General features: G+C 73.5%; 103 protein-coding genes, 1 pseudogene and 1 riboswitch (2 of these 105 only partly in view). Of the genes and pseudogenes, 75 read left to right on the top strand and 29 right to left on the bottom strand.

The window, feature by feature from the left end; genetic code table 11:
• On the top strand, positions 1-450 hold the end of the coding sequence (locus ACGFIA_RS01810; RefSeq protein ID WP_393257914.1) for an alkaline phosphatase PhoX. 720 nt of this gene lie to the left of the window's left edge; only the last 450 of its 1170 coding nucleotides appear in the window; the start codon falls outside the window, past its left edge; the stop codon is at positions 448-450.
• A 9-nt stretch (positions 451-459) separates the two neighbouring features.
• Here ACGFIA_RS01810 and ACGFIA_RS01805 read toward each other — a convergent pair whose 3' ends face one another.
• Positions 460-1302 (bottom strand): YhjD/YihY/BrkB family envelope integrity protein, encoded by an 843-nt coding sequence (locus ACGFIA_RS01805; RefSeq protein WP_393257911.1) that lies wholly within the window; start codon positions 1300-1302, stop codon positions 460-462.
• Between the two features lie 51 nt (positions 1303-1353).
• Between ACGFIA_RS01805 and ACGFIA_RS01800 the strand changes: the two genes are divergently transcribed.
• The 6 genes from ACGFIA_RS01800 to ispG all read left to right on the top strand — a co-directional run bounded on the left by ACGFIA_RS01800 (position 1354) and on the right by ispG (position 7865).
• Positions 1354-1899: a GNAT family N-acetyltransferase gene (locus tag ACGFIA_RS01800; protein ID WP_393257908.1), complete on the top strand. Its 546-nt coding sequence runs from the start codon at positions 1354-1356 to the stop codon at positions 1897-1899.
• 62 nt (positions 1900-1961) lie between these two features.
• Positions 1962-3191, top strand: a complete 1230-nt coding sequence (locus ACGFIA_RS01795; RefSeq protein ID WP_393257905.1) for a PP2C family protein-serine/threonine phosphatase — start codon at positions 1962-1964, stop codon at positions 3189-3191.
• A gap of 268 nt (positions 3192-3459) precedes the next feature.
• Complete coding sequence (locus ACGFIA_RS01790; protein ID WP_357382368.1) at positions 3460-4086, top strand: Uma2 family endonuclease; 627 nt, start codon at positions 3460-3462, stop codon at positions 4084-4086.
• Between the two features lie 129 nt (positions 4087-4215).
• Positions 4216-5439, top strand: coding sequence for a 1-deoxy-D-xylulose-5-phosphate reductoisomerase (gene dxr / locus ACGFIA_RS01785; RefSeq protein WP_393257901.1), 1224 nt, complete (start codon positions 4216-4218; stop codon positions 5437-5439).
• Entirely contained in the window at positions 5436-6680 is a 1245-nt protein-coding gene (locus tag ACGFIA_RS01780) for a site-2 protease family protein (protein WP_357382372.1), read from the top strand. The genes dxr and ACGFIA_RS01780 overlap by 4 nt, the downstream gene beginning before the upstream one ends.
• 9 nt (positions 6681-6689) lie before the next feature.
• Positions 6690-7865: a flavodoxin-dependent (E)-4-hydroxy-3-methylbut-2-enyl-diphosphate synthase gene (gene ispG, locus ACGFIA_RS01775; protein WP_216932527.1), complete on the top strand. Its 1176-nt coding sequence runs from the start codon at positions 6690-6692 to the stop codon at positions 7863-7865.
• 56 nt (positions 7866-7921) lie between these two features.
• Here the strand turns inward: ispG and ACGFIA_RS01770 are convergent, their stop codons facing one another.
• Positions 7922-8596, bottom strand: coding sequence for a winged helix-turn-helix transcriptional regulator (locus ACGFIA_RS01770; RefSeq protein WP_393257896.1), 675 nt, complete (start codon positions 8594-8596; stop codon positions 7922-7924).
• A 129-nt stretch (positions 8597-8725) separates the two neighbouring features.
• Here ACGFIA_RS01770 and ACGFIA_RS01765 point away from each other — a divergent pair, with 129 nt between their 5' ends.
• The 7 genes from ACGFIA_RS01765 (at position 8726) to ACGFIA_RS01735 (ending at position 18929) form a co-directional block, all read left to right on the top strand.
• The gene (locus ACGFIA_RS01765) at positions 8726-9544 is read left to right on the top strand and encodes a class I SAM-dependent methyltransferase (RefSeq protein WP_393257893.1); all 819 of its coding nucleotides are present in this window, start codon (positions 8726-8728) and stop codon (positions 9542-9544) included.
• 135 nt (positions 9545-9679) lie between these two features.
• Positions 9680-10906 carry an MFS transporter gene (locus ACGFIA_RS01760; protein ID WP_393257890.1) on the top strand — a complete coding sequence of 409 codons (1227 nt, stop codon included), beginning with the start codon at positions 9680-9682 and terminating at the stop codon, positions 10904-10906.
• Between the two features lie 55 nt (positions 10907-10961).
• Positions 10962-11801: a GNAT family N-acetyltransferase gene (locus ACGFIA_RS01755; protein WP_357382381.1), complete on the top strand. Its 840-nt coding sequence runs from the start codon at positions 10962-10964 to the stop codon at positions 11799-11801.
• A gap of 93 nt (positions 11802-11894) precedes the next feature.
• A complete protein-coding gene (locus tag ACGFIA_RS01750; protein WP_393257886.1) occupies positions 11895-12602 on the top strand; it encodes an ATP-binding cassette domain-containing protein in 708 nt (235 codons plus the stop codon).
• Positions 12599-14749 carry a YhgE/Pip domain-containing protein gene (locus tag ACGFIA_RS01745; RefSeq protein WP_357382385.1) on the top strand — a complete coding sequence of 717 codons (2151 nt, stop codon included), beginning with the start codon at positions 12599-12601 and terminating at the stop codon, positions 14747-14749. Before ACGFIA_RS01750 ends, ACGFIA_RS01745 begins: the two co-directional genes overlap by 4 nt.
• Positions 14750-14759: 10 nt before the next feature.
• The gene (locus tag ACGFIA_RS01740) at positions 14760-15353 is read left to right on the top strand and encodes a TetR/AcrR family transcriptional regulator (RefSeq protein ID WP_393257882.1); all 594 of its coding nucleotides are present in this window, start codon (positions 14760-14762) and stop codon (positions 15351-15353) included.
• 90 nt (positions 15354-15443) lie between these two features.
• The gene (locus ACGFIA_RS01735) at positions 15444-18929 is read left to right on the top strand and encodes an ATP-binding cassette domain-containing protein (RefSeq protein ID WP_393257879.1); all 3486 of its coding nucleotides are present in this window, start codon (positions 15444-15446) and stop codon (positions 18927-18929) included.
• 88 nt (positions 18930-19017) lie between these two features.
• On the opposite strand, the gene ACGFIA_RS01730 is transcribed toward ACGFIA_RS01735, so the two are convergent.
• The 4 genes from ACGFIA_RS01730 to ACGFIA_RS01715 all read right to left on the bottom strand — a co-directional run bounded on the left by ACGFIA_RS01730 (position 19018) and on the right by ACGFIA_RS01715 (position 23196).
• Entirely contained in the window at positions 19018-20085 is a 1068-nt protein-coding gene (locus tag ACGFIA_RS01730; protein ID WP_357467323.1) for an NADH:flavin oxidoreductase/NADH oxidase, read from the bottom strand.
• A 66-nt stretch (positions 20086-20151) separates the two neighbouring features.
• The gene (locus tag ACGFIA_RS01725; protein ID WP_357382760.1) at positions 20152-21432 is read right to left on the bottom strand and encodes a dicarboxylate/amino acid:cation symporter; all 1281 of its coding nucleotides are present in this window, start codon (positions 21430-21432) and stop codon (positions 20152-20154) included.
• Between the two features lie 137 nt (positions 21433-21569).
• The gene (locus tag ACGFIA_RS01720) at positions 21570-22238 is read right to left on the bottom strand and encodes a DUF998 domain-containing protein (protein WP_357382393.1); all 669 of its coding nucleotides are present in this window, start codon (positions 22236-22238) and stop codon (positions 21570-21572) included.
• Positions 22231-23196 (bottom strand): glutathione S-transferase C-terminal domain-containing protein, encoded by a 966-nt coding sequence (locus tag ACGFIA_RS01715; protein WP_357382395.1) that lies wholly within the window; start codon positions 23194-23196, stop codon positions 22231-22233. The genes ACGFIA_RS01720 and ACGFIA_RS01715 overlap by 8 nt, the downstream gene beginning before the upstream one ends.
• 99 nt (positions 23197-23295) lie before the next feature.
• Here ACGFIA_RS01715 and pcaF point away from each other — a divergent pair, with 99 nt between their 5' ends.
• The 6 genes from pcaF to ACGFIA_RS01685 all read left to right on the top strand — a co-directional run bounded on the left by pcaF (position 23296) and on the right by ACGFIA_RS01685 (position 30424).
• The gene (gene pcaF / locus ACGFIA_RS01710; RefSeq protein WP_357382397.1) at positions 23296-24501 is read left to right on the top strand and encodes a 3-oxoadipyl-CoA thiolase; all 1206 of its coding nucleotides are present in this window, start codon (positions 23296-23298) and stop codon (positions 24499-24501) included.
• Between the two features lie 115 nt (positions 24502-24616).
• Complete coding sequence (locus ACGFIA_RS01705; protein WP_357382399.1) at positions 24617-25435, top strand: SAM-dependent methyltransferase; 819 nt, start codon at positions 24617-24619, stop codon at positions 25433-25435.
• A 4-nt stretch (positions 25436-25439) separates the two neighbouring features.
• On the top strand, positions 25440-27590 hold the full coding sequence (locus ACGFIA_RS01700) for an EAL domain-containing protein (protein WP_357382401.1): 2151 nt from the start codon (positions 25440-25442) through the stop codon (positions 27588-27590).
• An 88-nt stretch (positions 27591-27678) separates the two neighbouring features.
• The gene (locus ACGFIA_RS01695) at positions 27679-28179 is read left to right on the top strand and encodes a DUF456 domain-containing protein (protein WP_357382403.1); all 501 of its coding nucleotides are present in this window, start codon (positions 27679-27681) and stop codon (positions 28177-28179) included.
• Positions 28180-28441: 262 nt separating this feature from the next.
• Positions 28442-30016, top strand: coding sequence for an amino acid permease (locus ACGFIA_RS01690; protein ID WP_357382405.1), 1575 nt, complete (start codon positions 28442-28444; stop codon positions 30014-30016).
• 30 nt (positions 30017-30046) lie between these two features.
• Positions 30047-30424 carry a nuclear transport factor 2 family protein gene (locus ACGFIA_RS01685; protein ID WP_357382407.1) on the top strand — a complete coding sequence of 126 codons (378 nt, stop codon included), beginning with the start codon at positions 30047-30049 and terminating at the stop codon, positions 30422-30424.
• A gap of 40 nt (positions 30425-30464) precedes the next feature.
• Here ACGFIA_RS01685 and ACGFIA_RS01680 read toward each other — a convergent pair whose 3' ends face one another.
• Both ACGFIA_RS01680 and ACGFIA_RS01675 read right to left on the bottom strand, forming a co-directional pair.
• A complete protein-coding gene (locus ACGFIA_RS01680; RefSeq protein ID WP_357382410.1) occupies positions 30465-30659 on the bottom strand; it encodes a DUF397 domain-containing protein in 195 nt (64 codons plus the stop codon).
• The gene (locus tag ACGFIA_RS01675; RefSeq protein WP_357382412.1) at positions 30650-31450 is read right to left on the bottom strand and encodes a helix-turn-helix transcriptional regulator; all 801 of its coding nucleotides are present in this window, start codon (positions 31448-31450) and stop codon (positions 30650-30652) included. The genes ACGFIA_RS01680 and ACGFIA_RS01675 overlap by 10 nt, the downstream gene beginning before the upstream one ends.
• 408 nt (positions 31451-31858) lie before the next feature.
• On the opposite strand from ACGFIA_RS01675, the gene ACGFIA_RS01670 reads away from it, so the two are divergent.
• From ACGFIA_RS01670 to ACGFIA_RS01635, 8 genes are all read left to right on the top strand, one after another.
• Complete coding sequence (locus ACGFIA_RS01670) at positions 31859-32152, top strand: hypothetical protein (RefSeq protein WP_225980672.1); 294 nt, start codon at positions 31859-31861, stop codon at positions 32150-32152.
• Positions 32152-32400 carry a flavin reductase gene (locus ACGFIA_RS01665; protein ID WP_357382414.1) on the top strand — a complete coding sequence of 83 codons (249 nt, stop codon included), beginning with the start codon at positions 32152-32154 and terminating at the stop codon, positions 32398-32400. Before ACGFIA_RS01670 ends, ACGFIA_RS01665 begins: the two co-directional genes overlap by 1 nt.
• A gap of 200 nt (positions 32401-32600) precedes the next feature.
• Entirely contained in the window at positions 32601-33965 is a 1365-nt protein-coding gene (locus ACGFIA_RS01660) for a glutamine synthetase family protein (protein WP_357382416.1), read from the top strand.
• A gap of 128 nt (positions 33966-34093) precedes the next feature.
• Positions 34094-35440 carry an aldehyde dehydrogenase family protein gene (locus ACGFIA_RS01655; RefSeq protein ID WP_393258584.1) on the top strand — a complete coding sequence of 449 codons (1347 nt, stop codon included), beginning with the start codon at positions 34094-34096 and terminating at the stop codon, positions 35438-35440.
• Between the two features lie 5 nt (positions 35441-35445).
• Entirely contained in the window at positions 35446-36213 is a 768-nt protein-coding gene (locus ACGFIA_RS01650; protein WP_357382421.1) for a 3-oxoacyl-ACP reductase, read from the top strand.
• Between the two features lie 11 nt (positions 36214-36224).
• On the top strand, positions 36225-36944 hold the full coding sequence (locus tag ACGFIA_RS01645; RefSeq protein WP_357382423.1) for a gamma-glutamyl-gamma-aminobutyrate hydrolase family protein: 720 nt from the start codon (positions 36225-36227) through the stop codon (positions 36942-36944).
• Between the two features lie 205 nt (positions 36945-37149).
• Positions 37150-40818: a SpoIIE family protein phosphatase gene (locus ACGFIA_RS01640; RefSeq protein ID WP_357467341.1), complete on the top strand. Its 3669-nt coding sequence runs from the start codon at positions 37150-37152 to the stop codon at positions 40816-40818.
• Between the two features lie 54 nt (positions 40819-40872).
• Positions 40873-42120, top strand: coding sequence for an FUSC family protein (locus tag ACGFIA_RS01635; protein WP_357382427.1), 1248 nt, complete (start codon positions 40873-40875; stop codon positions 42118-42120).
• A 107-nt stretch (positions 42121-42227) separates the two neighbouring features.
• Here ACGFIA_RS01635 and ACGFIA_RS01630 read toward each other — a convergent pair whose 3' ends face one another.
• Together ACGFIA_RS01630 and ACGFIA_RS01625 are read right to left on the bottom strand one after the other, a co-directional pair.
• Positions 42228-42851 (bottom strand): DUF4352 domain-containing protein, encoded by a 624-nt coding sequence (locus ACGFIA_RS01630; protein ID WP_357382429.1) that lies wholly within the window; start codon positions 42849-42851, stop codon positions 42228-42230.
• 374 nt (positions 42852-43225) lie between these two features.
• Positions 43226-43540 carry an STAS domain-containing protein gene (locus ACGFIA_RS01625; protein ID WP_357382431.1) on the bottom strand — a complete coding sequence of 105 codons (315 nt, stop codon included), beginning with the start codon at positions 43538-43540 and terminating at the stop codon, positions 43226-43228.
• 94 nt (positions 43541-43634) lie between these two features.
• Here ACGFIA_RS01625 and map point away from each other — a divergent pair, with 94 nt between their 5' ends.
• Entirely contained in the window at positions 43635-44492 is an 858-nt protein-coding gene (map, locus tag ACGFIA_RS01620; RefSeq protein ID WP_357382433.1) for a type I methionyl aminopeptidase, read from the top strand.
• On the top strand, positions 44489-45205 hold the full coding sequence (locus ACGFIA_RS01615) for a VIT1/CCC1 transporter family protein (RefSeq protein ID WP_357467345.1): 717 nt from the start codon (positions 44489-44491) through the stop codon (positions 45203-45205). The genes map and ACGFIA_RS01615 overlap by 4 nt, the downstream gene beginning before the upstream one ends.
• Before the next feature lie 19 nt (positions 45206-45224).
• Here ACGFIA_RS01615 and ACGFIA_RS01610 read toward each other — a convergent pair whose 3' ends face one another.
• Positions 45225-45719, bottom strand: a complete 495-nt coding sequence (locus ACGFIA_RS01610; protein ID WP_357382437.1) for a hypothetical protein — start codon at positions 45717-45719, stop codon at positions 45225-45227.
• Positions 45704-46774 carry a helix-turn-helix transcriptional regulator gene (locus ACGFIA_RS01605; protein ID WP_357382439.1) on the bottom strand — a complete coding sequence of 357 codons (1071 nt, stop codon included), beginning with the start codon at positions 46772-46774 and terminating at the stop codon, positions 45704-45706. The genes ACGFIA_RS01610 and ACGFIA_RS01605 overlap by 16 nt, the downstream gene beginning before the upstream one ends.
• Positions 46775-46988: 214 nt before the next feature.
• Between ACGFIA_RS01605 and ACGFIA_RS01600 the strand changes: the two genes are divergently transcribed.
• Both ACGFIA_RS01600 and ACGFIA_RS01595 read left to right on the top strand, forming a co-directional pair.
• On the top strand, positions 46989-47309 hold the full coding sequence (locus ACGFIA_RS01600; protein WP_393257863.1) for a DivIVA domain-containing protein: 321 nt from the start codon (positions 46989-46991) through the stop codon (positions 47307-47309).
• On the top strand, positions 47306-47560 hold the full coding sequence (locus ACGFIA_RS01595) for a hypothetical protein (RefSeq protein ID WP_357382443.1): 255 nt from the start codon (positions 47306-47308) through the stop codon (positions 47558-47560). The genes ACGFIA_RS01600 and ACGFIA_RS01595 overlap by 4 nt, the downstream gene beginning before the upstream one ends.
• Positions 47561-47568: 8 nt before the next feature.
• On the opposite strand, the gene ACGFIA_RS01590 is transcribed toward ACGFIA_RS01595, so the two are convergent.
• From ACGFIA_RS01590 to ACGFIA_RS01565, 6 genes are all read right to left on the bottom strand, one after another.
• A complete protein-coding gene (locus ACGFIA_RS01590; protein ID WP_393257859.1) occupies positions 47569-48036 on the bottom strand; it encodes a nitroreductase family deazaflavin-dependent oxidoreductase in 468 nt (155 codons plus the stop codon).
• A gap of 50 nt (positions 48037-48086) precedes the next feature.
• Positions 48087-50765, bottom strand: a complete 2679-nt coding sequence (locus tag ACGFIA_RS01585) for an ABC transporter permease (RefSeq protein WP_357382447.1) — start codon at positions 50763-50765, stop codon at positions 48087-48089.
• A complete protein-coding gene (locus ACGFIA_RS01580) occupies positions 50762-51493 on the bottom strand; it encodes an ABC transporter ATP-binding protein (protein ID WP_357382449.1) in 732 nt (243 codons plus the stop codon). Before ACGFIA_RS01580 ends, ACGFIA_RS01585 begins: the two co-directional genes overlap by 4 nt.
• 19 nt (positions 51494-51512) lie before the next feature.
• The gene (locus tag ACGFIA_RS01575; RefSeq protein ID WP_357382451.1) at positions 51513-52094 is read right to left on the bottom strand and encodes a PadR family transcriptional regulator; all 582 of its coding nucleotides are present in this window, start codon (positions 52092-52094) and stop codon (positions 51513-51515) included.
• A gap of 69 nt (positions 52095-52163) precedes the next feature.
• Positions 52164-52604, bottom strand: coding sequence for a ferritin-like domain-containing protein (locus ACGFIA_RS01570; RefSeq protein WP_357382762.1), 441 nt, complete (start codon positions 52602-52604; stop codon positions 52164-52166).
• Positions 52605-52657: 53 nt separating this feature from the next.
• Positions 52658-53107 carry a hypothetical protein gene (locus tag ACGFIA_RS01565; protein ID WP_357382764.1) on the bottom strand — a complete coding sequence of 150 codons (450 nt, stop codon included), beginning with the start codon at positions 53105-53107 and terminating at the stop codon, positions 52658-52660.
• Between the two features lie 262 nt (positions 53108-53369).
• Here ACGFIA_RS01565 and rimP point away from each other — a divergent pair, with 262 nt between their 5' ends.
• The 10 genes from rimP (at position 53370) to ACGFIA_RS01515 (ending at position 62340) form a co-directional block, all read left to right on the top strand.
• The gene (gene rimP, locus ACGFIA_RS01560) at positions 53370-54020 is read left to right on the top strand and encodes a ribosome maturation factor RimP (protein ID WP_357382453.1); all 651 of its coding nucleotides are present in this window, start codon (positions 53370-53372) and stop codon (positions 54018-54020) included.
• Positions 54017-55063 (top strand): transcription termination factor NusA, encoded by a 1047-nt coding sequence (gene nusA / locus ACGFIA_RS01555; RefSeq protein ID WP_357382455.1) that lies wholly within the window; start codon positions 54017-54019, stop codon positions 55061-55063. The genes rimP and nusA overlap by 4 nt, the downstream gene beginning before the upstream one ends.
• Before the next feature lie 15 nt (positions 55064-55078).
• Complete coding sequence (locus tag ACGFIA_RS01550; RefSeq protein ID WP_357382457.1) at positions 55079-55414, top strand: YlxR family protein; 336 nt, start codon at positions 55079-55081, stop codon at positions 55412-55414.
• A 93-nt stretch (positions 55415-55507) separates the two neighbouring features.
• Complete coding sequence (gene infB / locus ACGFIA_RS01545) at positions 55508-58513, top strand: translation initiation factor IF-2 (RefSeq protein WP_357382459.1); 3006 nt, start codon at positions 55508-55510, stop codon at positions 58511-58513.
• Between the two features lie 82 nt (positions 58514-58595).
• Positions 58596-59639 (top strand): SAM-dependent methyltransferase, encoded by a 1044-nt coding sequence (locus ACGFIA_RS01540; RefSeq protein ID WP_357467365.1) that lies wholly within the window; start codon positions 58596-58598, stop codon positions 59637-59639.
• 41 nt (positions 59640-59680) lie between these two features.
• Complete coding sequence (locus ACGFIA_RS01535; protein ID WP_357476208.1) at positions 59681-59974, top strand: DUF503 domain-containing protein; 294 nt, start codon at positions 59681-59683, stop codon at positions 59972-59974.
• A gap of 172 nt (positions 59975-60146) precedes the next feature.
• On the top strand, positions 60147-60635 hold the full coding sequence (rbfA, locus tag ACGFIA_RS01530) for a 30S ribosome-binding factor RbfA (RefSeq protein ID WP_357382463.1): 489 nt from the start codon (positions 60147-60149) through the stop codon (positions 60633-60635).
• Positions 60632-61651 carry a bifunctional oligoribonuclease/PAP phosphatase NrnA gene (locus tag ACGFIA_RS01525; RefSeq protein WP_357476206.1) on the top strand — a complete coding sequence of 340 codons (1020 nt, stop codon included), beginning with the start codon at positions 60632-60634 and terminating at the stop codon, positions 61649-61651. Before rbfA ends, ACGFIA_RS01525 begins: the two co-directional genes overlap by 4 nt.
• A gap of 72 nt (positions 61652-61723) precedes the next feature.
• On the top strand, positions 61724-62131 hold the full coding sequence (locus ACGFIA_RS01520; protein WP_357382467.1) for a hypothetical protein: 408 nt from the start codon (positions 61724-61726) through the stop codon (positions 62129-62131).
• The gene (locus tag ACGFIA_RS01515; protein ID WP_357382766.1) at positions 62131-62340 is read left to right on the top strand and encodes a DUF6186 family protein; all 210 of its coding nucleotides are present in this window, start codon (positions 62131-62133) and stop codon (positions 62338-62340) included. Before ACGFIA_RS01520 ends, ACGFIA_RS01515 begins: the two co-directional genes overlap by 1 nt.
• Before the next feature lie 576 nt (positions 62341-62916).
• Here the strand turns inward: ACGFIA_RS01515 and ACGFIA_RS01510 are convergent.
• Positions 62917-63231: pseudogene (locus tag ACGFIA_RS01510) on the bottom strand (TnsA-like heteromeric transposase endonuclease subunit); the annotation flags it as partial.
• Between the two features lie 195 nt (positions 63232-63426).
• Between ACGFIA_RS01510 and ACGFIA_RS01505 the strand changes: the two are divergent.
• The 9 genes from ACGFIA_RS01505 to ACGFIA_RS01465 all read left to right on the top strand — a co-directional run bounded on the left by ACGFIA_RS01505 (position 63427) and on the right by ACGFIA_RS01465 (position 73474).
• Entirely contained in the window at positions 63427-64041 is a 615-nt protein-coding gene (locus ACGFIA_RS01505) for a class I SAM-dependent methyltransferase (protein WP_357382469.1), read from the top strand.
• Positions 64042-64285: 244 nt separating this feature from the next.
• Positions 64286-65608 (top strand): MATE family efflux transporter, encoded by a 1323-nt coding sequence (locus ACGFIA_RS01500; RefSeq protein ID WP_357467374.1) that lies wholly within the window; start codon positions 64286-64288, stop codon positions 65606-65608.
• A gap of 138 nt (positions 65609-65746) precedes the next feature.
• Positions 65747-66631 carry a tRNA pseudouridine(55) synthase TruB gene (truB, locus tag ACGFIA_RS01495; RefSeq protein ID WP_357382473.1) on the top strand — a complete coding sequence of 295 codons (885 nt, stop codon included), beginning with the start codon at positions 65747-65749 and terminating at the stop codon, positions 66629-66631.
• Positions 66632-66662: 31 nt separating this feature from the next.
• A complete protein-coding gene (locus ACGFIA_RS01490) occupies positions 66663-67589 on the top strand; it encodes a bifunctional riboflavin kinase/FAD synthetase (RefSeq protein WP_357382475.1) in 927 nt (308 codons plus the stop codon).
• A 181-nt stretch (positions 67590-67770) separates the two neighbouring features.
• The gene (gene rpsO, locus ACGFIA_RS01485; protein ID WP_013284678.1) at positions 67771-68040 is read left to right on the top strand and encodes a 30S ribosomal protein S15; all 270 of its coding nucleotides are present in this window, start codon (positions 67771-67773) and stop codon (positions 68038-68040) included.
• Positions 68041-68260: 220 nt separating this feature from the next.
• Complete coding sequence (locus tag ACGFIA_RS01480; protein ID WP_357382477.1) at positions 68261-70624, top strand: polyribonucleotide nucleotidyltransferase; 2364 nt, start codon at positions 68261-68263, stop codon at positions 70622-70624.
• Between the two features lie 121 nt (positions 70625-70745).
• Positions 70746-72119: a M16 family metallopeptidase gene (locus tag ACGFIA_RS01475; RefSeq protein ID WP_393257846.1), complete on the top strand. Its 1374-nt coding sequence runs from the start codon at positions 70746-70748 to the stop codon at positions 72117-72119.
• A 52-nt stretch (positions 72120-72171) separates the two neighbouring features.
• On the top strand, positions 72172-72933 hold the full coding sequence (gene dapB / locus ACGFIA_RS01470; RefSeq protein ID WP_357382482.1) for a 4-hydroxy-tetrahydrodipicolinate reductase: 762 nt from the start codon (positions 72172-72174) through the stop codon (positions 72931-72933).
• 73 nt (positions 72934-73006) lie between these two features.
• Positions 73007-73474 carry a GNAT family N-acetyltransferase gene (locus ACGFIA_RS01465; RefSeq protein ID WP_357382484.1) on the top strand — a complete coding sequence of 156 codons (468 nt, stop codon included), beginning with the start codon at positions 73007-73009 and terminating at the stop codon, positions 73472-73474.
• A gap of 113 nt (positions 73475-73587) precedes the next feature.
• On the opposite strand, the gene ACGFIA_RS01460 is transcribed toward ACGFIA_RS01465, so the two are convergent.
• Entirely contained in the window at positions 73588-74166 is a 579-nt protein-coding gene (locus ACGFIA_RS01460) for a GNAT family N-acetyltransferase (protein WP_357382486.1), read from the bottom strand.
• A 35-nt stretch (positions 74167-74201) separates the two neighbouring features.
• On the opposite strand from ACGFIA_RS01460, the gene ACGFIA_RS01455 reads away from it, so the two are divergent.
• On the top strand, positions 74202-75506 hold the full coding sequence (locus tag ACGFIA_RS01455; RefSeq protein WP_357467378.1) for a glycosyltransferase family 87 protein: 1305 nt from the start codon (positions 74202-74204) through the stop codon (positions 75504-75506).
• Here the strand turns inward: ACGFIA_RS01455 and ACGFIA_RS01450 are convergent.
• Entirely contained in the window at positions 75411-75956 is a 546-nt protein-coding gene (locus ACGFIA_RS01450) for a GNAT family N-acetyltransferase (protein ID WP_357467382.1), read from the bottom strand. The two genes, ACGFIA_RS01455 and ACGFIA_RS01450, sit on opposite strands and share 96 nt — an antisense overlap.
• A gap of 95 nt (positions 75957-76051) precedes the next feature.
• Here ACGFIA_RS01450 and ACGFIA_RS01445 point away from each other — a divergent pair, with 95 nt between their 5' ends.
• From ACGFIA_RS01445 to ACGFIA_RS01420, 6 genes are all read left to right on the top strand, one after another.
• A complete protein-coding gene (locus tag ACGFIA_RS01445) occupies positions 76052-77281 on the top strand; it encodes a DNA glycosylase AlkZ-like family protein (protein ID WP_357382492.1) in 1230 nt (409 codons plus the stop codon).
• Positions 77271-77876 carry a DUF2752 domain-containing protein gene (locus tag ACGFIA_RS01440; RefSeq protein ID WP_357382494.1) on the top strand — a complete coding sequence of 202 codons (606 nt, stop codon included), beginning with the start codon at positions 77271-77273 and terminating at the stop codon, positions 77874-77876. Before ACGFIA_RS01445 ends, ACGFIA_RS01440 begins: the two co-directional genes overlap by 11 nt.
• Before the next feature lie 124 nt (positions 77877-78000).
• Entirely contained in the window at positions 78001-78738 is a 738-nt protein-coding gene (gene thyX / locus ACGFIA_RS01435; RefSeq protein ID WP_357382768.1) for an FAD-dependent thymidylate synthase, read from the top strand.
• 52 nt (positions 78739-78790) lie between these two features.
• Positions 78791-79717, top strand: a complete 927-nt coding sequence (gene dapA / locus ACGFIA_RS01430) for a 4-hydroxy-tetrahydrodipicolinate synthase (protein WP_357382496.1) — start codon at positions 78791-78793, stop codon at positions 79715-79717.
• A 51-nt stretch (positions 79718-79768) separates the two neighbouring features.
• Complete coding sequence (locus ACGFIA_RS01425) at positions 79769-81457, top strand: ribonuclease J (RefSeq protein WP_120571099.1); 1689 nt, start codon at positions 79769-79771, stop codon at positions 81455-81457.
• A gap of 174 nt (positions 81458-81631) precedes the next feature.
• Complete coding sequence (locus ACGFIA_RS01420) at positions 81632-83182, top strand: S1 family peptidase (protein ID WP_357382500.1); 1551 nt, start codon at positions 81632-81634, stop codon at positions 83180-83182.
• Positions 83183-83255: 73 nt separating this feature from the next.
• On the opposite strand, the gene ACGFIA_RS01415 is transcribed toward ACGFIA_RS01420, so the two are convergent.
• Both ACGFIA_RS01415 and ACGFIA_RS01410 read right to left on the bottom strand, forming a co-directional pair.
• Entirely contained in the window at positions 83256-84902 is a 1647-nt protein-coding gene (locus ACGFIA_RS01415) for a YbjN domain-containing protein (protein WP_357382502.1), read from the bottom strand.
• Positions 84899-85378, bottom strand: coding sequence for a YbjN domain-containing protein (locus tag ACGFIA_RS01410; RefSeq protein WP_357467386.1), 480 nt, complete (start codon positions 85376-85378; stop codon positions 84899-84901). Before ACGFIA_RS01410 ends, ACGFIA_RS01415 begins: the two co-directional genes overlap by 4 nt.
• 113 nt (positions 85379-85491) lie before the next feature.
• Between ACGFIA_RS01410 and ACGFIA_RS01405 the strand changes: the two genes are divergently transcribed.
• The gene (locus tag ACGFIA_RS01405; protein WP_357476196.1) at positions 85492-87948 is read left to right on the top strand and encodes a DNA translocase FtsK 4TM domain-containing protein; all 2457 of its coding nucleotides are present in this window, start codon (positions 85492-85494) and stop codon (positions 87946-87948) included.
• 84 nt (positions 87949-88032) lie between these two features.
• Here the strand turns inward: ACGFIA_RS01405 and ACGFIA_RS01400 are convergent, their stop codons facing one another.
• On the bottom strand, positions 88033-88275 hold the full coding sequence (locus tag ACGFIA_RS01400) for a hypothetical protein (RefSeq protein ID WP_357382507.1): 243 nt from the start codon (positions 88273-88275) through the stop codon (positions 88033-88035).
• 88 nt (positions 88276-88363) lie between these two features.
• Positions 88364-88678, bottom strand: a complete 315-nt coding sequence (locus ACGFIA_RS01395; protein WP_357382509.1) for a multidrug efflux SMR transporter — start codon at positions 88676-88678, stop codon at positions 88364-88366.
• A gap of 59 nt (positions 88679-88737) precedes the next feature.
• Positions 88738-88803: riboswitch (guanidine-III (ykkC-III) riboswitch) on the bottom strand.
• A gap of 96 nt (positions 88804-88899) precedes the next feature.
• Between ACGFIA_RS01395 and ACGFIA_RS01390 the strand changes: the two genes are divergently transcribed.
• From ACGFIA_RS01390 to ACGFIA_RS01360, 7 genes are all read left to right on the top strand, one after another.
• On the top strand, positions 88900-89823 hold the full coding sequence (locus ACGFIA_RS01390) for an ornithine cyclodeaminase family protein (RefSeq protein WP_357382511.1): 924 nt from the start codon (positions 88900-88902) through the stop codon (positions 89821-89823).
• Between the two features lie 49 nt (positions 89824-89872).
• Complete coding sequence (gene rimO / locus ACGFIA_RS01385) at positions 89873-91375, top strand: 30S ribosomal protein S12 methylthiotransferase RimO (protein ID WP_357467392.1); 1503 nt, start codon at positions 89873-89875, stop codon at positions 91373-91375.
• A gap of 47 nt (positions 91376-91422) precedes the next feature.
• Complete coding sequence (gene pgsA, locus ACGFIA_RS01380) at positions 91423-92004, top strand: CDP-diacylglycerol--glycerol-3-phosphate 3-phosphatidyltransferase (protein WP_357382770.1); 582 nt, start codon at positions 91423-91425, stop codon at positions 92002-92004.
• A gap of 89 nt (positions 92005-92093) precedes the next feature.
• Positions 92094-92651, top strand: a complete 558-nt coding sequence (locus ACGFIA_RS01375; RefSeq protein WP_393258579.1) for a CinA family protein — start codon at positions 92094-92096, stop codon at positions 92649-92651.
• Between the two features lie 207 nt (positions 92652-92858).
• Positions 92859-93308: a helix-turn-helix transcriptional regulator gene (locus tag ACGFIA_RS01370; protein ID WP_357382517.1), complete on the top strand. Its 450-nt coding sequence runs from the start codon at positions 92859-92861 to the stop codon at positions 93306-93308.
• Between the two features lie 126 nt (positions 93309-93434).
• Positions 93435-94286 carry a PspA/IM30 family protein gene (locus ACGFIA_RS01365; RefSeq protein WP_357382519.1) on the top strand — a complete coding sequence of 284 codons (852 nt, stop codon included), beginning with the start codon at positions 93435-93437 and terminating at the stop codon, positions 94284-94286.
• A 17-nt stretch (positions 94287-94303) separates the two neighbouring features.
• The gene (locus ACGFIA_RS01360; RefSeq protein WP_357382521.1) at positions 94304-95065 is read left to right on the top strand and encodes a hypothetical protein; all 762 of its coding nucleotides are present in this window, start codon (positions 94304-94306) and stop codon (positions 95063-95065) included.
• A 65-nt stretch (positions 95066-95130) separates the two neighbouring features.
• Here ACGFIA_RS01360 and ACGFIA_RS01355 read toward each other — a convergent pair whose 3' ends face one another.
• Both ACGFIA_RS01355 and ACGFIA_RS01350 read right to left on the bottom strand, forming a co-directional pair.
• Positions 95131-98793 carry a fibronectin type III domain-containing protein gene (locus ACGFIA_RS01355; RefSeq protein ID WP_357382523.1) on the bottom strand — a complete coding sequence of 1221 codons (3663 nt, stop codon included), beginning with the start codon at positions 98791-98793 and terminating at the stop codon, positions 95131-95133.
• A 130-nt stretch (positions 98794-98923) separates the two neighbouring features.
• Positions 98924-99745, bottom strand: coding sequence for a DNA-formamidopyrimidine glycosylase family protein (locus tag ACGFIA_RS01350; RefSeq protein ID WP_357382525.1), 822 nt, complete (start codon positions 99743-99745; stop codon positions 98924-98926).
• A gap of 107 nt (positions 99746-99852) precedes the next feature.
• Here ACGFIA_RS01350 and ACGFIA_RS01345 point away from each other — a divergent pair, with 107 nt between their 5' ends.
• Positions 99853-101097 carry a hypothetical protein gene (locus ACGFIA_RS01345; protein ID WP_357467394.1) on the top strand — a complete coding sequence of 415 codons (1245 nt, stop codon included), beginning with the start codon at positions 99853-99855 and terminating at the stop codon, positions 101095-101097.
• Positions 101098-101166: 69 nt separating this feature from the next.
• Here the strand turns inward: ACGFIA_RS01345 and ACGFIA_RS01340 are convergent, their stop codons facing one another.
• Entirely contained in the window at positions 101167-101979 is an 813-nt protein-coding gene (locus ACGFIA_RS01340; RefSeq protein WP_393257831.1) for an S-adenosyl-l-methionine hydroxide adenosyltransferase family protein, read from the bottom strand.
• Positions 101980-102013: 34 nt separating this feature from the next.
• Positions 102014-106693, bottom strand: a complete 4680-nt coding sequence (locus tag ACGFIA_RS01335; RefSeq protein WP_393257828.1) for a DEAD/DEAH box helicase — start codon at positions 106691-106693, stop codon at positions 102014-102016.
• A gap of 177 nt (positions 106694-106870) precedes the next feature.
• Between ACGFIA_RS01335 and ACGFIA_RS01330 the strand changes: the two genes are divergently transcribed.
• The 8 genes from ACGFIA_RS01330 to ACGFIA_RS01295 form a co-directional block, all read left to right on the top strand.
• Positions 106871-107194 carry a hypothetical protein gene (locus ACGFIA_RS01330; protein WP_357382774.1) on the top strand — a complete coding sequence of 108 codons (324 nt, stop codon included), beginning with the start codon at positions 106871-106873 and terminating at the stop codon, positions 107192-107194.
• A gap of 273 nt (positions 107195-107467) precedes the next feature.
• A complete protein-coding gene (locus ACGFIA_RS01325; RefSeq protein ID WP_357382531.1) occupies positions 107468-110302 on the top strand; it encodes a Na+/H+ antiporter subunit A in 2835 nt (944 codons plus the stop codon).
• 55 nt (positions 110303-110357) lie between these two features.
• Entirely contained in the window at positions 110358-110837 is a 480-nt protein-coding gene (locus tag ACGFIA_RS01320) for a Na(+)/H(+) antiporter subunit C (protein ID WP_357382533.1), read from the top strand.
• Positions 110834-112339: a Na+/H+ antiporter subunit D gene (locus tag ACGFIA_RS01315; protein ID WP_357382535.1), complete on the top strand. Its 1506-nt coding sequence runs from the start codon at positions 110834-110836 to the stop codon at positions 112337-112339. The genes ACGFIA_RS01320 and ACGFIA_RS01315 overlap by 4 nt, the downstream gene beginning before the upstream one ends.
• Positions 112336-112986 (top strand): Na+/H+ antiporter subunit E, encoded by a 651-nt coding sequence (locus tag ACGFIA_RS01310; protein ID WP_357382537.1) that lies wholly within the window; start codon positions 112336-112338, stop codon positions 112984-112986. The genes ACGFIA_RS01315 and ACGFIA_RS01310 overlap by 4 nt, the downstream gene beginning before the upstream one ends.
• Complete coding sequence (locus ACGFIA_RS01305; protein WP_357382539.1) at positions 112983-113246, top strand: monovalent cation/H+ antiporter complex subunit F; 264 nt, start codon at positions 112983-112985, stop codon at positions 113244-113246. Before ACGFIA_RS01310 ends, ACGFIA_RS01305 begins: the two co-directional genes overlap by 4 nt.
• A gap of 58 nt (positions 113247-113304) precedes the next feature.
• The gene (gene mnhG / locus ACGFIA_RS01300) at positions 113305-113640 is read left to right on the top strand and encodes a monovalent cation/H(+) antiporter subunit G (RefSeq protein WP_357467397.1); all 336 of its coding nucleotides are present in this window, start codon (positions 113305-113307) and stop codon (positions 113638-113640) included.
• Between the two features lie 163 nt (positions 113641-113803).
• Positions 113804-114946, top strand: partial view of a hemolysin family protein gene (locus ACGFIA_RS01295; protein ID WP_357467400.1) — the 5' portion only. It continues 213 nt past the right edge of the window; the window shows 1143 of its 1356 coding nt (coding positions 1-1143); its start codon is at positions 113804-113806; the stop codon falls past the right edge of the window.

The following is a 114946-nucleotide window of genomic DNA, read 5'->3' as shown; positions in this document are numbered from 1 at the left end:
CCCACCCGCTACCAGGTGGGCGCGGCGCAGGAGTTCGACGGCGGCGAGGGCTGCTGGTACGCCGACGGCACCTGCTGGTTCACGACGAAGGGCGACAACCGGGTGTGGGCGTACGACGCGGCGAACCAGCGGCTCGACCTCGCGTACGACGACTCGCTGGTGCCGGCCGGTGCCGCGCCCCTGACCGGGGTGGACAACATCACCGGCACCCCGGGCGGTGACCTCTACGTGGCCGAGGACGGCGGCAACATGGAGATCAACGTGATCACGCCGGCCGGTGTGGTGGCTCCGTTCCTGCGGCTGCTCGGGCAGTCCGAGTCGGAGATCACCGGTCCGGCGTTCTCCCCGGACGGCAGCCGGCTCTACTTCTCCTCGCAACGCGGCACCAGCGGCGCCCGGGCCGGCACCGGCGGCATCACGTACGAGGTGCGCGGCCCGTTCCGGCGCTGACCGCAGTCGTCAGGCGCGGGCCGCCGCCCGGGTGGCCCGCCACCGGCTCGCCGCCAGCGTGGCCGAGTAGCCGGACAGCACGATCACGTGGAACAGGTAGAGCCAGAGCAGCACCGCCACGCCGCCGCCGATCTCGTCGAAGCCGCCGAACGGCACCCCCAGGTCCAGCGGCAGCGAGCAGAACAGCACGAAGCCGTGCAGGAAGCCGGACAGGTTCGCCGCCGTGAACGAGCCCAGGCCGACTGTGGAGAGCCAGTCGGGCGAGGCCGGGCCGACCACCCGGAACACCCAGATCAGCACCGGTGTGAGCACCAGCCACACCGCCAGGAACGACAACACCACGCCGAGCGCGCCGAGCCAGCCGCCCTGACGTACCAGCCGGGTGGTCAGCGGCAGCGCCAGCAGGATCGACAGCAGCAGCGCCGGGGCCGGTGCCAGCAGCGGGAGCAGCAGCAGCCGGCCCCGCCAGCCGACCAGCGCACCGGACTCGGCGCGCGGTTCGGCCACCGAGACGAACGCGCGGCGCAGCCCTTCCCCGTACAGCGAGGCGGGCAGCAGCGAGGCCAGCGCCAGCAGCGGGGTCAGCCCCAGCCCGGCCTCGACGAGCGCGGCCACCGCCCGGTTCGCGCCGATCTCGGTGGGCAGCGTGTCGATCGCGTACCCGGTCAGCCGCCGCACCCGGTCCGCCCCGGCGAGCAGCCCGGTCAGCCAGATCGCCAGCAGCGCCACCGGCACCACGGCGATCGCGCCGTAGAAGGTGATCGCGGCGGCGTGCAGGGACAGGTCCCGGCCGCGGACCGGCCGGAACGCCGCAGCCGTGATCCGCTTCGTCCGCTCCCACCCGTCGCCCATCGCCCTGTCGTTCCCCGTACGGCACCGCGCCACGCATTACGATCCGGCGGCATGACGATCGCCACGACCGACCGGCTGGTGCTGCGCGACTGGACCGAGTCGCCGGACGACCTGGCCCGGGTCTACGACATCTACTCCCGGGACGAGGTGATGCGCTGGCTGGGCGGCGGCAAGGGCCGGATGACCGACCCGGCCGAGGCGTGCGAGCGGGTCCGGTCGTGGCGGGAGCGTTGGGCGCCGTACGCCGGTCGCTGGGGTCTGTGGGCGGTCGAGCCGCGCGCCGGTGGGCCGGTGGCGGGGAGCGTCCTGCTCAAGCCGCTGCCGGGACGTGACGGCGTCACCCTGACCGACGACATCGAGGTCGGCTGGCATCTGCACCCGGACGCCCAGGGCAACGGCTACGCGACCGAGGCGGCCCGCGCGGTGCTGGAACGCGAGTTCGCCGCCGGATCCCCGAGGGTGTACGCGGTGGTGATGGCCGGGAACGACCCGTCGATGGCGGTGGCGCGGCGGCTCGGCATGACGCACGTGGGTGTGCGCACCGACTGGTACGGCGGTGCCGAACTGGAGACGTTCGTCCTGGAACGCCCGACCTGAGCCGCGCCGTTGGCAGTTCGCCCTCGGCCTCCTACGGTGGTGGAGACACGGGGGAGGCGCGGATGGTCGACGGTGGCGACGCGGCGCGTTGGCTGCACCTCAACGCCGCCCGGGGTGGTCCGGACGACCTGTCGCTCCTGGTGAACCGGGTCGCTCCCGCCATCGGGGCCACCGACATGGTGATCTACCTGGCCGACTACACACAGTCCTCGCTCGTACCCCTGGTCGGCGCGGGCGCGCCTCGGGACGAGCTCACGATCGAGACGACGCTGGCCGGTCGGGCGTTCACCGGCCTCCAGGTGCAGCGCGCTCCCGACCACCCGGACCGGCTCTGGGTGCCACTGCTGCTCGGCTGCGAACGGCTGGGCGCGCTGGAGATCGTGTCGTCGCGCGCCGGCGACCCCGCGCTGGACCGGCCGGCCTGGGAGGTGGCGGTCGCCGTCGCCCAGGTCCTGGTGAGCCGCCGGCTCTACGGCGACGTCGTGGAACGGATCCGCCGCCGCCTGCCGATGCAGGTCGCCGCCGAGATCGTGTGGGGGCTGCTGCCGCCGCTGACCTTCGCGACGGACGACCTGGTGGTCACCGCCGTTCTCGAACCGTGTTACGACGTCGGCGGGGACATCTTCGACTACGCGCTCAACGGCGACGTGCTCAGCGTCGGGCTCTTCGACACCTGCGGGCACGGGATCAAGGCGAGCGCGATGGCCTCGCTCGTGGTCAGCGCGTACCGCAACGCCCGGCGCACCGGTCTCGACCTGATCGACACGGCGATCAGCATCGACAGGTGGGTCCGCTCCGAACACCCCGGCATGTTCGCGACCGCGCTGCTCGCCGAACTCGACCGGCGGACCGGCCTGCTGCGGATCATCAACGCCGGCCACCCCGGCGCCATGCTGCTGCGGGACGGCAAGGCCGTCCGGGCACTGCCCGGGCCGACCGCGCTGCCGCTCGGGCTGGGCAACCTGTCGACGCGGCGTCCGCGGGCGCACGAGGAGGCGCTACACCCGGGCGACCGCGTCCTCGCCTACACCGACGGCATCACCGACGCCCGGGGCGACGACGGTGAACGGTTCGGGCTGGACCGACTTGTCGACTTCGTCGAGCGTGCCCTCAACGACCGGCTGCCCAGCCCCGAGACGATGCGCCGGCTGGTGCGCGCCGTCCTCGCCTACCAGCAGGACCAGCTCGACGACGACGCCACCGCGATGTTCCTGGAGTGGCAGCCCCCGCACCTGCCGTTGGGGCACCTGGAGCACCTCACCGCGCCCGACAGGACGATCGTGTCTCCGTAGCCTCGTCCTGCAGCGCCAGCCGCACGTGCGCCACGGGCGGATGACCGACCCGGACGAGGCGCGCGATCGGGTCGGCTGTGGCGGGAGCGCTGGGCGCCGTACGCCGGCCGGTGGGGCCTGTGGGCGCGCGAGTTCGCCAACGGCACCCCGAGGGTGTACGCGGTGGTGATGGCCGGGAGGGGACGGACAACGTGTGCGAGCAGGGCGGAACGGGACAGCGCCGCTAGGGTGAGTGGTAGCACGATTACCCGCTGAGGGGGTGAGCCTGATGGCCCAGGCCGCATTCGCGCCCGAGCCGGCGCCGCAGCCGGCCGAGCCGTCGTTCGACGTGCTCCGCTGGCGCGACGAGCCCTGGACCGCGCAGCTCGCTCTCGATCTCCTACCGGAGACCAACGGCCCGAAGGTCGAGGTCCTGAGCGGAAGCGTGATCGTGACACCACATGCCGGCATCGACCATCAGTCGGTCGAACGCGAGTTGCCGTATCGGCTGCACCGGGCCGCCCGGCGCAGCGGGCTCTGGGTCTACCCCGAGATCAACCTGGTTTCCGGCAAGGATCTGTTCATCCCCGACATCGCCGTGCTGCGGTCCTCGGGCGGTGGTCGATCCGCCGTCGACATCGGCCAGGCCGTGCTCCTCGGTGAGATCGTGTCGCCCGGCAGCCGGCGCAAGGACGTGATCGACCGGCCACGGGAGTACGCGGCCGCCGGTGTGCCGTACTTCCTCCGGGTCGACCTGCGCAACCGGGTGCCGGCGCTCGCCCTCTACGAACTGGCTGAGGGTGAGTACCGGCCGCTGGCGGCTGCGGCGGCCGGTACGACGTTCGTGATGCGGGAGCCGTTCGAGTTCAGCGTCGATCCGGCCGACCTGCTCGACGAGGAGGCACCCCAGGCGTGATCAACACCGATTCGCCGAAGTGGTGGCATCGCGGCGCCGCTGATGCCGCCACCTCGGTGAAGTGGAGTCGATCATGCCGCCGGGCACTCCGGGACGAACCGGGGTGAGGCGCTGGGGAACAATGGGCCGGTGACCACTCCCCGAGATCTCGTGCTGCTCGGTTCGACCGGCTCGATCGGCACCCAGGCCATCGACATCGTCAAGCGCAACCCGGACCGCTTCCGGGTGGTAGCGCTGGGCGCGGGTGGCGGCAACGTGGCACTGCTCGCCACGCAGGCCCTGGAGCTGGGCGTGGAGGCGGTCGGCGTGGCCCGCGCGTCCGCCGCGCAGGATCTCCAGCTCGCGTTCTACGCGGAGGCGAGCCGGCGTGGCTGGGCCACCGGCGACTTCAAGCTGCCCAAGATTTTGGCCGGTCCGGACGCGATGACCGAGCTGGCGCAGTGGCCGTGCGACGTGGTCCTCAACGGCGTGGTCGGCTCACTGGGCCTGCCGCCGACGCTGGCCGCGCTGCACGCCGGGCGTACCCTCGCGCTTGCCAACAAGGAGTCCCTGGTGGCCGGCGGCCCGCTGGTCAGGGCCGCGCTCTCGCGACATCCGGGTCACGGCCAGATCGTTCCTGTTGACAGTGAGCACTCGGCGCTGGCGCAGTGTCTGCGTGGCGGTGCCCGGGGCGAGGTGCGGCGGCTGGTGGTCACCGCCAGCGGCGGCCCGTTCCGGGGGCGGCGGCGCGACGAGCTGACAGCGGTCACGCCGGAGCAGGCGCTGGCGCACCCGACCTGGAACATGGGCCCGGTCGTCACGATCAACTCCGCCACGATGGTCAACAAGGCGCTGGAGGTGATCGAGGCGCACGAGTTGTTCGACGTGCCGTACGCCGACATCGAGGTGATGGTCCACCCGCAGTCGGTGATCCACTCGATGGTCGAGTTCACCGACGGCTCCACGCTCGCCCAGGCCAGCCCGCCGGACATGCGGCTACCCATCGCGCTGGGCATCGGCTGGCCGGACCGCGTACCCGGCGCCGCCGCGGCGGTCGACTGGACCACCGCACACACCTGGGAGTTCTTCCCGCTCGACGACGCGGCGTTCCCGGCGGTGGCGCTGGCCAAGGCGGCGGGTGAGGCCGGGCGCTGCCGTCCGGCGATCTACAACGCGGCGAACGAGGAGTGCGTGGCCGCGTTCGTCGCGGGTCGGCTGCCGTTCCTCGGCATCGTCGACACCCTTCAGCGAGTGCTGGAGGACGCTCCCGATTTCGACGAACCGGGTACCGTCGAGGACGTGCTCGCCGCCGAGTCGTGGGCACGGGCGCACGCCCAGGAGATCATCGTCGGGTCGGGGGAAGGAGCTCGATGAGCTATCTGCTCGGGGTGGTGCTGTTCGCCCTGGCGATTCTCATCTCGGTGAGCCTGCACGAGGCGGGTCACATGCTGACCGCCAAGGCGTTCGGGATGAAGGTCACGCGCTACTTCGTCGGCTTCGGCCCGACGCTGTGGTCGTTCCGGCGGGGCGAGACCGAGTACGGCGTCAAGGGCATCCCGCTCGGCGGCTTCTGCAAGATCGTCGGGATGACGCCGCAGGACGACGACGTCGAGCCGGGTGACGAGAAGCGCGCCATGTGGCGCTACCCGGTGTGGAAGCGGACGATCGTGATGTCCGCCGGCTCGATCACCCACTTCGCCCTGGCCCTGATCGCGCTCTGGATCATCGCGGTGTCGGTCGGGCTGCCGAACCCGAAGTTCCCCAGCACCGAGGCCGGCTACCGGGCCGAGCCGGCGGTGGTCGCCCTCACGCCGTGCGTCACGGTGGACAAGGTGCGCGCCTGCGAGTCCGGCGACCCGGCCAGCCCGGCCGCGCGGGCCCAGCTGAAGGACGGCGACCGGATCACCGCGGTGAACGGCAAGCCGGTCTCCACCTGGGGCGACATGCAGGACGTGGTCCGCGCCACCCCGCCCGGCACGGCCACCGTCACCTTCGTGCGCGACGGCCGGTCGCAGGACGCCAAGGTCGACCTGGCCGCGGTGCAGCGCCCGCCGCTGAACGACCCGAAGGGGGCCACCTCGTCGGTCTCCGCGCTCGGCGTGGCGCTCTCGCCCAGCACCCCGACCCGGGTGGAGTACGGCCCGATCGCCGCGTTCGGCGCCACCGCCGACTTCACCGGCAACATGGCGGTGCAGACGGCCCACGCCATGCAGCGCATCCCGCAGAAGGTGCCCGCGTTGTGGAACGCGATCACCGGCGGCGAGCGCGACATGGACACCCCGATCAGCGTGGTCGGCGCGAGCCGGCTCGGCGGCGAGGCCGTGGAGAACAACGCCTGGATGGTGTTCTTCATGCTCTTCGTGTCGCTGAACTTCTTCATCGGCGTGTTCAACCTGCTGCCGCTGCTGCCGCTGGACGGCGGCCACATCGCCATCGCCTGGTTCGAACGGGCGCGGTCCTGGCTCTACGCGCGCATCGGCCGCACCGACCCCGGCCGCGTCGACTACCTCAAACTCATGCCCTTCACGTACGCGGTGATCCTGATCGGTGGCGCGTTCACGCTGCTGACCATCACCGCTGATGTCATCAACCCCATCACGCTCTTCTCAAGGTGAGTGCCTGAAGTGACCGCTGTCAGTCTCGGTATGCCCCCCGTGCCGCCGCCGCCGCTGGCCCCGCGCCGGGCCAGCCGCCAGATCATGGTCGGTTCGGTGCCGGTCGGTGGTGGCGCGCCGGTCTCGGTGCAGTCCATGACCACCACCCTCACCGCCGACGTCAACGCCACGCTCCAGCAGATCGCCGAGCTGACCGCGTCCGGCTGCCAGATCGTCCGGGTCGCGGTGCCGTCGCAGGACGACGTCGAGGCGCTGCCCGCGATCGCGCGCAAGTCGCAGATCCCGGTGATCGCCGACATCCACTTCCAGCCGAAGTACGTCTTCGCGGCGATCGACGCCGGCTGCGCCGCGGTGCGGGTGAACCCGGGCAACATCCGGCAGTTCGACGACAAGGTCAAGGAGATCGCGCGGGCCGCGGGCGACGCGGGCGTGCCGATCCGGATCGGCGTCAACGCCGGCTCGCTGGACAAGCGCCTCCTGGCCAAGTACGGCAAGGCCACCGCCGAGGCGCTTGTGGAGTCGGCGCTGTGGGAGTGCTCGCTGTTCGAGGAGCACGGCTTCCGGGACATCAAGATCTCGGTCAAGCACAACGACCCGGTGGTGATGATCCGCGCGTACCGGCTGCTGGCCGAGAAGTGCGACTACCCGCTGCACCTCGGCGTCACCGAGGCGGGCCCGGCGTTCCAGGGCACGATCAAGTCGGCGGTGGCGTTCGGCGCGCTGCTGGCCGAGGGGATCGGCGACACCATCCGCGTGTCGCTGTCCGCCCCGCCGGTCGAGGAGATCAAGGTCGGCGCCGCGATCCTGGAGTCGCTGGGCCTGCGTGAGCGCGGCCTGGAGATCGTCTCCTGCCCGTCCTGCGGCCGGGCACAGGTCGACGTCTACAAGCTGGCCGAGGAGGTCACCGCCGGTCTGGAGGGCCTGCCGGTGCCGCTGCGCGTCGCGGTCATGGGCTGCGTGGTGAACGGCCCGGGTGAGGCCCGGGAGGCCGATCTCGGTGTGGCCTCGGGCAACGGCAAGGGCCAGATCTTCGTCAAGGGCAAGGTCGTCAAGACCGTGCCCGAGGCGCAGATCGTGGAGACGCTGATCGAGGAGGCGCTGCGGATCGCCGACGAGATGGGCGCCGAGATCCCCGAGGAACTGCGCGACCTGGTGCCCGGCGGCGCCACAGTCACCGTGCACTGATCCACTTCCGCGTCGCCGTGCGGCCGTTCCCCTCGGGGACGGCCGCACGCGCCGTCTCAGGGCCGGGGCACGGCGGCGAAGGGGGAGAGGGTGAACCAGCCGGGCGCGGCGCGCCGCAGCGCCTCCGGCCCGGTGACCTCCACCGAGCCGCCGCGCAGCGCCGCGGCCCACTCCAGGTCGCCCAGCCAGACCTGGACCAGGGCGCGCAGGTCCGCCGTGACGGTCACCGTCACGTCGTGCCCGGGGTCGACGTCGCAGACGTCGGCCTCACCTCCGGCGATCACCATCCACCAGTCGCTCTGCGCCGCCGGCACGTCCCGGAAGCGGAACCGCACGACGGTACGCCCCGGCGGGACCGCGTCGTGGTCGACGTGCCGGTGCATGTCCCACAGCAGCAGCTTCGGGTCCAGGTCGGCGTCGCCCAGTTCGCCGATCCAGCGCACGCCCCAGGCGCCGAGCGCCTCCAGTACGGGCCGCAGCTCGCGCCCGGCGGCGGTCGGGACGTAGCGCACGCCGGCGCCGTCGACCCGCCGCTCCACCACCCCGGCGCGGACGAGCTGGTGCAGCCGGCGGGACAGCAGTGTGGGCGACATCCGGGGCAGTCCCCGGCGCAGCTCGTTGAAGCGTTCCGAGCCGCTTACCAGCTCCCGGATCACGAGCAGCGTCCACCGTTCGTCGAGCAGTTCCATGGCCTTCGCCACGGGGCAGAACTGGTGGTAGGAGGCCCCCATGGCGGGCACGCTACGCCCGGCCCGAAGGTCCGGCCAGCTGCCTGTCGGAAGCGGTACAGATCTCGTACTGGGGGCCGGGTCGTCCGCTGCCTAGCGTCCCTGGCAGAGACGACAGGTGAGGAGCGACTGATGATCGAGGAACGGGAGCGGGACGCGGGGGTGAAGGCCCGGCACCGCGCGATGTGGGCGATGGGCGACTACTCCGCCGTGGCCGCGCAGGTGATCCCGCAGTTGGGGGCGACGCTGGTCCGGGCGGCACGGGTGGCGCCGGGCATGCGGGTGCTGGACGTGGCGGCCGGGACCGGCAACGCGGCGGTGCCGGCGGCCCGGGCCGGTGCGGAGGTGGTGGCCAGTGACCTCACCCCGGAGCTGCTCGCGGTCGGGCGGGCGTCGGCCGAGCGGGAGGGCCTGACGCTGGCCTGGGAGGAGGCGGACGTGGAGGCGCTGCCGTACGCCGACGCCGCGTTCGACGCGGTCCTGTCCTGTGTGGGCGTGATGTTCGCGCCCCGGCACCGGGTCGCCGCCGACGAGGTGCTGCGGGTGTGCCGGCCGGGCGGCACGATCGGCCTGGTCAACTGGACTCCGGAGGGCTTCGTGGGCCAGTTGTTCGCGGCCATGCGGCCGTACGCGCCGCCACCGCCGCCGGGCGCGCAGCCGCCCCCGCTCTGGGGCGACGAGGACCACGTCCGGGAGCTGTTCGGCGACCGGGTGGACGCGCTCACGCTGGGGCGCGACGCCGTGGTGGTGAACCGGTTCGCGACTCCGGGACAGTTCCGGGACTTCTTCGCCACCCACTACGGCCCCACGGTGGCGGTCTACCGGGCGAACGCGGGCGACCCGGAGCGCACGGCCGGGCTCGACCGCGCGCTGACGGACCTGGCCGCCCGGCACCTGGACGGCGGCGTGATGCGCTGGGAGTACCTGCTCGTCACCGCGCGCCGCGCCTGACGGCACGCCGGTCGTCCGGCCGGCGTGCCGTCGCGGCGGCGGTGCTCACTCGGACTCGGCGCGGATGGCGGAGAGGGACAAGACGCCCGCAGAACTCGGCTGAAAACCGTACGCACGTACTGTTAGGCTGCCGATGTGCGTCTGCTTCCTGAGCCGGGCCCGTCCCGGACCCTCGCCCTCTCCACGCTCGTCAACACCGTGGGGCGGGGTACGTGGCTCACCGCCAGCGCGCTGTTCCTCACCCGGTCGGTCGGGCTCACTGTCGCCCAGGTGGGTGTGGCGCTCACGCTCACCGCGCTGGTCAGCCTGGTGGCGAGCACGCCGATGGGCTACCTCGCCGACCGCCTCGGCCCGCGTGGGCTCCAGCTGGCCGCGCTGCTCGCCTCGGCCGGGTGCACCGTCGCGCTGGTCGCGGTGCGCTCGTTCGCCGGCTTCCTGGTCGTCGGTGTGCTGATGGCGGTCGCCGACGCGGGCACGCGGGGCGCCCGGGGCGCGCTGATCGCCGGTGCCGTCCCGCCCGACCAGCGGGTACGCACCCGCGCCTACCTCCGCGCGGTCACCAACGTCGGGATCTCGGTGGGCACGGTGCTGGCCGGGTTCGCGCTCGCAGCCGACACCCGCGGCGCGTACGTCACGCTGATCCTGCTCGACGCCGCCACCTACGTGCTGGCGGCGGCGGTGCTGCTGCGGCTCCCGCCGGTGCCCCCGATGCCCGCCCCGGCGCACGGGCCACGGCTGATCGCGCTGCGGGACCGCCCGTTCCTCGCCTTCACCGTGCTGGACGGGCTCATGTCCACGCACTTCTCGCTGATCAACATCGCCCTGCCGCTGTGGATCGCCGGGCACACGACGGCGCCGAACTGGCTGATCTCCGTCTGCCTGCTCGTCAACACGGTGGTGGTGATCCTGTTCCAGGTCCGCGCCTCACGGGGCACCGAGGACCTGACCGGCGCGGGCCGGGCCGCCCGCCGGGCGGGCATCCTGCTCGCCGGTGCCTGCGCGCTGTTCGCGGCCGGTGGCGGCGTGCCGGTGACGGCGGCGGTGCCGCTGCTGCTGGCCGGTGCGCTGGTGCACGTCGTCGGGGAGCTGTGGCACGCGGCGGCGGGCTGGGGCATCTCCTTCGGCCTGGCCCCGGCGCACGCGCACGGCCAGTACCAGGGCGCGTACGGCATGGGCATGCAACTCGGTTCGATGGTCGCCCCGGTGGTGGTGACCACGCTGGCGATCGGGTGGGGCGTGCCCGGCTGGCTGGTGCTCGGCGTGGTCTTCCTGCTGCTCGGCGCGCTGGTGCCGCCGGTGGTGCGGTGGGCCGCCCGGACCCGGCCGGCCGTACCCGAGCCGCTGCCGGTGCCGGCCGCCTGAGCGGGGTGCCCGGTCGGGCCGCGTGTGCCGGGGTGGATCTGGCAGGCTGGTAACCGTGCTCACGATGCCGGTACGCCAACTGGGGGAGTCGGAGCGCCGCGCGGTCGAGCGGCTGCTCGATCTCGACCCGTACGCCGGCGCGCAGGTCGCCGAGCGGGTGGCGGCACGAGGGCTGGCCTGGTGGCGGGCCGAGGCGCGGATCCTCGGCTACGGCGCCCGCCGCAACCTGGAGTCGATCTGCTGGCTGGGCGGCAACCTGACCCCGGTGCTCGCGTCCGAGTCGGCGGTGACCGCGTTCGCCGACCAGTTGAGCGCCGAGGAGCGGCTCTGTTCCTCGATAGTGGGCCGCGCCGACGCGGTGCTCGGGCTCTGGGACCGCCTCTCCGCGCACTGGGGACCGGCTCGGGACGTACGCCCGAACCAGCCGCTGCTGGCGACTGACGCGCTGCCCGCCGTGGCGCCCGACCCGCACGTGCGCCGGGTGCGCGGCAACGAGGTCGACCGGTTGTTCCCGGCGGCGGTGGCGATGTACACCGAGGAGGTCGGGGTGTCGCCGCTGGCCGAGGACGGCGGGCGCGGCTACCGGCGGCGGGTGACCGAGCTGGTGCGCGCCGGCCGCGCCTACGCCCGCTTCGTCGACGGGCGGGTGGTCTTCAAGGCGGAGCTTGCCGTGGTGACCCGCCGGACCGCGCAGGTGCAGGGCGTCTGGGTGGCGCCGGAGTGGCGCGGCCGGGGCATCGCCACCGCCGCGATGGCCGCGGTGGTCCGCGACGCGCTGGACCGGGTCGCGCCCACAGTGAGTCTCTACGTCAACGACTTCAACCTCCCCGCCCGGCGGGTCTACGAGCGCTGCGGCTTCCGCCCGGTGGGCACGCTCGCCACAGTGCTGTTCTGAGGATCACTCCCGCCAGAGGTCCCGAACCGGACACCCGGCGTTATGCTGGGCATGTTTTTATACTGACTAGTCAGTTCAGAATTCGGGAGCGGGATGAACATCGTCGAGGCCAGCGGCCTGGGGCTGCGCACCCGCCGGGGCTGGGTCTACCGGGACGTCGACCTCACCGCCGCGAGCGGTGAGCTGCACGCCGTCACCGGCCCGCCCGGCAGCGGGCGCACCTCGCTGCTGCTCGCACTGGCCGGGCGCTTCCCGCACAACCACGGCGAGCTGCGCCGCCGGGGCCCGGCCGCGCTCGGCCAGGTGGCGGGCGTGCACGAACCCGACCCGACGCTCACCGTCGCCGAGCACATCACCGAACGCCTGCTGCTGCTCGGCCCGGTGCCGCGCCGCCGGCGCCGGCTGGTCCCGGTGGCGGCGGTGCGGGCCCGCCGGGCCTACCGCCGAGACGCCTACGCCGCCGCCATCGCCGGTGCCGGACTCACCGACGCGCCCCTGGACCCCGACCGGTACGGCCGCGACCTCACCCCGGTCGAGCGGCAGGTGCTCGGCCTGGTGCTGGCCAGCCTCGGCGGCCCCAGCCTGATCGTCGCCGACGACGTGGACGCCGGCGCCGACCGTCCCGAGCGGGAGTGGATGTGGGGCGCGCTGGAACGCCTCGCCGGCCAGGGGTACGCCGTGGTCGCCAGCGCCCGCGCCGTCGAACCCGGAGTGGCCGCCACAGTGCACCGCATCGGCGATCCGGCGCCGCCGATCCCCGTCCTGACCGTGCCCACCGAACCCGCCGAGGTGCCTGCATGAGCGTCCTGCGACTCGCCCTGTTCGAGCTGCGCCGGATGACCCGGGGCCGGCTGCCGCGCGCCGCCCTGGCCGTGCTCACCATCGTCCCGCTGCTCTACGGCGCGCTCTACCTGTACGCGTTCTGGGATCCCTACGGGAAGATGGACCGGATCCCGGTCGCCCTGGTCAACGCCGACCGCCCGGCCACCGCCGGTGACGGCAGCGAGGTGCACGCCGGCCGCGACCTGACCGAGAAGCTGCTCGACCGCAAGGTGTTCGGCTGGACCGTCACCGACCAGGCCGACGCCACGAAGGGGCTGCGCGACGGGCGCTACCACCTGGTCTTCTCCATTCCGGAGGACTTCTCCGCCACCCTCGCCGCCGGCCCGGAACCGGACCGCCCGGCCCGGCAGGGCGAGCTGAAGGTGGTGAACGACGACGCCACCAACTACCTCTCCGGGCTGCTCGCCAGGTCGGCGTTCAGCGAGATCCGGGCCGCCGCCGCGCAGAGCACCGCCGCCACGTACTTCGACAAGATGCTGATCGGCTTCACCGACGCCAAGGCCGAGACCGGCCGCGCCGCCGACGGCGCCGGGAAGATCGCCGACGGGCTCGGCAGCTCCCAGCGGGGTGCGGGCCAGCTCGCCGACGGCCTCGGTGACGCCGAGGACGGCGCCGGGCAGCTCGCCGGCGGACTCAACCAGTCGGTCCAGGGTGCGGACAAGCTCGCCAAGGGCCTCGACCAGTTGCGTACCGGCGCCGCCCAGCTCGCCGACGGCGCCGGCCGCGCGGCCACCGAGACCAAGGCCGCGGCGGCCACCGTCAACGCCGCCGCCGACAGGTACGAGCCGGTGCTGCGCCGCAACGCCGACCGGATCCAGAAGGCGGCCACGCTCGTCGCCGACGGCGCGCAGCAGCTCGCCGCCGGGCTGGACGCGCTACCCGGCAAGGCCGCCGAGGTGGTCGCCACCGCCGAGGAGGTCCGCGACCGGCTCGACGCGGTCGCGAAGGAACATCCCGAGCTGGCCGACGACCCGAACTTCGCCGCCGCCCGCACGGCCGCCGACCGGGCCGTCACCCAGGCGCGCTCAGTGGTGGCAGCGCTGAACAAGACCGACATGGCCACGCTGCGCCAGCAGATGACAGACGTCGCCAGGACCGCCCGCGAGGTGGCCGCCGCCGCACCGCACCTGGCCGACGACGTCGCCTCCGCCCGGGCCAAGGTGAACGAGCTGGCCGGTGGGCTGACCACGCTGGCGCAGGGCAGCGCCAAGCTCCGCGACGGGCTCGGCGACGCGTCGACCGGCGCGAACCAGTTGCGCGGCGGCCTCTACCGGCTCTCCAGCGGGGCCCGCCAGCTCGACGGCGGCCTGGCCCAGCTCGGCAGCGGCAGCAACCGGCTGGTCGACGGGCTGACCCGGCTGGAGGGCGGCGCGGGCGAGCTCGCCGACGGGCTCGCCGCCGGCGAACGGAAACTTCCCGGGTACGACGACGCGGCCAGTCGCGCCGAGGTGCTCGGCGACCCGGTCGGTCTGATCCGCGACTCGCAGAACCCGGCCGGCTCGTACGGCGTGGGCTTCGCCCCGTACTTCCTGTCGCTGGCGCTCTGGGTCGGCGCGATGATCACGTACATGCTGTTGCGGCCGGTCAACCGGCGGCACGTGATGTCCGGCGCGCCCGGCTGGCGGGTCGTGCTCGCCGGGTGGCTCCCCGCCGCCGGCATCGGCCTGGCCCAGGTCGCGGTGCTCTACACGGTGGTCACGCTGGCGCTCGGGCTCGACCCGAGGCACGGGCCGGCGACATTCGGGCTGCTCGCCCTCACCTCGCTGGCGTTCACCGCGATCATGCAATTGCTCGGCGTGGCGCTCGGCCCGGCCGGGCGGCTGGCCGCGCTGGCGCTGCTGATGCTCCAGCTCACCTCCTCCGGCGGCACCTACCCGGTGCAGACCTCGCCCGGCTTCTTCCAGGCCATCCACCCCTGGCTGCCGATGACGTACGTGGTGGACGGCCTGCGCCACACCATCAACGGCGGCACGACCGCCCCGGTGGTGGAGGCCGCGCTGGTGCTGCTCGCGTTCGGGCTGGGCGCGATGGCGCTCACCGTCGGCGCGGCCCGCCGGTCCCGCCGGCTGACCCCGTCGAAGCTGCACCCCGAACTGACCATGTGAGGATGAGCCGGTGACGGACGGACGGACGCGCCGACGCGAGGACACCCGCCAGCGCCTCTTCGTGGCGGCGGTGGACCTCATCGCCGAACAGGGCTTCTCGGCCACCACAGTGGACGACATCGCGGCCCGGGCCGGTGTGGCGAAGGGGACCGTCTACTACAACTTCGAGTCCAAGACCGTCCTGTTCGAGGAGCTGCTGCGGCACGGCATCGGCCTGCTCACCGCCGACTTCCGGGCCGCCGTCGACGGGCTGCCGCCGCTGGAGGCGCTCGGCGCGCTGGTCCGTGCCCAGCTGGAGTACATCCGCCGCTACCGCGCCTTCGCCCAGCTCCTGCTCTCGGAGATGTGGCGGACCAACAGGGAGTGGCAGCAGACGCTGCGGCTGCTGCGCGGCGAGGCCATCGCGGTGATCGCCGACACGGTGCAGGCCGGGGTGGACAGCGGCGACCTCCCCGCCGACCTGGACGTGCGTACCGCGAGTTCGGCGCTGTTCGGTGTCGGGCTGGTGGTGGCTGTGGACTGGCTGGCCTTCTCGCCGGAGCGGCCGATCGACGAGGTGCAGGAGTCGCTGCTCGGCATCGTCCGGCGGGTCGCCCGGACCTGACCAGCGGTCGGTAATTCGGTTGATACCGGGCCGCCGGAAGGGTGAGGGTGGGGGCACCGCCCCCACCGATCCGAGTCCGGAGGACCTCCCATGCGCCTGCTCCGAGATCTCTGGGCCACGGCACCCCGGCAGATGGCGGCGGTCCTGCTGCTGATCGTGCTCGGCGCCGGTGGTCAGGCGGCAGCCTCCGCGCTGGCCGGGCCGGTGCTGGTGCTCCGCTCGTCCGGCTGGTTCGTCGCGCTCGCCGTCGCGCTCGTCGCCGCTGTCGTCACCGACCTGCTCATCGGCCTGATCATGGCCCGGCTCACCGCCGACTGGTCGGCCGACGTGCGGCGGCGGCTCTGCCGGGTCGCGCTCGGCCAGGACCTGCCCACCCTGGAGACCACACCGGTCGGCGAACTGCTCGACCGGATCGACAACGACGTCTACCAGGTCGCCGCCGAGATGCGGAACACCGGCGTACGGCTGGCGCAGGGCCTCGCGGTCTGCGCCCTCTCGGCGGTCAGCGCGCTGATCGTCTGGTGGCCCGCAGGCGTCGGCATGATCGCGCTCACCACCCTGCTCGCGGTGACGCTGCGCCGCCCGACCAGCCGGATCGCCCCGGCCCGGATGGCCGAGGAGGAGGCGTGGTCCGACCTCGCCGCCGTGATGGAGGAGGCGGTGCACGGGCAGGACGACGTTCGCACCAGCCTCGCCCGGCCGTACGTGCTGCGCCTCTACGCCCGTCGCGCGGCCGAGGTGATCACCAGGTGCGTCCGGGTGTTCCGGCTCTCCGCCCGGGTCACCGCGGCCGCCGCCGGCGCGGTCCGGGTCGGCATCGCCGGCGTGGTGCTGGGCGGCGCGTGGGCGCTCGCCACCGGCCGGGTGGACGCCGCCCGGCTCACCGCGATCTGGCTGCTGGCCATCGCGTTCGGCGCGACCGTCGAGCACATCGCCCGCTGGGTGCCGCACCTGCAGCAGGCGTTCGGCGCGTGGGGCCGGGTGCAACTGCTGGCCGGGTCGCCGCAGGAGCCGGACGGCGGGGCCACCCCGGTCGACGGCGACCTGACCGTGCGCGGGCTCACCTACCGCTACCCGGCTGGCGGGGACGACCGTGGGCCGGCGCTGCGCGACGTGCACCTCGACTTCGTCCGCGGCCGCTCGTACGCGCTCGTCGGGCGTACCGGCTCGGGCAAGTCGACGCTGGCCAAGGTGCTCACCCGGGCGGTGGAGGTGCCGCGTGGCACGGTGTTCCTCGGCGGCACCGACCTGGTCGACCTGGACGTCGAGGAGCTGCGCCGGTGGATCGCCGTGGTGCCGCAGCGCACCGAGATCCTGGCCGGCACGCTTGCCGAGAACGTGGCGCTGTTCGACCCGGAACTGCTGGACGCCGCCGAACGGGCGCTGGCCGAGCTGGGCCTGACCGGCTGGATCGCCGAACTGCCCGACGGGGTGCACACCCGGCTCGGCGACGGCGGCCATGTGCTCTCCGCCGGGCAGGAGCAGCTCGTCGCGTTCGCCCGCATCCTGGTCCGCGACCCGCACGTGGTGATCCTCGACGAGGCCACCGCGCGGCTCGACCCGGTCACCGAGAACCGGGTCCGCGAGGCCACCGAACGGCTGCTCACCGACCGGATCGGCATCGTCATCGCGCACCGGCTCTCCTCGGTGCGCCGCTGCGACGAGGTGGTGGTGATGGCCGACGGCGCCGTGCTGGAGGCCGGTCCGCTGCGCGAGTCCGCCCGCTTCGCCGAGCTGCTCGCCACCAGCCACGCCGGTGCGTACGCCGGGGTGGGCACCCGGCGCGGCGGGGTGGAACTGCTCGACGCGCCCGCCTGGGACGACGCGCCCGCCACGCCTGCCGCGCCCGCGACGCGGCCGGTCGCCGTGCCGCGAGCCGACCCGCCGCCCGCGCCGCCCGCGCCGCCCGCGCGGACCATGCGGGAGATCCTCCGGCTGGGCACCAACGATCCCCGGTACGGCCTGATCTCGGTCGGCCTGTTCATCGTGATGACTGTCCTCGGGATGGACGGCGCGGTCCTGCCCTGGCTCTGGGCCGACCTGGTCGGCGGCGGTGACCCGTGGTTGCCGGCGCTGGGCATCGTGGCCGCGCTGCTGGTGGTGCTGCCGCTGCCGTACCTGACGAACCTGTGGTTCCCGCAGTGGTGGATCCGGCAGATGCTGCGGATCAGCGCCCGGCTGGTGCACGGGCAGACCGGCGCGCGCCGGGTCAGCGGGCACACCCCGGCCGAGGTGGTGGCCCAGGGTGGCGACACCGACCGGGTGGTGCACCTGGCCGACAACCTGATGGACCAGTTCATCTCGCTGGTCATCGTGGTCACCATGACGCTGGTGACCGGCAGCCTCGTACCGGCGTTGTTCTTCGTCGGCACGATGGTGGTCTCCGGGCTGGCGGCGACGCTGTTCGGTCCCCGGCTGGAACGCACCGCGGCCGGCACGGTGAAGGCGCGCGCCGCGTTCGCCACCGCGCTGGTCTCCGCGCTGTCCGCCGCCCGTACGGTGAAGCTGGCCGGCGCGACCCGCCCGGTGCTGCGCCACCTCGCCCGGCTGGACGAGGTACGCAGCGAGCGGCAGCGGCGCGAGATCGCGATGCAGGTGTGGGCCCGGTCCACCCCGTCGGTCGCCAGCGGCCTGCTGCCGATCGGCGCGTGGGCGCTCTACCTGGCCGGTGGGCTGTCCGCCGGCGCCACGCTGGTGGCGGTGTCCACACTGGGCGCGGCCCGCTGGTTCGCGTGGACCACCGCGTCACTGGTGTCGCAGTACCCGTCGGCGCGGGTGTGGACCAGGCGGACGGTGGCGATGACCGGCGAGGCCGTCTACGCGGCGCCGGTGCCCGGCCTGGACCTGGTCGCCGGCACCGCGCCCGCGCCCGAGCCGCCGCCCCGGCACCCGCTGCGCCGCCTGGAGCTGTCCGGCTTCGGCGCGCTGCACTCCGACGGCATGCTCGCCGTCCGCGACGTCGACCTGGTGGTCGAGCGCGGGCAGTTGGTGCTCGTCGTCGGCCCGGTCGGGTCCGGCAAGTCGTCGCTGCTGCGGGCGCTGGCCGGGATCGTGCACCACGTCGGCGAGCTGCGCTGGAACGGCGACCCGGTCACCGAGCCGGAGATGTTCCTGCGCCCCAACCAGGTCGGGTACGTGGGCCAGCTGCCCCGGGTGCTCTCCGGCACGGTGGCCGACAACATCGCGCTCGGCCACCAGGTGGACGCCGCCGGGGCGGTCACGACCGCCCAGCTCGAACACGACCTGGCCGCCGCCGGGGGCGGGCTCGGGCTGCTGATCGGGCACAAGGGCACCCGGCTCTCCGGCGGTCAGCTCCAGCGGCTGGCGCTGGCCCGCGCGCTCGCCCCGCGTACCGAGCTGCTGGTGGCCGACGACGTGTCGTCGGCGCTGGACGTCAGCACGGAGCTGGCGCTGTGGGCGGCGTTGCGCGAGCACGGCGTGACTGTGGTCGGCTCGACCGCGAAGCGGGCCGCGCTGGTCCGGGCCGACCACGTGGTGGTGCTGATCGACGGCACCGTGGCCGACCAGGGCACCTGGACCGACCTGGAACCCCGCTGGAACCACCTGGCCGGCTGACCGCCCGGGGTTCCGCCCTGTCGATCATGAAGTTGGCGGCGACAAATCGGACGCAGAACGCCGCCAACTTCATGATCGACGCTCAAGGCTAGAAGGCTCGGGCGTACTGGTTGGGCCAGGTCGGGGTGGCGCCCAGCTTGGCGGCGGCGCGGAGCGGCCAGTACGGGTCGCGCAGCAGTTCGCGGCCCAGCAGCACCAGGTCCGCCTCGCCGCCGGCGACGATCTGCTCGGCCTGCTCGGGCTCGACGATCAGGCCCACCGCGCCGGTCGGCACCCCGGCATCGCGGCGGATCCGGGCCGCCAGCGGCACCTGGTAGCCGGGTCCGACCGGGATGGACGCCTGGACCGCCGCGCCCCCGGAGGAGGTGTCGACCAGGTCGACCCCGGCGGCGGCGAGTTCCCCGGCGAGCACCACGCTGTCCTCGACGGTCCAGCCGTCGTCGGTCCAGTCGGTGGCGGAGATCCGGGTCAGCACCGGCACGGACTCGCCGACCGTGGCGCGTACCGCGCGGGCCACCTCCAGCGTGAGCCGCATCCGGGCGGCCCGGTCACCGCCGTAGCCGTCGGTGCGCCGGTTCGTCAGCGGGGACAGGAACTCGTGCAGCAGGTAGCCGTGCGCGGCGTGGATCTCCACGGCGGCGAACCCGGCGTCGAGCGCCCGCCCGGCGGCGGTGGCGAAGGCGTCCACCACTGCCGCGATGCCCGCCTCGTCCAGCGCGGTGGGCGTGCGGTAGTCCGGCACGAACGGCTGGTCACCAGGTCCGACCGGGGTCCAGCCGCCCTCGGCGTCCGGCACGCCGCCACGCGCCGGCGCCCACGGCCGGTACGTGGACGCCTTGAACCCGGCGTGCGCGAGCTGCACGGCCGGAACCGCGCCGTGTTCGGCGACGAACGCGGTGATCGGCCGCCACGCGTCGACGTGCGCGCCGGACCAGAGGCCGGTGTCCTGAGGGCTGATCCGGCCCTCGGGCACCACAGCTGTCGCCTCGGTGATGACCAGGCCGGTCCCGCCGACCGCCCGGGAACCCAGGTGGACGCGGTGCCAGTCGGTGGGCAGCCCGTCGGGGTCGGCGCTGTACTGGCACATGGGCGCCAGCGCGATCCGGTTGGGCAGGGTGACGCCGCGCAGGGCGAGCGGGGTGAACAGGGCGCTCATTCTCGGATCCTCCGGTCATGGGCAACGGGTGCGCCTCCGGTGGGAGACGCACCCGTTGGGTGTGGATCAGGCGGGTACGGGGTCGAGCCGCTCGGTCTCGGCGGGCTCGATGAGGTCGCGCTTGCCGGCCGAGTCGTACGCGGCCCGGTCGAGCGTGCCCTCCCGGGCGGCCACGATGGTCGGCACCACCGCCTGCCCGGCCACGTTCGTGGCGGTGCGGATCATGTCCAGGATCGGGTCGATGGCCAGCAGCAGGCCGGCCCCGGCCAGCGGCAGGCCCAGCGTGCTCAGGGTCAGCGTCAGCATGACGATCGCGCCGGTCAGGCCGGCGGTGGCGGCCGAGCCGACCACCGAGACGAACGCGATCAGCAGGTAGTCGGTGACGCCGAGGTTCACGCCGAACACCTGCGCCACGAAGATCGCGGCGAGCGCCGGGTAGATGGCGGCGCAGCCGTCCATCTTCGTGGTGGCGCCGAACGGCACCGCGAACGAGGCGTACTCGCGGGGGACGCCGAGGCGCTCGACCGAGCGCTGGGTCACCGGCATGGTGCCCACCGAGGAGCGGGAGACGAACGCCAGCTCGATGGCGGGCCAGGCGCCGGCGAAGAAGCGCAGCGGGTTGAGCTTGCCGGCCACCGCCAGCAGCACCGGGTAGACCACGAACAGCACGATCGCGCAGCCGACGTAGACGGCTGTGGTGAACTTGGCGAGCGGGGCGAGCAGGTCCCAGCCGTACGAGGCGACGGCGTTTCCGATCAGGCCGAGCGTGCCGATCGGGGCGAGCCGGATGACCCACCAGAGCGCCTTCTGCACGATCGACAGCAGCGAGCGGTTGAGCGCCACGAACGGCTCGGCGGCGTCACCGACCAGCAGCGCGGCGGCGCCCACCACCAGGGCGAGGAAGACGATCTGGAGGACGTTGCCCTCGACGAACGCGCCGACCGGGTTGGTCGGGACGATGCCGGTGAGGAAGTCGATCCAGGAGCCGGTGGTCTTCGGCGCGGTGGCGCCGGCCGGGTCCAGGTTGACGCCCCGGCCGGGATTGGTGAGCAGGCCGAGGCCGATGCCGATGCTCACCGCGATGAGCGCGGTGACGGCGAACCAGAGCAGTGTCTTGACGGCGAGCCGGGCGGCGTTGGCGACGCCGCGCAGGCTGACCACGCTGACCACGATGGCGGTGAAGACCAGTGGCGGCACGGCGAGCTTGAGCAGCTGGACGAAGAGGCCGCCGACGGTGTCGAGCGTGCTGGTCAGCCAGGCGAGGTCGGCGGCGCGGGCGAGGAAACCGAGCGCCACGCCGAGCACGAGGCCCAGCAGGATCTGGACGGAGAAGGGAATTCTGCGCAGGGCGGAGGTCATGAGGACTGATCCAGGGTCTGGAGAGGAAAAAGCGGGCGTCGGGGCGTGGAGCTACGCCGGACAGACGCCGCTGGCCTGCCGTCGGAGATCGACGTACAGGCGCTCGGTGAGGCACCAGACATTGGTCATCGTCGCGACACGTTACTCCCGTCCCGGGCCGGAAGGGAAGGACCGTTGCCGGTGAGGCTCCTTACAGCCAGGTAGCCGGAGGTGGCCAGTCCCCAGGCGGCGACCACGGCGAGCAGCACCCGCTCCGACACCCCGAGGAGCGCGCTGCGCCCGACCAGCAGCAGGGCCGCCGCGACCACCGCGGCCACCGGCAGCGCCAGCGCCGCGCCGACCGTGGCGATCCGCCGCAGCCCCCGGTCCGCCGCCGGGGAGAACAGCAGCACCAGCATGGCGAGCACCACCGCGGCGGTCGCCACGATGCTGGCCCCGCCGTGCACCAGGTCGGCCACCGTGGGCGCCTCGAACGGCGGCAGCGGGCAGCCCTCGCTGCACGTCACCGCGCCGGAGACGACAGTGGCCACCGCGCCGGCGCCGAGCAGGCCGGCCGCCGCGCGCAACCCCGGCGGCAGCGCCCCGGCGAGCAGCAGCAGCGACGCGGCCACCGAGAAGATCCCCATCCGGTACGCCCCGGCGTACCCGCTGTCGGTGATGCCGGCCTCGCTGACGTACGCGGACGGGCCGGGAACGGGACCGGCGACCACCGCGATCGTCACCGCTGTCACACCGGCCACCAGGCAGACGGCGGCGAACGCGGCGGCGATCCGGCGCGGTGTGCCCTCAGCCACGTCCGTGCGGGGTGGTCCAGCCGGAGAGATCCGGGCCGAGCGGCACGATCCGGGTCGGGTTGATCATGTCGTGGGTGGCGTAGTAGTGCCGTTTGATGTGGTCGAAGTCCACCGTCTCGCCGAAGCCGGGTGTCTGGAACAGGTCCCGCGCGTACGCCCACAGCACCGGCATCTCGGTGAGCTTGCGCTGGTTGCACTTGAAGTGCCCGTGGTACGCCACGTCGAAGCGCACCAGCGTGGTGAACAGGCGCACGTCCGCCTCGGTGATCGTGTCGCCCATCAGGTAGCGCCGCCCGGCCAGCCGCTCGCTCAGCGCGTCGAGGCGGGCGAACAGCGCGGTGAACGCCTCGTCGTACGCCTCCTGTGAGGTGGCGAAGCCGCACCGGTAGACACCGTTGTTGACGTCCCGGTGGATCTCCGCCATCAGCGCGTCCATCTCCGGGCGCAGCTCGACCGGGTAGAGATCCGGGGCGTCCGGCGCGTGGAACCGTCGCCACTCGGTCGAGAAGTCCAGCGTGAGCTGCGGATAGTCGTTCGTTACCACCCGTCCGGTGAGCGTGTCCACCAGTGCCGGCACCGTCACCCGGCCGGTGTAGTCCGGGTCGGTGGACAGGTACGCCTCGGACAGGAAGCCGACGCCGAGCACCGGGTCGAAGCCGTCCGGGTCGAGCGCGAACCGCCAGCCCCGCTCGTCCCGGATCGGGTCGACGGTGCCCAGCGAGATCACCTCGTCCAGGCCGAGCAGGCCGCGCACGATCCGGGCCCGGTGCGCCCACGGGCAGGCCCGGCACCAGATCAGCCGGTAGCGGCCCGCCTCCAGCGGCCAGCGTCCCGCCTCGTCCGGCCCGCCGCCCTCGGGTGACGTGGAGTGCGGGGTGACCCGGCCGGTGAACCGGTTGGGCTGGCGGACGAACGCGCCGCCGCCGCTTGTCTCTGCGCTGAACTGGGCCCCGGACATGCGGCAAACCTATCCGCTCCGGTCACGGATATCCTGGCGCCGGGTACCCCCGCGACCCGCCGACCGACCCCTTCCCCACCCTCGAAGGACGTACGCGCGATGACAGTGGCCTATCTCGTTGCCGGAGTCCGTACCCCGATCGGCCGGTACGCCGGCGCGCTGGCCGGGGTCCGCCCCGACGACCTGGCCGCGCACGTCATCCGCGAGCTGGTGGCCCGCCACCCCTCGGTCGACTGGGCGCGTACCGACGACGTGATCCTGGGCTGCGCCAACCAGGCCGGCGAGGACAACCGCAACGTGGCCCGGATGGCCGCGCTGCTCGGCGGCCTGCCGGAGGAGGTGCCGGGCAGCACCGTCAACCGGCTCTGCGGCTCCGGCCTGGACGCGCTCGCCTCCGCCGCCCGCGCGATCGTCGCCGGGGACGCCGACCTGGTGGTGGCCGGCGGCGTGGAGAGCATGAGCCGCGCGCCGTTCGTCATGCCGAAGGCGGCCACGCCGTTCGCCCGTACCGCCGAGGTGTACGACACCACGATCGGCTGGCGGCTGGTCAACCCGCTGATGCGCGAGGGCTGGGGCATCGACTCGATGCCGGAGACGGCGGAGAACGTGGCGGCCGAGTTCGGCGTGGACCGGGCCGCGCAGGACGCCTTCGCGTACCGGTCGCAGCAGCGGGCCGCCAAGGCGCAGGCCGACGGCCGGCTGGCCGAGGAGATCGTCCCGGTGACGGTGCCCGCCGGCAGGCGCGAGACGAAGCTGGTCGAGGCCGACGAGCACCCCCGCGAGACGACGCTGGAAAAGCTGGCCGCGTTGCCCACCCCGTTCCGCGAGGGCGGCACCGTGACCGCCGGCAACTCCTCCGGCGTCAACGACGGCGCCGTCGCGCTGCTCGTCGCCTCCGCGGCCGCCGTCGAGCGCTACGGCCTCACCCCGCTGGCCCGGGTACGCGGCGCCGCGTCAGCAGGCGTACCGCCACGGATCATGGGCATCGGGCCGGTCCCGGCGACCCGGAAGCTGCTCGACCGTGCCGGCCTGTCGCTGGCCGACGTGGACGTGATCGAGCTGAACGAGGCGTTCGCCGCGCAGTCGGTGGCGGTGCTGCGCGAGCTGGGGCTGCCGGAGGACGCCGAGCACGTCAACCCGGGCGGCGGGGCGATCGCGCTCGGTCACCCGCTCGGCGCCAGCGGCGCCCGGCTGGCGTTGACCGCCGCGCTGGAACTGCGCCGCCGGGGCGGTCGGCGGGCGCTCGCCACCATGTGCGTCGGCGTCGGCCAGGGCATCTCGCTGCTGCTGGAGTCGGACGCCTGACACCGGCGGCAGCATCGCCTCTTGTGGATCTCCCATACCTGGCCGTACCGGCCTAGAGTGGTCTGGACCACATGATCCGCCATCGACGGCGGACGACGACCTGGGGGACCGAGCGATGCAGACGCCGGAGAGCCTGCCCACCGAGATCGATCTGACCCGGCCGAGCGCCGCCCGGGTCTACGACTACTTCCTCGGTGGGGCGCACAACTTCGAGATCGACCGGCAGCTCGCCGAACAGATCGCGGCCATGACGCCGAACCTGGCCGCCACCATGCGCTCCGGGCGGGAGTTCCTGCGCCGGGCCGTACGGGTGCTGCTCGACGCCGGCATCGACCAGTTCCTCGACATCGGCTCCGGCATTCCCACCGTCGGCAACGTGCACGAGGTCGCCCAGGCCGCCGACCCGGACGCCCGCATCGTGTACGTGGACATCGACCCGGTCGCGGTGGCGCACAGCCACGAACTGCTCGCCGGGAACGACCGGGCCACCGCGATCCTGGCCGATCTGCGCGAGCCGAAGCTGATCCTGGAGCACGCCGGGGCCAGCGGCCTGATCGACTTCGACCGGCCGCTGGGCATCCTGCTCGCCGGCGTGGTGCACTTCGTGCCGGACGCCGACCGCCCGGCCGACATCCTGGCCACGCTGCGCGCCGCCGCCGCACCCGGCAGCTACCTGGTCATCTCCCACTCCACGTTCGAGGACCAGCCGCAGGAGATGCTGGACGCGCAGCGGCTGTCGGCGCGTACCGCCACCGAGATCACGCTGCGCTCGCGGGCCGAGATCACCGGCTTCTTCGGCGACTGGACGATCCTCGAACCGGGCGTGGTGCACATGCCGCTGTGGCGGCCCGACGCGCCGTCGGACGTGGACGAGCACCCGGAGCGGTTCGGCGCCTTCGGCGGCGTGGCCCGGCACGACCGCGTCGCCGGCTGAACCCGTGCGCGCCCCGGACAGCGACGGGGGAGACGTCAGCCGGCCCGGCGCCGCCGCGTACGCAGCCGAGTGGGCTCGCGCGGTGCGCCGCATCGGGTTCGTGCCGCTGAGCGCGGCCGAGACCGAGCGCCTGCTGGTGCCGCTCACCGAGCGGCTCGGCGAGGCCCTGCTCGCCCCCACCTTCTCCGCCTTCCCGGCGGAGGAGGTGGGGCGTGCCCTGGTCGAGGCGCATCTCACCGAGCCGGGCGTGCTCGACTGGTCGGTGCAGGCGTTCGGTGACCGGTTCCTGCCCTGGGTGCTGCCGTCCCGCACGGAGTCGCCCGAGCTGCGCGAGCGGGTCGCGTTGCTCCAGGGCGCGTTCGCCGCCGGGTTCGCCCGCGCGTTGCGCGACCGGGTGTTCAGCCAGCAGGAGCGGATCGCCCGTTCCGCCTGGCAGGCCCGGGACACCGTCGAGCAGGCGCTGCGGGACAGCGAGGCGCGCTTCCGGGCCGTCTTCACCGGCGCTGTCATCGGCATCGGCATCGCCGGGGTCGACGGGCAGATCATCGAGGTCAACCAGTCCTTCGCGGACATGCTCGGCTACACCGTCGCGGACATGCGGCGGATGAACGTGTCGGCGTTGTTCCACGCCGACGACGCGGCCGGGATGTGGGAGGTCTACCAGGAGCTGATCGAGGGCAAGCGGGACAGCGCCCGGGTGGAGAAGCGCTACTACCGCAAGGACGGCAGCGTGGTCTGGACCGACCTCGCGGTCTCGCTCATCCGGCACGACGACGGCCGGCCCCGGTTCACCGTCGCCATGGTGGAGGACATCACCGAGCGGTACGAGTTGCAGCAGCGGCTGCGCTTCCAGGCGCTGCACGACCCGCTGACCGGCCTGCCCAACCGGACGCTGTTCTTCGAGGAGCTGGGCCGGGTCTTCGACGGCGCGGGCCCGGACCAGCGCGTCGGGCTCTGCTTCATCGACCTGGACGGCTTCAAGGCGGTGAACGACAGCCTCGGCCACGACCTGGGCGACCGGCTGCTCAAGGTGATCGCCCGCCGGCTCAGCGACTGCGTGGCCGGGCGCGGCCACCTGGTGGCCCGGATGGGCGGTGACGAGTTCGTCATCCTTGTCGACTCCGACGGCGGCATCGACGACGCGGTGGAGGTCGCCGAGCTGGCCCTGGCCGCCGTCTCCGCGCCGGTGCACGTCGGCGACCAGCAGCTCGCCGTGTCGGCGAGCATCGGCATCGTGGACTGCCCGGCGGCCGAGACCAGCTCCGGCGAGCTGATGAAGGCCGCCGACACCACGCTCTACTGGGCCAAGGCGGAGGGCCGGGGCAGGTGGGCGGTGTACGACCCGGAGCGCAGCGCCGCCGACATCGCCCGCTCCGCGCTGGCCGCCAACCTGCCCGCCGCGCTGGACCGGGGCGAGTTCGTGCTGCACTACCAGCCGATCGTGTCGTTGCTGGACGGCACGATGGTGGCGGTCGAGGCGCTGGTGCGCTGGCAGCACCCGGAGCTGGGGCTGATCGGGCCGGATCGCTTCATCGGGCTGGCCGAGGAGACCGGTCTGATCGTCCGGCTCGGCGCCTGGGTGCTGCGTCAGGCGTGCCGCGACGCCGAGTCGTGGCGGCGCGCGTACCCGGACACGACGCCTGTGGTCAGCGTCAACCTCGCCGCCCGGCAGGCCGACGACGCGGCGATCGTGGAGACGGTGGCCGAGGCGTTGCAGCACACCGGCCTGCCGGCCGAGCTGTTGCAGCTGGAGCTGACCGAGAGCGCCGTCATGGGCAGCGCCGGGGAGCCGCTGCGGACGCTGCACCAGCTCGCCGACCTCGGGTTGCGGCTGGCCATCGACGACTTCGGCACCGGCTACTCGAACCTGGCGTACCTGCGGCGGCTGCCGATCCACTGCGTGAAGCTGGCCGGCCCGTTCGTCGAGGGGATAAGGGGTGACGGCGGGGACGAGGTCGCCGACCACCGGGACGAGCGGATCGTGGACGCGCTGGTCCGGCTGGCGCACGCGCTGGAGCTGTCGGTGACGGCCGAGGCGGTGGAGACCGAGGTGCAGGCGGAACGGCTGCGGGCGCTGCGCTGCGACACCGGGCAGGGCCGGCTGTTCGGCGCCCCCATGCCCGCCGACGGCATCCGCGCCCGCCTGGGCGGGTAAGGAAGGGCCCCCTATTAACGCCTCCGGTATAGCAGGGGGCCCCGCTTAACACCTTCCGCGCACGCGGCAGGCGAGGAAGGGAGATCCGGTGAGCCTCACCGATTCGCAGGCCGTGGTGTCAGTGGTCGCCGCGCTGGCGATCGTCGCCGGGCTGGCCGGGGTGATCGTGCCGGGGCTGCCGGCACTGCCGCTGTGCTGGGGCGGCGTGCTGGTGTGGACGCTGTTCGGCGACGCCGGGCCGGGCCGCTGGGCGGTGCTCGCCGCCGCCACAGTGATCGCCGCCGGCGGCACCGTGCTGAAGTACCTCTGGCCGGGGCGGAATCTGAAGCGGACCGGGGTGCCCACCATGTCGCTGCTGGCCGGCGGGCTGCTCGGCGTGGTCGGGTTCTTCGTCATCCCGGTGGTCGGGTTGCCGATCGGCTTCGTCGGCGGGATCTTCGGCGCCGAGCGGCTGCGGCTCGGCGACACCCGCCTCGCCTGGCCGGCCACCGTGCAGGCGCTGAAGGCGGCCGGCCTGTCGATGGTCCTGGAGTTCACCGCCGGCCTGATGATCGCCGCGCTGTGGGTCGCGGGGCTGCTGTTCGTCTAGAGGTGCGGCGGCGCGGGGCGTCCGGAGGGTACGGCCGATCGCCGTACATCAGTGAGAGAGAGGTGGACGCCGCGCGCCGCCGCGGACCGGGCGTTGCCGAGCGCCCGGTGCCGGCCCGTCGGGTCGGGCCTGGTCACGCCCACAATGATGCCCGCGGCGGGATCCGGCCACAACGCAATTACCGGGGTACGTATTGACCAGCTTGATCGGCTGGGAGCACACTGCGAGCACTCGCACGAGGATCGCCTCGAGGAGGTGTGCAGTGGCCACGACGCCCGCGCCGACCGCCGAGCAGCCGATGGACGACGACGCCCGACGACTCGCCGAACTCGGCTACAAGCAGGAGCTGCGCCGCAAGTGGAGCGGCTTCTCCAACTTCGCGATCTCGTTCTCCATCATCTCGATCCTGGCCGGCTGCTTCACCACGTTCGGCCAGGCGTGGAACAACGGCGGCCCGGTGGCGATCTCCTGGGGCTGGCCGCTGATCTCGCTGTTCATCCTGATCATCGGGTTCTGCCTCGCCGAGCTGGTGTCGGCGTACCCGACGGCGGGCGGCATCTACTGGTGGGCGGCGACCATGGGCCGGCCGGTGCACGGCTGGTTCACCGGCTGGCTCAACCTGATCGGGCTGGTCGCGGTGACCGCGTCGGTCGACTACGGCTGCGCCACCTTCCTCAACCTGACGCTGTCGGCGCTGTTCGACGGCTGGGCCGGGACCGGGCACCAGACGTTCGGGCTGTTCGTGGTGATCCTCGCGCTGCACGGGCTGATCAACATCTACGGTCACCACATCATCGACGTACTCCAGAACGTCTCGGTCTGGTGGCACGTGGCCGGCGCGGCCGCCGTGGTGCTGATCCTGGTCCTGGTCCCGGACAAGCACCAGAGCTTCCAGTTCGTCTTCACCGAGCGGTTCAACAACTCCGGCTTCGGCGACGGCGACACCGGCGGGCTGGCGTTCTGGTTCTACGTGCTGCCGCTGGGCTTCCTGCTCACGCAGTACACGATCACCGGCTTCGACGCCTGTGCGCACGTCTCCGAGGAGACGCGCGGCGCGTCGAAGGCCGCCGCGCAGGGGCTGTGGCGGTCGATCTTCTACTCGGCGGTGGGCGGCTGGATCCTGCTGCTGGCGTTCCTGTTCGCCGCCACCGATGTGGACGCGATCAACGAGGCGGGCGGCTTCTCCGGGGCGATCTTCGAGTCAGCGCTGACGCCGTTCTTCTTCAAGGCCGTCATCATCATCTCCACCATCGGGCAGTTCTTCTGCGGCATGAGCTGCGTGACGTCGATGTCGCGGATGGCGTACGCGTTCAGCCGCGACCGGGCGGTGCCCGGCTGGCGGCTCTGGTCGACAGTCAACCGCAACGGCACGCCGGTGAACGCCATCATCGGCGCGACGCTGGCCGGGCTGGTGCTCACGCTGCCCGCGCTCTACCAGCGCGGCGGCATCCCGGTCGCGTTCTACGCGGTGGTCTCGGTCGCGGTGATCGGGCTGTACCTGTCCTTCATCATCCCGATCTTCCTGCGGCTGCGGATGGGCGACCGGTTCACTCCGGGCCCGTGGACCCTGGGTCGGCGCTACAAGCTGCTCGGCTGGATCGCGGTGGTCGAGATCGCCGTCATCTCGGTCTACTTCGTGCTGCCCATCGTCCCGGCCGGTGTGCCCGGCAATCCCGACTTCAGCTGGACGGCGGTGAACTACGCGCCGATCGCGATCGGTGGCGTGCTGCTCGGCGTCGCCATCTGGTGGTACGCCTCGGCCCGCAAGTGGTTCACCGGCCCGCGCCGTACCGTCGACCAGGCGGATCCGGAGCCGGAGCCCGCCGAGCCGTCGTAGCTGTCGGTGGGGCCTGCCATGATCCGGCCTATGAATGCGGAAGCGGTGGTACGCGCGCTGTGGGATCGCATGCAGGCCCGCGACTGGACCGGTGTCGGCGAGCTGCTGGCCGACGACGTGGTGGTGGAGTGGCCGGCCAGCGCCGAGCGGATCGTGGGCCGCGACAATTACGTGAAGATCAACGCCGAGTACCCGGAGGGCTGGTCGATCCGGGTACTGCGGGTGGTGGCGTCCGGGGAGACGGTGGTGTCCGAGGTGGAGGTGCCGCACGAGGGGATGGGCGTGCACCGGGTCGCGTCGTTCTGGACCGTGCGCGACGGGCGGATCGTCGAGGGCCGGGAGTACTGGACCAGCCTCGGCCAGGACCCGTCCCCGCAGTGGCGAGCCGCCTGGGTCCAGCCGATGTGAGCGCTGGGCTGTCCGGAGATCTTGGCGATGGCTTTGTCGGTCAGGTCGCAGGCCCCATCTGCTTGGCCAGTGTGACGAACGACCGCCACGATGTCGGGGTGACGTGGAGCGTCCCGCCGTCCCGGTCCTTGGAGTCGCGTACCAGCACCACTTCCGTCAGGTTGTCAGCCACCTCGACGCAGTCGGTGTTGCCACTCCGGGTCGCCTTTCGCCAGGTCGCGCCGCTCACATCCATGACGTCTCCACCTCTTTCAGAAGCTCGAGAGACTGCCGGCGGGGCAAAGCTTCACTCCGGATCATCTCCCATCTCGACAGAAGCGTAGCCACGTCGGCGTCACCGTCGATCACGCTCGTGGTGAGCTGGCATTCCATGCTGGCGACCCAACCGCCCTCCGCGCCTCTCGCCAGAGTGAACGGACCGGACAAGCCGATGTGCAACCCGACCTGTAGTGGAAGCACGTGAATACTGATGTGCGGGCGCTCGGCACAGACGACCAGGTGCTCGATCTGCTGAGCCATCAGCCCACGGAAGCTCTCTTCGCGGCGGTGCAGCATTCCCTCGTCGAGTACAGCGACGAGCTGGGGCGGAGACGGCTGCCGCAGGACTTCCTGGCGATCCATGCGGGCTGCCACGCGGCTCTCCACGTCGGCATCGCTGAGTAGGTCGTCACAGCGAATCACCGCTCGGGCGTAGTTCTCCGTCTGAAGCAGGGCTGGAACGAGAGTCGGGTGGAAGCACCGGAGCTGTCGAGCGTTGCGTTCGGCATCGAGCCATGGTCGGAGCCAGGACGGCAAGCCCTCGCGTTCGGCCATCTTGAGCAGGGACACCAGCAGGCCGCCGGAGTTCAGCACCTCGTCGGCACGAGCCAAGAAGAGCCGGTCGTACGGACGGCTGCCGGTTTCGACGGCGGACACCATTGACGGCGAGTAGTGGACCAACCGGCCGAATTCCTCCTGATTGAGACCGGCAACGTTCCGTAGGCGGCGGAGCTGCGATCGGATGAGATCGGCTGTCGGTTCCTCCACAGTTCCTCCACAGTCCGTGCGTGAACTTCATTCGACATCTGCCGGCCGGCCCGGTGCTTCACTCGTGCGCCGTGACCAGGCTCGATGCCTTCCGACCGTAGCGGTGTCCTCACCAGACTGTCACGCATGCGGATCCGCTCGTCGCAGGCGAGCACGGGCGGATTCCAGCCCGGGGCCGCCCGGTCCCGACGATGCCGGGCGGCCCCCTCCATACAACGAGGAGGCCGATGTGCGTGTCCGATGGTTCCGGTGCCGTACCCGGGAGCTGCCCACCCTGCCGAAGCGCGACCCCGGCAGCAACCTGCCGGCGTGGATGCGCGAGCCGACCCGGGTGTTTCCCACGGTTCGCCCGGGCAGCCCCGGTCGTCTGACACGGGCGCAGGAGTGGCGGGCGAACGGGGGCCGTTGGTGACGGCTCTGGTCGGTGTCCTCAGCGCCATCGGGCACATCGGGTACCAGCCGGACTGGAAATGCGAGCGCTGTCAGGAGCCGTGGCCGTGTCCCACTCTGCGTCGCATTCCGCGCGATCAGCTCGATCCGGCAGCGCTCATCCGGATGATGGCGTTCCTCGTGCGCGGCGCGATCCGGGATCTGCGTGGCCGAGTCGAGGGGCCCGAACCGCCCGAGATCGTCAGGCGGTTCTTCTGGTTCCTTCCGCTCAGCGACGACGAGGCGCGTGCAATCGCTCGAAGGCTGCGGTGATGGGCCGTCGCGTGGTTCCGCACCTGCCTATGCGTCCGCTCTGGCGGTGCCGCAACTGCGGCGCGGAGTGGCCCTGCCAGCCGGCCCGGCTGTCGCTACTCGTCGAGTACCGGGAGGACCGCACCGCGCTGCTGCTCCATCTCGGCGGGCTGATGGCCGAGGCGCGGGAACAACTCGCCCAGTTGAATCCCGACCACGCGCCGGACCTGCACCGCCGTTTCCTGGACTGGGCGCGGGTTCGTGGCTGACGCCGGGTGGGCTGTCCGCGTACCCCAGGGTCAGCTCGTGGCGCGGCGGTGGGCGGGCGGGAAGCGGAGGATGCGGTCGTCGCCGGCCACGACCGCGACGGTACGACGGCGCTTCCGCTCTCCTCGGTTTCGCACCCGGCCCCGCCGGGGCATTGACGGTGATCCGGTTTGCCAGTAGACCTTGGTGATGGAGGCCCCTGATGAAACCAACGCCGCTCTCGCTGGAACAGTTGCGGGTCGCCGTCGCCGAGGGTGAGATCGACACGGTGGTGCTCGGCCTCACCGACATGCAGGGGCGCCTGCAGGGCAAGCGGTTCCACGCGCCCTACTTCCTCGACCAGGTGGTCGCGAACGGCAGCGAGGGCTGCAACTACCTGCTCGCCGTGGACGTCGACATGAACACCGTCGACGGGTACGCGATGTCGAGCTGGGAACGCGGCTACGGCGACTTCGCCATGCGCCCCGACCTGGAGACGCTGCGCCGGACGCCCTGGCAGCCCGGGTCCGTGCTGCTGCTCGCCGACCTGGAGTGGCTGGACGGCTCCGGCCCGGTGGTCGCCTCGCCCCGGCAGATCCTGCGCCGCCAGCTCGACCGGCTGGCCGCGCACGGGCTCACCGCGTACGCGGGCACCGAGCTGGAGTTCGTGCTCTACCGCGACTCGTACGAGGAGGCGTGGCAGCGTGGCTACCGCGACCTGACCCCGGCCAACCAGTACAACGTGGACTACTCGCTGCTGGGCACCGCCCGGGTCGAGCCGCTGCTGCGCCGCATCCGCACCGAGATGGCCGGCGCCGGGCTGACCCCGGAGAGCGCGAAGGGCGAGTGCAATCTCGGCCAGCACGAGATCGCGTTCCGGTACGACGAGGCGGTGCGCTGCGCCGACCACCACGTCATCTACAAGAACGGCGCGAAGGAGATCGCCGCCCAGGAGGGCATGTCGATCACGTTCATGGCCAAGCCGAACGAGCGGGAGGGCAACTCCTGCCACATCCACTTCTCGCTGCGCGACGCGTCCGGCTCCTCGGCCATGCTGGGCGACGGGCCGGCGCACCTGAGCGTCACCGGGCAGCGGGTGCTGGCCGGGCTGCTGGCCACCATGCGCGAGTTCAGCCTGTTCTTCGCGCCGAACATCAACTCCTACAAGCGTTACCAGCCCGGCTCGTTCGCGCCGACCGCGTTGCGCTGGGGCACCGACAACCGCACCTGTGCGCTGCGGCTGGTCGGGCACGGGCAGGGGATGCGGGTGGAGAACCGGGTGCCGGGGGCCGACGTGAACCCGTACCTGGCGATCGCCGCGCTGGTGGCCGGCGCGGTGCACGGCATCGAGAACGAGCTGGAGCTGGCCGACGAGTGCACCGGCAACGCGTACGACGACCCGGACGCCGAGCGGGTGCCGACCACGCTGCGCGACGCGCTGGACCTGTGGCAGCGTTCGACAGTGGCCCGGGAGGCGTTCGGCGACGAGGTGGCCGACCACTACGCCAACCAGGCGAAGGTCGAGCTGACCGCCTTCGACGCCGCCGTGACGGACTGGGAACTGACCCGTGGCTTCGAACGCCTCTGAGGTGTCCGCCCCCAGTCTCCGCGCCGATCTTGCACTTGCGGCCCCGGGTGCGGGTGTCATGCGACTTTTGCCGGGGCGGCAAGTGCAAGATCGCGGGGGCGAGGGGGAGGGGGACGCGCGTGGGTGAGGTGATTTCGCCCGTCGACGGGGCCGGTATCGGGGTCGTTCCGGGGTGCTCCGTTGACGACGTGGACGCGGCCGTCGCGCGGGCTTCCGCCGCGTTCGAGGGGTGGCGTCGGGTGGCGCCCGGGGATCGGGGGCGGCTGCTGCGGCGGTTCGCCGCACAGGTCGACGCGCACCTGGAGGAACTGGCGCTCCTTGAGGTGCGCAACGCCGGGCACACCATCGGCAACGCGCGCTGGGAGGCGGGCAACGTCCGCGACGTGCTCGACTACTACGCGGGCGCGCCGGAGCGGCTGACCGGGCACCAGATCCCGGTGCCCGGTGGGCTCGACGTCACGTTCCACGAGCCGTTGGGCGTGGTCGGCGTGATCGTGCCGTGGAACTTCCCGATGCCGATCGCCGGCTGGGGATTCGCCCCGGCGCTCGCCGCCGGCAACACGGTGGTGCTGAAACCGGCCGAGCTGACCCCGCTCACCGCGCTGCGCCTGGCCGAGCTGGCCCGCGACGCCGGCCTGCCCGAGGGCGTGTTCACAGTGCTGCCCGGCCGGGGCAGCGTGGTCGGCGAACGGTTCGTCACCCACCCGGCGGTCCGCAAGATCTGCTTCACCGGCTCGACCGAGGTCGGTACCCGGATCATGGCCGGCTGCGCCGCCCAGGTGAAGCGGGTGACGCTGGAGCTGGGCGGCAAGTCGGCGAACATCGTCTTCGCCGACGCGGACCTGGAGAAGGCGGCGGCCACCGCGCCGTACGCGGTCTTCGACAACGCCGGCCAGGACTGCTGCGCCCGCTCCCGGATCCTGGTCCAGCGCCAGGCGTACGACAGGTTCCTGGAACTGCTCGAACCAGCCGTACGGGCGGTGCGGGTGGAGGACCCGTCCCGGGACACGGCCGAGATGGGCCCGCTGATCTCCGCCGCGCACCGGGACCGGGTCGCCGGGTACGTCGACGGGGCGGACGTGGCCTTCACCGGCTCGTGCCCCGACGGCCCCGGCTTCTGGCACGCCCCGACGGTGCTGCTCGCCGGCTCCCCGGCCGACCGGCACTGGCGGGAGGAGATATTCGGCCCGGTCGTCTCGGTGCTGCCGTTCGACGACGAGGCGGACGCGATCCGGCTCGCCAACGACACCGAGTACGGGCTCTCCGGCTCGATCTGGACCCGGGACGTCGGGCGGGCGGTGCGGGTGGCCCGCGCGGTCGAGTCGGGCAACCTCAGCGTCAACTCGCACTCCTCGGTGCGCTACTGGACCCCGTTCGGCGGGATGAAGCGCTCCGGCCTCGGCCGGGAGCTGGGTCCGGACGCGCTGCACGCCTTCACCGACGTCAAGAACGTGTTCATCGGCACCGAGGAGTGATCACAGTGCAGGGACGGCTTTCCGACCGGGTGGCGGTGGTGACCGGCGCGGGCAGCGGCATCGGGCTGGCCACCGTACGGCGTTTCGCCGCCGAGGGCGCCCGGGTGGTGTGCGTGGACATCGACGCCGACGCCGGCACCCGGGCCGCGCAGGAGGTGGGCGGCGAGTTCGTGGCCGCCGACGTGGCCGACGAGACGGCGGTCCGCGACCTGTTCGACGGGGTGGTGGAGCGGCACGGCCGGGTGGACGTGTCGTTCCACAACGCCGGCATCTCGCCGCCGGACGACGACTCGATCCTGGAGACCGGCCTGGACGCATGGGAGCGGGTGCTGCGGGTCAACACCACGAGCGTCTACCTGTGCTGCAAGTACGTCATCCCGCACATGCGCCGGCAGGGCAAGGGCTCGATCATCAACACCGCCTCGTTCGTGGCGCTGATGGGCGCGGCCACGTCGCAGATCGCGTACACGGCGAGCAAGGGCGGGGTGCTGGCGATGACCCGGGAGCTGGGCGTGCAGTTCGCCCGCGAGGGCATCCGGGTCAACGCGCTGTGCCCCGGGCCGGTGGCCACGCCGCTGCTGCTGGAGCTGTTCGCCAAGGACCCGGAGCGGGCCGCCCGGCGGCTGGTGCACGTGCCGATGGGCCGGTTCGGCGATCCGACCGAGATCGCCGCAGCCGTGGCGTTCCTCGCCAGCGACGACGCGTCGTTCATGACCGCCGCGCAGTTCGTCGTCGACGGCGGCATCACCGGCGCCTACGTCACACCCCTGTGAGAGCGCGCACTGTGAGCGCGAGAAGGCCGGTCATCGGCATCACCGCGTACGTCGAGCCGGCCGGCTGGGCGGTGTGGCGGGACGTACCGGCGACGCTCGTGCCGCACGCGTACGTCCGGGCGGTCACCGCTGCCGGCGGCCGGGCCGTGGTGCTGCCCCCTGACGATCTCGACGCGGACGTGCTGGGGCTGCTGGACGGGCTGCTGCTGGCCGGCGGCGCGGACGTCGGCCCGGAGCGGTACGGCGAGCCGCCGGACCCGCGCACCGAGAGCCGGCCGGAGCGCGACGCCGGGGAGACGACGTTGCTGACCGCCGCGCTCGCCGCCGACCTGCCCGTGCTGGGCGTGTGCCGGGGCATGCAGTTGCTCGCCGTGGCGTACGGCGGTCTGCTGCACCAGCACCTGCCGGACGTGGTCGGGCACGACGGGCACCGTCCCGCGCCGGGCGTCTACGGGTCGCATCCGGTGCGCTTCGCCGAGGACAGCCTGGCCGGGCGGGTGATGGCCGGCGTGGACCGGGTCAACTCGTACCACCATCAGGCGGTGGCCGACCCCGGCGGCCTGGCGGTCACCGGCTGGGCCGGCGACGGGGTGATCGAGGCGGTGGAGGATCCGGCGCGGCGCTTCGTGCTCGGGGTGCAGTGGCATCCGGAGAACGAACCGGATCCGCGGCCGGTGGTCGCGCTGGTCCGGGCCGCCGTGTCGGCCAGATCACACACCCGCGTTTCGTAGGTGGGGACGGGCGGATCGGCGGTCCCGTCGCCGGGGCGGTGACCGCCCGAGTCGCACCGGGCCGTCGGTTACGCCAGGATGAGGCCGAGGTAACCAGCGTCGAACGGTGCGGGTGCGTTACGTTGCTCCTCCGTCGGGGTAGTAGGCGGGGACGGTCGGCGGAGCATCGCCGGCCGTCACGATCATGGCCGGAGCGGGAGGCTACATGAGCTCGGCCCACGGGGGCGGGGAGGACGGTCGTTCGTCCCCCGCGGCCGGCGAGGCGTCACTACCGCCGCTGCTCGCCGCGGCGTTCGCCGCCGGCGGTGAGATGGGCGGCCGGCTGCGCGGCTTCGACTGGTCCACCACCGCCCTCGGCAGCCCGGACCGCTGGCCCGCGGCGCTGTGCCACGCCGTGAGCACCATGCTGTCGTCCCGCGCCCAGATGGTCGTCTTCTGGGGCGAGGAGCACCTGGCCTTCTACAACGACGCCTACCGGCCGACCATCGGCGACAAGCACCCGGCCGTGATCGGGCAGCCCGCCCGGCGGCACTGGGCGGAGACCTGGGACGTGCTCGGCCCGCTGCTGGACGGCGTGCGCCGCACCGGCGTGCCGTACCGGGGCGAGAACCACCCCTTCGTGCTCGACCGCCACGGTTTCCTGGAGGACGTCTACTTCGACGTCTCGTACGACCCGATCCGCAGCGCCGACGGCACCGTCGGCGGTCTGTTCTGCTTCGTCAACGAGACCACCGGCCGGGTGCTCGGCGAGCGCCGGCTGCGCGCCCTCGCCGAGCTGGGCAACGAGCTGGGCGACGTGCCGGGCCTGCTCGAATTGGGCCAAGCCGTCACTCGGGTGCTCGACGCCCACCGCGCCGACGTGCCGTTCAGCGCGCTGTGGTTCGCCGACGAGCGCGGCACACTCGTGCCGGGCGGCTGCTCGGGCGTGGATCCGGCCACCGTCGCCGGTCCGCCGCCCGGCCTGCCCGACGGCGAGCCGTTCACCGAGCCGCGCTGGATCGCCACCGCCGAGCTGCCGGGCGCGGTGCCGCCGGACGCCGCCGACCAGGCGCTCCTGCTGCCGCTGACGGCCACGAACGAGCCGGCCGGCGTACTGCTGCTCGGGGTGTCGCGCCGGCTGCCGTTCACCGACGACTACCGCGACTTCGTCGACCTGGTCGCCGCGCAGGTGTCCCGGGCCGTGGGCAAGCAGCGGGCGTACGAGCAGGAACGCGCCCGCGCCGCCGAGCTGGCCGCGCTGGACCGCGCCAAGACCAACTTCTTCGCCAACGTGAGCCACGAGTTCCGTACCCCGCTCACGCTGGTGCTCGGACCGATGGAGGAGATGCTCGCCGACCGGGAGCTGCCGGACCGCTACCTCGACCGGCTCACCGTCATGCACCGCAACGGGCTGCGCCTGCTCAAGCTGGTCAACACGGTGCTCGACTTCTCCCGGCTGGAGTCCGGCCGCCTGGCCGCCCGCTACCAGCCCACCGACCTGTCCGACCACACGTCCCGGCTGGCCAGCACGTTCCGCTCGGCCACCGAGCGGGCCGGGCTGCGCCTGGTGGTGGACTGCCCGCCGCTGCCCGCGCCGGTCTACGTCGACCGGGACATGTGGGAGAAGATCGTCCTCAACCTGGTGTCGAACGCGGTCAAGTTCACCTTCGACGGCGAGATCCGGGTCCGGGTCCGCGCGACCGACGGCGCCGCCGTCCTGGAGGTGTCCGACACCGGCGTCGGCATCGCGCCGGAGGAACTGCCGCAGGTCTTCGAGCGGTTCCACCGGGTGGCCGGCGCCCGCTCCCGTACCCACGAGGGCACCGGCATCGGGCTCGCGCTGGTCCGCGAGCTGGTCGAGATGCACGGCGGCACGGTGACCGCGCGCAGCGTCGTCGACCGCGGCACCACGTTCACCGTGACACTGCCGTTCGGGTACGCGCACCTGCCCGCCGACCGGGTGGCCGCGCTGTCGCCGGTGCCGCTCAGCGAACCGGAGCAGGCCCGCCTGTACGTCGCCGAGACGGCACTCTGGACCGACGAGGTGGCCCGTCCCACCGGCCTGCCGGAGCCGTCCGGCTCGCCGGGTGGGTCCGGCCGCATCCTGTTCGCCGACGACAACCCCGACCTGCGCGAGCACGTCTGCCGGCTCCTCTCCCCGGCGTACGAGGTGGTGGCCGTGCCGGACGGCGTGGAGGCGCTGCGGCTGGCCGTCGAGACCCCGTTCGACCTGGTGCTGACCGACGTGATGATGCCCCGGCTGGACGGCTTCGGGCTGGTCGCCGCGTTGCGGGCCGAGCCGGCCACCCGGCACGTGCCGATCGTGCTGCTCTCCGCGCGGGCCGGCGCCGCCGAGGAGGTCGCCGGCCTGTCCACCGGCGCGGACGACTACCTGACCAAGCCGTTCTCCAGTCAGGAGCTGGTGGCCCGGGTGCGGGCCAACGTCGAGCTGGGCCAGTTGCGCGGGCAGATCATCCGCCGGCTGCGGGCACTCGCCGACGCCGCCGTGGAGATCAACACCGCCCGGTCCACCGCCGAGGTGGTACGGGTGGCCGCCCGGCACGCGCTGCGCCTGGCCGAGGCCGGACGGGTCCGGGTCACCGCCACCGGGGCCCGCCACGAGGAGGACGCCGGCGGCGACCTGCCCGCCGAGCCGAGCGTCGTGCTGCCGCTCACCGGCACCTCCGGCGAGCAGCTCGGCGAGCTGCTGGTGTGGCGCCGGGAGGGCGGCGGCACCGAGGAGGCGGCGCTGACCGAGCTGGCCCGGCTGGTCGGCGTACGGCTGGAGAACGCCCAGCTCTACGAGGCCGAGCACCACATCGCCACCACGCTCCAGCACAGCCTGCTGCCACGTACGCTGCCGCAGCTGCCCGGCGCGGTGGTGGCCAGCCGCTATCTGCCAGGCAGCGCCGACGTGGAGGTCGGCGGCGACTGGTACGACGTGATGGCCACCCCCGACGACGACCTGGTGCTCGTCATCGGCGACGTGGTGGGCAAGGGCGTGCGGGCCGCCGCGGCGATGGGCCAGCTCCGCAACGCGCTGCGGGCGTACGTCCTGGAGGGCTACGACCCGGGGGAGGCGCTGACCCGGCTCAACCGGCTGGTCCACTCCGCCGGCAGCGGCTCCTTCGCCACAGTGGTCTGCCTCGGCTTCTCCCCGCGCACCGGGCGGATCCGGTACGCCAGCGCGGGCCACCCCTCACCCCTGCTGATCCGAGGAGACGACGTGGCGTTCCTGCACGATCGGGCCCTCGGACCGCCGATCGGCGCGATCCCCGGCGCCGTCTACCCGGCCGCCGAGGGGGAGATCGCCCCGGGCCACCGGCTCCTGCTCTACACCGACGGCCTGATCGAGGACCGCTCCGCCGGCATCGACGCCGGGCTGGGCCAGTTGCGGGCGGACGCGTCGACGCGCGCCGGGCACGTGGCGGACCTGGTCGACGCCGTCATGGCCCGGGTGGCCGGGCGGTCCCGGCACGACGACGTGGCGGTGCTCGCGCTGGAGGCGGCCGAACTGAACCGGTTCGCGCTGCGCCTGCCCGCCGACCCGACCCGGCTCAGCGTGCTGCGCAAGCGGCTGGAGGACTTCCTCGTCGCCCACCAGGTCGGCGAGACCGACCTGTTCGACCTGACGGTGGCGGTGTCCGAGGCGGCGGCGAACGCGATCGAACACCCGGTCGACCCGGCGGAACCGACGATCGAGGTCGAGGTGACGATCGCCGACCGCACGGTCACCGCGACCATCCGGGACAGCGGGCGCTGGCGGGAGTCGAGCGGGTCGAGCTTCCGGGGACGCGGGCTGGCGCTGATCCAGGCGCTGGGGGAGATGAACGTGACCCGTACCGAGGAGGGCACCGAGTTGACGCTGCGCCGCCGGCTGACCGACCGGGACTGAGGCTGTTTGCCGCGTAAAGCGGATCAAATGCGGCGAAATTACTAGGATCGCCTCATGGGGCGTGAGCCGTTCCGTCCTTCCCACGGCAGCGGGAACGACCCGGTAGGTGCGGCGTGGACGGCGATTCGCCGTACCGGCCGGGACACTGTGCGGGATCGGCTGCGGCGGGTGCGGTTGAGCCTGCTCGTGGCGGTGCAGTGCGGGGTGGCCGCCGCAGTCGCGTGGTGGGTCGCGAAGGACCTGATCCACAACCCGCAACCGCTGTTCGCGCCCGCCGTCGCGGTCGGCACCATCGCCAGTTCGGTGAGCCAGCGCTTCCGCCGTACGCTGCTGCTGGTCGCCGGCGTGGCGGTGGGCATCATGCTGGGCGACCTGCTGGTCTCCTGGGTCGGGCAGGGATACGTACAGATCGGCGTCATCGTCGCCGCCGCGATCCTCGTCGCCGTCCTGCTCAGCGACGAGGGCGCGTTCGTCACCCAGGTCGGCGGCAGCGCGATGGTGATCGCCGTGCTGTTCCCGGCCCGGACCGACATCGCGCTGCCCCGCTTCCTCGACGGCGTCGTCGGTGGGGCGGTCGGCATCCTGGTCGCGGTCGTGGTGCTGCCCCTGAACCCGATCTACCGGATCCGGCGGGCCGGCCGGCCCCTGCTCAACCAGATGGCCGCCGGGCTGGACCGCCTGGCCGACGCGGCCCTGGCCCGGGACGCCGAGCTGGCCCGTCAGGTCCTCGACACCCTGCGCCGGCTCGACACCTCGGACGTGGAGACCGTGCTGTCGGCAGCCGACGAGGTCGTCCGCATCTCGCCGCTACGGTGGCACAACCAGAGCGCGCTGCAGGGGTGGCGGCACGGCGCCATCCTCATGATCCGGTCCCTGCTGCACAGCCGCGACGTCGCGCTCAACCTCGAACGCGCGATCCGTGACGACGAGCCCGTTCCGCCGTCGCTCGCCGAGGCCGTGCGGTGCCTGGCCGAGGCCGCGCGCACCGTCGCTGCGGGCTGGTCCCCGTCCACCGACCGGCCCTCCCGATCCCAGCGGGCCGCGATGTCGGCCCTCCGTCTGGCCCAGGAGGCGTTGCGCAGCGGTCTGCGCGTCGGCGGCATCAACGTGGCGAACGAACTCACCATCATCGCGGTGAACACGATCCGGGCGAGCGGGGTGCGCAAGCGCGACGCCGAGTCGTTGCGTCGTGATCTCGCCCCGGACACCGCGGGGGAGACGGGAGAGCGGCACCCCGCGTCGGGTCCGGGGCGGCCGGAACCGGGGCAGGGCCTGTCGCCCGGGATGGGAGAGGCCTCTTAGCCGGAGGGCAACCGAGTCGCGGTCCAAGGCCCAGCTCTCAACCGGGAACTGGGCCTTGGACCTGCTCCGGCACAGGAGACGTCGTCCAGGTCAGGCTGGCGTGCCGGTCAGAGCATGACCTCCGCGTCCTCGGCGAGGGTGAAAAGCCCGGCGTCGAACACCAGCTTCACCAGCTTCGTTCCCTTCGGTACGTCGAAGTAGACGTTCGCCTTCACGGCGTTCCCCGGGTTGATCTCGTCGAGGAAGCCCTCGCCGTCCTCGTTGCCGTAGATCGCCGCCTCACCGTCGGCCTCGTACTCCCGGCCGCGTCCGTCGTGTGCGCTGACGGTGCCGTCGGCGTGGAACAGCTTCGCCTTCTTGGTGACGTTCTTCGCGGTCAGGACGACCCGGCAGAAGCTGCCCTGCGCCTTCTTGTTGAGGAAGTCACTGCCGACCTTGGCGATGCCGCACTTGATGCTGTGTGCGGTGAATTCGAAGTCACCACCGCGTACCGTGTCGCCGATCCGGTAGACCTTCGGCGCGTCGGCGGGCTTCTCGCTCTTGACCGGCGGTGGTGCGGCGGCCGAGGTGGGAGCGGAGGTCGAGGCCAGCCCGGCGCCGTCAGCAGCAGGGGCGACGGAAGCGCCGCTGCCGGCCGCGCCGGGGCTCTTGTCGTCGCCGGTCAGGGCGAGCAGGGCCGGTCCACCGCAGCAGAACACCACGACGACGGCGACACCGATGAGCACCGGCATGAGCCACTTCTTCTTCGGCGGCGGTCCGAAGCCAGGCTGACCGGGCGGAGGCGGATACGCGCCAGGGGGACCGGGCGGCGGCGGGGGATAGGAGCCCGGGGGACCGGGCGGTGGCGGGTACGAGCCAGGGTTATGCGGTGCGGTCATGGTGATGCGCTCCCAGGAGATGTGCCCCCGCGCCCCGCGGAGGCGATCACCGACGCTGCCACATAGCCCTTGGCCCGCATAGATCGTTCATTGTCCGGTGCCCGACCGCGTTCACCCGAACAGTTCGCGCACCGTGACCTCGACGGCCGCGAGAATTCCACCGCAGTCGTAGGGGAATGGCCGGAACGGGCGAGCACGCCTCCGGAATCCGGACAGGTTCCGCGCGGTCAGGTGCGGGCGAGCCAGTCCTGGTCGCCCAGGCCGGAGATGTCGAGCACGCGCCGGACCTGCGGGGACGGCAGCACGGTGAGCGCGGCCGGGAACCGCTGCGCGAGCCGGACCACCGCGTGGATGGCGGCCGAGTCGAAGAAGGTGACCGCCCGCAGGTCGAGCGTGAGCTGCTTGGCAGGCTCGCGGAGCGCGGTCTGGAACATGGTGTCGGCGGTCGCCATGTCGACCTCGCCGGTCACCTGGACGCGCACCTGGTCGCCGTCGACCTGCGCCGTCACGGAGAAGACGGGCGCCGCGCCCCCTTGATCCACGGAGCAACAATGGCACAGCGTTTGCGGCACGGCAATAATCTGCCCGGCGGGCCTGTGGCGAGGGGCACATCCGCCCCGGCGATAGGCTTGGAGCATGACCGTCCGTGCGCCGCTGACCCCCGGCACGCTCTCCCCGTGGCGAGCGGTTCCCGCCCACATCCCGCGCCCGGAGTACGTGGGTAAGAAGCGCCCGCAGGAGTGGCGCGGCTCGCACGTGCAGACGCCGGAGACCATCGAGAAGATGCGCGTGGCCGGGCGTCTCGCCGCGCAGGCCACCCAGCTCGCCGGAGAGCACTGCAAGCCCGGGGTGACCACCGACGAGATCGACAGGGTGGTGCACGAGTTCCTCTGCGACCACGGCGCCTACCCGTCGACGCTCGGCTACCGGGGCTTCCCCAAGTCGTGCTGCACCAGCCTCAACGAGGTGATCTGCCACGGCATCCCGGACACCACGGTGCTCCAGGACGGCGACATCATCAACGTCGACGTCACCGCGTTCCTAGACGGTGTGCACGGCGACACCGACGCGACGTTCTGCGTGGGTGAGGTGAGCGAGGAGGCCCGCCTGCTGGTCGAGCGGACCCACACGGCGATGATGCGCGGCATCAAGGCCATCGCGCCGGGGCGGCAGATCAACGTCATCGGCCGGGTGATCGAGTCGTACGCGAAGCGCTTCGGCTACGGCGTGGTCCGCGACTTCACCGGGCACGGCATCGGCGAGGCGTTCCACAGTGGCCTCTACGTGCCGCACTACGACAGCCCGCGCCCCACCGACGTGATGGAGCCCGGCATGACGTTCACCGTCGAGCCGATGATCACGCTCGGCACCTACCAGTACGACATGTGGGACGACGGCTGGACGGTCGTCACCAAGGATCGCAAGTGGACGGCCCAGTTCGAGCACACCATCGTCGTGACCGACGACGGCTACGAGATCCTGACGCTGCCGTGACCGACACCCCTGCGGCACTGCGCGAGGCGCACCACGCGGACGTCTCCGGCGGCTGGCTGCGTCCGGCCGTCTTCGGCGCGATGGACGGGCTGGTCACCAACATCGCGCTGATCGCCGGTGTGGGCGGCGGCGGGGTGTCGCCGCGCAGCGTGGTGCTCACCGGCGCGGCCGGCCTGGTGGCCGGCGCCATCTCGATGGGCCTCGGCGAGTACACGAGCGTCCGGTCGGCGAACGAGCAGGTCGCCGCCGAGGTGGCCAAGGAGCGGCGCGAGCTGGAACGCCACCCGGAGGCCGAGGCCCGGGAACTCGCAGACGCTTGGGTCGCCCGTGGACTGTCCCGCGAACTGGCGACACAGGTCGCCGAGGCGGTACGCGCCAACCCGGAGGAGGCGCTGCGGGTGCACGTACGGGAGGAGCTGGGCGTCGACCCCGACGACCAGCCCAGCCCGTGGGCCGCAGCGATCTCGTCGTTCGTCTGCTTTTCGATCGGCGCGCTGGTGCCGCTGCTGCCGTACCTGCTCGGCTTCACCAGCCTCTGGCTGGCGCTCGGCGTCGGCGGCGTCGGCCTCTTCGTCGCCGGTGCGATCGTGGCCCGGTTCACCAACCGCGCCTGGTGGCGTGCCGGTCTGCGGCAGTTGCTGCTCGGCGCGCTGGCGGCCGGCGCGACCTACCTGATCGGCGCGCTGATCGGCGTCAGCGGCGGTATCGGCTGAGTCTGAGCCACCCCGGCCGTCAACCGGACAGCAGGTCGTCGATGGTGCCGTCGACCGGCCGTCCCCGGGCGGCCAGCTCCTCGGCCTGCCGGGTCAGCACCGCGCCGACCTCCGTCATGTCCGCCCCGGCCAGCCCGGTACGCCGCACCGCGTCCCCCGGGTCGCGGAAGTAGGTGCGGCTGAACAGTCCCTGCACCGTCGCGGCGGCCAGCCGCGCCTCGCCGAGCATCAGCAGCGCCTGGTCCGTCTCGTACCACTCGGCCAGCCGCAACGCGCGGGCGTGCGCCGCGCTGCCCCGGTACCACGCCTGCCGCGCGACACCGGTGAACTCGGCCGGCCGGGCCCGCGCCAGCCGCGCCAGGTGCTCGTCGCGCAGCTTCCGCAGCCAGCCGGTCGGATCGTGCAGGGCGCGGGTGGTCACGTACCGGTCCGCTGCCAGCGGCCAGCGGGACGTGATCGTCGTCGCCCGGCGCAGGTAGTCGTCCGCCCCGGCCACTGTCAGGTCGACGAGCACCCCGTCCACCCGCCGCGTGGCGGGCGGCGGCCCGGCGCCGGGCCGGTAGGTGACGACCAGCAGGCCGACCTCGCGGTCCCCGCCGCCGTCGTCGTCGCCGTGCGCGAGCGGACCGTGTACGGCGACCGCCAGCACGTCCGCCGGGAACCGCCGCAGGGCCGCAGGCGGTGTTCCGGCCAGCCCCACAGCGACTCGACGTCCCCGACGACGGTTGCCGGGAGCTTCTCGATCTGCTCGCTCAGATGACGCACGGTCGCGACCGCCTCGTCGTGCCGGCCGGCGAGGGAGAGCGCCTGCGCCCGGCCCGCCAGCAGACCGCAAGTGGCTGCGGACGGCCTGGCGACGAGCGGCAGGACCTCTTCGGAGATCGTGACGACGGCGTCAGGCCGTCGACCGTCGTAGCAGCCGTTGACGATGTCCCAGGCACGCGTCAGGACTCGTGTGTCGGGATCGCGGGATTCGTCGGCGGCTCTCTGGGCGCTGGCCCACCATCTCCTCGACAGCAGGGCGTGTCCCGACGCGACGAGGCTGAGCGCGACGATCACCGACAGCGCCGCGGCGGCACGTAGCAGCTGTGGGCGGCGCCGATCGTCAGCTGCGGCGAGTTGATGCTGGAGGACTGTCAGATCCCGGCCGAGTTGGGTCATCAGCTGGTCGTGTGGCTGGCGATAGTAGGCCGTGCCGTAGGAGGCGACGATTTCTCCCCACGCGTCGGAGCCGACGTCGACCGCTGTGTCGAGGCCGTGCCGCAGCGCCTCCCAGCCGACCAGCCGGTCGACTGTGGGAAGAGCGGCGAGCGAAGTCATGGCTTGGAGGACCGACCTTCTCGGCATGTCGATGTCGTCGGCACAGCTGCTGTCGTACGCCTTCTTGAGCGAGCCGTTCTTCGACAGCGCCCGGTCGTAGGCGGCCACGACGGCAGGGTTGGCGGGGCGGTCGCCACGCTCGATCTGCCCGAGGTAGCCGAAGTCGTACCTGATGAGGTCGGCGAACTTCCGCAGTGACCAACCCGCGGCTACCCGATGCTGCCTGAGTATGTCCCCGAAACGGTCCATGCCGCCCTCTCCGGCTGTGGGCTTGCGTGTGGGCCCACTGCTCACCGCTGCCCCTGCTCTGCGTAATCGGGATGCTACCCACGCCGACCTATTCGGAGCGGCCCGTGTGAGCCCTGTCGGCGTACCGCGATCACGCTGCGACGACAGGTGCCGGGAGCGGGTTGTAATCGGCCCGCTCTCCACGGCCGGATGGCACCGACGAAGGACAGGTTCGATGAGGATCATCCCGTTCCGACGCCGACGCGACCGTCGGCCCGAGCGCCGTGCGATGTGCTATCGCTCTGCGGCGTACCAGACGCTGCGCCCCTGGCAGGTACGGGAACGAACGTTCAGCTCCGCACCGCTGGGCCGACGCGGGCTCGATCCCGAACAGGTCCGGGAGTTCCTGGACCTGGTGGCGGGCGATCTCGCGACGGTCTATGACGCGTTGGCCGAGAGCCGCCGGGAGACCGGCCGGGTGAAGGACGCCCTGCGGCGCTGGCAGTCCGAGCAGGCCCGTGCGCGGGCCGGGCGGGAGCAGGAGCAGGAGCGATGACCGAGCGGTGGATCATCCATCTGCCGATGGTCGTCAACGACCTCGTGTCTGCGCAGCGACTCGCCCGTGTGGTCGCACATTGGAGCCACGTCCTCCCGCAGACCGAACCAGGCGGCACCAGCGTCTCTCCCGAGGACGATCAGAACGTGCGGCACTGGGTCTTCTGCGACCGCAACCTGGCCGAGGGACGCCGCTGCCTGCTCCGACCGGATCACGACGGCGACTGCTCGTCGCGACTCCGGCCACGGTGAGCCCTCGCTCAGGCGTTCGGGACCAGCCGGAACACGCGGATCTCGCGGCCACCGGCCCGCTCGACGTACGTGCGGTACGCGGGCCACTCCTGCACCAGCCGCTGAAACAGCCGTTCCCGTTCCTCGCCGGTGACCTGCTCGACGGTGACCGGGATCCGGCGCCCCTTGACGTCCACCTCGGCGCCCGGGTTGGCCATCAGGTTGAACGTCCAGGACGGCTGGTGCTGCTGCCCCCAGTTCGAGCCGATCACCACGTAGGCGTCGCCGTCGGGGACGTACACCAGGGGGTTGCTGCGGGGCTTGCCGGAGCGGCGGCCGGTGGAGGTGAGCACCAGCGTGGGCACCAGCCCGAAGGCGACCACGCGCCCTTTCGTCATCCGGCCGACCAGCCGGTCGGCCGGGACGAGCAGGCGCATGGTGGCGCCGAACCAACGCTGGTGACCGAGACGGCGGGTGAGGGATCCCAGGGCTGACATCCGACAAGTGTGCCGCCCGCACCGTGGTCCGTCATCCCTCGGACGGTCAGTCAGTCGAGGCGGCGTTCGATCGGCAGGCGGGACCGGGTGAACAGCGCGGCGCCGCCCATCGCCACCAGCGGTACCACGACCAGCGCGGCGAGCGTCACGCCGGGCACCGTCACCGGGTACGGCGGCTGCACCGGCCAGGAGTCCGCGTACCGCTGGTTGAGCGCGGCGAGGACGACCACGGCGGAGCCGAGCCCGGCGACGATGCCCAGTGCGGAGCCGAGGACCGCGATGACCCCGGCCTGGCAGAGCGACAGCAGGCGTCGTACCCGGGGATCGGCGCCGACCGCCGCGAGCGTGGACAGGTCCCGGCGGCCCTCGGCCGCGGCGAGGCCGGTGGCCACGGCGGCGGCGCCGAGCGTGATCACCCCGGAGGCCACCGCCAGCAGGAGCAGCATCGGCCGCTGGTCCGACGGCGGGTCGGCGGTCGCCACCTGCGCCGACATGGGCCCGATCTCGAACAGCTCGTCGGTCAGCATCTCGGTCTGCTGCTCGGTGGGCGAGCCGGCGGTGTCCAGCAGGTAGCCCAACGGCACGGCGGACAGGCCGAGCGCGTCCGCGGCGGCGGGGGAGAGCACCAGCCGGTCGACGCTGAGACCGCCGCGCAGCGCGTACCCGGGCAGGAGACGCCCGGTGGGCGGGCCGCCGGAGTTGTAGTTGACCTCCACCCGGACCTGCCCGTCCGTCACCCGCCGGGCGTCGGTGACCACCACGCCCCCGGCGGCGAGCGTCCGGCGCGCGGCGGCCAGTTCGTCGGCGGGCGCGTCGGTGAGTGGGGCCAGCGCGGCGCCGTCGTCCACGAGCACCGGCAGGTACACGTCGACCGGCTCCTGGAAGGGGATCACGCAGCGCGGATCGCGCCGGGCCGAGTCGGGGACCGGGTCGGAGGAGGTGTACGGGCAGCGCTGCTCGGGCGGAACGACCGCGTACGCGGCGCAGTCGTCCTTCTCCCGGACGCTGCCGGCGCAGCCGGGAATCGCGACGGGCGTCACAGTGGCGTCGGGCAGGACGGTGCGGGCCCGGGTGGCGACGACGTCGGCCGACGGAGGATCCGCCGGGATGTCGCCGGAGTGGGTGAGCAGCACGTTCCCCGGCGGCAGGCCCGGCTGCCAGAGTTCCCGGGAGCGGGTCTCGTCGCTCGCCACGTAGACGCCGATCGCGACGCTTCCGGCGACCGCGGCCATCACCGCCGAGATGGCGGGCGCGGCCGACGACCGGTTGCGGCTGGCGTCGCGCAACGCGAGCCGGGGCGTCAGCGGCAGCAGCCGGCCGGCCCGGCCCAGGACCCCGACCAGCGTCGGGGTGCAGAACACCAGCCCCAGCTCACCCAGGGCGACGCCGGCCAGCACACCGGTCTGCGAGGTGCGGCCGGCGGCGAACGCGGCGAGAGCGGTTCCGGCGACGGTGAGCGCCACCCCGATCAGCAGCCAGCGGCGGCGTGGCCGGGTCGCGTCGCGCCGGCCGGCCAGGCCGGTCGCCACGTCCTGCCGGGCCGCCGTCCAGGCCGGCGCCATCGCCGCCAGCACCCCGGCCAGCACCGCCGTCGCGGCGATCGCCACCAGCGCGCTCGGGAAGATCCGGTACGCCCCGAGGCGCTCCCCGAGCACGTACTGCTCGACGAGCGGCCGGCCGGCGAACGCGGCGCCGATGCCGAGCAGCAGGCCGAGGGCGGCCCCGCCGGCGCCGAGCACCACCCCGTCGGCGAGCACGATCCGGCGCAGGTGGGAGGCGTCGCCACCGGCCACCGCGACGAGCGCGAGGTCCCGCCGCCGACGCCGGACGCTCACCGCGAAGGCCGGGCCGACCAGCAGCACCACCTCCAGCAGGCCCAGCCCGCCGACCACTCCGACGACGCCGGCCTCGTCAGCGTCCGGTACGCGCATGCCGCGGGTGAACTCCTGCCGTCCCGGCAGCGGGTCACGGACGACGACCTGGATGCCCTGCGCGTTCAGCCGGTCGACGAGCCCCGGGTCCAGCGGGCCGGGCAGGTCCACCAGCCAGGTGTCGCTGCCGACCGCGGCCTCCGGGATCACCCCGGCCATCGTGACCACGTCCCGGAGGTTGTCCGGGTACTCCACCACCCCGACCACCCGGTACGTGGCGCCGTCGATGCTGCGTACCGGGTCGCCGATGCGGGTCTCGAGCCGGCGCAGCGCCGCCGGGCTGACCGCGATCTCGTCGGGGCGTACCGGCGGCCGGCCGTCGCGTACCTCGGCCAGCGGCCGGGTGAGCGGGTCGGTCAGGTCCAGGGCGCGCGCCTCGATCGACTCGACGTGCCGGCCGACCCGCGTCGAGAACGTCATCCACCAGCGCGTGCGGGCGACCCGGCTGCCCTCGGGCAGCAGCGCGCGCACCTCCTCGGCGGTCGCCGGGCGGGTCCGGCCGACCCATTCGCCCTGGACCGGCCAGGCCGACTCGCCCCAGGCGTCCTGCGTCACAGGCACCAGGCTTTCCCAGCGCAGCGCGACGTCGCCGCCGCCGAGCTGGCGCTCGATGCGCTCGGCCCGGGTCAGATCGCCCATGTCGTAGCTGACCGCGGCGAAGCTGAGGCCGAACACCGGCAGCGCGATCATCACCAGCACCAGCAGCGTGCGCCGCCGGGCCCGCCGGGCCTCCCGGCGGGCGATCCGCAGCGCGGTCCGCCACGACCCGTTTACGGCGGCGAGGCGGCCGCCGGTCACCGGATGCTGCCGCTGAGCAGGTGGTCGACGCCGATCAGCGGGGCGGTCGAGTCGACCATCACGCCGTCGCGCAGGAAGACCACCCGGTCCGCCCAGCCGGCGTGCCGGGCCTCGTGGGTGACCAGCACCCCCGCCGCTCCGGCGTCCACCCGGCGGCGCAGCAGGTGCAGCACCGCCTCGCCGGTCTGGGAGTCCAGCGCGCCGGTCGGCTCGTCGGCGAGGACCAGGCGGCGCTCGCCGACGAGGGCCCGGGCGATCGCCACCCGCTGCTGCTGGCCGCCGGACATCTGGTCCGGGAAGCGGTCGGCCAGGTCCTCCAGGTCGACCTCGCGCAACGCGGCCAGGGCCGACTGGCGGGCCGCCCGTACGCCGGTGCCGTCCAGTTCCAGCGGCAGCGCCACGTTCTCCACGGCGGTCAGGCTGCCGAGGAGGTTCAGGTCCTGGAAGACGTATCCGATCCGGCGGCGGCGCAGCCGGGCCAGCTCGCGGGCGGAGAGCCCGACCAGTGCCTCGCCCTCGACCACCACCTCGCCGCCGGTGGGCCGGTCCAGGCCGCCGGCCAGCGCCAGCAGCGTGGACTTGCCGGACCCGGAGGGGCCCATCACCGCCACCAGTTCACCGGCCCGCACGGTCAGGCTCACGCCGCGCAGCGCGTGCACGGCGGCCTCGCCGGCGCCGTGGGTCCGGCGTACGTCCCGCAGTTCCAGCACCCCGTCGATCGGGTCCATCAGTGCCTCCCGTGCCGGGTCACCGGCGGGCTTCGTCGCCGGCCCGGTCCACCGCCTCGGAGTGGTCGACCGCCCGGATCGGCGCCGGGCGGTGCCGGACCAGGCTCGTCTCGCAGTGGTCGAGCCACCGCACCTCGGCCTCGGTCTGGAAGATCATCGCGTCCAGCACCAGCCGCCAGGGTAGATCCTCCGGCTTGTCGCTCGTGTACTTCAACCGGGTGAACTCCTGGAGCGCGCGCATGGTGGCGGTGCGCTGGGTCTGCACCACCGCCCGCACGTCGACGCCCGGGGTGGTGAGCGCCAGCGCCAGTTTGATCGACAGTTCGTCGCGGGGGCGGTCGGCGCGGCTGATCGGCGTGGCGAACCAGAGCGCCAGGTCCGCGCGTCCGGCGTCGGTGATCTCGTACGGCCGCTGCCCGCTCTCGTTCTCCGGGAGCGGGCGCACCAGGCCGTCACGTTCCAGCCGGGCCAGCGTGGTGTAGACCTGTCCGATGTTCAGCGGCCAGGTCGACCCGGTGGACTCCTCGAACGCGGCACGGAGCTGGTAGCCGTACATCTGACCGCGTTCGAGCAGGGCGAGCAGGCCGTGACGGATGGACATGGTCGTGAGTATGCATACCTGGTATGCGCTACGCAACCGGAGGGTTCCGCCGGGTGACCGGCCGCACGCTCACGCGGGGCGGCCCGGGAACGCGACGGTGACCGGTGTCACGCCCGCCGTGCGGCGCCAGCGGGTGGCGCGCAACGCGCAGTCGGTGAGCGCTGCAAGCGCGGTGTTGCGGTCCGCGCCGGTGGTGTGCGGCAGCGCGGCCCGCCAGTGCCCGGCCGTCCGTTCCTCGATCTCCACCGCCAGGCGCAGCGCGCTGGCCCGGTCCGTCACCGGATAGGGCAGCGCGTATCCGGCCCGGTCGGCGGGCACCTGCCCGGAACCCTCGGCGAGCTGGAGCAGCAGCGCGTCGCGGCGGGACCGGTGGGCCGCCTCGGCGGCGCGGGCCGCCGTACGCGCCGCCTCGGTCAGGTGCACGCCGATCACCCCGTACGCCCAGATCGCCGCGTACTCGGCGGCGAGCGCGTCGGCGAGGGCCGTGGCCGGGCCGTTCGTCGGGTTCACGCTGTTCCGGCCGGGCGTGCCCGCACGGCCCTCGCTCCGCTCGGTGCGTTCGTTCACTTGAGTGCCTCCACGTGGGTGGCGCGCGCGGCGGCGATCGAACCGAGCAGCGCGGCCCGCTCGGCCGGCGCCTCGGCGCACGCCCGGGCCGCGTTCACGCGGCCCTCCTGCTCGGCCCGGCGCAGCTCGGGAAGCACGGCGTCGGGGGCGGGCGCGCTCGCCGAGGCCCCGGCCGCCGGGGCGCCGGAGGGTGCCGGCCGGCCGATCACCCGGCGTAGCTCCTCGGCGTGCGCCCGGTGCGCGTCGGCGATCGGGGTGAGCCGCCCGGCCAGCGCCGGCGCGGCGGTGGCGGCGGCCCGGTAGCGGGCCTCCAGCGCGAGCGCCTCGGCGGCCAGCGGCTCCAGCGCGTCCGGCGCCGGTGGCTCCTTGTCGCGGTCGAAAAGATCACAACCGGTCAGCGGCGCCGTCGCGCCGCCGAGCGCCACGAGCCCGCCGGCGCGTAGCAGCCAGCGCCGGGAATGCCCCGCTCCGACCTGGTTGGTTGGTGTTCTGCCGATCCCCACCTGACAGAGTCAACACCATCCGCGCTGCCTTGTGGGTCAGGGTCTCGGTGCGCCGCCGGGTCCGTCGACGGCCACAAGCGTTACGCTCTGCGCAACCACCGGGCGCGGACGCCCCGGTGGCGCGCCGGTATGGCGGGCCGAACGCCCGCACCGGCCCGGACAACACGGCCCGCGGGTCGTGGCAACAGCAGGAGAGGTGCGCGCAATGACGCAGCGTGGCCGTGCCACCCGGCCGACGGGGCCCGCCGGGCGGCCCCGCCGGTCCGACGGGCCCCGCGGCACGGACCGGAGCGGCGCACCCCGCGGCGACCTCGCCGCCCGCCGCAACCGGCTGCGCGAGGTGATCGAACCGGTCGTCACGGCGGCCGGTTACGACCTGGAGGACCTCTCCGTCTCCCGCGCCGGCCGGCGGCACGTGGTCCGGGTGATCGTGGACGCCGACGGCGGGATCAACCTGGACGCCGTGGCGGACGTCTCCCGCGCGGTCTCGGCGGCGCTGGACGCGGCCGAGGAGGCCGGTGGCGACATCGTCGCCGGCGAGTACCAGCTCGAGGTCAGCTCGCCCGGCGTGGACCGCCCGCTCACCCTGCCCCGGCACTGGCGGCGCAACGCCGGGCGGCTGGTAAAGGTCACCGTCCGCGGCGACGCGGGGGACCGCCAGCTCACCGGCCGCATCACGGCCGCCGACGACGAACGCGTGGTGCTGGAGACCGACGCCGGCCCCGCCGAACACCCGTACGCCGAACTCGGGCCCGGCCGGGTCCAGGTGGAGTTCAACCGCCTGGACGACCTGGCCGACGAGGACTTCGGTGACGACACCGACGACGACGAAGATCTGGAGGACGAGGAGAGGTGAACATCGACCTCGCGGCGCTGCGCGCCCTGGAGCGCGAGCGGGAGATCCCGTTCGACACGATCCTCGCGGCGATCGAGACCGCGCTGCTGACCGCCTACCGGCACACCGACGGCGCCGAGCCGCACGCCCGGGTGGAGATCGACCGCAAGAGCGGGGCCGCCTCGGTCTTCGCGCAGGAACTGGACGCCGACGGCACGGTGACCCGGGAGTGGGACGACACACCGCACGACTTCGGGCGGATCGCCGCCATGACCGCCAAGCAGGTGATCCTCCAGCGGCTGCGCGAGGCCACCGACGAGGTGCACTTCGGCGAGTACGTCGGCCGCGACGGTGACCTGGTCACCGGCGTGGTGCAGGCGCACGAGACGCGCCGGGAGAAGGGCATCATCAGCGTCGACCTGGGCAAGCTGGAAGGCGTCCTGCCCCAGTCCGAGCAGGTCCCGGGCGAGGATCCGCAGCACGGCGAGCGGATCCGCTGCGTGGTCGTGCACGTCGCCAAGGGCATGCGCGGGCCGCAGATCACGCTGTCCCGCACGCACCCGGCGCTGGTGAAGAAGCTGTTCGCGCTGGAGGTTCCGGAGATCGCCGACGGCACCGTGGAGATCGCCGCGATCGCGCGTGAGGCAGGTCACCGTACGAAGATCGCCGTACGGTCGACCACGCCCGGCGTGAACGCCAAGGGCGCCTGCATCGGGCCGATGGGCCAGCGGGTGCGCGCCGTGATGAGCGAGCTGCACGGCGAGAAGATCGACATCATCGACTGGTCGGACGACCCGGCGACGTTCGTCGGCAACGCGTTGTCGCCGGCCAAGGCGCTGCGGGTCGAGGTGGTCGACCTGGCCACCCGTACCGCCCGGGTGACCGTCCCGGACTTCCAGCTCTCGCTCGCGATCGGCCGGGAAGGGCAGAACGCCCGCCTCGCGGCACGCCTGACCGGTTGGCGCATCGACATCCGGTCCGACGCGGAGACCGCCGCGCCGGGCGGTGGCCGGGGCGGAGCTGATCACGTACGGGAGCCGGGCGGCGCGATCTCGGGCAGCTAGGGGTAGACTTTCTCAGTGGCACGACGCGCGCTGCCGGAGCGCACCTGTGTGGGCTGCCGGAAACGAGCGCCGGCCAGCGAGTTGTTGCGGGTCGTCGCGATCGGTGACGAGGCTGGTCATTCCAGCCTCCGGCCCGATCCGGCCCGCAGACTGCCGGGTCGGGGAGCGAACATGCACCCTGATCCGGCCTGCTTCGCGCAGGCGGTGCGTCGCCGCGCCTTCGGGCGGGCACTGCGCCTCACCGGGGTCCCCGACCACGGTGCGCTTGCGGAGCACGTCGACGCGCAACCCCCGACGACCGGTCAACCCGACCGGTCGAGGGTCGCTAGCAAGGTAGGACGACCGACATGAGCACACGATGAAGTCCCTGAAATGACCAGGCTTCAAGTGCAGGAGTGAGGTCGCTGCGGGTGCTGCCCGCACGACCTCGGAGTGAGGAGTGCAGTGGCAGGAAAGGCCCGCGTACACGAGCTTGCCAAGGAGCTCGGGGTCGAAAGCAAGACCGTTCTCGCCAAGCTCAAGGAGATGGGCGAGTTCGTGAAGTCCGCGTCCAGCACCGTCGAGGCGCCTGTCGCCCGACGGCTGCGTAGCGCGTTCGTAGCCGGTTCGTCGGCGCCCGCCGGTCCGCCGGCTGCCGCGCCCAGTGGCCCGGCACCGACCCCGACGCCCACCCCGACCCCGGGTGCCCCCCGGGTCTCGGCCAGGCCGATGCCGCCCCGGCGTCCGGCCGCGCCGACCCCTGGACCGAAGCCCAAGGGCCCGGTCCCCGGCCCGCCGCAGCCGGCGACTCCGGTCGCCAAGCCGGCGAGCGCGCACGACATCGAAGTGGCGGCCGCCGAGGCGCGTGCCGCCGCGCTCAAGGCTGAGCAGGAGGCCGCGGTCAAGGCCGCCCAGGCCGCCCGCCAGCAGCAGCGCGAGACCGTACGCCGGGAGCCTCCGGCCGAGGGCGGTCCCCGTCCCGGCCCGCGTCCCGGCCCGAACGCCATGCCGCCGCGTCCGGGTTCCCCGGCCGCCGGCCGTCCCGGTGGTCCGGGACAGGGTCAGGGCCCCGGTGCCCGGCCCGGTGGGCGTCCGCCGGCGCGTGGCGCCGGTAACAACCCGTTCGGTATCCAGGGCGGGCAGCAGCAGCGGCCCCCGGCCGCGGGCGCGGGCGGTCCCCGTCCCAGCCCGGCCGGTATGCCGCCGCGGCCGAGCCCGGCCTCGATGCCGCCTCGGCCCAGCCCGGCCTCCATGCCGAGCCAGCGCCCGACCACCGGCCGTCCCGGCGGCCCCGGTGGCGGTCGTGGCGGACCCGGCGGTGGCGCCGGTCGTCCCGGTGGCGGCGGCGGTGGTTACCGCGGCGGTCCCGGCGGCGGTGGCGGTGGCGGTGGTTACCGCGGCGGTCCCGGTGGTGGCGGCGGTGGCGGTGGTTACCGCGGCGGTCCCGGCGGCGGTGGCGGTGCTCCCGGCGGTGGTTTCCGTCCGGGTGGTCCGGTCGGCGGCGGTGGCCGTCCCGGCGGCGGCGGCCGTGGCCGTGGCGGTGGCGCGGCGGGTGCCTTCGGGCGTCCCGGCGGCCGGCCGACCCGTGGTCGCAAGTCCAAGAAGCAGCGCAGACAGGAGTTCGACAACCTGTCGGCGCCGACCATGTCCTCGGGCGCGCCCCGCGGTCAGGGTCAGGTCGTCCGGTTGTCCCGTGGCGCCTCGCTGTCGGACTTCGCCGACAAGATCAACGCCAACCCGGGTTCGCTGGTCCAGGAGATGTTCAACCTGGGCGAGATGGTGACGGCGACCCAGTCGTGCTCCGACGAGACCCTGCAGCTGCTGGGTGAGCACCTCGGCTTCGACGTGCAGATCGTCAGCCCGGAGGACGAGGACCGCGAGCTGCTCGCGCAGTTCAACATCGACCTCGACGCCGAGGTCGCGGAGGACCGCCTGGTCAGCCGTGCGCCGGTGGTGACCGTCATGGGTCACGTCGACCACGGTAAGACCAAGCTGCTCGACGCGATCCGCAAGGCGAACGTGGTGGCCGGCGAGGCGGGTGGCATCACCCAGCACATCGGCGCCTACCAGGTCCACGTCCCGCACGAGGGCGAGGACCGCGCGGTGACGTTCATCGACACCCCGGGTCACGAGGCGTTCACCGCCATGCGTGCCCGTGGCGCCCAGGTCACGGACATCGTGATCCTGGTGGTGGCGGCGGACGACGGCGTGATGCCGCAGACCATCGAGGCGCTCAACCACGCCAAGGCGGCGGACGTGCCGATCGTGGTCGCGGTCAACAAGGTCGACAAGCCCGAGGCGAACCCGGACAAGGTCCGCCAGCAGCTGACCGAGTACGGCCTGGTCGCCGAGGAGTACGGCGGCGAGACCATGTTCGTCAACGTGGCGGCCAAGCCCGGCATCGGCATCGAGGAACTGCTCGAGGCCGTGCTGCTGACCGCCGACGCGTCGCTGGAGCTGACCGCTCCGATCGACGGGCCGGCGCAGGGTGTCGCCATCGAGGCGCACCTGGACAAGGGCCGTGGCGCGGTGGCGACCGTGCTGGTGCAGAAGGGCACCCTGCGTGCCGGTGACTCGATCGTCGCCGGTGGGGCGCACGGCCGCGTGCGGGCCATGCTGGACGAGAACGGCAAGCCGGTCGACTCGGCCGGTCCGGCGCGTCCGGTCATGGTGCTGGGTCTGACCACGGTGCCGGGTGCGGGTGACACCTTCCTGGCCGCCGAGGACGACCGGACCGTGCGGCAGATCGCCGAGCAGCGGCAGGCACGGCGGCGGGCGGCTTCGTTCGCCAACTCCCGTGGCCGGGCCACTCTCGAGACGCTCATGGAGCAGCTCAAGGAGGGCGAGAAGACCTCGCTCAACCTGGTGCTCAAGGGCGACGTCTCCGGTTCGGTGGAGGCGCTCGAGGACGCGCTGTTCAACCTCGACATCCCCGAGGAAGTCCAGCTTCGGATCATCCACCGGGGCGTGGGTGCGATCACCGAGAGCGACGTCATGCTCGCGAGCGCCTCGTCCGAGGCGGTCACGATCATCGGCTTCAACGTTCGGGCCTCGAACAAGGTCCGCGAGATGGCCGACCGCGAGGGCGTGGAGATCCGGTACTACACCGTCATCTACCAGGCCATCGAGGAGATCGACGCCGCGCTCAAGGGTCTGCTCAAGCCGGAGTACGAGGAGGTCGAGCTGGGCACCGCGGAGATCCGCGACGTCTTCCGCTCGTCCAAGATCGGCAACATCTCCGGCTGTATCGTCCGGTCCGGCCTCATCCGCCGCAACGCCAAGGCGCGGCTGCTGCGGGACGGTGCGGTCGTGGCGGACAACCTCACGATCAGCTCCTTGAAGCGGTTCAAGGACGACGCGACCGAGGTCCGCGAGGGCTTCGAGTGTGGTCTGACGCTGGGCGGCTACAACAACGTCCAGGTCGGCGACGTCATCGAGACGTTCGAGATGCGCGAGAAGCCGCGCGCCTGACGACCACGCGTACGACCGGCCGGCGGCCGGGGCCTTCGGGCCCCGGCCGTCGCCGTCTCCGCAGGCTGCGACAATCTGCGGCGTGATCCGGTACGCACTACTCCTCGCCCCCTCCGCCAACCGCGTCTACGCCGACGCGGCGGCCCGGCTGGCCCGCGCCGAACTGGCCGTGTTCGCCGGCTCCGGCGTCCTCGGCGCCGTACCGGCCGACGCGGAGGTGACGGAGATCGGCGGGGTGGAGTACCTGACGTTCGGCACCGCCGAACCCGGGCTCGGCGAGCGGGACCTGGCCTACCTGGCGAACCTGTCGGCGGCGTACGCGCTGTTCGAGCGGGTCGGCGACGACCTGCTGCGGCCGGTGCCGCTGCGCCCGCTGGCCCGGTACGACTCCGACCTGATCACCATCCCCAAGTACGCCGGAAAGACGAACGAGCAGTTCACCCGCCTGTTGCTCAACGTCACTGTGCTCGCCTCCGCCGCCGCGCCGCGGATGCTGGACGGGCCGGTGGTGGTGCTGGACCCGCTCTGCGGCCGGGGCACCACGCTCAACCAGGCGCTCATGTACGGCTACGACGGCATCGGCATCGAGCGTGACAGTCAGGACGTGGAGGCGTACGCGGCGTTCCTGCGTACCTGGCTGCGCCGCAAGCGGCTCAAGCACACCACCGAGTCGACGTCGGTGCGCCGGGACCGCAAGCTGGTCGCCCGCCGGTTCGAGGCCGTCGTCGCACCGTCGCGGGACGAGCACCGGGCCGGCGCCACGCAGCGGATCACAGTGCTGAACACCGACACCACCCGGGCCCGCGAGGCGTTGCGCGCCCGCTGCGCCGACGTGATCGTCACCGACGCGCCGTACGGGGTGGCGCACGGCAGCCGTACCGGTCAGGGGCTGTCCCGCAGCCCGCTGGAGCTGCTCACCGCCGCCGTGCCGGTGTGGCGGGAGCTGCTGCGCCCGGGTGGCGCGCTCGGGCTGTCCTGGAACACGCACGTGGCGCCGCGGGCGCGGGCGGAGGCGGTGCTGGCCGACGCCGGGCTGCGGGTGCTGGACGGCCCCGGTTTCGGTGACTTCGCACACCGGGTCGACCAGGCGATCGAGCGGGACGTGCTGGTGGCGGTCGCGCCTTAATCGGGTGCCGGGGTGCGCCGCCCGGCGTACCGTTGCTCGCCGTGTATACCGGAACCGCGCTGTTCGACCTGTTGCTCCCGGGTGACTCCCGCTCCCTGAAGGCCAAGCGGTCGTACGTCCGGCCGATCGTCGCCGCGCTGCGCAAGTTCGAGGTCTCCACCGCCGAGGTGGGGGCGCTGGACCTGCACGGCCGGGCCGAGATCGGGGTGGCCGTGGTGGCCGCCGAGCCGGCTCATGTCCGCGAGGTGCTCGACTCCTGCGAGCGGCTGGTCGCCGCCCGCCCGGAGACCGAGCTGCTGTCGGTACGCCGTCGCCTGCACGGCACGGACGACTGACCGCGCGGCACTGCGGCCGTGCCGCGCGGGCGCCGGCCGGGCGCGGGTAGTGTTCTTCAGCGTTGGGCGGTCGGACCCGGCGGCGCCCACGCGCCCCGTCTCCGGCCGACGGCCCGGATCGCACGGAGATCCGGCGTCGTCGTGGGTAAAGGTGATCCCGGAGGTGGGGGACATGACGGATCAGGCAAAGGTTCGCCGGCACGCGGAGCGCATCCGGGAACTCGTCGCGTCGGTGGTGCGTAGCCAGATCAAGGACCCCCGGCTCGGGATGATCACGATCACCGACGCCCGGATCACCGCCGACCTGCGCGACGCCACAGTCTTCTACACGGTGCTCGGCGACGCGGCGGCCCAGGCGAGCACCGCCGCCGCGCTGGAGAGCGCCAACGGCATGCTGCGCAGCACCGTCGGCAAGGCGCTCGGGCTGCGGCACTCGCCGACGCTCACCTTCGTCCTCGACGACGTGCAGGACCAGGTCAAGCACATCGACGATCTGCTCGCGGCCGCGCGTACCGCCGACGCCGAGGTGCAGCGGCTGGCCGCCAAGGCCTCGTACGCCGGTGAGGCCCAGCCGTACCGGGTCGAGGACGACGAGGACGCCGACGACGCCCCGGCCGGGGACGCCGACGACGACGAGCCGCGCGCCGGCGAGAGCCGGTGACCGAGGCCGCCGGGCCCACCGAGACCGCGTGGGCCGCCGCCGTCGCGGCGGTACGCGACCTCCCCGCCGACGCGCGGGTGCTGCTGATCTGCCACGTGAACCCGGACGGGGACGCGCTGGGCAGCATGCTCGGCTTCGGGCTGGGCCTGCGCCGGCTCGGCGTACGTGATCTCCAGGCCACCTTCCCCGGCCCGCCGGAGGTGCCCGAGCCGTTCCGCTGGATGCCCGGCGTGGATCTGCTGGTGCCGCAGGACGACGCGTACCCGGCGCCGGACCTGGTGATCTGCTTCGACGCGGCGAGCGAGTCCCGGCTGGGCGACCTGGCCGACCGGCTGGACACGGCTGGCACGTCGCTGGTGCTCGACCACCACGCCTCGAACAGCGGCTTCGGCCGGATCAGCCTGGTCGACCCGCACGCCGCCGCCACCTCGGTGGTCGCGCTGGAGCTGCTGGACCGGCTCGGCGTGCCGCTGGACGCGGAGATCGCCACCGGGATGTACGTCGCGCTCGCCACCGACACCGGCTCGTTCCGCTTCGAGGCGACCACCCCGGCCGTGCACGAGACGGCCGCGCGCCTGGTGGCCACCGGCATCCGCCCGGGCGACATCTCCCGGCGGGTCTTCGACACCCGCCCGTTCGGCGCGGTCCGCCTCTTCGGCGAGGTGCTCGGCCGGGCCACGCTGGAACCGGCTGCGGCCGCCGGGCACGGCCTCGTCTGGACGTACGCCACCCGCGACGACCTGGTCCGCCACGACCAGCCCGCGTACGTGCTGGAGGCGCTGATCGACTCGGTGCGCTGCACCGCCGAGGCGGACGTGAGCTGCGTGGTCAAGCAGGCGGGCGAGGCCGAGTGGGCGGTGTCGCTGCGCAGCAAGGGCGCGGTGGACGTGAGCGCGGTGGCGGTGGCGCTCGGCGGCGGCGGGCACCGGTTCGCCGCCGGTTTCACCGGGCGGGGGGCGCTCGACGAGGTGGTCGGGCTGATCCGCGCGGAGCTGGCCACCGCAAGTGTGAGCTGATCGGCGCGTTTTCGGGGGAGCACGACGCGTGCCGGGCTTTCCGCCGTGCGTGACGCTGGGGACAATCGGTTGATGGATCATCCCCGTGAGCTCACCGTCGAGGCGCCCCGGGCCTGGGACCGGCCGGTCGTCTCCGTGCCGGTGCTGATCTGCCTGTCCCTCGTCGGCGGCCAGATGCCGTCCTTCTCGACCGCCGCGAACCTCTACATCGTCACCACCGGCGGAGGGCTGATCTGGGTCGGCCTGAGCAACCGGGTGCCCCGGCGTCCGGCGCCGCGCCGGTTGCCGTCGGTCGCGCTCTGGTGGCTGGTGCCGGTGACCGTCTTCGGGGTCTTCGAGGGGGCGACGTTCGTGATGGCGGCGGGCGACGACTTCCCCACCTTCTCCCGGCTGGCCGATCCGCTGCTGGAGGACAGCCTGGTCCGTTCGGCGGCCTGGTTCGCGTGGCTGTCCACGTTCTGGGGACTGGTGCGCCGATGATGCGGGCACTGGCGATCGGCGGGTTCGGAGTCTCGATCGTGCTGTTCGCGGTCGTCGAGTGGGCCGCGCGCCGGGAGGGTTCGCGGATCCCGTCGATGGCAGACGTCTGCGCGTTCGTGATGCGCTACGAGGTGGGCCCGGTGCCGGTCGGCCGGATCGGCCTGTTCGGGTTCTGGTGGTGGCTGGGCTGGCACTTCCTGGCCCGCTGACCGCCCTCGCCGGGGCGGGACGACGACATTGATCTTTCCGCATTTCGGGAACAGTGGGCAGCATCTGGAAAGTGAACGTTAATTTGGGTGCGGGACCGGCGCTTCGCGGCGCTGGTCACGGGCGGTGGTGCCGCACCCGGCCTCGCCTCCCTCCAGGGTCAGACCGACCCGGGCTCCCGCTGCCAGGCGAGCCGCTCCGGTGATCCCGGACCGCTGCCGGGCGTTCAGCCGCCGACGACTCCCGGTCGTGGCGCGATGTGTCGTCGCGCCGACCCGGAGCGCCGGGCGCCCGTAGGACCGCCATGTCCCGGCGGTCCGCACCCTGGAAGGACCTTCAGATGCCCAGCAAGCGCAAGCCGCGGACCGAGACCACCACCGACGAGGCGCGCGAGCAGATGCGCCGCGCGCTGCAGACCTCGATGGACACCCGTCAGTGACGTACGCCGTCCGGCGGTGACGCCGGCCGGGCCGCACCCGCAGCCCGCCGCCGACGTCACCGCCGCGCGGGAACCCGCCCGCGCTACCGTCGCCCCGGATGGACCGCCTCTTGCGCCGACGACTTCCGCGCGCCGCGGCGTCACGCGGCTTGATCCGGTCGACTGGTCGGCAGTCCACCACCAGGCCCCGCCCGTCGGCCAGCCGGGCGAAGTAGTCCGGCGCGTGCGAACGGCGCCGGCCGGAAGCCTCGTCATCCCAGAACAGCCAGAACGGCTGCGACGCGATCCCGGCCACCGCCGGGTCGAAGTCGAGCAGCATCAGGTGATCGCGCTCCAGCCACGACTCGTACCCGACGTGAGCGCCGGTCGTCGACGACCACCACAAGCCCGGGAAGTTGCGCTGCCGCTTGTACGACGGGAAGCCGCGTACCGGCTTGACCAGCTCGAACAGCACCCCCGTCGAGTCGATCAAGGAGGTGCGGACCTCCGATCCCTCGGCGCCGACGTAGCCGACCTCGAACTCAGCCGTCAGCGGCCCACACAGGCCCGGCACCGCGCGCAGCACCCCGGCACCGTACCGGACGTGCCACCTCAATCCGGACGCGTACTGGGTTCGGGGCGGAACGCGGGCAGACTTTAGAGTGGCGCCGTGAGCAACCAGCCGGTCCGCGACGCCTACTCGCACATGTCCGAGCAGTACATCGCCCTGTTCGATGGTGACTGGCAGGCCCACGTGGATGACACGGCCCTTGTCCGAGACCACCTCGTCGGCTTGGACGGCGCCGTGCTCGATCTCGGTTGCGGCCCCGGGCATTGGAGCGCCTACCTGCATTCGCTCGGCGCCAACGTGACCGGCGTCGACTTGGTACCTGAGTTCATCGGCTACGCCCGGACCCACTTTCCCGGGCCGGCGTTCCAGCTCGGATCAATGACGGACCTGGACCTTCCCGACCACTCGGTGGCCGGCATCCTCTCCTGGTACTCGACCATCCACCTACCGCCATCGGAACTGGATGCGGTACTCGCCGAGTTCCGCCGGATGCTGCCTCCTTCCGGGAACCTGGTGATCGGCTTCTTCGACAGCGACGACGATGTGGCCGCGTTCGATCACAAGGTCCACACGGCATACCGCTGGCCCGTAGACACATTCTCTGCCCGCCTGGCAAAGGCTGGTTTCACCGAACTTCAGCGCTTGCAGCAGCAGTCCCCGGACCGCCCGGACCGCAAGTACGCGGCCATTGCCGCGACAGTCGGCGCGCCGTAGTGCCCGATCGGCACACAGCTGACTGCCGGTCGAGACCAAACACACGCACACTCGTCGGGACCGGACAGCACCGTACCGGACGTGCCACCTCAACCCGGACAGTGCCAACCCCGTGCCAGGTCATACCGGACGGTGCCAACTCAACGCGGACGGGACAGCGAGACACCGCTCGACTCCTGGCCGCGATCAGTAAGTAGCCACCCTGCTTGCGGACCTTACTGAGCGCGTGCCAGGATCGGCGGCGATGAGCACGACCGCCGCCCCCGCCACCGCCGCCACACCCCGGCGGATCGCCGCGCTCGCGCTGCCCGCCCTCGTGGTGCTGGCCGCCGAGCCGCTCTACGTCCTGGTCGACACCGCGGTGGTCGGTCACCTCGGCCGGGTGCCGCTGGCCGCGCTCGCCGTCGGCGGCACCGTCATGACGCTCACCGCCTGGGTCGGCACCGTCGTCGCGTACGGCACCACCGGGCGATCGGCCCGCCGCTTCGGTGCGGGGGACCGGGCCGCCGCGGTGGCCGAGGGCGTGCAGGCGTCGTGGCTCGCGCTGGCCACCGGAGTGCTGGTGGCGATCGCCATCGGGATCGGTGGTGGCGCGCTGGCGCGTACCCTCGTCGGCGGCCCCGGCGAGGTGGCCGACGCCGCCGCCGGATGGCTGCGGGTCGCGGCGCTCGGCGCGCCCGGCCTGCTGCTCGCCGCCGCCGGCAACGGCTGGCTGCGCGGCATCCAGGACACCCGCCGCCCGCTGCTGTTCGTGCTCGGCCCGAACCTGCTCTCCGCGCTGCTCTGCCCGCTGCTGGTCTATCCGGCCGGGCTCGGCCTGGTCGGCTCGGCGGTGGCGAACGCGATCGCGCAGACGCTCTCCGGTGTCCTGTTCGCGGCGGCGCTGGTGCGCGAGCGGGTCTCGCTGCGTCCCCGGCCCCGGGTGATCGGGCAGCAACTCGTGCTCAGCCGGGACCTGCTCGTGCGGGGCGTCGCGTTCCAGGCCAGCTTCCTGTCCGCCACCGCCGTCGCGGCCCGCTTCGGCGCCGCCGCGGTGGGCGCGCACCAGATCGCCGTCCAACTGTGGTTCTTCACCGTGCTGGTGCTCGACGCCCTGGCCATCGCCGCGCAGTCGCTCGTCGGCGCCGCGCTCGGCGGCGGCGACGCGGCCGGCGCGCGGTTCCTGGCCCGCCGCGTCGCGCTGCTCGGCGGGCTGTGCGGCGTGGCCTTCGCGGTGCTGATCGCCGCCGGCGCCGGCGTGGTGCCGGCGTGGTTCAGCTCGGATCCGCAGGTACGCGAGCAGGCCATGACGGCCTGGCCCTGGTTCGTCGCGCTCCAGCCGATCGGCGGCGTGGTGTTCGCGCTCGACGGGGTGCTGATCGGCGCGGGCGACGTGCGCTACCTGCGCAACCTCACCATCGTCTGCGCGTTCGGCGGGTTCCTGCCGGCGATCTGGCTGGCCTACGGGTTCGAACTCGGGCTGGGCGGGATCTGGGCCGGGCTGACGCTGTTCGTGGTGCTGCGGCTGGCCGGCCTGCTGCTGCGGATGCGCTCGGGCGCGTGGGCGGTGGTCGGCGCGGTGCGCTGACCACCCGGCCTCAGCACGGGTTGGGGCCCTTGATCGGGCGGTCCAGGTCGTACAGGGCGTCGGTCCGCGTCGGTGGCCCCGGCGGCCGGCGGTATCCCCCGCAGGGCCGATCACCGGCGTCTGGCAGGCTTGGCGGTCGTGAGCACAGACGGTCTGATCGTGGTCGACAAGCCCGGCGGCATGACGTCGCACGACGTGGTGGCCCGCATCCGGCGGCTGGCCCGTACCCGCCGCGTCGGTCACGGCGGCACGCTCGACCCGATGGCCACCGGCGTCCTGGTGATCGGCGTGGGGCGGGCGACCCGGCTGCTCACCTATGTGATCGGCGCCGGCAAGAGCTACGCCGCGACGATCCGGCTGGGGCAGTCCACAGTCACCGACGACGCCGAGGGCGAGGTGGTCGCGACCACCCCGGCCGGCGCGGTCACCGACGACGGGGTACGCGCCGCGCTGGCCGCGCTCACCGGCGAGATCGACCAGGTGCCGAGCGCGGTGAGCGCCATCAAGATCAACGGACAGCGGGCGTACAAGCGGGTCCGCGACGGCGAGGCGGTCGACCTGCCCGCCCGGCGCGTCACCGTGTCCCGGCTGGAGGTGCGCGCGATCCGCCGGGACACCCCGGACGTGGTGGACGTGGACGTGGACGTGACCTGCTCGTCCGGGACGTACATCCGGGCGCTGGCCCGCGACGCGGGGGCCGCGCTCGGCGTCGGCGGCCACCTCACCGCGCTGCGCCGGACCGCCGTGGGCGGGTTCACGCTCGCCGAGGCGGCCACGCTCGACCAGCTCGAAGCACGCGCGCCGGACGTGGTGAACCTGCCGCTTGACGCCGCCGCCGAGCGGTTCTTCCCGCGCCGGGACGCCACCGCCGACGAGGCCCGGGTGCTGTCCCACGGCGGGCCGCTGACGCCGGCCGGGATCACCGGGCCGTACGCCGTCTTCGACCCGGCGGGCGGGTTGATCGCTATCGTCAGCGAGCGGGACGGTCGGGCCCGCGCGGAGATCGTGCTGGCCCCGGCCTGAACGGCACGCGGGCGGACAGGGGAGGAACGGCATGCAGCGGTGGCGGGGGTACGAGGCGGCACCCGGCGGCTGGGGCCGCTCGGTGGTCACCATCGGCGTCTTCGACGGCGTGCACCGGGGGCACCAGGCCACCATCGGGCACACCGTGGCGCGGGCCCGGGAGCTGGGCGTCAAGTCGGTGGTGGTGACGTTCGACCCGCACCCGGCCGAGGTGGTGCGCCCCGGCTCGCATCCGGCGGTGCTGACCGAGCCGGCCCGCAAGGCCGAGCTGATCGAGGCGCTCGGCGTGGACGTGCTCTGCGTGGTGCCGTTCACAGTCGAGTTCTCCCGGCTGCCACCCGAGGCGTTCGTGCACGACGTCCTGGTCGAGCACCTGCACGCCGCGCTGGTGGTGGTCGGCGACAACTTCCGGTTCGGGCACCGGGCCGCGGGCGACGTTCCGCTGCTGGAGCGGCTGGGCAGCACCTTCGGGTTCGCCGTCGAGGGGGCGCCGCTGGTCGCCGAGCGGGGGACGGTCTTCTCCTCCACGTACATCAGGTCCTGCGTCGACGCGGGCGACGTGGGCGCGGCGGCGGCGGCGCTGGGCCGCCCGCACCGGGTCGAGGGCGTGGTGGTCCGTGGTGACCAGCGCGGACGTGAGCTGGGTTACCCGACGGCCAACCTGCTGACCCACAGGTACGCGGCGGTGCCGGCCGACGGCGTGTACGCGGCCCGGCTGGTGCGCCGCGACGGCGAGCCGCTGGCCGCGGCGGTGTCGATCGGCACCAACCCGACGTTCTCCGGGCGGGAGCGGCGGGTGGAGGCGTACGCGCTGGACTTCGCCGGCGACCTGTACGGCGAGCGGCTGGCCCTGGACTTCGTGGCGCACCTGCGTGAACAGCGGACGTACGACGCGATCGAGCCGCTGGTGGCCCAGATCGCCGAGGACGTGGAGCGCACCCGCCGGGCGGTGCTCTGACCCGCCTGGGCCACCTTGACCGGCCGTCCGGCGCGAGGGCTGGTAGGCTGGCGGAGACGTCGGCTGACCGACGGGGGCCTCGCGTGCCTGCACGACGCCGCGGGTGCGAGGAACCGGTCCGTTGCACCGGTCACCACGACCGCTCCGGACCTCATCGAATGACCCACGAAACAGGGAGAACATGGCGCTCGACCAGGAAGCCAAGGCCAAGATCCGCCAGGAGTACGCGACCGCCGAGGGCGACACCGGCTCGCCCGAGGTGCAGGTCGCGGTCCTGACCAAGCGGATCGCGGAGCTCACCGAGCACCTGAAGGTGCACAAGCACGACCACCACAGCCGCCGTGGGCTGCTGCTGCTGGTCGGCCGGCGCCGCCGGCTGCTGAACTACGTCCAGAAGAAGGACATCAACCGCTACCGGTCGCTCATCGAGCGGCTCGGCCTGCGCCGATGACCTGACGGGGGAGTGGCCGCCTGGCCGCTCCCCCGTTGCGGTACCACCGAAGAACCCGGCCGCGCGACACCCGAAGAGGGAGCCGGTCAGCACCGGTCTCCGGTAGTGGCCCCCGGGAATCCCGGCACGACGCCGGCCATCCCGGGCGCTTCGATCGAAGACCGGCCGCCTGAGCAGTTCCCGTGTCGTCGGCCGACGACGCGAAGGAGCACCACAGCACATGACCGAGACCAACCTCGGCACCGAATCCCGCACCGCGGTGATCGACAACGGGGCCTTCGGCACCCGCGAGATCACCTTCTCCACCGGCCGTCTGGCCCGCCAGGCCGCCGGCTCCGTCGTCGCCCAGCTCGGCGAGACGGTCGTCCTCTCCGCCACCACGGCCGGCAAGCAGCCGCGCGAGTCGTTCGACTTCTTCCCGCTGACCGTGGACGTCGAGGAGCGGATGTACGCCGCGGGCCGCATCCCCGGCTCGTTCTTCCGCCGCGAGGGCCGGCCCAGCGAGGACGCCATCCTCACCTGCCGGCTGATCGACCGGCCGCTGCGCCCGTCGTTCGTCAAGGGCCTGCGCAACGAGGTCCAGGTCGTCGAGACCATCCTCGCGCTCGACCCGCAGCACCCGTACGACGTCGTGGCGATCAACGCCGCGTCGATGTCGACCAAGCTCTCCGGCCTGCCGTTCTCCGGCCCGATCGGCGCGACCCGGGTCGCGAACGTCGACGGCCAGTGGGTCGCCTTCCCGACCCTGGAGGAGCTGGAGCGGGCCACCTTCGACATGGTCGTGGCCGGCCGCACCCTGGCCGACGGCGAGGTCGCGATCATGATGGTCGAGGCCGAGGCCACCCCGAACGCCGTGGCCCTGATCTCGGGCGGCGCCACCGCGCCGACCGAGGAGATCGTGGCCAGTGGCCTGGAGGCCGCCAAGCCGGCCATCCGTGAGCTGTGCCGGGCGCAGAGCGAGCTGGCCGAGGTGGCCGCCAAGCCGGTCGCCGAGTTCCCGATCTTCCTGGACTACCAGGACGACGTGTACGACGCGGTGGCCGGTGTGGCGCGCGCCGACGTCGCCGAGGCGCTGAAGATCGCCGGCAAGGCCGACCGCGAGGAGGCCCTGGACCGCATCAAGGCCAAGGTCGCCGAGGAGCTGACCGGCCGGTTCGAGGGCCGCGAGAAGGAGCTCTCCGCCGCGTTCCGTTCGCTGACCAAGTCCGAGGTCCGCAACCGGGTGCTGCGCGAGCAGGTCCGCATCGACGGCCGCGGCCCGCGTGACATCCGTCCGCTGACCGCCGAGGTCGGCGTGCTGCCGCGGGTGCACGGCTCGGCGCTGTTCGAGCGCGGCGAGACCCAGATCCTGGGCGTCACCACGCTGAACATGCTGCGCATGGAGCAGATGGTGGACACGCTGTCCCCGGAGAACCGCAAGCGCTACATGCACAACTACAACTTCCCGCCGTACTCGACCGGTGAGACCGGCCGGGTCGGCTCGCCGAAGCGGCGCGAGATCGGCCACGGCGCGCTCGCCGAGCGGGCGCTGATCCCGGTGCTGCCCTCGCGCGAGGAGTTCCCCTACGCCATCCGGCAGGTCTCCGAGGCGCTGGGCTCCAACGGCTCCACCTCGATGGGTTCGGTCTGCGCCTCGACGCTGGGCCTGCTCTCGGCCGGTGTGCCGCTGAAGGCGCCGGTCGCCGGCATCGCCATGGGCCTCATCTCCGACGAGGTCGACGGCAAGACCCAGTACGTGACGCTCACCGACATCCTCGGCGCCGAGGACGCGTTCGGCGACATGGACTTCAAGGTCGCCGGCACCCGGGACTTCGTCACCGCGCTCCAGCTCGACACCAAGCTGGACGGCATCCCGTCGGACGTGCTGGCCGCCGCGCTGCAGCAGGCGCACGAGGCCCGGCAGACCATCCTCGACGTGATGCAGCGGGCCATCGAGGCGCCGGCCGAGATGTCGGACTACGCGCCGCGGGTGACCACCGTCAAGATCCCGGTCGACAAGATCGGCATGGTGATCGGCCCGAAGGGCCAGACCATCAACGCGATCCAGGACGAGACCGGCGCCGAGATCTCGATCGAGGACGACGGCACGATCTACGTCGGCGCGACGAACGGCCCGGCCGCCCAGGCGGCGGTCGAGCGGATCAACGGGATCGCCAACCCGACGCTGCCCAAGGTCGGCGAGCGGTTCCTCGGCACCGTGGTGAAGACCGCCGCCTTCGGCGCCTTCATCTCGCTGCTGCCGGGCCGCGACGGCCTGCTGCACATCTCCAAGGTCGGCGACGGCAAGCGGGTCGAGAAGGTCGAGGACTTCCTCAACGTCGGCGACAAGGTCGAGGTGGAGATCGCGGACATCGACGCCCGCGGCAAGATCTACCTGGACAAGATCCGCCCGGAGGGCGCCGAGGCGCCGGCCGCGGGTGGGGCCGCCGGCGGCGACCGTCCGTCCGGCCGGGACCGCGGCGGCGACCGTGGCCCGCGTGACCGGGGTGACCGGGAGCGCCGTTCCGAGGGCGGCGAGGGTCGCTCCGAGGGTGGCGAGGGCGGCGGCGAGTCCCGTCCGCGTCGCCGGACCCGGCACAGCTGATCCACCGACCGGCCCGGGTGACCTCCGCGTCACCCGGGCCGGCCCACGGCTCCAGGTCGCCCGCGCGAGCTGGAGCCGTCGTACGTCCCGCCGTTCCTCGTCATCCGGAGAGCAGGTGCTCGTGAGTTCGTCAGCCGCCTCGACGGGACGGGGGGTGACGTCGACCGGGCCGGGTTCGGCGTCCCGCGCGGTCACCCGCACGCTCAGCGACGACCCGCTCGGCGGCACCGTCCGCCGTACCGTGCTGCCCAGCGGGCTGCGGGTGCTCACCGAGGCGATCCCGGCGATGCGCAGCGTGTCGTTCGGCATCTGGGTTGCGGTCGGCTCGCGTGACGAGACCGGCTCGCAGGCCGGCGCCGCGCACTTCCTGGAGCACCTGCTGTTCAAGGGCACAAACAAGCGCAGCGCGCTGGATATCTCCGCCGAGATCGAGGCGGTGGGCGGCGAGACGAACGCCTTCACCACGAAGGAATACACCTGCTACTACGCGCGGGTGCTGGACGAGGACCTGCCGCTGGCCATCGACGTGATGTGTGACGCGGTCGCCGACTCGGTGCTGGCCGCCGCCGACGTGGAGACCGAGCGCGGCGTCATCCTCGAAGAGATCGCCATGCACGACGACGAGCCGGGCGACGAGGTGCACGACCTGTTCGCCCGCGCGGTCTACGGCGACCACCCGCTGGGGCGGCTCATCTCCGGCACCGAGGAGACGGTCACGCCGATGACGCGGCGGCAGATCCAGGGCTTCTACCGCCGCCGCTACACCGCCCCGCAGATCGTGATCGCCGCCGCCGGCAACCTCGACCACGCCGCAGTGGTCAAGCTGGTCCGGCAGGCGCTGCGCGGCACCCCGCTGGACACCGACCCGGCCGCGCCGGCGCCGCACCGGGCGGCCACCCCGGCGGTACGCACCAAGCCGGCCGCCACGCTCGTCGAGCCGAAGGAGACCGAGCAGGCGCACGTCATCCTCGGCTGCCCGGGGATCGACCGCACCGACGACCGGCGGTTCGCCCTCGGCGTGCTGAACAACGTGCTCGGCGGCGGCATGTCCAGCCGGCTGTTCCAGGAGATCCGGGAGCAGCGAGGGCTGGCGTACTCGGTCTACTCCTACGCCAGCCAGTACGCCGACAGCGGCGTGTTCGCCGTCTACGCCGGCTGTGCGCCGGGCAAGGTGGACGAGGTGCTGGACCTGATCCGCGCCGAGCTGGCACGGGTGGCCGCCGAGGGGATCACCGAGGCGGAACTGGCCCGGGGCAAGGGGATGAGCAAGGGCTCGTTCGTGCTCGGGCTGGAGGACACCGGCTCGCGGATGAGCCGGCTCGCCAAGGGCGAACTGCTCTACGGCAACCTGATGCCGGTGGACGACCTGCTGGCCCGGGTGGACGCGGTGACGCTCGCGGACGTGAACACACTCGCCGCCGAGCTGCTCGGCCGGCCGATGTCCCTCGCGGTGGTCGGCCCGTTCGACTCCGGCAGCTTCACGGTCACGGGCTGAGCCGTACCGGTCCGCCGGACCGCGCGCCGCGCGCTGGGATAGGTTGTGGCCCGTGACTGAGCAGCAGAACACGGTGGCCCGGGTCGGTGTGCTGGGCGCCCGGGGCCGGATGGGCATGGAGGTCTGCAAGGCGGTCGACTCCGCGGCGGACCTGGAACTGGTGGCCGCGGTCGACCAGGGCGACGACCTGGACGCGGTGGCGCAGGCGGGTGCCGGGGTGGTCGTCGACTTCACCACCCCCGACGCGGTCATGGACAACCTGCGCTGGTGTGTCGAGCACGGCGTGCACGCGGTGGTCGGCACCACCGGCTTCACCGAGCAGCGGCTCGACCAGGTACGCGAGTGGCTCGCCGGCCGTCCCGGCGTGGGCGTGGTGATCGCCCCCAACTTCGGCATCGGCGCGGTGCTGATGATGCAGTTCGCCGCGCGCGCTGCCCGCTACTTCGAGTCGGTCGAGATCGTCGAGCAGCACCACCCGCGCAAGCTGGACGCGCCGAGCGGCACCGCCACCCACACGGCCCGGCTGATCGCCGCCGCCCGCGCCGACGCCGGCCTGGGGCCCGCGCCGGACGCCACCCGCGACGAGGTGGCGGGCGCGCGGGGCGCCGACATCGACGGGGTACGCGTGCACGCGGTACGCGCCACCGGCCTGGTCGCCCACCAGGAGGTGCTGTTCGGCACCACGGGCGAGACGCTGACCATCCGGCACGACTCGTACGACCGGGTGTCGTTCATGCCCGGCGTGCTGCTCGCGGTCCGGGAGGTGGGTCGCCGGCCCGGCCTGACGGTCGGCCTGGACGCCCTGCTCGACTGACCCGCCGCGCGTGCCCCGGCCCGCTGCGGTAAACCGTTTTGCCTGGTCGGGGCCACCAGCCTAGGCTGCGTCCATGATCGATTCCGGACACTCCGACCGCACCGGCCGCCGGGTGACGCTGCGGCCGGTGGACGACGACAACTGGCGGGCCGTGGCGGACGTCGCGCCGCGCGACGACCAGCGTGCCTTCGTGGCCGCGCTCGCCGCCCGCTACCTGCTGCTGACCGAGCGCTCGGACGTCTGGAACTCGCTCGCGGTCTACGCCGACGAGACGGTCGTCGGCCACGTCATGTGGGGCGTGGACGACGACGGGTCGCGCTGGATCGGCGGCATGGTGATCGACGCCGCCGAGCAGGGCCGGGGGCTGGGCGGTGCCACGGTGCGGACGCTCACCGGCTGGCTCGCCGAGGCGGGCGAGCCGATCCGCCTGAGCTACCACCCCGACAACAGGCCCGCCGCCGCCCTCTACACGGCCCTGGGGTTCCGCCCCACGGGCGCGTTCGAGGACGACGAGCTGGTGGCCGAACTCCGCCCGGCCTGACCCGTCACCCGGGCTCGCCCGCGTGCGGGCGGGGGTGACGGCGGTCCTGCCCCGTGCCGGGACCGCCGGCCCACCACGTGAGGGTGGACCGGCGAGACGAGCGGAACTCATCGCTACGCGGTCGGGTCTTCCTCCGCGGTCGCCACGTGGAAGCGGAGCTGGGGGACCAGCATGTCGTCCACGTCCAGCGCGCGGGTCGCGCCGTCCGGCTCCCAGCCGGTCGAGCCGAGGAAGTCGCGGGTCGCCGCGTCGGCGTCGAACGCCCACGCCACCGCCCGGGTCAGCCCGTCCTCCCGCCAGTGCTCCACGGCCGAGGCGAGCAGCCGGCTGCCGTGCCCGCGCCGCCCCCACCGGGGCTCGACCAGCAGGTCGGTCACCGCCGCGACGCCCGAGCCGAGCGCCTCGGCCGGCTCGTCCGGGGCGAGCGCGTCGGCATCGGCCGGACCGGAGGCGACGAACCCCACCAGATAGGATTGCGCCGCCTGTTCGACGGCGACCAGCACCCGGTGCGCGCCCGAGGGCGGCTCCTGCACCGCCGCGCTCCACCGCCGCGCGAGGTACGCCTCGTCGAGGTTGTCGAGCACGTGCCGTGGCAGGATCCGGCGGTACGCGACCCGCCAGGTCGCGAGCTGGATGCGTGCGATCTCGCCGGCGTCCTCGGGACGCGCGGGCCGGACGTAGCCTGCAGCCATGGCACGTGAGCCTACGCAGGGCGAGGAGGGTGACTGTGGCGCAGGGTGCCGGGCGGACGATCACGCAGGTCGTCGCCGTGGCGGCGCTCGCCGCGGCGGTCACCGTGTTCCTCTCCGTGGCGGCGGTCCGGCACGGCTTCTTCGACCTCCAGGTCTACTACGGCGCATTGACTTTCTGGGCTCGTGACGGCGGGGAGATCTACGACTTCCTGCGCCCCGGCACCCAGTACGGCTTCACCTATCCGCCGTTCGCCGCGCTGGTGATGCTGCCCATGGCGTACCTGCCGTGGATCGCGGCGATCACGGTCAGCGTGACCGCGACGGTGCTGGCCAGCGCCGTGGTGATCTGGCGGCTGCTGGACCCGGTGGCCCGCCGGTCCGGCTGGACCCGCTGGTTCGCGCTCGCGGTCGCGCTCTGCCTGGCCGCCGCGTACGAGCCGATGCGCGAGACGGTCAACTTCGGTCAGGTCAACATGCTGCTGCTGTTCCTGGTGGCGGTGGACCTGCTGTGGCTGCTGCCGGCGCGCAGCCGCTGGGCGGGTGTGGGCATCGGCCTGGCCACCGCGATCAAGCTGACGCCCGGCATCTTCATCGTCTACCTGCTGGTCACCGGCCGCTGGCGGGCCGCGTTGACGACAGTCGGCACGGCCGCCGTGGCCACGCTGGTGGCGGCCGGGCTGTTCCCCGACGCCTCCCGCGAGTTCTGGACCGAGGCGCTGTGGAACACCGACCGGGTCGGTGAGCTGGCGTTCGTCTCCAACCAGTCGCTGCGCGGGGTGGTGGCCCGGCTCGACCCGCAGCACCCCAGCACGATCGCGTGGCTGGTGCTCGTACTCCTGACGCTCGTGGTGTGGGCGTGGCGGTCGCGGGCGGCGGTGGCCGCCGGCGACGAGGCCACCGGCCTGGCCCTCACCGGCGCGGTGATGTGCCTGGTCAGCCCGGTGACCTGGGTGCATCACCTGGTCTGGCTGCTGCCGGGTCTGATCCTGCTGGTCGACAACGGCATGGCGGCGCCCGCGCGCAGCCGCCCGCGCCGTCTGCTGCTGGCCGCCGCGCTTATCGGGTACGCGCTCCTGTGCAGCCGGATCGTCTGGTCCTGGGAGAAGGACTTCTCCGGCGTGGACGGGTTCCTCGGCAGCAACACGTACGTGTGGATCAGCCTGGCGCTGCTGCTGGGGCTGCCGATTCGCCGCTGGCTCACACCGGCCGGCGGTGAGCGGCACGGCGTGGACGTCCCGGCCGGGTCAGCCTCCGGCGGTGTACCGCAGCTCGCGGAGCAGGACCGGGGCGCGTCCACCGTGCAACGGCACCGCGTAGGTGGACTCCTCCCCGTCAGGTGAGTGCCCGGCCCGCTCGTAGAAGCGGCGGGCCCGGGCGTTGTCGGCCAGCACCCACAGCCGGTACCCGGTCCAGCCGCGCTCGGCCAGGCCGTCGCGGGCCGCCGCGAGCAGCGTCCGGGCGGCCCCCGAGCCCCAGTGCGCCGGCTCCAGGTAGATGGCCACCAGTTCGCCGTGCGCCGGGTCGAGGTCGCCGCGGTCCTGGTTGTTCCGGTACGGCCCGAACGTGGTGAACCCGACGACCACCCCGTCGTCCTCGGCGACCAGCGTGGTGAACGGGTGCTCCGGGTCGGCGGTGCCGAGGTCGCGCCGGCGCTGCGCCCAGGCGCGGGGGTTCAGCCGGTTCAGCACCTCCGCGGGCATGATCCCGGCGTAACCGGCCTGCCAGCCGTGGACGTGCACCCGGGCGACCGCCTCGGCGTCGTCCGGTTCCTCCCGGCGGATGGTGAGCACCTGTCCGTTCTATGCCCCGACGGGCGATCGGTCCAGCCGCCGCTCCCGGCGACCTGGACCCGTCGTGTCGGAGGTCTGGATTAGGGTCGCCGACGATGGCCGCACCGGAATCGCTCTCCCTTGCCCAGGCCCGCCGGATCGCCCTGGCCGCCCAGGGCTTCGCCGACCCGGCGCCCACCGGCGTGCCCACCCGGCGGCACCTGCGCCGGGTCCTCGACCGGGTCGGGCTGATCCAGATGGACTCGGTGAACGTGCTCCAGCGGGCGCACTACCTGCCGCTCTACAGCCGTCTCGGGCCCTACCCGACGGCCCTGCTCGACTCCGCCGCCTACCGCAGCCCCCGCGAGCTGTTCGAATACTGGGCGCACGAGGCCTCGCTGGTGCCGGTCGGGCTGCACCCGGTGCTGCGCTGGCGAATGGCGAAGGCTCGCGACGACGCGTGGGGCGGGATGCGCCGGATCGCGCAGGAGCAGCCCGAGCTGGTCGCCTGGGTCCGCGACGAGGTGGCCGCCCGGGGTCCGCTGACCGCCGCCGAGATCGAGCACGACGCGCCCCGGGAGACCGGCAACTGGGGCTGGAACTGGTCGGCGGTGAAGCGGGCGCTGGAGTTCCTGTTCTGGGCCGGCGAGGTCACCGCCGCCGACCGCACCAACTCGTTCGCCCGCCGCTACGACCTGCCCGAGCGGGTGCTGCCGGCCGCCGTGCTGGACGCGCCCACCCCGGCCGACGCCGAGGCACACCGCACGCTCGTGTTGATGGCCGCCCGCTCGCTCGGCGTGGCCGCCGAGCCGGAGCTGCGCGACTACTTCCGGCTGCCGGTCGCCGGGGCGCGGCGGGCGGTGGCCGAGCTGGTCGAGGCGGGCGAGCTGACCCCGGTCACGGTGCAGGGCTGGCGGCATCAGGCCTACCTGCACGCCGACGCGCGGCTGCCCCGCTGGGTCCGCGGCAACACGCTGGTGAGCCCGTTCGACCCGCTGGTCTGGGAGCGGGCGCGCACCGAGCGGCTGTTCGGCTTCACCTACCGGATCGAGATCTACGTGCCGGCGCCCCAGCGGGTCTACGGCTACTACGTGCTGCCGTTCCGCCAGGGCGAGCGCTTCACCGCCCGGGTCGACCTCAAGGCCGACCGGAAGGCCGGGGTGCTGCTGGTGCCCGCAGCCTGGGTCGAGCCGGGCGCCGATCCGGGGGAGACCGCCGTGGCGCTCGCCGCCGAGCTGTACCGGCTGGCCGGCTGGCTCGGCCTGGACGCGGTCGCCCCGCCCGTCGCGGGCGACCTGGCGGGGCCGCTGGCCGCCGCGCTGGTGGGCGTGGCGGGTGTACGGTGAGCGCGTGACGAGCGTTGACCGGCCTGCCACCGCGACCGACCCGCACACGCGCCCGGACACCGAGCCGCACCCGCACCTGTCGTACCCGCACGGGCCGCAGGCTCCCGACGGGTCGTGGCCCTACCCGGTGGCGTACCAGCCGGTCGAGACCGACCGGTTCACCCGGATGGTGCTGCGCCTGCACGCCCGCGCCCCGCGCTGGGCGGTGCCGCTCGCCGCGCTCGGCTGTGTCGGCGTCGGCATCGCGTACGCGATGATCAGCGACCCGACCCGCAGCGACCCGGACGCCCCGCCGTCCTGCCTGCTCAAGCTCACCACCGGGCTGGACTGCCCGGGCTGCGGCGGCACCCGCGCCCTCTGGTACGTGCTGCACGGCGACCTGCCCGCCGCGGCCCGGCACCACTTCCTGTTCGTCTTCGCGCTGCCGTTCCTGACCTGGCTCTTCGTGGCCTGGGCCGGCAACCGGGCGTTCGGCTGGAAGCTGCCCGAGGCGCAGTTCAGCCCCAAGGTCGTCGGCGTGTTCCTGGCCGCCTGGGCGGTCTTCTCGGTCGCCCGTAACCTGCCGTGGGCTCCCTTCACCTCGCTCTACGTCTAGCCTTCTCCGCCGGAGCGCTCCGCTGTCCGGGATCTTGGACACCTGGGCGGAGCGCCCGCTGGCCGGCCGCGTGCCCGATTTCCGCGCCGGGCGCGGGCCAACTACAGTCGCAGGAATGCCGGAGATGGTTCAGCCCCAGGTCAAGTTGATCGCGTGGACCCAGTTCCAGGCGCCGGAAGAGGTGCCCTGGTCCACCGACGCCGACGGCGGGCAGGCGCTCGCCGAGTTCGCCGGCCGGGCCTGCTACCAGAGCTGGAAGAAGCCGAACCCGGCCACCGCCACCAACGCCGGTTACCTGGCGCACATCCTCGAGGTCGGCCACCTGAGCGTGCTGGAGCACGGCTCGGTGAGCTTCTACTTCAGCGGCGTCTCCCGGTCGTTCACGCACGAGCTGATCCGGCACCGGCACTTCTCCTACTCGCAGCTGTCCCAGCGCTACGTGCCCGAGCGGGACGCGGCGATGGTCGAGCCGTCGGTGATCGCCGACGACCCGGAGCTGCACAAGAGGTTCGTCGAGGCCACCGACGCGGCGGTGCGGGCGTACACCGAGTTGCTGGAGGGGCTGGAGGCCCGCTTCACCGACGAGCCCAACCCGACGCTGCGCCGCAAGCAGGCCCGCCAGGCGGCCCGGGCGGTGCTGCCGAACGCCACCGAGACGCGGATCGTGGTGACCGGCAACTACCGGGCCTGGCGGCACTTCGTGAAGATGCGCGCCACCGAGCACGCCGACGTGGAGATCCGCGAGCTGGCCGTGGAGTGCCTGCGCCAGCTCAAGGGTGTCGCGCCGAACGTCTTCGCCGACTTCGAGATCTCCACCCTGCCCGACGGCACCGAGGTGGCAGCGTCGCCGCACGCCGAGTGACTCGTCGCCCTTCGCCGCCGGGCCACCGGCGGCCGTCCGCTAGGTTGTGAGCATGACGCACGACCACTCCGCCGCCCCGAGCCGGGGCGCGTCGCGCCCGTTCGGGCGAGTGATGACGGCCATGGTGACCCCGTTCACGCCGGACGGCGGCCTGGATCTCGACGGCGCCGCCCGGCTGGCCGAATACCTCGTCGACGAGCAGGGCAACGACGCGCTGGTCCTGAACGGCACCACCGGCGAGTCGCCGACCACCACGGAGGCGGAGAAGGAGTCGCTGATCCGCGCGGTGGTCGAGGCGGTCGGTGACCGGGCCCGGATCGTCGCCGGGGTGGGCACCAACGACACCAGGCACACGGTCGAGCTGGCCGCGCAGGCCGAGAAGGCCGGCGCGCACGGCCTGCTGGTGGTCACGCCGTACTACAACAAGCCGCCGCAGGCCGGGCTGCTGAGTCACTTCACCACCGTCGCGGACGCCACCGGCCTGCCGGTCATGCTCTACGACATCCCGCACCGCGCGGGTGTGGCGATCGCCACCGAGACGCTGGTGAAGCTGGCCGAGCACGGCCGGATCGTCGCGGTGAAGGACGCCAAGGGCGACCTGTTCGCCACCTCGGAGGTGCTCAGCCGCACGGACCTGGCCTACTACAGCGGCGAGGACGCGCTGACCCTGCCGATGCTGTCGGTCGGCGCGGTCGGCGTGGTCGGCACCTCCACCCACTTCACCGGCGCGCTGACCAAGCAGATGATCGAGGCGTTCGAGGCGGGCGACAACGCCCGGGCGCTCACCCTGCACCGGCAGTTGCTGCCGCTCTACACCGGCATCTTCCGCACCCAGGGCACGATCCTGGTCAAGGCGGGCCTGGCGGCGCAGGGCCGCCCGGCCGGTCCGGTGCGGTCGCCGCTCGTCGACGCCACCGGTGACGAACTGGCCCAGCTGCGCGCCGACTGCGCCGCCGCGGGCCTGCCCCTGCCCGAATGAACAAACGACACGACGGACGCCGCGCGACGGCGTCGCAGAATGAGGTGACGCGTGACCGAGGCGCACATCGAGGGTGAGCTGCCCCCGCCGCTGCCCGAGGGCGGCCTGCGGATCATCCCGCTCGGCGGACTCGGCGCCATCGGCCGGAACATGACCGTCTTCGAGTACGATGGCAAGCTGCTCATCGTCGACTGCGGGGTGCTGTTCCCCGACGTCGAGCAGCCGGGCGTGGACCTGATCCTGCCCGACTTCGGCCCGATCCTGGACCGGCTGGCCGACGTGCAGGCGATCGTGCTCACGCACGGCCACGAGGACCACATCGGCGCGGTGCCGTACCTGCTCGCCCACAAGCCGGACATCCCGCTGGTCGGTTCCCAGTTCACGCTCGCGCTGGTCGAGGCGAAGCTGGCCGAGCGGCGGATCCAGCCGTACACGCTGACCGTGCGGGAGGGCGGCCGGGAACGGCTGGGCCCGTTCGAGTGCGAGTTCTTCGCGGTGAACCACTCGATCCCGGACGCGCTCGCGGTGGCCATCCGTACCCCGGCCGGCCTGGTGCTGCACACCGGCGACTTCAAGATGGACCAGCTTCCGCTGGACGGACGGATCACCGACCTGGCCGGGTTCGCCCGGCTCGGCGCCGAGGGCGTCGACCTGCTGCTGTCCGACTCGACGAACGCGGAGATCCCCGGGTTCGTCACGCCGGAGCGGGAGATCGGCCCGGTCCTCGACTCGATCTTCGCGAAGGCCAAGGGGCGGATCATCGTCGCCTCGTTCGCCTCGCACGTGCACCGGGTGCAGCAGGTCTTCGACTCGGCCGTCGAGCACGGCCGCAAGGTGGCGCTGATCGGCCGGTCCATGGTCCGCAACATGGGCATCGCCCGCGACCTGGGCCTGCTGAACATCCCGCCCGGCCTGGTGGTCGGGATCGAGGAGGCCACGAACCTGCCGCCCGAGCAGATCGTGCTGATGTCCACCGGTTCGCAGGGCGAGCCGATGAGCGCGCTGGGCCGGATGGCCAGCGGCGACCACCGGCACATCACCATCGCGCCCGGCGACACCGTGGTGCTGGCGTCCTCGCTGGTCCCCGGCAACGAGACCTCGGTCTACCGGGTGATCAACCGGCTGGCCCGGGCCGGCGCCGTGGTGGTGCACAAGGACGTGGCGAAGGTGCACGTCTCCGGGCACGCCCCGGCCGGCGAGCTGCTCTACCTGCTGAACGTCGTACGCCCGAGCAACCTGATGCCGGTGCACGGCGAGTGGCGGCACCTGCGGGCGCACGCCCGGCTCGGCATCGAGTCCGGCGTCGCGCCGGACCGGGTCGTGCTCTGCGAGGACGGCGACGTGGTCGACCTGGTCGAGGGCCGCGCCAGCCTGGTCGGGCGGGTGAAGAGCCGGTACGTCTACGTCGACGGTCTCGCCGTCGGCGACGTCAGCGAGTCGCTGCTCACCGAGCGCCGGATTCTCGGCGACGGCGGGTTCATCGCCGCGACTGTCGTGGTCGACTCGGTCACCGGCAAGGTGGTCGCCGGGCCGACCGTCTCGGCGAAGGGCTTCTCCGAGGACCCGGCCGCGTTCAACCCGGTGGTCCCGCTTGTCACAGAGGCGCTGAACCGGGCCGCCGCGGACGGCATCACCGACCCGCACCAGCTCCAGCAGATCGTCCGCCGCACCGTGGGACGCTGGGTCAACGACGCGTACCGCCGTCGGCCCATGATCGTCCCGACCGTCGTCGAGGTCTGACCCGGCCGCGCCGCGCGCCGGTCCACCCTTCGCGGTGGGCCGGCGCCGTCGCTTTCCGGGTACGCCCCGACACGGCGCGTCGAAACCCTCCGGTAACCCTCATCCGATCGGCGTCCGTCTCCGTACCTTCCGACGGCCGGCGTGCCCCTGCGCCGGTCGGGAGGAGCGTGGCGGATGGACCGCAGACGGATGACAGCCATCGGCGTAGTGGTGGCGGCGGCCGGGTTGACGGCGGCGGTGACCCTGCCCTCGTTCGCCGGTGAGGAACCCCGGCGGGCCACCCCGGCGGCCGACGGCGTCGCGCCGGAGGTCCTGGACGCGATGGGCCGCGACCTCGCGCTGACCCGCGACCAGGCGGTGAAGCGGCTGCGGACCGAGCGGTGGGCGGCCGGCACCGTCACCCGGCTGCGCGGGGAACTCGGCGCCGGGTACGGCGGGAGCTGGCTCAGCGCGGACGGCGCCACGCTCACCGTGGCGGTGGCCGACGCGGCCGGCGAGGCGCGGGTACGGGCCGCGGGCGCGGTCCCGAAGCGGGTCGCCCGGGGGGTCGCCGAGCTGGACGCGGTGAAGACCCGGCTGGACGCGGCGGGCGACGACGCCAGCCCCGACGTGGCCGGCTGGTACGTCGACGTCACCGACAACGCGGTGGTGGTGATCGCCCGGCCGGGCGCGGAGGCCGACGGTCGCCGGTTCGCCGCCGCCGCCGGATCGAAGGCCGCCATGGTCCGGGTGCGTACCGCTGACGAGGCCCCGCGTCCGCTGTTCGACGTGCGCGGCGGCGACGCCTACCTGATCAACAACGCGGGCCGCTGCTCGGTCGGCTTCTCCGTGGTCGGCGGGTTCGTCACCGCCGGGCACTGCGGGCAGCCGGGGGACCGCACCACCGGGTCCAACCGGGTCGCCCAGGGCACGTTCGCCGCCTCCTCGTTCCCCGGTGACGACTGGGCGTTCGTCCGCGTCAACGCCGACTGGACGCCGCAGGGCGTGGTGACCGACTTCAACGACGGCGGCACGGTGGCGGTGAACGGCTCCACCGAGGCGCCGGTCGGCGCGTCGATCTGCCGGTCCGGCTCCACCACCGGCACCCGTTGCGGCCTGATCCAGGCGAAGAACGCCACAGTCAACTACCCCCAGGGGACTGTCACCGGGCTGACCCGTACGAACGTCTGCGCCGAGCCGGGTGACTCGGGCGGTGCGTGGCTCTCCGGTGACCAGGCGCAGGGCGTCACCTCCGGCGGCTCCGGCGACTGCACCCGGGGCGGCACCACGTTCTTCCAGCCGGTCAACGAGATCCTCCAGCGCAACAACCTGACCCTGGTCACCGCCGGTGACCAGCCCGCGCCCACACAGCCGCCGGCGGGCGGCGGCGAGACCACCCCGCCGGTGACCGCCGAGCCCACCCCGCCGGCCGGCGACACCGACTGCTCCGGCCAGGTCAGCCGGACCGGCCGGATCGCCGCCGGACGGACCCAGATCCAGCCGGACGGGCGCTTCTTCCGGGTGTCAGGCGGCACCCAGGAGGCGTGCCTGGCCGCGCCGGACGGCGCCCGGGTGGCGCTGGAACTGCAACGCTTCACCGGCGGCGCGTTCCGCACCGTGGCCCGCGCGGCCACCGCCGACGGCGCGGCCCGGCTGACCGCCGAGACCCCTGCCGGCGCCTACCGGTACCGCGTCGTCGGGTTGTCCGGCTCCGGCGAGTACACGCTGGCGTTCTCCGCCCGCTGACCGCCGCACCCAGACCGCGGCCCCCGCCCACCACCGCCCTGTGGTCGGGGGCCGCGCCGCGTCTGCGGCAGGCTCAGGGCAGCGCGGCGACCGCTTCGGCGTACGCGGTGCCGGTGCGGATCGCGGCTGCCACCAGCACGGCGAGCTGAGCCGGGGCCACCCCGCAGGACAGGTCGGTGGAGACACCGGCGGCCAGCACCAGCGTTCCGTCGCCGGGCTCGTGCACGTACGCGGCGGGCAGCAGCCGGTCGTGGTTCCAGGCGTTGCAGAACGCGTACGCCTCCGCGCGCCGCTCGGCCGGCAGCCGCCGCTCCGCCACCACCCGGGCGTGCAGCACGTCGCCCCGCCGCCCCAGCCGGCGGAACTGGATCGTGGCCTCGCCCCACCGCCCGGCGAGCGTGCCGTCCGGCTCAGGCGTGTACGGCTCGCCCCGGGCGTCGAGCGCGGCGGCGAGCAGCGTCGCGTCCAGCGGGGCCGGTTCCTCCGGGCCGGGCGGGCCGGGCTCGGCCGGATCGGCGTCGGGCTCCTCGTCGAACTCGCTCTCGGCGGCCAGCGACACCGGCGCGGCGAGTGGCCGCTCGGCGAGCCAGGAGGCGATCCGGCCGGACTGGTGCCCGGTGCCGTTGCGGGCGTCGAAGCTGCCGGCCAGCGCCGTCGCCAGCGCCTGCAACTGCGTACCCAGCGTCGCCACGTCCACCTCGGCGGCGGGCCGGGAGCCGTGCCCGGGGCGGTGGATCCGCCGCCCGCCCAGCCCGGCTTCGGCGGCCAGGCCGCACAGCAGCGCGCCCGCCGCGGCGAACTCCATCGCGGACAGGTCGTCGGCCGGCCGGTCCAGCTCGGGCAGTTGCTCGGTCAGGATCTCCAGCCCGCGATGCGGGTAGCCGCCCAGCGCGCAGAAGCGCAGATGCGCGGCGAGCAGCGGGAACGCGCTCCGCTCGCCCCGGTGCCGGCGGTACGCGCGTACGTGTGCCCGGGCCGCCCGCGTCACCGCCCCGGTACGCAGCCACGGCAGCAGCCCCACGGCGAGCGCCCGTTCGGGCTGGTCGGTGCAGGCCGCCGCGCCCGCCGTGGCCGCCTGCCGCTCGCCCCGCCGGGTCGGTGGCGTCTGTGGCTCGACCCAGCCGGCCAGCGCCGGCGCCAGCGCGGCCAGCGCCGCCTCCGGCTCGCCCCAGCCGGCCAGCAGGTCGGCCCGCCGGGCCGGTGCGCATCCCGGACAGCCGCCCACCGGGTCCGTGGCGTCCGCCGCCGACCAGCGCTCGTACGCGCGGCGGGCCGCCGGCTCGTCGCCGAGGTGGTCGGCGAGCCGGCAGCGCAGCTCCGCCACCGGCGCGGCGTCCTCGCCCAGCTCGTCGGCGAGCGCGTCCAACAGGGACCGGGACTGGTCCAGGCCCACCCGGGGCGTGCCGAACGACGCCTCCACCGCGTGCCGCTGGTGCCGGCGCAACCGGGTCAGCTCGTCCGGGCGGGCGTCCAGCAGCCCGGGGTGCCGGGCCAGCGTGGCCCGCATCCGCCGGACCGGCTCCACCGCGCGCCACCGCTCGCCCCGGTGCAGGTACGCCTCGACCAGCGCGAAGCGCGCCGACAGGGCGGTACGCGGATCACCTGTGGCGTCCGCCCGCGACGCGATCCGCTCCAGCTCGGCGCGGCGCTCCGCGCCGTCGGGCCGGTCCCGGGCGTCGTCGAGCGCGGCGGCGAGCCCCCTGTCGCGTGCCGTGGTCACCGCAGCGCCCCGCCGGCCAGCTCGTCGACGGCGGCGGCGAGCTGGCACCCGGTGGTCACGCCACAGTCGACGAGCCGATCGAGCTGGTGCGGTGTCACCCCGCGCTCCAGGTCGGCGGTGACCTCGCCGCACACCTGAGCCGAGCCGTCGTCGGCGACGTGCACGTACGCCTTCGGCCAGAGCCGGTCGTGGTTCCAGGCGTTGCAGAAGGCGTGCAGCTCGGGCACCCGCTCGATGCCGAAGTGGTGCGCCACGACGGTGCGTACCTGAAGCAGCTCCCCGGCCTCGCCCCGGCGGTGGAACCAGATCAGGTTCCGCTCCCAGCGGCCCACGAGCGCGCCGTCCGGCTCCTCGGCCACCGCGTACCCCCGGTGGCCGAGCACGGCGGCGATCAGCTCACCGGTCAACGGGCGCAGTTCCTGCGGGTGTCCGGTCAGCGGACCGTCCGGACCGTCCTCGATCTCCGGCGACGCCATCGGGCATCCCTTCTGAGGCGAATAACACAAACGACGGTCCGACCCGTGCTGCGACGCGCGGACACGACCCGGAAAAGCGGCGATCCACCGGGTACCGCCGTTACCGTGACTCTATGGCGGGCCGTACCTCTCAGGCGAGCCGGCGGCGCGGCGCGTCGCCGCGTGGCAACACGAACAACCGCGCCCGTCAGCCGGCGAAGAAGGCGGCGGCGCGGAAACCGGCACGGCGGCGACCGGCCCCCGGGCCGAGCCCGGCTGCGTTCGTCGGCCGGGCGGTGGGTGCTGTCTGGATGGGGCTGGCCCACACTGTCGGCTGGACGTTCCGGGCCGCCGGGCGGCAGGCCGCGTCCACCCGGGAGCTGGATCCGGAGCACCGCCGCGACGGTGCGGGGCTGCTGCTGTTCGGCCTGGCCATCCTCAGCGCGGTGGGCATCTGGGGCGGCGGCGCCGGGCCGGTGGGCCGGCACCTGGCCGACACCGTACGCCTCTTCGTCGGCGCCATCTCGATAATCCTGCCGGTGCTGTTCATGGTCGGCGCGTGGCGGCTGATGCGGACTCCGGCCGACCCCGAGCATCGCGGTCGCGGCCTGGTCGGCTGGGGTTCGATGATGCTGGCCACCGCCTCGATGCTGCACATCGGGCAGAACCCGGTCGACGAGGTCCAGCGCGACTTCGCCGGTGGCCTCATCGGCGCGGGCGTCGGCGACCTGCTGAAGTCGGCGGTGACCGCCTGGGTGGCCATGCCGCTGCTGCTCCTGCTGCTGGTGTTCGGCCTGCTCGTGGTCACCGCGACGCCGATCAACAAGATCCCGGAGCGGCTCGGCCTGCGCGCGGATCCGGCCGGGGTGGACGACGACGAGGAGTTCGCCGAGGACGAGGCGCCGGTGAAACCGGCCCGCAAGCGGCCGGCGAAGCGGATGCCGCCGCCGCTGGAGCCGCTGGACCCGGACGACGAGCTCGCCGGCGTGGACCTCCAGGAGACCCTGGTGCTGCCGCGCAAGCCGCCGAAGGTGCCGGCCAACCGCAAGCCGGTGGAGCCGCCGGAGCACTCGCCGCTGCCCACCCGCGCCGAGCAGCTCGCGCTCACCGGGCTGGCCGGCGACTACACGCTGCCACCCGCGAACCTGCTCGGCACCGGCGCCAAGCCGAAGAGCCGCAGCAAGGCCAACGACGAGGTGATCGCGGCGCTGACCGGCGTCTTCGAGCAGTTCGACGTGGACGCCGCGGTCACCGGCTTCACCCGCGGCCCGACAGTCACCCGGTACGAGGTGGAGCTGGGCCCGGGCGTCAAGGTCGAGCGGATCACCCAGCTGTCCCGCAACATCGCGTACGCGGTGAAGTCGCCGGACGTCCGCATCCTCAGCCCGATCCCGGGCAAGAGCGCTGTGGGCGTGGAGATCCCGAACACCGACCCGGAGAACGTGTCGCTCGGCGACGTGCTGCGCTCCCGCGAGGCGACGAGCGACCACCACCCGATGGTGGTGGCGCTCGGCAAGGACATCGAGGGCGGCTACGTGGTGGCCAACCTCGCGAAGATGCCTCACATTCTCATTGCGGGGGCCACCGGTGCGGGCAAGTCCTCCTGCCTCAATTCGCTGCTGGTGTCCATCCTGACCAGGGCCACGCCGGACGAGGTGCGGCTGCTGCTGATCGACCCGAAGCGCGTCGAGATGACCGGCTACGAGGGCATCCCGCACCTGGTCACGCCGATCGTGACCAACCCCAAGAAGGCGGCCGACTCGCTGGAGTGGGTCGTCCGTGAGATGGACATGCGGTACGACGACCTCGCGGCCAACGGGGTCCGGCACATCGACGACTTCAACCGCAAGGTGCGCAACGGCGAGATCAAGGCGCCGCCGGGCAGCGAGCGGGAGATGCGGCCGTACCCGTACCTGCTGGTGATCGTGGACGAGCTGGCCGACCTGATGATGGTCGCGCCGCGCGACGTGGAGGACTCCATCGTCCGGATCACCCAGCTCGCCCGGGCCGCCGGCATCCACCTGGTGCTCGCGACGCAGCGGCCCTCGGTGGACGTGGTCACCGGCCTGATCAAGGCGAACGTGCCGTCCCGGCTCGCGTTCGCCACCTCGTCGCTCGCCGACTCGCGGGTCATCCTGGACCAGCCCGGCGCGGAGAAGCTGCTCGGCCGCGGCGACGGCCTGTTCCTGCCGATGGGCGCGTCGAAGCCGCAGCGCATCCAGGGCGCCTGGGTGACCGAGCGCGAGATCGCCGACGTGGTGAAGTTCTGCAAGGACCAGCGGGAGCCGGAGTTCCGGCCGGACGTGCTCGCCCCGGCGCAGGACAGCAAGAAGAAGATCGACGAGGACATCGGCGACGACCTGGACCTGCTCGTGCAGGCGGTCGAGCTGGTGGTCACCTCGCAGTTCGGGTCGACCTCGATGCTTCAGCGCAAGCTGCGGGTCGGCTTCGCCAAGGCGGGCCGGCTGATGGACCTGATGGAGACCCGGGGCGTGGTCGGCCCGTCCGAGGGCTCCAAGGCCCGCGACGTGCTGGTCAAGCCGGACGAGCTGGAGGAGGTCCTGGCCGGCCTGCGCGGCGGCGAGGACTGACGGCCCGCGCCACGGACGACGGGGGCCCACGACGACGACGGCGGCCACCACCCTCGGGTGGCGGCCGCCGTCGGCGGTTCCGGGTCAGTTGAGCAGCGCGGCGACGAGCACGGCGCCGATGATCGCGCCGACCACGCTGGCGGCGGCGGCGTACCAGCCCAGCGGCTTGTCACCGAGGACGGCGCCGACGATGCCGAGGACCAGGCCGAGGACCCCGAAGATCAGCGGGGACACGAAGATCGCGAGGGCCGCGAACACGAACGCGACGATGGTGCAGATGCGGGCGGCGTTGGTGCGCGGGCGGGCGGTGGCGTGCATGTTGGCCATGGGGTTCCTCCGTGAGTGGTCTCGCTGTGTGGCTACGGAGGATTCGGTACCCCCGCCGCCACACCGTCCAAACCGGATGCGGTATCGATCAGGCGAACAACTTCAGGCCGATCACGCCGGCCACCACCAGCAGCAGGCAGGCCACGCGCGGGAGGTTGACCGGTTCGCCGAGCGCCAGCATCCCGACCAGCGCGGTGCCGACCGCGCCGATGCCGACCCACACCGCGTAGCCGGTGCCGACCGGGATGTCGCGCAGCGCGTACGCCAGGCCGGCCATGCTCCCGACGAGCGTGACGGCGAAGACGGCGGAGGGGAGGGGACGGGTGAAGCCGGCGCTGCGATCGAGCGCGATCGCCCACGCGGTCTCCAGCAGTCCGGAGAGCACCAGCACGATCCAGGCCATGGTGAATCACCTCTGACGGGCGGGCCCGGCGCGCAGCGGGCCGGGCGACGGTCGGGTCACGCGGGGCGTCTTGGCCTGACCGGGTACGCCCACCACTCGTCCGGGACGGCCCGCGGGCCGTCGTGGCCGACGGTAGCACCGGGCGGGCCGGACCGGCGGCGGGGTGAGAAAGCCCACCATGAGTGGAGTTGACGTCAACTTCAGGTTGCACGATTGAGGGCATGACCCTGCTCTTCTCCGACGACGACGTCGCGGCCGCCGTGGACGCCCCGCTCACCGTGGCGGCCATGCGGGACGCGCTGCTGGCCGCGCACGCCGGGCGGCTCATCGCCCCGCCCCGGGCGTCCGCGCCGCTGGGCGGAGGCCGGATGGTGCTGACCGCCGGGCACCTCACCGGGCAGTGGTACGGCTTCCGCTCGTACGACACGTTCGGCCACCCGGAGAGCGGTCAGCTCGTCGTGCTGCACGACGCCACCACCGGTGCGGTACGCGCCATCGCCGTCGGCGAGGAGCTGGGCTCCCGGCGTACCGGAGGACTGGGCGGCGTGGCGGTGGACGCCCTGGCCCGCGCGGACGCCGCCACCGTCGGCGTGGTGGGGTCCGGGCGGCAGGCGTGGACCCAGGTCTGGGCCGCGGCGGCGGTCCGGCCGCTGCGCGAGGTGACCGTGTACAGCCGCTCGGCGGCCCGGCGGGAGGCGTTCGCCACACGGGTCCGCGCCGAGCTGGGCGTGCCCGCCCGCGCGGTCGGCTCGGCCGCCGCCGCGGTACGCGACCGGGACGTCGTGGTGCTCGCCACCACCAGCACCGTCCCGGTGGTCGACGCCGCCGACCTGGCCCCCGGCACCCACGTCAACACAGTCGGCTTCAAGCAGGTCGACCGGCACGAGTTCGGGCCCGACCTGCTCGACGCCGCCGACCTGCTGGTCACCGACTCACCCGGCCAGGCCACCGCGTACGTGCCGCCGATGCTCGCCGCCGTCGAGCCCTACGCCGGGCGGTTGCGCGACCTGGGCGCGGTGCTGGCCGGCGCGGTCCCCGGCCGGACCACCGCGGACCAGATCTCGGTCTTCTGCTCCACCGGCCTGGCCGGCACCGAGGTGTTCCTCCTGGACCGGCTGGCCCGGGTGGCGGTTCCCGCTCGCTGACCCGGCCGGACGGGTGCGCGGCGGACCGGAACCGGCCCGGTACCCTCGGATGGTGTCTGCCTCCTCCTCCACCCCGCGATCCGACGGGCGCCGCGTCGCCCTGCTGACCCTCGGCTGCGCCCGCAACGAGGTCGACTCGGAGGAGCTGGCCGCCCGGCTGCACGCCGACGGCTGGCAGGTCACCACCGACGGCGAGGGTGCCGACGTGGTGGTGGTGAACACCTGCGGGTTCGTCGAGAAGGCCAAGCAGGACTCGATCCAGACGCTGCTGGCCGCCGCCGACACCGGCGCCAAGGTGGTCGCCGCCGGGTGCATGGCCGAGCGGTACGGCCGTGAGCTGGCCGACAGTCTCCCCGAGGCGCAGGCCGTGCTCAGCTTCGACGACTACCCGGACATCGCGTCCCGGCTCGACTCGGTGCTCGCCGGTGAGGCGATCGGCGCGCACACCCCGCGCGACCGGCGGGAACTGCTGCCGCTGACCCCGGTGAAGCGCCGCGACGCGGCGGTGTCGCTACCCGGGCACGGCACCCCGGCCCGGGTCGCACCGGAGACCGACGCGCACACCCCGGCGCACCTGCGGCAGGTGCTGCGGCACCGGCTCGACACCGGCCCGGTGGCCTCGCTGAAGCTCGCCAGCGGCTGCGACAGGCGGTGCGCGTTCTGCGCCATCCCGGCGTTCCGTGGGGCGTTCGTCTCGCGTACCCCGGACGAGCTGCTCGCCGAGGCCGAGTGGCTGGCCAAGACCGGCGTACGGGAGCTGGTGCTGGTCAGCGAGAACTCCACCTCGTACGGCAAGGACCTGGGTGACCCCCGCGCGCTGGAGAAGCTGCTGCCGCAGCTCGCCGCGATCGACGGGATCGTGCGGGTGCGGGCCAGCTACCTCCAGCCCGCCGAGACCCGGCCCGGCCTGGTCGAGGTGATCGCCACCACGCCCGGCGTGGCCGCGTACTTCGACCTGTCGTTCCAGCACTCCAGCGAGCCGGTGTTGCGCCGGATGCGGCGTTTCGGCTCCACCGACCGGTTCCTGGAGCTGCTGGCCTCGGCCCGCGCGCTGGCGCCGGACGCGGGCGCGCGCAGCAACTTCATCGTCGGGTTCCCCGGCGAGACCAAGCCGGACGTGGCCGAGCTGGTCCGGTTCCTGACCGAGGCGCGGCTGGACGCGATCGGCATGTTCGACTACAGCGACGAGGACGGCACCGAGGCCGCCGGGCTGACCGGCAAGGTCTCCGCCGCCACGATCAAACGGCGGTACGACAAGCTCAGCGCCCTGGCCGACGAACTCTGCTCGCAGCGCGCCGAGGAGCGCCTCGGCGCGACGGTGGAGGTGCTCGTCGACTCCACCGCCGACGGCGTGGTGGAGGGCCGGGCCGCCCACCAGGCGCCCGAGGTCGACGGCTCGACCACGCTCGTCGCGCCGGTCGGCGGCGGCGTCGATCTGGCCGCGCTGCGCCCCGGTGACCTGGTCCGTGCCACGGTGACGGCGACCGAGGGCGTCGACCTGGTCGCCGTGCCGGATGAGATGATCTCGGCGGCGCCCGGCGCGGTACGGTGACGGCGGGCCCTGATGGAGCGGGGAAGCCACGTGGGGCGATGCGGGACATGACGGGGGCGGAGTCGACGGCGGCTGCCCCCGTACCGCTGCTCAACGCGGCGAACGTGCTCACCGGCGCGCGACTGATGCTGGTGCCGGTCTTCACGGCCACCGTGATCGCCTCCGGCATGAGTCACGCGGGCTGGCGGATGACGGCCTGCCTGATCTTCGTGGTGGCCTCCGCGACCGACCTGGTCGACGGCTGGATCGCCCGCCGGTACGACCTGGTCACCTCGCTGGGCAAGGTCGCCGACCCGATCGCCGACAAGGCGCTCACCGGCGCCGCGCTGGTGCTGCTCTCCTTCTACGACCGGCTGCCGTGGTGGGTGACTGTGGTGATCCTGGCCCGCGAGCTGGGCATCACCGGCCTGCGGTTCTGGGTGATCCGGCACGGGGTGATCGCGGCCAGCCGGGGCGGCAAGGTCAAGACCGCGCTGCAGATCCTGGCCATCACCTGGTACCTCTGGCCGATGCCGGAGGCGGCGGCCGCGATCGGGCCGTGGATCATGGGAGCGGCGGTGGTGGTCACCGTGGTCACCGGGTTCGACTACATCGCCCAGGCGTTGCGGCTGCGTCGCCCGGCCCGTTGATCCGTTCGAACCGGTCGGCGGATCCGTCGATCCGGGTGACCGATCCGTCGATCCGGGCGGCGGGCGAGTAAGCCGGCGTGGGGCGGGAAATGGGGGCGGGCATGGACACCGACGCGAGAGACCAGCGGCCCGCCGGCAGCCCGGCGGCCGCCGTGGTGCACCGCCTGCACGAGTGCGGCCAGACCCTGGCCACCGTCGAGTCGCTGACCGGCGGGCTGCTGGCCGCCGCGATCGTGGAGATCGCCGGCGTCAGCTCGATCTACCGGGGCGGCATGGTGGTCTACGCCACCGAACTCAAGGCGACGCTCGCCGGCGTACCGGAGGACCTGCTGGCCGACCGCGGCCCGGTCGACCCGGACGTGGCGGTGGCCCTCGCCGAGGGCGGACGGCGGCGGTGCGGTGCGGACTGGGGCCTGGCCACCACCGGTGTGGCCGGGCCTGAGCCGCAGGACGGCAAGCCGGTCGGCCTGGTCTACGTGGCGGTCGCCGGGCCGGACGGCACCGAGGTGCGCCGGCTCGACATCGACGGCGGCCGCGACCACATCCGCTCGGCCGCGGTGATCGAGGCGCTGCGCCTGCTCGCCGACCGTATCGACCTCCCCGAGGGCACCGACGCCGCGCAGGCGGCGGGGGCCGGCCGCCGGTGAGCCGGCGAGGTGCCGACACACCCGGCGGCGGGACCGCCGGGCGGGCCGGTCCGCCCGGATTTCAGAGGCGGGGTGGGATGTCGTCGTGGCGACCAACGGGTACGGTTGCGGGAAGGCTTCGGCGGTCGCCGTCGGCGCCGGAGCGGTCCGCCGCGTCCGGCCCGGCACGGTCGCCGGGCATGGTGGTCCCGTTCAGGGGGAGGTGCGATGGTCCTGCTACGCCGGGTGATCGGTGACGCGCTGCGGGCGCGCAGGCAAGGGCAGCACCGCACCCTCCGCGAGGTCTCCTCCGCCGCCAACGTCAGCCTCGGCTACCTCTCCGAGATCGAACGCGGCCAGAAGGAACCCTCCAGCGAGCTGCTGGCGGCGATCTGCGACGCGCTCGGCGCCCGCCTGTCCGAGCTGCTGCGCGAGGTGAGCGACACGGTCGCCCTGGCCGAGCAGATGCCCGGCGTGCTGGTGCCGGTGGCCGACGAGCGGGTCGAGCCGGCAGCGGTGGCCGGGCCCGCCGTGCGCAAGACCACCAACCGTGGGGTCCGGCAGGTCACCTCCGACGGCGCCGTGGCCGTCCAGGTCCGGCAGGACTCGCCACTCAAGGCCACGCTGCGCAGCACCCGGGTACGCCCCGCCGAGCGGGACGTGGTCTGCGCCGCCTGACCCGGCTGCCGCGCCGTGGGCAGTGCTGGCGTCCGCGTCGTACTGTTGATCAGGAGCGTACGGGTGCCGGAGTGGCGTCCGGCTGGAACGATGTAGACGCGACGCTACTGAGGGGACGAGGCGGAGATGGCTAACCCGTTCGTCAAGGGTTGGAAGTACCTGATGGCGCTCTTCGGCGCGAAGATCGACGAGCACGCGGATCCGAAGGTGCAGATCCAGCAGGCCGTCGAGGAGGCGCAGCGCCAGCACCAGGCGCTGGTCCAGCAGGCGGCGGCGGTGATCGGCAACCAGCGCCAGCTGGAGATGAAGCTGTCCCGGCAGATGACCGAGGTGGAACAGCTCCAGGGCAACGCGCGGCAGGCGCTGGTGCTGGCCGACCAGGCCCGCGGCAAGGGAGACGAGACCGAGGCGGGGCGCTACGAGCAGTCCGCCCAGATGCTCGCCACCCAGCTGGTCTCCGCCGAGCAGGCGCTGGAAGACCTCAAGACGCTGCACGACCAGGCGCTGGGCGCGGCCGCGCAGGCCCGCAAGGCGGTCGAGAACAACTCGATGATCCTCCAGCAGAAGCTGGCCGAGCGCACCAAGCTGCTCAGCCAGCTGGAGCAGGCCAAGATGCAGGAGAGCGTGGCCCGCTCGCTGGAGTCGATGTCGTCGCTCACCGCGCCCGCCAGCACCCCGTCGCTGGACGAGGTCCGCGATCGGATCGAGCGCCGCTACGCCACCGCCATGGGCCGGGCCGAGCTGGCCGGCAACTCGGTCGAGGGCCGGATGCTGGAGATCCAGAAGGCGACCCTCGACTCGTCCGGATCGGCGAGACTGGAGCAGATCCGGTCGAGCATGGCCGGCGAGCAGCTCGGTGCCCGGCACGAGACCCCGGCGGTGGGACAGCCGACCGACCCGGCCGCCACCGCCCGGCTCGACGAGATCCGGGCCAGCATGAGCCGGGATCGTGGCACCGGGGAGACCACGACCAGCTGACGGAAGGGGCGGACACCATGGCGGACGAACGGGCCCGGCACTTCCGCAGGCTGCGCAGACTGCGCAACTCGGCGCGACGGTGGAGCGTGCTGGCCGGAGGGCTCGGCGGTGCCGCCGCGGTGCTGACCCCGTACGCCGGACTGGGCCTGCCGGACGCGGCCTGGGCCGGCGCCGCGGGCAGCGCGATTGCGGTGGCCGTCTGGCGTTGGGCCGACCACCGCGCGCTGGCCGCCGTGCCAGCCCCGCCCGCACTCGACCCGGCCGAGGCCGCGGCCCGCTCCCGCGCCCGGCTGGTCGCCGCCGTCGAGCGGCTGCCCGTCGGGCCGGGCGTCCTGGCCGAGGCACGCCGGGTCCGCTCCCGCCTCGCGTTGCGCGGCACCGCCGCGGCCGAGCCGTGGGCCCGGCTGGACCGGGCCGCGCTCACCCTGGCCGGGCTGGCCGGGCGGCTGACCGGGCTGGCCGAGCCGGCGGTACGGGAGGCGGCCGAGGCGGACCGGTCCCTGCGCGAGCTGGCGAACCGGGTGGCGGGCGTGGAACGCGCGGCGAAGCTGACGCCGCAGAGCCCGCTGAACGAGGTGCACGCCTCGCTGGTGGCGCAGTTGGAGGACGGGGTGGCCGCGTACGAGCGGCTGGTGGTGGCAGCGGCCGGTTACGTGGCCGAGGACGCCCGTCCGAACACCGAGCACCCGTCCGCCGCGCGCCTGACCGAGGCCACCGACCTACTGCACGGCGTAGCCTCCGCCCTGGCCGAACTCCGCACCCCCCTCCGAGCCCCCTGACGGCGAGTCCCGCCCCGCCCCTCTGGAACCTCCCCAACTTCATGATCGACCCTGAAGGCGCGGGGTCAGGTGGGGGTGGTTTTGGTGGTGGGGGGAGTCCACGGGGACGTGCCCACGACGTTCGTCGCGCGTACCCGGTAGTGGTAGGTGACCCCGCGCGCGAGGCCGGTGTTCGTGAAGCCTCGGCCGGTGACGTGGAAGGTCGCCGGTTCGCGCGTGAAGGCGGCGTCGGTGGCGCGCTGCACGATGAACCCGGCACCCGGTCCGGCCGGCGTCTGCGCCGACCAGCTCACCGTCACGGTGGCCGTGTCCGGCCCGGACGCGCTCGTGGTGACGCTCACCCCGGTCGGTGCGGCCGGCCGGGCCGGGGTGGTCACCGCGGCCACCGTCGACCAGGGGGAGGCGGCACCCAGGTACGTCGTGCGTACCCGGTAGTAGTACGTGGTGTCCGGTGCGACCGCCGGGTCCACGTGGGCCTCGCCCACGGCGATGGCAGTGGTGCCCGGGCCGCTGGTGAACGTGGGGTTGGTGGCCCGCTGCACGTCCACCCCCGTCGCGAAGGAGTGGTTGGCCCAGCGCAGCGCCACCCGCAGTGGCGCGTTCGGCGGCAGCACCGCGGTCAGCCGGGTCGGCGCGGCCAGGTGCACCGCCGCCGGTACGGCGTTCGACCAGGACGAGCAGCTCACCGCGTTCTCGGCCCGGATCCGGTAGTGGTAGGTGACGCCGGGGGTGACTGTGGCGTCGGTGTAGCGGGTGGCGGTGGCGGCCACGGTGATCTCGGTCAGCCCGGTGGTGAAGGCGCTGTCGGTGGCGCGTTGCAGCCGGTGGCTGGTGGGCACGGGCCGGCTGCCGTTGCCGGTCCAGGTCAGCGCGATGGCGGGCAGCGCGGTGGCGCCGCCGGGCGCCGGGGTGGCGCCGAGCCCGGTCGGTGCCTTGGGCGCGACGCGCAGGACCAGCGGGCGGCTCATGCCCTGGTCGCGTAGTCCGGCCGAGCGGGTCTGCCAGCGGTACTCCCAGCCGAGGTTGACCATCTGGTTGACCACCACCGCGGGGCGGCCGTCGACCGGGCTGACCGGACCGGCGTCGAGCCGTACGCCGGCCGGGCGGGCCGGGTCGAGCAGCCGTACGCTGTCGCCGATCTTGAACGGCAGGGCGGGCGGTACGGGACGCAGCGCCACCACGACGTCCTCCCGGGGGTTGACCCGGACGGTGTCCTTCCAGCCCAGCTCGCCCGGGTCCGGCGGACGGACCGTGCCGTCCCAGCCGACCCGGTTGACCACCTGCACGTCGCAGCCCTCGATGTGCACGGGATGGGTGCGCGGGGCGTCACCGACGATCCGCCAGAGCTGCGTGCCGTCACCGGGCGCACCGACCGCCACTGCCGGGTCGGTGGCGTGCAGCACCTCGGTGGCCGGGTCGGCAGGTCCCAGCGGCAGGGTGGCCGGCGCGAGCGGTCCGCTGACCGGGTGGCCGACGCCGAGCCGTCCCACCGCGCGACCGTGCCGGGGCTCGAACACCTGTCCGACCGACTTCACCGCCAGCGGCAACGTGACCGGGGCGGTCGCGCCGGCCGGGGTGAACGTGACCGAGGCGGCCCGCGCCGGGACGAGCGTCGGGCGCGGGGTGGAGGTGCCGATCGCGGTGTCGTACGCCGGTTGCGGCACGATCGGCGGCGGCTGGCTGCGCGCGTACGCCCCCGGGAGCCGGTCGGCCAGGCGGCGCGTGTCGTACGGCTGCGCCGGGGTGCCGGTGACCCGGATCTGGAGCAGTGTACGGGTGTTCGGGCCGTACCCGGGCCGGGTCGGGGGCAGGCCACCGGCGGCGGTCCGGTCCGGCGCGCCGGTGTGGTGGTCGTGGCGCGGATCGAACCGGGGCAGCGGCGCGGGGCAGTCGTTGTAGAGGATCAGCGTGCTGCCCGGCGGCACCGTGGAGAAGTCCACCACCACGTCGGCCCGCTCGCCGGGGGCGAGCAGCAGCGCGTGCCCGTCCACGTTGAGCACCGTCGGGTCCTGCCTGTCGTACCGGTAGTCCACCGGCCGGTTGGTCAGCACGACGGGGGCGGGGAGCAGGCCGCCCTCGTTGCCGATCTGGATCATCTCGGGTCCGGCGGCGGCCGGGTCGGGTACGCCGCCGTCGCGCCCGTCGGCCGGCCAGTACGCCGGCCGTCCCGGTGCGTGTACCGCCTCGACCATCGGCACCTCACCGGCGCCCGGGTCGCCGGGGCTGCCGTCCTCGCCCCACATCGGCGCGTCGGAGGCGGCCCGGTAGAGCTGGAGGTTGAGCGCCCGGTCCGCGCAGGCGTTGAGGATCCGGAACCGGTACGCCCGCGGCGCGACCTCCAGGTACGGGTAGGCCACGCCGTTGACGAGCGGGGTGTCCCCGTACGCCTCGGGGACCGCCGACGGGTGCGGCACACCGGGTGCCAGCGGCGGCTCGTCGGTGTCGGTGTCCGGGTCGTGGTGCGGGTTCGGCACCGGGGCGACCCACGGGCTGGCGCCACCGTCCGGGTCGTGGGTCCACGGCCCGTAGTCCCAGCGCCCGGTCGGGTTGGTGCCGGTGAGCCGGTACGGGTTCTGCCGGGGCTGGTAGACGTGCGGGTGCCAGAGGCTGCCCTTGGCGCCCCAGCGGTCCCGGTCCCAGGTGGGGTCCTGGGCGGCGAGCTGCGCGTCGTCCGGTACGAACGTCTTGTCCTCGATCACCAGCGGGAACTGCTCGGCGGGCAGCACGCCGTCCTCGACGAGCCGTTCCTCGGCCGGGTCGGTGAGCAGGTAGAGCGCGATCTGCCCGGAGTAGACGGTGAGCCGGGACAGGCCGAGCGTGTTGTCGTGCAGCCACATCAGCCGGCCGCTCTGCTCGTTCGGGAAGTACAGCGTGGTGGCGCCCGCACCGGGCGGCGGCATGTCCGGCACCGGCGTCACACCCACACCCACCGGGTACGGGGTGATCTCGCCGGCCGGGGTGACCCACTGCCACGGGTTGCCGGCGCTGATCCACCCGGTCTGCGCGCCGGACAGGTGCGGTACGGCCCGGTTCTGCGGGTACGGCGCGGGACCGTCGAGCGGCCCGGCGCCGGCGCCGTCGACCGTCTCGTCGACAGGCAGGAACAGCTCCCCGGCCCGGCCGGTGGGAAGCTGGTTGATGAACTTGATCCGGACCGGGCGGCCCCGCCGGGCCACGATCATCGGGCCGAGGTGCCAGGGGCGGCCGGGCGGGCTGACCGTGTTGTGCCCGGAGGTGTCGGTGCCCAGGTTGAGCTGGCGGTAGCCGCGCAGCCGGGTGGCGGGCAGGTCGCGGTGCAGACGCTGCGCGTACTCCTGGAGGCCGATCTCGTAGTAGTCGCAGCCCGGCCAGGTGATGGTGTCCGGGACGGCGACCGGCAGGCGGGCGCCGAGCCCGGCGGTGGCCGGCTGCCCTGGTAGCGGCAGCGGGTCGACGAACTTGCGGATGCCGGTGCCTGGTACCGGGCGGCCGTCCGGGTCGAGCGTGGGCAGCGGGCTGGCGGCGGTGTTCGGCACCGGGCCGAACAGGCGCGGGACGTCGGCCGGGTCCAGGCGCGCCGGCGCCGGCCCGCCGGTCGGTTCCTCGTCGTGCCCGCGAGCGGCTTCGTCGTGCCCGCGAGCGGGGGGAACGGTGGGCGCGACGGGACCGGCCGGCGCGGTCTCCTCGGCGACGACGACGGCGGCGGCGTGGTCCGGGCGTCCGGGCCGGCTGCGGCGGAACAGCACCATGGCTCTCCCCGGGGTCGGGGCGCGCCGGCCGACACCCCGGCGTGGCGGGCGTACGCGCTGCTGACGATCCGTGAGCGGTCCACCGCAGCATGCGATGTCAGAGGGGTGAGGGGGAAGTACCCAATCGTCCCTATCTCGACTGATCTTCGGCGTTTCGTGGAAGTTCCACGCCGGGCTGGCAGGACGGACACCAGTAGGTGACCCGTTCGCCCAGTTCCTCCTTGCGGATGGCGGTCCCGCAGCGGCGGCACGGCTGGGTCCGGCGGCCGTAGACGTAGCTGGTGCCGCCCCGGTGCAACACGCCTGTGGTGCTCTGCGTCCACCGGCCCCGGTTGGCCGCGAGCAGCCGCTGGGCCAGCGCGACGGTGCCGGGCAGGTCCGGCACCGCGCCGACCGGCGTCCACGGCGACACGCCGCGCAGGAACAGCACCTCGCACTTGTAGAGGTTGCCCACCCCAGCCAGGTTGCGCTGGTCGAGCAGCGCCTCGCCGATGGTGCGGTCGGGGTCGGCCGCGAGCCGGCGGACCGCCTCGTCGGCGTCCCAGTCCGGGCCGAGCAGGTCCGGGCCGAGGTGGCCGACGAGCGACTCCTCGTCGGCGGTCGGCACCAGCGCCAGCTCGTGCAGGTGGTAGCCGACGGCGACCGCGGCGGGGGAGCGGAGCACCACCCGGATCAGGTGCGCCGGCCGCGCGGTCCAGCGCTCACCCGGGGCGTACGCCCGCCAGGCGCCGTCCATCCGCAGATGCGAGTGCAGCGTCCAGGGCTCGGCGTCGGTGCCGGTCAGGCGCAGCAGCAGGTGCTTGCCCCGGCTCGCCGACTCGCGCACGGTCCAGCCGGTCAGGTCGGTGGTGGCGAGCTGTGGCACACGGAAGTCGGACCCGGTGAGCCGGGCCCCGGCCAGCGCGCGTTGCAGGACGCGCGCGGTGTTCCAGACGGTGTCGCCTTCGGGCACCCCGCCATTGTCCCCTACCGAGCGGAATTCGCATGTGTCGCTATTTGTACTGAGGTTCCACTTGATCTGCGGAAACGCCAGGATCAGGGGGTTCTGAGGAGATGCCCATGGCACATTCACGACGTCGTACCGTCGTCGCCCTGACCGCACTGCTCACCGTGGCCGCCGGACTGCCCGGCACGCCCGCGCCGGCCGCGCCCCCACCCACCGCCGCGCCGTCCCGCGCCGCCGGTCCCGAACGCTGGTCCGTCGACCTCGCCGTGGCCGGCGGCGACGACGTCAACGTCGCCTGGCGGTCCGGCCGCCTGCGGCTGGCCGACCCGCGGCCCGCCGCCCGCACCCGCCCGGCCGCCGTGGGCGGACCGCTCGCCGAGGGCATCCTGCTGTCCGCGCCGCGCGCCCTGGACCGGCCCGCGACCCGGGTACGCGCACAGTTCGCCGCCCGCACCGGCGACGGGGGTACGGCGGTGGCCCAGGTGCGCGGCTGGCGGGCCCGCGGCTGGACCGAGTGGCGCGACGCCACCGAGGCGGTCTTCGACGCACCGGTCAGCCGGGTCCAGGCGCGCGTCGTGCTGACCACCCGCGACGCCGCGTCGGACGCCACAGTGACCGGTCTGACCCTGGCCGCCGACCGGGTCACCACCACAGCGGTCCAGCCGGCCGCCGCGCTCACCTACCGGGTGTACGCCACCCGGATCGGCCTGGTCGGCGGCACCACCGCCAACGGGCACACAGTGGCCACCCGGGACCACTTCGCGGCGCTGCCAACCCGGCGCGGCCTGTCCCCGCGAAACACCGGTGACTACACGGTAAAGGTCTGCACGACGAGCGGCAGCCGCTGCGAGTACGCCCCGGTCTGGGACGTCGGGCCCTGGAACACCCGGGACGACTGGTGGAACCCGGCGTCGATCCGGGAGAACTGGAAGGACCTGCCACGCGGGTTGCCGGAGGCGCAGGCGGCGTACCAGAACGGCTACAACGGCGGGCGCGACCAGTTCGGCCGTACCGTCCGCAACCCGGCCGGGCTGGACCTGGCCGACGGCACGTTCTGGGACGGGCTGCGGCTCACCGACAACGCGTGGGTGGACGTGACGCTGCTGTGGACCGGCGGCGGGGCGCGGGCGGTGGTCGGCTCCGGGCCGCTGAACCTGCGCGCCGGGGCGAGCACCTCGTACGCGAGCCGGGGGCTGGCCGCCACGTACGCCCACGTGCCGGTGCAGTGCTACGTGACCGGGCAGCGCATCGCCGGCACGTACCGCACGACGACGAGGTGGTACCGCCTGGTCGGCGGCAACTACGTCAGCCACGCGTACCTGTCCTCGATCTACGGCGGCACAGTCCCCCGCTGCTGAGCGGCGCCCTCCCGAGGGCTTTCCTCCGCGATCTTGCAGTTTCGGCCCTGCCCCGGGGGCAGTCGCCCGTTATGCCGGGGCACCAACTGCAAGATCGCGGGGGAGACGGGTGATGGTGACCAGGGCGCCTGGGGTGGCGTGGAGGGTGTCGGCGGCTCGGCCGGTGTTCACCGCTACCGCGACCTGGCCGGCCGAGTCGACGTAGACCACCAGGGCGCCGGGGTCAGCGTCGCCGAACGTGCGGCCGTGGACCGCCTCGTGGCCGTTCACCAGCACCCGGGACGGCAGGCCGTCGAGCAGCGTGCCCGGCGCGGCGAGCTGGACGTTGCCGAAGTGGTCGACGGTCAGCACCTCGGCGCTGAAGCCGCCGGGCTCCGCGCGTACCACTGGGTCCGGCAGCCGGACCAGCGTGCCCGGGTGGACTGCCGGTCCCGCCTCGGCCGGCGACGCGCCGAGCGCCAGCCGAGCGGCCACCGGCGCGAACACGTCCCGCCCGTGGAACGTGCGGGACACGACCGGGCCGAGCCAGTCCGGATTGGTCAGCTCCACCGCGTCGGTCACCCCGCCGAGCGCCTCCGCGGCCGGGATCAGCAGCCCGTTGTCCGGCCCGACCAGCAGCCCGCCGGGCGCGGCGAGCGCGATCCCGCGCCGCGTCGTGCCGACACCCGGATCGACCACCGCCACGTGCACGCCCCACGGCAGGTACGGCACTGTCTGCGCGAGCACCGCCGCGCCCCGGCGTACGTCGGCCGGTGGGATCAGGTGCGTCACGTCGATCACCCGGACGGCCGGGGCGAGCCGGGCCAGCACGCCATGGCACGCCGCCACGAACCCGTCGGAGAGCCCGTAGTCGGTGGTCAGCGAGATCGAGGCCACCGGCACACCCTACGTTCCCGCTCCCCGGAACCACCGGCGGTCAGCCGCGCAGGCGCAGGCCGCGCGGGGTGGCGCGGAAACCGGCGGCGGTCAGCGCGTCGCGCAGCGGGGACGCGTGCACGGCCTCGCCGTCGGCGCGTTCCACCGAGATCGCGCCGAGCGCACCGGAGTGCACCGCGTCGGCGAGTGCCTTGCCGGCCGCGCCGAGCGTGTCGGTGTCGTCGGTGAAGGACAGGATCGTCCGGCCGCCCCGCTCGACGTAGAGCACCAGGTCGCCGCCGACGAGCACGACGAGCGCGCCCGCCTTGCGCCCGGCCCGGTGGCCGGTGGCCGGTGCCGCGCCGTCGCCGGAGTCGACGACTCGTTCCGGCCAGGGCAGCGCCGCGCCGTACGGGTTCGCCGGGTCGGTGGCCGCGAGCACTACCGTCGGCCCGCCCCGGCCCTGGGTGTCGTCGGCGAGCGCCCGGATGCGGTCCACCGCGCCCGGCACCGCGAACTGCGCCGCGCCGAGCCCTTCGACGAAGTAGCCGCGCCGGGCCGCCCCGCGTTCCTCCATCGCGGACAGCACCGGGTAGACCCCGGCGAAACCGCCGGTGACCTGCTCGGCCACGACCGCGCCCCGGGTCACCACGCCGTGCCGTTCCAGCAGCAGGTCGGCCAGGGCGGCGGCGCGGCGGGTGGGGTCGCTGTCGCGTTCGGGCAGCCGGGACCAGCGCCCGGCCATCGTGGGCGGACCGCTCCGGCTGGGCAGCGCCACCCGGCCGGGACGGCGGTAGCGGGTGCGCGGCGCCGAGGGCCGGGAGCGGTGCGCCCCGCCCGCGCCCAGCGCGGCCCGCAGCGGTGCGAGCGTGTCGTTCGTGAGGTGACCGGCCCACACCAGATCCCACACCGCGCCGGACAGGGCGGCGTCGTCGGTGGCGCCGATGCGGTCGGACAGCGAGCGGAAGAACAGCGCCTGCCCGTCGGCGAGCGCGTCGAGCACCGACTCGTGCAGCGGGGTGAGCGTCAGTGCCTCGTCCGGCGGCGGGAGCAGCAGCGGCGCGACGTCGGCGTACGCGAGCGTCACCCACCCGTCGCCGCCGGAGATCGCGCCCGCGCCGGCCCACACCACCTCCCCGCCGGCGCACAGCTCGTCGAGCTGGGCGGGGGAGTAGTCGGCCACCCGGGCGGGCAGCACCAGGCGTTCCAGGGCGGACGCCGGCACGCTCACGCCCTGCAACTGCTCGACGGTGGCGGCGACCGCCTCGACGCCCCGGGCCGACGAGCCGACCTGCTGCCAGCGGGGCAGGAACGCGGCGAGCGCGCGCGGCGGCACCGGTTCGATCTCCCGGCGCAGGGCGGCGAGCGAGCGGCGGCGCAGCAGGCGCAGCACCTCGGCGTCGCACCACTGGGTGCCCACCGTGTCCGGGGCGAACTCGCCGGAGACCACCCGGCCGGTCGCGGCGAGCCGCCGCAGTGCCTGCTCCACCACGAACACGCCGAGCCCGAACCGGGCCGCGCAGGTGGCGGCCGCGAACGGGCCGTGCGTGCGGGCGTACCGGGCGACCAGGTCGGCGAGCGGATCGGCCACCGGTGCGAGGTATGCCTCGGCGACGCCGACGGGCAGCGCCACCCCGAGCGCGTCGCGCAGCCGGGCGGCGTCCTCGACCACCACCCACCGATCCTCCCCGGCGATACGGACGCGCAGCACCCGCCGGGCCGCCGCCAGCTCGTCGGTCCACGACTCCGGCACGCCGCGCTCGGCTAGCTCGGCGCCGCTCAGGTCGCCGACCACGCGCAGCAGCTCGACCACGTCCTCCGGGTCGCGGGGCCGCCGCTGCTCGGTGCGCCAGCGCAGTTGGCGCGCGGTCTCGGCGAGCACCTCCGGGTCGAGCAGTTCCCGCAGGTCGACCCGGCCGAGCAGCTCGCCGAGCAGGCCGGAGTCGAGCGCCAGCGCGGCGGCCCGCCGCTCGGCCAGCGGGGCGTCGCCCTCGTAGAGGAACGCGCCGACGTACCCGAACAGCAGCGACCGCGCGAACGGCGACGGGCGCTCGGACTCCACCTCGACCAGGCGTACCTTGCGGGCGGCCAGGTCGCGCATCAGCCCGGCCAGGGCGGGCTGGTCGAAGACGTCCTGAAGACACTCGCGGGCGGCCTCCAGCGTGACCGGGAAGTCGGCGTACTCGCGGGCCACGTCGAGCAGCTGCGCGGCGCGCTGGCGTTGCTGCCACAGCGGCTGCCGCCGCCGGGGGTCGCGCCGGGGCAGCAGCAGCGACCGGGCCGCGCACTCGCGGAACCGGGACGCGAACAGCGCCGACGTGCCCACCGACTCCTCGACCAGCTGGGTGATCTCGTCCGGCTCGAAGACGACCACGTCGGCGCCGGGTGGTGTGTCCGCGGTGTCCGGCAGGCGCACCACGATGCCGTCGTCGGAGGGCATGACCTGGGCGTCCACGCCGTACCGCTCGGCCAGCCGGCGGCCGATCGCCAGCGCCCACGGCCCGTTGACGCGCGCGCCGAGGACCGAGTGCACGGCGAGCCGCCAGTCGCCCAGCTCGTCGCGGAACCGCTCGACCACCACCGTCCGGTCGTCCGGCAGCGACCGGGTGGCCGCCTTCTGCTCGCGCAGGTAGTTCATCAGGTTGCCGGCGGCCCAGTCGTCGAGCCCGCCGGCCCGCAGCGCCGCCACCGCGTCGGCGTCGGACTGCCGCAGCAGCGCCCGGACCCGGGCGCCGATCGCCCGCCCCAGCTCGACCGGGCGGCCGAGTTGGTCGCCCTTCCAGAACGGCATCCGGGCCGCCTGCCCGGGTGCGGGGGAGACGAGCACCCGGTCGGGGGTGATCTCCTCGATCCGCCAGGACGACGAGCCGAGCAGGAACACGTCACCCACCCGGGACTCGTAGACCATTTCCTCGTCCAGCTCACCGACCCGCGCCGCCCGCTCCGCGCCGGCCAGGAAGACGCCGAACAGGCCCCGGTCGGGGATGGTGCCGCCGCTGGTCACGGCGAGCCGCTGCGCGCCGGGCCGGCCGGTCAGCACGTCGGTGGCGCGGTCCCAGACCAGCCGCGGGCGCAACTCGGCGAACGCGGTGGACGGGTAGCGCCCGGAGAGCATGTCGAGCACCGCGTGCAGCGCCGAGTCGGGCAGCTCCGCGAACGGCGCCGCCCGCCGGACCAGCACCGCCAGGTCGCCGAGCCGCCACGGCTCCAGCGCCACCATCGCGACGATCTGCTGGGCCAGCACGTCGAGCGGGTTGCGCGGGTAGTGCAGCTCCTCGATCGCCCCGGCACCCATCCGCTCGGCCACCACTGTGCAGGAGAGCAGGTCGCCCCGGTGCTTGGGGAAGACGACGCCGCGCGAGACCGCGCCGACCTGGTGCCCGGCCCGCCCGACCCGTTGCAGCCCGGCGGCCACACTCGGCGGCGCCTCGATCTGCACCACCAGGTCGACGGCACCCATGTCGATGCCCAGCTCCAGACTGGACGTGGCGACCACGGCGGGCAGCCGGCCGGATTTCAGCGCCTCCTCGATCTGCTTGCGCTCCTCCCGGGAGACGCTGCCGTGGTGCGCCCGGGCGATCACCGCCGGCGCACCGGCCGCCGCGCCGGCCTGCGCCATCACCTCCGCCGGCTGCCGAGGCGCCCGCACCGGCCCGGGCCCGGCACCGGGCGGCGGGCCGTCGGCGCCGGGCAGCAGATCGGATACGCGCACCGGCTCCCCGCCCCGGGCCACGCGGCTGCCCTCCGGGGCGGACGCCGCCTCGATCTCCTCGGCGGCCAGCTCGTTGAGCCGGGCGCAGAGCCGTTCGGCGCTGCGCCGGGAGTTGGTGAACACGATGGTGGACCGGTGCGCGCGGATCAGCGCGAACACCCGCTCCTCGACGGCCGGCCAGATCGAGGCACGGCGGGGGGCGAGGCCGCCCAGGTCGTCCTCCGGCGGCTCCTGCTCGTCGAGGCGGGTCATGTCCTCCACCGGGACCTGGACGCTGACCTCGATGGTCTTGTCGGCCGGCGGCTGCACCACGTCGACCGGGCGCGCGCCGCCGAGGAAGCGGGCGCACACGTCGATCGGCCGGACGGTGGCGGACAGGCCGATCCGTTGCGCGGGCCGTTCCAGCAGCGCGTCGAGCCGCTCCAGGGACAGCGCCAGGTGGGCGCCGCGCTTGGTGCCGGCCACCGCGTGCACCTCGTCCACGATCACCGTGTCGACGCCGCGCAGCGAGTCGCGGGCGGCGGAGGTGAGCAGCAGGAACAGCGACTCGGGCGTGGTGATGAGGATGTCCGGCGGGGTGCGGGCGAAGGCCCGGCGCTCGTCGGCCGGGGTGTCGCCGGTACGCATCCCGACGGTGATGTCCGGCGGGGCCAGGCCGAGCCGGGAGGCGGCCTGGCGGATGCCGGTGAGCGGGGCGCGCAGGTTGCGTTCCACGTCGACGGCGAGCGCCTTGAGCGGGCTGACGTAGAGCACCCGGCACCGGCGCCGGAGGTCGGCCGGCGGCGGCTCCTTGGCGAGCCGGTCGAGCGACCAGAGGAACGCCGCGAGCGTCTTGCCGGAGCCGGTCGGCGCGACGACAAGGGCGTTGCGTGCGGCGGCCACCGAGCGCCAGGCGCCCTCCTGGGCCGGGGTGGGCGCGGCGAACGCCGCGGTGAACCACTCCCGGGTCGCCGCGCCGAACTGTGCCAGCACCCCGTCTGACTTGCCTGACCCGCCTGACCTGCTTGACGGGGTCACCTCGTCCGCCACGCACCCATCCTGCCGCGCGGGTGTGACATCCGGCCCGCCGCCGGACCGTTGCGTCCCGCGCACAGCGGTCGAAGAATGGAATGGGCGATTATTCCGTTAAGTCTTACTTAACTGCTTGCTTGTGGGCTGCAACATAAAGTAACTTCACTCGCGATGCGGCGTGGGGTGGAGGCGTGGATGACCGTCGAGGAACGAGTCCTGGGGCCGGGAACCGACGTGCTCATCCGTAAGGTCGACAGTCGCCTGGCCGTGCTGCGCGCCGGTCTGCACGGCCCCGATCTGGAGCTGGCCGAGGAACTGGCCGCACGGCTGCGCGAGATGATCCTGGCCACCGCCCGGTCCAGCGCCGCCGACCGGGCCCGGGTCCGGGCCGCTGTGCACTACTTCGTCCAGCGCCGGGAGAGCCGCGACGCCCGGCTGCCACTGCGCTCCCTGGCCGCCGCCCAGCGCGCCGTCGACCGCGCCGCCCACCAGCTGGCCACCCCCAACCCCACCCCCTGACCCCACCCCGCCGCCCTCCCGCGCCCCACCCCCGGCCCTCCCGCGCCCCACTCCGGTGATCAAGGAGTTTGCAGGCGGATCAGGCGCGCCGACGGACACAAACTCCTTGATCACCGCCGGGGGGGAGGAGTGGGTGGGGAGCCTGTGGCGGGCGGTGAGGGCTGGGGATATGGGTGGGTTTTGGAGAAAACGGCCCGGTTCGGTGCCTCTGTGGCGTGTGATCGGTTGTGACACCAGCGTGTTCGCGCGCTGTCACCTCGACCGGGAGTACGCGTGCTCGTCCTGCTGATCGTGCACCTGGTGGCGGCCCTGCTCGCCCCGCTGCTGGTCCGCCGGTGGGGTCCGCGCGCCTGCCTGCTGCTCGCGCTCGCCCCGGCCGCCACAGCGGTCTGGGCGGCGGCGCACACCGGTGCGGTACGCGACGGCGGCGCGGTCGTCGAGACGTACCCCTGGATCTCGCAGCTCCAGCTCGACGTGGCGCTGCGGGTCACGACGCTGTCCTGGCTGATGCTGCTGCTCGTCGGCGGCGTCGGCGCGCTGGTGCTGGTCTACTCCGCCCGCTACTTCCCGCCCGGGTCGACCGGCCTGGCCCGGTTCGCCGCTGTCATGGTCGCCTTCGCCGGTGCGATGCTCGGCCTCGTCGTCTCCGACGACCTGCTGCTGCTCTACGTGTTCTGGGAACTGACCACCGTCTTCTCCTACCTGCTCATCGGGCACAGCACCGAACGCCGGTCCAGCCGGTGGGCCGCCGCGCAGGCGCTCACCGTGACCACGCTGGGCGGGCTGGCCATGCTCGTCGGGTTCCTGCTGCTCGGCCACCACGCCGGCGGCTACCGGTGGTCGGCGGTGGCGGCCGCGCCGCTGCCCGGCGGCGGGTACCTGACCGTCGCGGTCCTGCTCATCCTCGCCGGGGCGCTGGCGAAGTCCGCGGTGTTCCCGTTCAACGCCTGGCTGCCGGTGGCGATGGCCGCCCCGACGCCGGTGAGCGCGTACCTGCACGCGGCGGCGATGGTGAAGGCCGGAATCTTCCTCATCGGACTGCTCGGCCCGGTGCTCGCCCCGGTCGACGGGTGGCGCCCGGTCACAGTGGTCGCCGGCCTGGTCACGCTCGTCATCGGCGGGTGGGCGGCGTTGCGGCAGACCGACCTCAAGCTGCTGCTGGCGTACGGGACGGTCAGCCAGCTCGGCCTGCTCACAGTGGTGTTCGGGGCGGGCACCCCGAAGGCGGCGCTGGCCGGCGTGGCGATGCTGGCCGCACACGCCCTGTTCAAGGCGGCGCTGTTCCTGGTCGTCGGCATCCTCGACCACGAGGCCGGCACCCGTGACCTGCGGGAGCTGTCCGGGGTGGGACGGGCCGCGCCGGTGCTGGCCACAGTCGCCACGCTGGCCGCCGCCTCGATGGCCGGGGTGCCGCCGCTGCTCGGGTTCGTCGGGAAGGAGGCGGCGCTCGCCGCGTTCACCGGCGATCCACTGGTCCTGATCGTGCTGGTGGCCGGCAGCGCGCTCACCGTCGCGTACAGCATCCGGTTCCTCTGGGGCGCGTTCGTCACCCGGCCCGGCGTGCCGGACACCGAGCTGGCCCGGCCGCCCGCCGCGATGCTCGTACCCCCGGCGCTGCTCGCCGTGGCCGGGCTCGCCGCCGGTCCGGCCGCCGGGTGGCTGAGCGGCCTGTTCGAGCCGTACGCCGAGCTGTTCGGGCCGGTCGAGGAGCACCTGGCGCTCTGGCACGGACCCACGGCGGCGCTCGGCCTGTCCGCCCTGGTGCTGGCCGGCGGTGTGGTGCTGCACCTGGTCCGCGGCCCGCTGGCGCCCGCGCTGGACCGGCTGCGCTCGCCGGTGAGCGGCAACCAGGGGTACGAGTGGGTGACGCACGGCTTCGACCGGCTCGCCATCGAGGTCACCGGCGCCACCCAGCGCGGCTCCCTGCCGCAGTACCTCGGCACCGTGCTGCTCGCGCTGGTGTTCGTGCCGGGGGGAGCGATGATCGCCACCGCGCCGTGGCGGGTCGACCTGGCGGTCTGGGACAACCCGGCCCAGCTCGTGGTCTGCGTGGTGATCGCGGTCGCCGCGCTGCTCGCGGTGGGCGCGCGGCGCCGGCTCACCGCGATGCTGCTCGTCGGCGTGACCGGCTACGGCACCGCGATGATGTTCGTCCTCTACGGCGCCCCGGACGTGGCGCTGACCCAGTTCCTGGTGGAGACCGCCACGATCGCGGTGTTCGTGCTGGTGCTGCGGCGGCTGCCGGAGCGCTTCTCGGCCCGCCCGCTGCGCCGCAGCCGCTGGGTGCGGCGCGGCATCGGGGTCGCCGCCGGCGTGGTGATGGCCGGTCTGGCGCTCGTCGCGGCCGGGGCGCGGCGGGCGCCGTCGATCTCCGCGGCCTTCCCGGACCTGGCCCTCACGCAGGGGTACGGCCGCAACGTCGTGAACGTGACGCTCGTGGACATCCGCGCCTGGGACACGATGGGGGAGATCTCGGTGCTCGTGGTGACCGCCACCGGCGTGGCCAGCCTGATCTACGAGCGTTCCCGCACCGGGCCGCGCCCTCGCCGCCCGCCACCGGCCGCGCTGCGTGCCGGGGACCGGCGCACGGTGTGGCTGCGCGGCGGGCAGACGCTGCCGGAACGGCGGCGCTCGATCGTCTTCGAGGTGGTCACCCGGCTGATCTTCCACACCGTACTGATCTTCTCGTTGTTCCTGCTGTTCTCCGGGCACAACGCGCCCGGCGGCGGTTTCGCCGGCGGGCTCGTGGCCGGGCTGGCGCTGGCCCTGCGTTACCTGGCCGGCGGCCGGTACGAGCTGGCCGAGGCGGCGCCGGTCGGTGCCGGCACGGTGCTCGGCGCGGGTCTGGGCATCTCGGTCGGCAGCGGCGTCCTCGGCCTGGCGCTCACCGGCCAGGTGCTGCAGAGCGTGAAGGTCAACCTGTGGCTGCCTGTGGTCGGCGACTTCTACCTGGTCACGTCGCTGTTCTTCGACGTCGGCGTCTATCTCGTGGTGGTCGGGCTGATCCTGGACATCCTGCGCAGCCTGGGCGCCGAGGTCGACCGGCACGTGGAGGCCGCGGGCGATGCGGGGCACGGGCTGGTGGTCCAGCGGGAGGGTCCCTCGTGAGCGCGAGGAGTGAGCCGGGTTTGCGAGCCCCGCAGTCGCGAACAGAGGTGGCTCAGTGAACAGGGGTGCGGCCGGGCCGACGCTGGTGCTGGTGCTGGCCGTCGGGGTGCTCGTCGCCGCCGGCGTCATGCTGTTGCTGGAACGCAGCCTGACCCGGATCCTGCTCGGCATCATCATGCTCGGCAACGGCGTGAACCTGCTCATCCTGCTCGGCGGGCGGTCCGGCGCCGCGCCGCTCGTCGGTTCCACCTCGCGGGGCGAGATGAGCGACGCGCTGCCGCAGGCAATGGTGCTCACCGCCGTGGTGATCACGTTCGGGCTGACCGCGTTCCTGCTCGCCGTCGCCTACCGGAGCTGGTACACCAGCGGTGACGACGAGGTGCAGGACGACCTGGAGGACCGGCAGATCGTCCGGCTCGCCGAGAGCAACGAGGTGTCCACTGCGGACCACGGCGGCGAGGGCCCGGACGACGACCCGGAGCAGGTGGACCCGGAGCCGGCCCGGCGGCGGCTGCATCGGGGGGACGCCTCGTGACCGCGCTCGTTCCGCTGCCGGTGGTGGTGCCGCTGCTCGGCGCGGCGCTCACCCTCCTGCTGTCCGGCCGGCCCGGGTTGCAGCGGTGGATAAGCGTGCTGTGCCTGTCCAGCGTCCTCGTGGTGGCGGCGGTGCTGCTGGTGCGGGCGTACGGCTCCGGGCCGGTGGTGGTGCACGTGGGCGGCTGGCCGGCGCCGGTGGGCATCGTGCTGGTGGCGGACCAGCTGGCGGCGCTGATGGTGCTCGTCTCCTCGGCGGTGACGCTGTGCGTGCTGCTCTACTCGATCGGCCAGGGCCGGGGCGAGACCGGGGAGACCGCGCCGGTGAGCATCTACCACCCGACGTACCTGGTGCTGACCGCCGGTGTCACGAACGCCTTCCTCGCCGGGGACCTGTTCAACCTCTTCGTCGGCTTCGAGATCCTGCTGGCCGCGAGCTTCGTGCTGATCACGCTGGGCGGCACCGAGGCGCGGTTGCGCACCGGATCGACGTACGTGGTGGTCAGCATCCTGTCGTCGCTGCTGTTCCTGTCCGCGGTGGGACTGGTGTACGCGGCCACCGGCACGCTGAACATGGCGCAGCTCGCCGGCCGGCTGGACGCGCTGCCGTCGGGCGTACGCCTGACCCTGCAACTGACGCTGCTGCTCGCGTTCGGGATCAAGGCGGCGGTGTTCCCGCTGTCGGCGTGGCTGCCGGACAGCTATCCGACCGCGCCCGCCCCCGTGACAGCGGTCTTCGCGGGCCTGCTCACCAAGGTCGGCGTGTACGCGATCATCCGCGCCGAGACGCTGCTGTTCCCCGGCGGCCAGGTCGCCACGCTGCTGATGGTGGTGGCCGGGCTGACCATGGTGGTCGGCATCCTGGGCGCGGTGGCGCAGTCGGACCTGAAGCGGCTGCTGTCGTTCACGCTGGTCAGCCACATCGGCTACATGATCTTCGGGGTGGCGCTGAGCAGCGTCGCCGGCCTGTCCGGGGCGATCTTCTACGTGGTGCACCACATCACCATCCAGACCACGCTGTTCCTGGTCGCCGGCCTGGTCGAGGAACGTGCGGGCAGCACCGACCTGCGGCGCATCGGCGGCCTGGCACGGGTCGCCCCGACCCTCGGCGTGCTCTTCTTCGTCCCCGCTATGAACCTCGCCGGCATTCCGCCGTTCTCCGGCTTCCTCGGCAAGCTCGGACTGCTCCAGGCCGGCGTGGCGGCCGGTGGCGTGCTGCCCGCCGTGCTCGTCGCGGCCGGCACGCTCACCAGCCTGCTCACCCTCTACGCCGCCTCCCGGGTGTGGAACATCGCGTTCTGGCGGGAGCCCCGGCTGGCCACCGCCACCCCGCCGGCCCGGCTGCCCGGGCTGATGGTCGGCGCGACCACCGCACTGGTGGCGCTGGGCGTGCTGTTCACGCTGGTGGCCGGGCCGCTGTTCCAGGTCACCTCGGACGCGGCCACCGACCTGCGCGAGCGCACCCCGTACGTGCGGGCGGTCCTGCCCCGGGACGTGCCGTGACCGACGAACTGCCCCCGGGCGGGGGCCCGACCGGGGAGCCCGCCGGCGTACCCCGGGCGGCGCCCGTCCCGGACGCCCCCGCGTCGGCCGTCGGCCGGGGCGGGCGGCGGCGGGACCAGGCGGTCGCGCTCGGCTGGCTGGTCGTCGCGTGGATGCTGCTGTGGGGCGACGTGTCCTGGGGCAACCTGGTCGCCGGCCTGGTGGTCGGCGCGGCGGTGCTGCTGTTCTTCCCGCTGCCGCCGGTCACGTTCGGCGGCCGGGTACGCCCCCGCGCGCTGCTGGTGTTCGCTGCCACGTTCGTCGCGGAGCTGGTCAGCGCCAGCCTCCACGTGGCAGCGGTGGCGCTGCGCTTCGGCTACCGCCCGCGCGGCGCGATCATCGCGGTGCCGCTGCGCGTGCGCACCGACCTCAACCTGACGCTCACCGCCGAGGTGATCTCGCTGGTGCCGGGCACGCTGATCCTCGACGTCGACCGGACCCGGGGCGTGCTCTACGTGCACGTGCTCGACGTACGCGGACCCGAGGACATCACCGGCAGCCGCGAGCGCGTGCTCGCCGTCGAACGGCGCATCGTGCGTGCCATCGGATCTCCCGACGAGGTACGCCGGCTCGACCTCGAACCCGTCGAACGGAGGAACCAACAGTGACTGCCCTGCTCGCCGTCGCGCTCACGGTGCTGCTCTCGGCCACCGCGCTGCTCGCCCTGACCCGGATCTACCGAGGACCGTCCCTGCTCGACCGCGTCGTCGGCGCCGACCTGCTGCTGACGGCGATGCTCGCCGCGGTCGGGGCGGAGGCCGCTGTCAACCGGCACGCCACCACGCTGCCCGTCCTGGTGGTGCTCTCCCTGCTCGGCTTCATCGGGTCGGTGTCGCTGGTGCGCTTCGCGGTCCGGGCTGAAGCGTGAGCGCGAGGAGTGAGCCGGTTTTGCGAGCCCCGCAGTCGCGAACGAACGGCGGATCAGCGTGAGCGCGGCCACCGTCGCGGACTGGGTGGGTGGGTTCCTGCTGCTGGCCGGGGCGGCGCTCGGCCTGGTCGCCGGCATCGGGCTGGTGCGCTTCCCGGACGTGCTGGACCGGATGCACACCGCCACCAAGCCGCAGGTGCTGGGCGTCCTGCTGCTCCTGGCCGGGCTGGCGCTGCGCCTGCGTACCCCCTCGGATCTGGGCATGCTGGTCCTGGTGGCGCTCTTCCAGCTCTCCACCGCTCCGGTGGCCGCGCAGATGATCGGCCGGGCCGCGTACCGTTCCGGACGGGTCGACCGGACGCTGCTGGACGTCGACGAGCTGGCCGGGCGGTGAACCGGACGCGCGGGAGGCTTCCCGGCACCCTCAGCGAACGTCCAGCGCGTACCGATAAAATGGGCTGCATGATCGACTCTCCTGCCCCGGAGGGCAGCAGTAGCCGGCCGGGTAATACCCGGCGAATTCCCTCCCCGACGACCCCGGGAGCACTGAACCTCCCGTGTTGATCCTCGTCGGTCTCCTTCTCATCACCGTCCTCACCGCCGCCACCGGTTACTTCGTGGCCCAGGAGTTCGGTTACGTCGCCGTGGACCGGGGCAAGCTCAAGCAGCTCGCCGACGGTGGCGATCGTGCCGCGGCCCGGGCCCTGGAGGTGACCGCGCGGCTCTCCTTCATGCTGTCCGGCGCCCAGCTCGGCATCACGGTGACCGCCCTGCTGGTCGGTTACGTCGCCGAGCCGTTCCTGGGTGCCGGGCTGGCCGACCTGCTCGGCCTCGCCGGGCTGTCCAGCGCGGTCACCCTGCCGCTGTCGGTGGCCCTCGCCCTGGTCATCGCCACAGTGGTGCAGATGGTCCTCGGCGAGCTGGCGCCGAAGAACCTGGCCATCGCGCGGGCCGAACCGCTGGCCCGGGCGCTGGCGCGGTCCACCCTGATCTACCTGAAGATCGCCGGTCCGCTGATCACGCTGTTCGACAGGGCGGCCGTACGGCTGCTCCGCCGGCTCGGCATCGAGCCGATCGAGGAGCTGCCCAGCGGCGCCACCCCGCAGGACCTGGAACAGATCATCGCCGAGTCCCGGGAGGAGGGGCACCTCGACGCCGAGATGTCAGACCTGCTGGACCGGGGTCTGGACTTCCGGGAACTGACCGCCGGGGAGGCGATGGTGCCGCGCGTCGACGTGCACACCATCCGGGCCGACGAGCCGGTCAGCCGGATCGTCGAGCTGCTGGACACCGGCCACTCCCGGTTCCCGGTGAGCGGCGCCGAGGGCGTCGACGACCTGATCGGTGTGGTCGGCATCGCCGACGTGCTCGGGGTGCCCCCGGCGCAGCGCGCGACCACCCGGGTCGACGCGGTGGCCGTACCCCCGTTGCTGGTGCCCGAGACGCTGCCGCTGCCGACGGTGCTGGACCGCCTGCGGTCCGGGCACCGGCAGCTCGCCTGCGTGGTCGACGAGTACGGCGGCTTCGCCGGCGTGATCACGCTGGAGGACCTGGCCGAGGAGCTGGTCGGGCCGATCCGCGACGAGGACGACCCGCCGGACCGGGCCGCGGCCCGGCAGGAGGACGGCTCCTGGGTGGTCCCGGCGCGCTGGCGCATCGACGAGGTCGCCGACAGCACCGGCATCGAGCTGCCCGAGCGC

Origin of the sequence: Micromonospora sp. NPDC049203 (assembly GCF_043197215.1) — a bacterium.
Lineage (GTDB): Bacteria > Actinomycetota > Actinomycetes > Mycobacteriales > Micromonosporaceae > Micromonospora.
Note: the sequence above shows the minus strand (reverse complement) of the source record. Positions and strands in the feature narration are given on the sequence as shown.

Excerpts from the sequence above, each read along its gene's own strand:
- ACGFIA_RS01685 (WP_357382407.1), top strand. The coding sequence starts at position 30,047 with ATGAATGCGGAAGCGGTGGTACGCGCGCTGTGGGATCGCATGCAGGCC.
- ACGFIA_RS01575 (WP_357382451.1), bottom strand. The coding sequence starts at position 52,094 with ATGTCCATCCGTCACGGCCTGCTCGCCCTGCTCGAACGCGGTCAGATG.
- ACGFIA_RS01490 (WP_357382475.1), top strand. The coding sequence starts at position 66,663 with ATGCAGCGGTGGCGGGGGTACGAGGCGGCACCCGGCGGCTGGGGCCGC.
- ACGFIA_RS01680 (WP_357382410.1), bottom strand. The coding sequence starts at position 30,659 with ATGGATGTGAGCGGCGCGACCTGGCGAAAGGCGACCCGGAGTGGCAAC.
- ACGFIA_RS01600 (WP_393257863.1), top strand. The coding sequence starts at position 46,989 with ATGAGGATCATCCCGTTCCGACGCCGACGCGACCGTCGGCCCGAGCGC.
- ACGFIA_RS01445 (WP_357382492.1), top strand. The coding sequence starts at position 76,052 with ATGGCCGCACCGGAATCGCTCTCCCTTGCCCAGGCCCGCCGGATCGCC.
- pgsA (WP_357382770.1), top strand. The coding sequence starts at position 91,423 with ATGACGGGGGCGGAGTCGACGGCGGCTGCCCCCGTACCGCTGCTCAAC.
- ACGFIA_RS01410 (WP_357467386.1), bottom strand. The coding sequence starts at position 85,378 with ATGGCGTCGCCGGAGATCGAGGACGGTCCGGACGGTCCGCTGACCGGA.
- rimO (WP_357467392.1), top strand. The coding sequence starts at position 89,873 with ATGGTGTCTGCCTCCTCCTCCACCCCGCGATCCGACGGGCGCCGCGTC.
- ACGFIA_RS01765 (WP_393257893.1), top strand. The coding sequence starts at position 8,726 with ATGATCGAGGAACGGGAGCGGGACGCGGGGGTGAAGGCCCGGCACCGC.
- ACGFIA_RS01405 (WP_357476196.1), top strand. The coding sequence starts at position 85,492 with ATGGCGGGCCGTACCTCTCAGGCGAGCCGGCGGCGCGGCGCGTCGCCG.
- map (WP_357382433.1), top strand. The coding sequence starts at position 43,635 with ATGACCGTCCGTGCGCCGCTGACCCCCGGCACGCTCTCCCCGTGGCGA.
- ACGFIA_RS01390 (WP_357382511.1), top strand. The coding sequence starts at position 88,900 with ATGACCCTGCTCTTCTCCGACGACGACGTCGCGGCCGCCGTGGACGCC.
- ACGFIA_RS01480 (WP_357382477.1), top strand. The coding sequence starts at position 68,261 with ATGACCGAGACCAACCTCGGCACCGAATCCCGCACCGCGGTGATCGAC.
- ACGFIA_RS01630 (WP_357382429.1), bottom strand. The coding sequence starts at position 42,851 with ATGCCGGTGCTCATCGGTGTCGCCGTCGTCGTGGTGTTCTGCTGCGGT.
- ACGFIA_RS01400 (WP_357382507.1), bottom strand. The coding sequence starts at position 88,275 with ATGGCCAACATGCACGCCACCGCCCGCCCGCGCACCAACGCCGCCCGC.
- ACGFIA_RS01370 (WP_357382517.1), top strand. The coding sequence starts at position 92,859 with ATGGTCCTGCTACGCCGGGTGATCGGTGACGCGCTGCGGGCGCGCAGG.
- ACGFIA_RS01770 (WP_393257896.1), bottom strand. The coding sequence starts at position 8,596 with ATGGGGGCCTCCTACCACCAGTTCTGCCCCGTGGCGAAGGCCATGGAA.
- rbfA (WP_357382463.1), top strand. The coding sequence starts at position 60,147 with ATGACGGATCAGGCAAAGGTTCGCCGGCACGCGGAGCGCATCCGGGAA.
- rimP (WP_357382453.1), top strand. The coding sequence starts at position 53,370 with ATGACGCAGCGTGGCCGTGCCACCCGGCCGACGGGGCCCGCCGGGCGG.
- ACGFIA_RS01365 (WP_357382519.1), top strand. The coding sequence starts at position 93,435 with ATGGCTAACCCGTTCGTCAAGGGTTGGAAGTACCTGATGGCGCTCTTC.
- ACGFIA_RS01705 (WP_357382399.1), top strand. The coding sequence starts at position 24,617 with ATGCAGACGCCGGAGAGCCTGCCCACCGAGATCGATCTGACCCGGCCG.
- ACGFIA_RS01795 (WP_393257905.1), top strand. The coding sequence starts at position 1,962 with ATGGTCGACGGTGGCGACGCGGCGCGTTGGCTGCACCTCAACGCCGCC.
- ACGFIA_RS01375 (WP_393258579.1), top strand. The coding sequence starts at position 92,094 with ATGGGGGCGGGCATGGACACCGACGCGAGAGACCAGCGGCCCGCCGGC.
- ACGFIA_RS01715 (WP_357382395.1), bottom strand. The coding sequence starts at position 23,196 with ATGTCCGGGGCCCAGTTCAGCGCAGAGACAAGCGGCGGCGGCGCGTTC.
- ACGFIA_RS01805 (WP_393257911.1), bottom strand. The coding sequence starts at position 1,302 with ATGGGCGACGGGTGGGAGCGGACGAAGCGGATCACGGCTGCGGCGTTC.
- ACGFIA_RS01745 (WP_357382385.1), top strand. The coding sequence starts at position 12,599 with ATGAGCGTCCTGCGACTCGCCCTGTTCGAGCTGCGCCGGATGACCCGG.
- ACGFIA_RS01590 (WP_393257859.1), bottom strand. The coding sequence starts at position 48,036 with ATGTCAGCCCTGGGATCCCTCACCCGCCGTCTCGGTCACCAGCGTTGG.
- ACGFIA_RS01800 (WP_393257908.1), top strand. The coding sequence starts at position 1,354 with ATGACGATCGCCACGACCGACCGGCTGGTGCTGCGCGACTGGACCGAG.
- ACGFIA_RS01730 (WP_357467323.1), bottom strand. The coding sequence starts at position 20,085 with ATGAGCGCCCTGTTCACCCCGCTCGCCCTGCGCGGCGTCACCCTGCCC.
- ACGFIA_RS01605 (WP_357382439.1), bottom strand. The coding sequence starts at position 46,774 with ATGGACCGTTTCGGGGACATACTCAGGCAGCATCGGGTAGCCGCGGGT.
- ACGFIA_RS01780 (WP_357382372.1), top strand. The coding sequence starts at position 5,436 with ATGAGCTATCTGCTCGGGGTGGTGCTGTTCGCCCTGGCGATTCTCATC.
- ACGFIA_RS01460 (WP_357382486.1), bottom strand. The coding sequence starts at position 74,166 with ATGGCTGCAGGCTACGTCCGGCCCGCGCGTCCCGAGGACGCCGGCGAG.
- ACGFIA_RS01665 (WP_357382414.1), top strand. The coding sequence starts at position 32,152 with ATGGGCCGTCGCGTGGTTCCGCACCTGCCTATGCGTCCGCTCTGGCGG.
- pcaF (WP_357382397.1), top strand. The coding sequence starts at position 23,296 with ATGACAGTGGCCTATCTCGTTGCCGGAGTCCGTACCCCGATCGGCCGG.
- thyX (WP_357382768.1), top strand. The coding sequence starts at position 78,001 with ATGGTTCAGCCCCAGGTCAAGTTGATCGCGTGGACCCAGTTCCAGGCG.
- rpsO (WP_013284678.1), top strand. The coding sequence starts at position 67,771 with ATGGCGCTCGACCAGGAAGCCAAGGCCAAGATCCGCCAGGAGTACGCG.
- ACGFIA_RS01500 (WP_357467374.1), top strand. The coding sequence starts at position 64,286 with ATGAGCACGACCGCCGCCCCCGCCACCGCCGCCACACCCCGGCGGATC.
- ACGFIA_RS01580 (WP_357382449.1), bottom strand. The coding sequence starts at position 51,493 with ATGGACCCGATCGACGGGGTGCTGGAACTGCGGGACGTACGCCGGACC.
- ACGFIA_RS01355 (WP_357382523.1), bottom strand. The coding sequence starts at position 98,793 with ATGGTGCTGTTCCGCCGCAGCCGGCCCGGACGCCCGGACCACGCCGCC.
- ACGFIA_RS01660 (WP_357382416.1), top strand. The coding sequence starts at position 32,601 with ATGAAACCAACGCCGCTCTCGCTGGAACAGTTGCGGGTCGCCGTCGCC.
- ACGFIA_RS01640 (WP_357467341.1), top strand. The coding sequence starts at position 37,150 with ATGAGCTCGGCCCACGGGGGCGGGGAGGACGGTCGTTCGTCCCCCGCG.
- ACGFIA_RS01330 (WP_357382774.1), top strand. The coding sequence starts at position 106,871 with ATGACCGTCGAGGAACGAGTCCTGGGGCCGGGAACCGACGTGCTCATC.
- ACGFIA_RS01520 (WP_357382467.1), top strand. The coding sequence starts at position 61,724 with ATGGATCATCCCCGTGAGCTCACCGTCGAGGCGCCCCGGGCCTGGGAC.
- ACGFIA_RS01345 (WP_357467394.1), top strand. The coding sequence starts at position 99,853 with ATGGCACATTCACGACGTCGTACCGTCGTCGCCCTGACCGCACTGCTC.
- ACGFIA_RS01515 (WP_357382766.1), top strand. The coding sequence starts at position 62,131 with ATGCGGGCACTGGCGATCGGCGGGTTCGGAGTCTCGATCGTGCTGTTC.
- ACGFIA_RS01465 (WP_357382484.1), top strand. The coding sequence starts at position 73,007 with ATGATCGATTCCGGACACTCCGACCGCACCGGCCGCCGGGTGACGCTG.
- ACGFIA_RS01790 (WP_357382368.1), top strand. The coding sequence starts at position 3,460 with ATGGCCCAGGCCGCATTCGCGCCCGAGCCGGCGCCGCAGCCGGCCGAG.
- ACGFIA_RS01420 (WP_357382500.1), top strand. The coding sequence starts at position 81,632 with ATGGACCGCAGACGGATGACAGCCATCGGCGTAGTGGTGGCGGCGGCC.
- ACGFIA_RS01395 (WP_357382509.1), bottom strand. The coding sequence starts at position 88,678 with ATGGCCTGGATCGTGCTGGTGCTCTCCGGACTGCTGGAGACCGCGTGG.
- dapA (WP_357382496.1), top strand. The coding sequence starts at position 78,791 with ATGACGCACGACCACTCCGCCGCCCCGAGCCGGGGCGCGTCGCGCCCG.
- ACGFIA_RS01635 (WP_357382427.1), top strand. The coding sequence starts at position 40,873 with ATGGGGCGTGAGCCGTTCCGTCCTTCCCACGGCAGCGGGAACGACCCG.
- ACGFIA_RS01750 (WP_393257886.1), top strand. The coding sequence starts at position 11,895 with ATGAACATCGTCGAGGCCAGCGGCCTGGGGCTGCGCACCCGCCGGGGC.
- ACGFIA_RS01360 (WP_357382521.1), top strand. The coding sequence starts at position 94,304 with ATGGCGGACGAACGGGCCCGGCACTTCCGCAGGCTGCGCAGACTGCGC.
- ACGFIA_RS01735 (WP_393257879.1), top strand. The coding sequence starts at position 15,444 with ATGCGCCTGCTCCGAGATCTCTGGGCCACGGCACCCCGGCAGATGGCG.
- ACGFIA_RS01595 (WP_357382443.1), top strand. The coding sequence starts at position 47,306 with ATGACCGAGCGGTGGATCATCCATCTGCCGATGGTCGTCAACGACCTC.